The sequence below is a fragment of the Oceaniglobus roseus genome, from assembly GCF_002869745.1.
In the GTDB taxonomy this organism is placed as follows: Bacteria; Pseudomonadota; Alphaproteobacteria; order Rhodobacterales; family Rhodobacteraceae; genus Oceaniglobus; species Oceaniglobus roseus.
The window spans coordinates 1-90,625 of sequence record NZ_PNOS01000015.1 but is presented as its reverse complement, the minus strand read 5'-3'; the positions used below and the strand labels follow the sequence as shown (position 1 = coordinate 90,625).

99 protein-coding genes are annotated in these 90,625 nt (G+C 69.1%); 75 read left to right on the top strand and 24 right to left on the bottom strand.

Annotated elements, in window-relative coordinates; genetic code table 11:
• Window positions 1-763: ABC transporter permease subunit (locus A7B20_RS09725; RefSeq protein WP_157937649.1), on the top strand; the 763-nt coding region annotated here is incomplete at its 5' end.
• Window positions 756-1,397, top strand: a complete 642-nt coding sequence (locus A7B20_RS09720) for an ATP-binding cassette domain-containing protein (protein ID WP_102108386.1) — start codon at window positions 756-758, stop codon at window positions 1,395-1,397. The genes A7B20_RS09725 and A7B20_RS09720, both read left to right, overlap by 8 nt.
• A 16-nt stretch (window positions 1,398-1,413) precedes the next feature.
• On the opposite strand, the gene hemP is transcribed toward A7B20_RS09720, so the two are convergent.
• The 3 genes from hemP to A7B20_RS09710 form a co-directional block, all read right to left on the bottom strand.
• Window positions 1,414-1,551, bottom strand: a complete 138-nt coding sequence (gene hemP, locus A7B20_RS09715; protein WP_102108385.1) for a hemin uptake protein HemP — start codon at window positions 1,549-1,551, stop codon at window positions 1,414-1,416.
• A 26-nt stretch (window positions 1,552-1,577) separates the two neighbouring features.
• The gene (locus tag A7B20_RS21240) at window positions 1,578-1,745 is read right to left on the bottom strand and encodes a hypothetical protein (protein WP_157937648.1); all 168 of its coding nucleotides are present in this window, start codon (window positions 1,743-1,745) and stop codon (window positions 1,578-1,580) included.
• Window positions 1,746-1,894: 149 nt separating this feature from the next.
• Window positions 1,895-3,937 carry a TonB-dependent receptor domain-containing protein gene (locus A7B20_RS09710; protein WP_102108377.1) on the bottom strand — a complete coding sequence of 681 codons (2,043 nt, stop codon included), beginning with the start codon at window positions 3,935-3,937 and terminating at the stop codon, window positions 1,895-1,897.
• A 200-nt stretch (window positions 3,938-4,137) separates the two neighbouring features.
• Between A7B20_RS09710 and A7B20_RS09705 the strand changes: the two genes are divergently transcribed.
• The 22 genes from A7B20_RS09705 to A7B20_RS09600 all read left to right on the top strand — a co-directional run bounded on the left by A7B20_RS09705 (window position 4,138) and on the right by A7B20_RS09600 (window position 22,862).
• Window positions 4,138-5,190, top strand: coding sequence for a hemin-degrading factor (locus A7B20_RS09705; protein ID WP_102108376.1), 1,053 nt, complete (start codon window positions 4,138-4,140; stop codon window positions 5,188-5,190).
• Window positions 5,187-6,071: a heme/hemin ABC transporter substrate-binding protein gene (locus tag A7B20_RS09700; RefSeq protein WP_102108375.1), complete on the top strand. Its 885-nt coding sequence runs from the start codon at window positions 5,187-5,189 to the stop codon at window positions 6,069-6,071. The genes A7B20_RS09705 and A7B20_RS09700 overlap by 4 nt, the downstream gene beginning before the upstream one ends.
• 3 nt (window positions 6,072-6,074) lie before the next feature.
• Entirely contained in the window at window positions 6,075-7,142 is a 1,068-nt protein-coding gene (locus tag A7B20_RS09695; RefSeq protein WP_102108374.1) for a FecCD family ABC transporter permease, read from the top strand.
• Complete coding sequence (locus A7B20_RS09690) at window positions 7,139-7,921, top strand: heme ABC transporter ATP-binding protein (protein WP_102108373.1); 783 nt, start codon at window positions 7,139-7,141, stop codon at window positions 7,919-7,921. Before A7B20_RS09695 ends, A7B20_RS09690 begins: the two co-directional genes overlap by 4 nt.
• Window positions 7,922-7,933: 12 nt before the next feature.
• Window positions 7,934-8,695, top strand: coding sequence for a ChaN family lipoprotein (locus A7B20_RS09685; RefSeq protein ID WP_102108372.1), 762 nt, complete (start codon window positions 7,934-7,936; stop codon window positions 8,693-8,695).
• Window positions 8,696-8,705: 10 nt separating this feature from the next.
• Entirely contained in the window at window positions 8,706-9,038 is a 333-nt protein-coding gene (gene hmuQ, locus A7B20_RS09680; protein ID WP_102108371.1) for a heme-degrading protein HmuQ, read from the top strand.
• Between the two features lie 277 nt (window positions 9,039-9,315).
• On the top strand, window positions 9,316-9,747 hold the full coding sequence (locus A7B20_RS09675; protein ID WP_102108370.1) for a hypothetical protein: 432 nt from the start codon (window positions 9,316-9,318) through the stop codon (window positions 9,745-9,747).
• Complete coding sequence (locus tag A7B20_RS09670) at window positions 9,744-10,397, top strand: MotA/TolQ/ExbB proton channel family protein (RefSeq protein WP_102108369.1); 654 nt, start codon at window positions 9,744-9,746, stop codon at window positions 10,395-10,397. Before A7B20_RS09675 ends, A7B20_RS09670 begins: the two co-directional genes overlap by 4 nt.
• Window positions 10,390-10,770: a biopolymer transporter ExbD gene (locus A7B20_RS09665; RefSeq protein WP_102108368.1), complete on the top strand. Its 381-nt coding sequence runs from the start codon at window positions 10,390-10,392 to the stop codon at window positions 10,768-10,770. Before A7B20_RS09670 ends, A7B20_RS09665 begins: the two co-directional genes overlap by 8 nt.
• Complete coding sequence (locus A7B20_RS09660; protein ID WP_102108367.1) at window positions 10,767-11,153, top strand: ExbD/TolR family protein; 387 nt, start codon at window positions 10,767-10,769, stop codon at window positions 11,151-11,153. Before A7B20_RS09665 ends, A7B20_RS09660 begins: the two co-directional genes overlap by 4 nt.
• Entirely contained in the window at window positions 11,150-11,986 is an 837-nt protein-coding gene (locus A7B20_RS09655) for a TonB family protein (protein ID WP_102108366.1), read from the top strand. The genes A7B20_RS09660 and A7B20_RS09655 overlap by 4 nt, the downstream gene beginning before the upstream one ends.
• 276 nt (window positions 11,987-12,262) lie before the next feature.
• Window positions 12,263-13,111, top strand: a complete 849-nt coding sequence (locus tag A7B20_RS09650) for a glucose 1-dehydrogenase (protein WP_102108365.1) — start codon at window positions 12,263-12,265, stop codon at window positions 13,109-13,111.
• Window positions 13,112-13,141: 30 nt separating this feature from the next.
• Window positions 13,142-13,411, top strand: coding sequence for a hypothetical protein (locus A7B20_RS09645; protein WP_102108364.1), 270 nt, complete (start codon window positions 13,142-13,144; stop codon window positions 13,409-13,411).
• A gap of 330 nt (window positions 13,412-13,741) precedes the next feature.
• Window positions 13,742-14,686, top strand: coding sequence for a DMT family transporter (locus A7B20_RS09640; protein WP_342747249.1), 945 nt, complete (start codon window positions 13,742-13,744; stop codon window positions 14,684-14,686).
• Window positions 14,687-14,942: 256 nt separating this feature from the next.
• A complete protein-coding gene (locus tag A7B20_RS09635) occupies window positions 14,943-16,079 on the top strand; it encodes an ABC transporter substrate-binding protein (protein WP_102108362.1) in 1,137 nt (378 codons plus the stop codon).
• A 60-nt stretch (window positions 16,080-16,139) separates the two neighbouring features.
• A complete protein-coding gene (locus A7B20_RS09630) occupies window positions 16,140-17,207 on the top strand; it encodes a FecCD family ABC transporter permease (protein ID WP_102108361.1) in 1,068 nt (355 codons plus the stop codon).
• Complete coding sequence (locus A7B20_RS09625) at window positions 17,201-17,962, top strand: ABC transporter ATP-binding protein (protein WP_102108360.1); 762 nt, start codon at window positions 17,201-17,203, stop codon at window positions 17,960-17,962. Before A7B20_RS09630 ends, A7B20_RS09625 begins: the two co-directional genes overlap by 7 nt.
• A 115-nt stretch (window positions 17,963-18,077) precedes the next feature.
• Window positions 18,078-18,896: a phosphonate ABC transporter ATP-binding protein gene (gene phnC / locus A7B20_RS09620; protein ID WP_102108359.1), complete on the top strand. Its 819-nt coding sequence runs from the start codon at window positions 18,078-18,080 to the stop codon at window positions 18,894-18,896.
• A 63-nt stretch (window positions 18,897-18,959) separates the two neighbouring features.
• A complete protein-coding gene (phnD, locus tag A7B20_RS09615; RefSeq protein ID WP_102108358.1) occupies window positions 18,960-19,865 on the top strand; it encodes a phosphonate ABC transporter substrate-binding protein in 906 nt (301 codons plus the stop codon).
• Between the two features lie 76 nt (window positions 19,866-19,941).
• Complete coding sequence (phnE, locus tag A7B20_RS09610; RefSeq protein WP_102108357.1) at window positions 19,942-20,826, top strand: phosphonate ABC transporter, permease protein PhnE; 885 nt, start codon at window positions 19,942-19,944, stop codon at window positions 20,824-20,826.
• A complete protein-coding gene (gene phnE, locus A7B20_RS09605; protein WP_102108356.1) occupies window positions 20,823-22,130 on the top strand; it encodes a phosphonate ABC transporter, permease protein PhnE in 1,308 nt (435 codons plus the stop codon). The genes phnE (A7B20_RS09610) and phnE (A7B20_RS09605) overlap by 4 nt, the downstream gene beginning before the upstream one ends.
• A 42-nt stretch (window positions 22,131-22,172) precedes the next feature.
• A complete protein-coding gene (locus A7B20_RS09600; RefSeq protein WP_102108355.1) occupies window positions 22,173-22,862 on the top strand; it encodes an LbetaH domain-containing protein in 690 nt (229 codons plus the stop codon).
• Here A7B20_RS09600 and A7B20_RS09595 read toward each other — a convergent pair.
• Together A7B20_RS09595 and phnF are read right to left on the bottom strand one after the other, a co-directional pair.
• A complete protein-coding gene (locus A7B20_RS09595) occupies window positions 22,789-23,985 on the bottom strand; it encodes an alpha-D-ribose 1-methylphosphonate 5-triphosphate diphosphatase (RefSeq protein WP_102108354.1) in 1,197 nt (398 codons plus the stop codon). The genes A7B20_RS09600 and A7B20_RS09595 overlap by 74 nt on opposite strands.
• Before the next feature lie 82 nt (window positions 23,986-24,067).
• Window positions 24,068-24,781 carry a phosphonate metabolism transcriptional regulator PhnF gene (gene phnF / locus A7B20_RS09590; RefSeq protein ID WP_102108353.1) on the bottom strand — a complete coding sequence of 238 codons (714 nt, stop codon included), beginning with the start codon at window positions 24,779-24,781 and terminating at the stop codon, window positions 24,068-24,070.
• A 96-nt stretch (window positions 24,782-24,877) separates the two neighbouring features.
• Here phnF and phnG point away from each other — a divergent pair, with 96 nt between their 5' ends.
• The 8 genes from phnG (at window position 24,878) to phnN (ending at window position 30,380) form a co-directional block, all read left to right on the top strand.
• Window positions 24,878-25,333, top strand: a complete 456-nt coding sequence (gene phnG / locus A7B20_RS09585) for a phosphonate C-P lyase system protein PhnG (protein WP_102108352.1) — start codon at window positions 24,878-24,880, stop codon at window positions 25,331-25,333.
• Window positions 25,333-25,893: a phosphonate C-P lyase system protein PhnH gene (gene phnH, locus A7B20_RS09580; protein WP_102108351.1), complete on the top strand. Its 561-nt coding sequence runs from the start codon at window positions 25,333-25,335 to the stop codon at window positions 25,891-25,893. The genes phnG and phnH overlap by 1 nt, the downstream gene beginning before the upstream one ends.
• Complete coding sequence (locus tag A7B20_RS09575) at window positions 25,893-26,987, top strand: carbon-phosphorus lyase complex subunit (RefSeq protein ID WP_102108350.1); 1,095 nt, start codon at window positions 25,893-25,895, stop codon at window positions 26,985-26,987. The genes phnH and A7B20_RS09575 overlap by 1 nt, the downstream gene beginning before the upstream one ends.
• A gap of 164 nt (window positions 26,988-27,151) precedes the next feature.
• Window positions 27,152-27,475, top strand: a complete 324-nt coding sequence (locus A7B20_RS09570) for an endonuclease domain-containing protein (RefSeq protein ID WP_102108349.1) — start codon at window positions 27,152-27,154, stop codon at window positions 27,473-27,475.
• Window positions 27,472-28,341 carry an alpha-D-ribose 1-methylphosphonate 5-phosphate C-P-lyase PhnJ gene (locus tag A7B20_RS09565; protein ID WP_102108348.1) on the top strand — a complete coding sequence of 290 codons (870 nt, stop codon included), beginning with the start codon at window positions 27,472-27,474 and terminating at the stop codon, window positions 28,339-28,341. The genes A7B20_RS09570 and A7B20_RS09565 overlap by 4 nt, the downstream gene beginning before the upstream one ends.
• A complete protein-coding gene (phnK, locus tag A7B20_RS09560) occupies window positions 28,341-29,153 on the top strand; it encodes a phosphonate C-P lyase system protein PhnK (RefSeq protein WP_245866770.1) in 813 nt (270 codons plus the stop codon). The genes A7B20_RS09565 and phnK overlap by 1 nt, the downstream gene beginning before the upstream one ends.
• Before the next feature lie 4 nt (window positions 29,154-29,157).
• Window positions 29,158-29,841: a phosphonate C-P lyase system protein PhnL gene (phnL, locus tag A7B20_RS09555; protein ID WP_102108347.1), complete on the top strand. Its 684-nt coding sequence runs from the start codon at window positions 29,158-29,160 to the stop codon at window positions 29,839-29,841.
• Window positions 29,838-30,380, top strand: coding sequence for a phosphonate metabolism protein/1,5-bisphosphokinase (PRPP-forming) PhnN (gene phnN / locus A7B20_RS09550; protein WP_102108346.1), 543 nt, complete (start codon window positions 29,838-29,840; stop codon window positions 30,378-30,380). Before phnL ends, phnN begins: the two co-directional genes overlap by 4 nt.
• Here the strand turns inward: phnN and A7B20_RS09545 are convergent.
• Window positions 30,362-31,039: a DUF1045 domain-containing protein gene (locus tag A7B20_RS09545; RefSeq protein WP_102108345.1), complete on the bottom strand. Its 678-nt coding sequence runs from the start codon at window positions 31,037-31,039 to the stop codon at window positions 30,362-30,364. The two genes, phnN and A7B20_RS09545, sit on opposite strands and share 19 nt — an antisense overlap.
• A gap of 34 nt (window positions 31,040-31,073) precedes the next feature.
• Between A7B20_RS09545 and A7B20_RS09540 the strand changes: the two genes are divergently transcribed.
• Entirely contained in the window at window positions 31,074-32,219 is a 1,146-nt protein-coding gene (locus A7B20_RS09540; protein WP_102108344.1) for an alpha-D-ribose 1-methylphosphonate 5-triphosphate diphosphatase, read from the top strand.
• A gap of 4 nt (window positions 32,220-32,223) precedes the next feature.
• Here the strand turns inward: A7B20_RS09540 and A7B20_RS09535 are convergent, their stop codons facing one another.
• Together A7B20_RS09535 and A7B20_RS09530 are read right to left on the bottom strand one after the other, a co-directional pair.
• Window positions 32,224-33,258, bottom strand: coding sequence for an aromatic ring-hydroxylating dioxygenase subunit alpha (locus A7B20_RS09535; RefSeq protein ID WP_102108343.1), 1,035 nt, complete (start codon window positions 33,256-33,258; stop codon window positions 32,224-32,226).
• 42 nt (window positions 33,259-33,300) lie between these two features.
• The gene (locus tag A7B20_RS09530) at window positions 33,301-34,230 is read right to left on the bottom strand and encodes a LysR substrate-binding domain-containing protein (RefSeq protein ID WP_102108342.1); all 930 of its coding nucleotides are present in this window, start codon (window positions 34,228-34,230) and stop codon (window positions 33,301-33,303) included.
• Between the two features lie 122 nt (window positions 34,231-34,352).
• Between A7B20_RS09530 and A7B20_RS09525 the strand changes: the two genes are divergently transcribed.
• From A7B20_RS09525 to A7B20_RS09500, 6 genes are all read left to right on the top strand, one after another.
• Entirely contained in the window at window positions 34,353-35,483 is a 1,131-nt protein-coding gene (locus A7B20_RS09525) for a hypothetical protein (RefSeq protein WP_102108341.1), read from the top strand.
• Window positions 35,484-35,563: 80 nt separating this feature from the next.
• The gene (locus A7B20_RS09520) at window positions 35,564-36,151 is read left to right on the top strand and encodes a peroxidase-related enzyme (protein WP_102108340.1); all 588 of its coding nucleotides are present in this window, start codon (window positions 35,564-35,566) and stop codon (window positions 36,149-36,151) included.
• Between the two features lie 126 nt (window positions 36,152-36,277).
• Window positions 36,278-37,021, top strand: coding sequence for an amino acid ABC transporter ATP-binding protein (locus A7B20_RS09515; RefSeq protein WP_102108339.1), 744 nt, complete (start codon window positions 36,278-36,280; stop codon window positions 37,019-37,021).
• A 1-nt stretch (window position 37,022) separates the two neighbouring features.
• Window positions 37,023-37,859, top strand: coding sequence for an amino acid ABC transporter permease (locus A7B20_RS09510; RefSeq protein ID WP_245866765.1), 837 nt, complete (start codon window positions 37,023-37,025; stop codon window positions 37,857-37,859).
• 18 nt (window positions 37,860-37,877) lie between these two features.
• Window positions 37,878-38,705, top strand: a complete 828-nt coding sequence (locus A7B20_RS09505; RefSeq protein WP_102108338.1) for a transporter substrate-binding domain-containing protein — start codon at window positions 37,878-37,880, stop codon at window positions 38,703-38,705.
• Window positions 38,706-38,714: 9 nt separating this feature from the next.
• A complete protein-coding gene (locus A7B20_RS09500) occupies window positions 38,715-39,587 on the top strand; it encodes an amino acid ABC transporter permease (protein ID WP_102108337.1) in 873 nt (290 codons plus the stop codon).
• Here the strand turns inward: A7B20_RS09500 and A7B20_RS09495 are convergent.
• From A7B20_RS09495 to A7B20_RS09475, 5 genes are read right to left on the bottom strand one after another with little or no spacing between them, the layout of a single operon-like run.
• On the bottom strand, window positions 39,584-39,904 hold the full coding sequence (locus A7B20_RS09495) for a non-heme iron oxygenase ferredoxin subunit (protein WP_102108336.1): 321 nt from the start codon (window positions 39,902-39,904) through the stop codon (window positions 39,584-39,586). The two genes, A7B20_RS09500 and A7B20_RS09495, sit on opposite strands and share 4 nt — an antisense overlap.
• The gene (locus A7B20_RS09490) at window positions 39,894-40,829 is read right to left on the bottom strand and encodes a fatty acid desaturase family protein (RefSeq protein WP_102108335.1); all 936 of its coding nucleotides are present in this window, start codon (window positions 40,827-40,829) and stop codon (window positions 39,894-39,896) included. The genes A7B20_RS09495 and A7B20_RS09490 overlap by 11 nt, the downstream gene beginning before the upstream one ends.
• A gap of 56 nt (window positions 40,830-40,885) precedes the next feature.
• Window positions 40,886-41,281 (bottom strand): type II toxin-antitoxin system VapC family toxin, encoded by a 396-nt coding sequence (locus A7B20_RS09485; RefSeq protein ID WP_102108334.1) that lies wholly within the window; start codon window positions 41,279-41,281, stop codon window positions 40,886-40,888.
• Window positions 41,278-41,517: an AbrB/MazE/SpoVT family DNA-binding domain-containing protein gene (locus tag A7B20_RS09480; RefSeq protein ID WP_102108333.1), complete on the bottom strand. Its 240-nt coding sequence runs from the start codon at window positions 41,515-41,517 to the stop codon at window positions 41,278-41,280. Before A7B20_RS09480 ends, A7B20_RS09485 begins: the two co-directional genes overlap by 4 nt.
• A gap of 53 nt (window positions 41,518-41,570) precedes the next feature.
• On the bottom strand, window positions 41,571-42,197 hold the full coding sequence (locus tag A7B20_RS09475; protein WP_102108332.1) for a TetR/AcrR family transcriptional regulator: 627 nt from the start codon (window positions 42,195-42,197) through the stop codon (window positions 41,571-41,573).
• Window positions 42,198-42,314: 117 nt separating this feature from the next.
• Between A7B20_RS09475 and A7B20_RS09470 the strand changes: the two genes are divergently transcribed.
• The 13 genes from A7B20_RS09470 to repC all read left to right on the top strand — a co-directional run bounded on the left by A7B20_RS09470 (window position 42,315) and on the right by repC (window position 54,305).
• Entirely contained in the window at window positions 42,315-43,367 is a 1,053-nt protein-coding gene (locus tag A7B20_RS09470; protein ID WP_102108382.1) for an extracellular solute-binding protein, read from the top strand.
• A gap of 66 nt (window positions 43,368-43,433) precedes the next feature.
• Window positions 43,434-43,964 (top strand): dihydrofolate reductase family protein, encoded by a 531-nt coding sequence (locus A7B20_RS09465; protein WP_102108331.1) that lies wholly within the window; start codon window positions 43,434-43,436, stop codon window positions 43,962-43,964.
• Window positions 43,964-44,839: an ABC transporter permease gene (locus A7B20_RS09460; protein ID WP_102108330.1), complete on the top strand. Its 876-nt coding sequence runs from the start codon at window positions 43,964-43,966 to the stop codon at window positions 44,837-44,839. The genes A7B20_RS09465 and A7B20_RS09460 overlap by 1 nt, the downstream gene beginning before the upstream one ends.
• Window positions 44,839-45,606, top strand: a complete 768-nt coding sequence (locus A7B20_RS09455; RefSeq protein WP_172960988.1) for an ABC transporter permease — start codon at window positions 44,839-44,841, stop codon at window positions 45,604-45,606. Before A7B20_RS09460 ends, A7B20_RS09455 begins: the two co-directional genes overlap by 1 nt.
• Window positions 45,603-46,634, top strand: coding sequence for an ABC transporter ATP-binding protein (locus tag A7B20_RS09450; protein ID WP_102108329.1), 1,032 nt, complete (start codon window positions 45,603-45,605; stop codon window positions 46,632-46,634). Before A7B20_RS09455 ends, A7B20_RS09450 begins: the two co-directional genes overlap by 4 nt.
• Before the next feature lie 3 nt (window positions 46,635-46,637).
• Entirely contained in the window at window positions 46,638-47,363 is a 726-nt protein-coding gene (locus tag A7B20_RS09445; RefSeq protein WP_102108328.1) for an MBL fold metallo-hydrolase, read from the top strand.
• A gap of 201 nt (window positions 47,364-47,564) precedes the next feature.
• On the top strand, window positions 47,565-48,389 hold the full coding sequence (locus A7B20_RS09440; protein ID WP_102108327.1) for a transporter substrate-binding domain-containing protein: 825 nt from the start codon (window positions 47,565-47,567) through the stop codon (window positions 48,387-48,389).
• Window positions 48,390-48,445: 56 nt separating this feature from the next.
• Window positions 48,446-49,090, top strand: a complete 645-nt coding sequence (locus tag A7B20_RS09435) for an amino acid ABC transporter permease (RefSeq protein WP_102108326.1) — start codon at window positions 48,446-48,448, stop codon at window positions 49,088-49,090.
• Window positions 49,087-49,749 carry an amino acid ABC transporter permease gene (locus A7B20_RS09430; protein WP_102108325.1) on the top strand — a complete coding sequence of 221 codons (663 nt, stop codon included), beginning with the start codon at window positions 49,087-49,089 and terminating at the stop codon, window positions 49,747-49,749. Before A7B20_RS09435 ends, A7B20_RS09430 begins: the two co-directional genes overlap by 4 nt.
• An 11-nt stretch (window positions 49,750-49,760) precedes the next feature.
• Complete coding sequence (locus tag A7B20_RS09425; RefSeq protein WP_102108324.1) at window positions 49,761-50,549, top strand: amino acid ABC transporter ATP-binding protein; 789 nt, start codon at window positions 49,761-49,763, stop codon at window positions 50,547-50,549.
• A 208-nt stretch (window positions 50,550-50,757) separates the two neighbouring features.
• Window positions 50,758-51,945 (top strand): plasmid partitioning protein RepA, encoded by a 1,188-nt coding sequence (gene repA, locus A7B20_RS09420; RefSeq protein ID WP_102108323.1) that lies wholly within the window; start codon window positions 50,758-50,760, stop codon window positions 51,943-51,945.
• A complete protein-coding gene (repB, locus tag A7B20_RS09415) occupies window positions 51,942-52,943 on the top strand; it encodes a plasmid partitioning protein RepB (RefSeq protein WP_102108322.1) in 1,002 nt (333 codons plus the stop codon). The genes repA and repB overlap by 4 nt, the downstream gene beginning before the upstream one ends.
• A gap of 177 nt (window positions 52,944-53,120) precedes the next feature.
• On the top strand, window positions 53,121-54,305 hold the full coding sequence (gene repC / locus A7B20_RS09410) for a plasmid replication protein RepC (protein ID WP_102108321.1): 1,185 nt from the start codon (window positions 53,121-53,123) through the stop codon (window positions 54,303-54,305).
• A 64-nt stretch (window positions 54,306-54,369) separates the two neighbouring features.
• Here repC and A7B20_RS09405 read toward each other — a convergent pair whose 3' ends face one another.
• On the bottom strand, window positions 54,370-55,137 hold the full coding sequence (locus tag A7B20_RS09405) for a DeoR/GlpR family DNA-binding transcription regulator (RefSeq protein WP_102108320.1): 768 nt from the start codon (window positions 55,135-55,137) through the stop codon (window positions 54,370-54,372).
• Window positions 55,138-55,457: 320 nt separating this feature from the next.
• On the opposite strand from A7B20_RS09405, the gene A7B20_RS09400 reads away from it, so the two are divergent.
• The 9 genes from A7B20_RS09400 to A7B20_RS09360 all read left to right on the top strand — a co-directional run bounded on the left by A7B20_RS09400 (window position 55,458) and on the right by A7B20_RS09360 (window position 66,945).
• Window positions 55,458-56,546, top strand: coding sequence for an ABC transporter ATP-binding protein (locus tag A7B20_RS09400; protein WP_102108319.1), 1,089 nt, complete (start codon window positions 55,458-55,460; stop codon window positions 56,544-56,546).
• A 9-nt stretch (window positions 56,547-56,555) separates the two neighbouring features.
• A complete protein-coding gene (locus tag A7B20_RS09395; protein ID WP_102108318.1) occupies window positions 56,556-57,632 on the top strand; it encodes an ABC transporter ATP-binding protein in 1,077 nt (358 codons plus the stop codon).
• A 67-nt stretch (window positions 57,633-57,699) separates the two neighbouring features.
• Complete coding sequence (locus A7B20_RS09390) at window positions 57,700-58,575, top strand: carbohydrate ABC transporter permease (protein WP_102108317.1); 876 nt, start codon at window positions 57,700-57,702, stop codon at window positions 58,573-58,575.
• Window positions 58,572-59,456 (top strand): carbohydrate ABC transporter permease, encoded by an 885-nt coding sequence (locus A7B20_RS09385; protein ID WP_102108316.1) that lies wholly within the window; start codon window positions 58,572-58,574, stop codon window positions 59,454-59,456. Before A7B20_RS09390 ends, A7B20_RS09385 begins: the two co-directional genes overlap by 4 nt.
• A 40-nt stretch (window positions 59,457-59,496) precedes the next feature.
• Entirely contained in the window at window positions 59,497-59,769 is a 273-nt protein-coding gene (locus A7B20_RS09380; RefSeq protein ID WP_102108315.1) for a DUF2160 domain-containing protein, read from the top strand.
• Window positions 59,770-59,854: 85 nt separating this feature from the next.
• Window positions 59,855-61,576 (top strand): ABC transporter substrate-binding protein, encoded by a 1,722-nt coding sequence (locus A7B20_RS09375; protein WP_172960987.1) that lies wholly within the window; start codon window positions 59,855-59,857, stop codon window positions 61,574-61,576.
• A 202-nt stretch (window positions 61,577-61,778) separates the two neighbouring features.
• Window positions 61,779-63,515, top strand: a complete 1,737-nt coding sequence (gene treZ / locus A7B20_RS09370; protein WP_245866758.1) for a malto-oligosyltrehalose trehalohydrolase — start codon at window positions 61,779-61,781, stop codon at window positions 63,513-63,515.
• On the top strand, window positions 63,512-65,776 hold the full coding sequence (gene treY, locus A7B20_RS09365) for a malto-oligosyltrehalose synthase (RefSeq protein WP_102108313.1): 2,265 nt from the start codon (window positions 63,512-63,514) through the stop codon (window positions 65,774-65,776). The genes treZ and treY overlap by 4 nt, the downstream gene beginning before the upstream one ends.
• A gap of 191 nt (window positions 65,777-65,967) precedes the next feature.
• The gene (locus A7B20_RS09360; RefSeq protein WP_102108312.1) at window positions 65,968-66,945 is read left to right on the top strand and encodes an SDR family oxidoreductase; all 978 of its coding nucleotides are present in this window, start codon (window positions 65,968-65,970) and stop codon (window positions 66,943-66,945) included.
• A 3-nt stretch (window positions 66,946-66,948) separates the two neighbouring features.
• Here A7B20_RS09360 and A7B20_RS09355 read toward each other — a convergent pair whose 3' ends face one another.
• The 8 genes from A7B20_RS09355 to A7B20_RS09320 form a co-directional block, all read right to left on the bottom strand.
• Entirely contained in the window at window positions 66,949-68,490 is a 1,542-nt protein-coding gene (locus A7B20_RS09355; protein ID WP_102108311.1) for an alpha-amylase family glycosyl hydrolase, read from the bottom strand.
• Window positions 68,480-69,334 carry an SDR family oxidoreductase gene (locus A7B20_RS09350; RefSeq protein ID WP_102108310.1) on the bottom strand — a complete coding sequence of 285 codons (855 nt, stop codon included), beginning with the start codon at window positions 69,332-69,334 and terminating at the stop codon, window positions 68,480-68,482. Before A7B20_RS09350 ends, A7B20_RS09355 begins: the two co-directional genes overlap by 11 nt.
• 82 nt (window positions 69,335-69,416) lie before the next feature.
• Window positions 69,417-70,247, bottom strand: coding sequence for an alpha/beta hydrolase fold domain-containing protein (locus tag A7B20_RS09345; protein WP_102108309.1), 831 nt, complete (start codon window positions 70,245-70,247; stop codon window positions 69,417-69,419).
• Entirely contained in the window at window positions 70,244-71,026 is a 783-nt protein-coding gene (locus A7B20_RS09340) for an SDR family NAD(P)-dependent oxidoreductase (protein WP_102108308.1), read from the bottom strand. Before A7B20_RS09340 ends, A7B20_RS09345 begins: the two co-directional genes overlap by 4 nt.
• A 22-nt stretch (window positions 71,027-71,048) precedes the next feature.
• Window positions 71,049-72,371, bottom strand: a complete 1,323-nt coding sequence (locus tag A7B20_RS09335) for a dihydrolipoyl dehydrogenase family protein (RefSeq protein ID WP_102108307.1) — start codon at window positions 72,369-72,371, stop codon at window positions 71,049-71,051.
• A 197-nt stretch (window positions 72,372-72,568) separates the two neighbouring features.
• Entirely contained in the window at window positions 72,569-73,024 is a 456-nt protein-coding gene (locus A7B20_RS09330; RefSeq protein ID WP_157937646.1) for a hypothetical protein, read from the bottom strand.
• A gap of 153 nt (window positions 73,025-73,177) precedes the next feature.
• A complete protein-coding gene (locus A7B20_RS09325) occupies window positions 73,178-74,593 on the bottom strand; it encodes a PRC-barrel domain-containing protein (protein WP_157937645.1) in 1,416 nt (471 codons plus the stop codon).
• Window positions 74,594-74,872: 279 nt separating this feature from the next.
• Window positions 74,873-75,847 (bottom strand): substrate-binding domain-containing protein, encoded by a 975-nt coding sequence (locus A7B20_RS09320; RefSeq protein WP_102108304.1) that lies wholly within the window; start codon window positions 75,845-75,847, stop codon window positions 74,873-74,875.
• Between the two features lie 350 nt (window positions 75,848-76,197).
• On the opposite strand from A7B20_RS09320, the gene A7B20_RS09315 reads away from it, so the two are divergent.
• The 5 genes from A7B20_RS09315 to A7B20_RS09295 all read left to right on the top strand — a co-directional run bounded on the left by A7B20_RS09315 (window position 76,198) and on the right by A7B20_RS09295 (window position 79,703).
• A complete protein-coding gene (locus tag A7B20_RS09315) occupies window positions 76,198-76,938 on the top strand; it encodes an ATP-binding cassette domain-containing protein (RefSeq protein ID WP_102108303.1) in 741 nt (246 codons plus the stop codon).
• Window positions 76,939-76,948: 10 nt separating this feature from the next.
• Complete coding sequence (locus A7B20_RS09310) at window positions 76,949-77,941, top strand: ABC transporter permease (protein WP_102108302.1); 993 nt, start codon at window positions 76,949-76,951, stop codon at window positions 77,939-77,941.
• Window positions 77,942-77,999: 58 nt separating this feature from the next.
• Window positions 78,000-78,998, top strand: coding sequence for a LacI family DNA-binding transcriptional regulator (locus A7B20_RS09305; RefSeq protein ID WP_245866755.1), 999 nt, complete (start codon window positions 78,000-78,002; stop codon window positions 78,996-78,998).
• Window positions 78,999-79,090: 92 nt separating this feature from the next.
• Window positions 79,091-79,318, top strand: coding sequence for an AbrB/MazE/SpoVT family DNA-binding domain-containing protein (locus tag A7B20_RS09300; RefSeq protein ID WP_102108301.1), 228 nt, complete (start codon window positions 79,091-79,093; stop codon window positions 79,316-79,318).
• Entirely contained in the window at window positions 79,308-79,703 is a 396-nt protein-coding gene (locus A7B20_RS09295) for a PIN domain-containing protein (protein WP_102108300.1), read from the top strand. The genes A7B20_RS09300 and A7B20_RS09295 overlap by 11 nt, the downstream gene beginning before the upstream one ends.
• Before the next feature lie 9 nt (window positions 79,704-79,712).
• Here the strand turns inward: A7B20_RS09295 and A7B20_RS09290 are convergent, their stop codons facing one another.
• On the bottom strand, window positions 79,713-80,171 hold the full coding sequence (locus A7B20_RS09290; protein ID WP_102108299.1) for an NUDIX hydrolase: 459 nt from the start codon (window positions 80,169-80,171) through the stop codon (window positions 79,713-79,715).
• A complete protein-coding gene (locus A7B20_RS09285; RefSeq protein ID WP_102108298.1) occupies window positions 80,168-81,829 on the bottom strand; it encodes a Na/Pi cotransporter family protein in 1,662 nt (553 codons plus the stop codon). Before A7B20_RS09285 ends, A7B20_RS09290 begins: the two co-directional genes overlap by 4 nt.
• 168 nt (window positions 81,830-81,997) lie before the next feature.
• On the opposite strand from A7B20_RS09285, the gene A7B20_RS09280 reads away from it, so the two are divergent.
• From A7B20_RS09280 to A7B20_RS09240, 9 genes are all read left to right on the top strand, one after another.
• Entirely contained in the window at window positions 81,998-82,804 is an 807-nt protein-coding gene (locus tag A7B20_RS09280) for a DeoR/GlpR family DNA-binding transcription regulator (protein WP_102108297.1), read from the top strand.
• Between the two features lie 49 nt (window positions 82,805-82,853).
• A complete protein-coding gene (gene phnD / locus A7B20_RS09275; protein WP_102108296.1) occupies window positions 82,854-83,828 on the top strand; it encodes a phosphate/phosphite/phosphonate ABC transporter substrate-binding protein in 975 nt (324 codons plus the stop codon).
• 60 nt (window positions 83,829-83,888) lie between these two features.
• Window positions 83,889-84,683, top strand: a complete 795-nt coding sequence (phnC, locus tag A7B20_RS09270; RefSeq protein WP_102108295.1) for a phosphonate ABC transporter ATP-binding protein — start codon at window positions 83,889-83,891, stop codon at window positions 84,681-84,683.
• Window positions 84,680-85,495 (top strand): phosphonate ABC transporter, permease protein PhnE, encoded by an 816-nt coding sequence (gene phnE / locus A7B20_RS09265; RefSeq protein WP_102108294.1) that lies wholly within the window; start codon window positions 84,680-84,682, stop codon window positions 85,493-85,495. The genes phnC (A7B20_RS09270) and phnE (A7B20_RS09265) overlap by 4 nt, the downstream gene beginning before the upstream one ends.
• Window positions 85,495-86,310, top strand: coding sequence for a phosphonate ABC transporter, permease protein PhnE (gene phnE / locus A7B20_RS09260; RefSeq protein WP_102108293.1), 816 nt, complete (start codon window positions 85,495-85,497; stop codon window positions 86,308-86,310). Before phnE (A7B20_RS09265) ends, phnE (A7B20_RS09260) begins: the two co-directional genes overlap by 1 nt.
• The gene (locus A7B20_RS09255) at window positions 86,274-87,212 is read left to right on the top strand and encodes an HAD-IIA family hydrolase (RefSeq protein ID WP_102108292.1); all 939 of its coding nucleotides are present in this window, start codon (window positions 86,274-86,276) and stop codon (window positions 87,210-87,212) included. The genes phnE (A7B20_RS09260) and A7B20_RS09255 overlap by 37 nt, the downstream gene beginning before the upstream one ends.
• 89 nt (window positions 87,213-87,301) lie before the next feature.
• On the top strand, window positions 87,302-88,372 hold the full coding sequence (locus A7B20_RS09250) for a radical SAM/SPASM domain-containing protein (RefSeq protein WP_102108291.1): 1,071 nt from the start codon (window positions 87,302-87,304) through the stop codon (window positions 88,370-88,372).
• 80 nt (window positions 88,373-88,452) lie between these two features.
• Window positions 88,453-89,667 carry an ABC transporter substrate-binding protein gene (locus A7B20_RS09245; RefSeq protein ID WP_425437143.1) on the top strand — a complete coding sequence of 405 codons (1,215 nt, stop codon included), beginning with the start codon at window positions 88,453-88,455 and terminating at the stop codon, window positions 89,665-89,667.
• Between the two features lie 46 nt (window positions 89,668-89,713).
• Window positions 89,714-90,625, top strand: a 912-nt coding sequence (locus tag A7B20_RS09240) for an ABC transporter permease family protein (protein ID WP_483869994.1), incomplete at its 3' end; no start/stop codon positions are given.

Here is a 90,625-nt window from a genome sequence, read left to right as displayed (position 1 = left end):
GATGGCGGCGCTGGCGGTCTTCGCGGGGATCGCCGGGCTGGTCGTCTGGTCCTTCGCCGGGCTCTGGCAGTTTCCCGATGCGCTGCCCGGCGGCTTCACCCTGCGCAGCTGGGAGCGGTTCGGCCCGCAACTGGCCGGGCCGGTGCGCGAGACGCTGCTGATCGGCGGCGCCGCGACGCTGGCCGCGCTGCTGCTGACCATCGCCTGCCTGGAGGCCGAGCATCGCCACGGCCTGCGCCCCGCCAGCCGGTCGCTGTGGCTTCTGTACCTGCCGCTGATCGTGCCGCAGGTGGCGTTCCTGACCGGGTTCCAGACGCTGTCGCTGGCCGCGGGGCTGGACGGCGACCGGGGCGCGGTGATCCTGGCCCATGTGGTCTTCGTGCTTCCTTACGTCTTCCTGTCGCTGTCCGAGCCCTGGCGCGCCTGGGACACGCGGCAGGACACGGTGGCCCGTGCGCTTGGCGCGGGGCCCGACCGCGTGCTCTGGGCGGTGCGCCTGCCGATGCTGCTGCGGCCCCTGCTGACGGCGGCGGCGGTGGGCTTCGCCGCCTCGGTGGGGCAGTACTTGCCGACCCTGCTGGTGGGGGCGGGGCGGGTCGGGACGCTCACGACGGAGGCCGTGGCGCTGGCCTCGGGCGGGGACCGGCGGGTGATCGGGGTCTATGCGCTGGCGCAGGCGCTGTCGGCTCTCGCGCCGTTCCTGATCGCCGTCTTCCTGCCGCGGATCCTGTGGCGGCATCGTGCGGGGCTTCGGGATGGTTAGGGACGAGAGGGGGCTGCGGCTGGCCGGGGTGAGCATCGCGCTTGGGCCCGAGCGTCTGGTGGCCATCGACACGCTGATCGCGCCGGGCGAGGCGCTGACGGTCATGGGGCCCTCGGGGTCGGGCAAGTCGACGCTGCTGGCGGCGATCACCGGCACGCTGCCCCCGGCCTTCGCGATGACGGGGCGGATCCTGCTGGACGGCACCGACATCACCCGCCTGCCGACCGAGGCGCGGCGCATCGGGATCCTGTTCCAGGACGAGCTGCTGTTTCCGCACCTCTCCGTCGGCGCGAACCTGGCCTTCGGTCTGCGCCCCGGGGTCAGGGGCCGCACGGAACGGCAGGCGCGGATCGAGGCGGCGCTGGAGGCCATCGGGCTGGCGGACTTCGCCCCGCGCGATCCGGCGACGCTGTCGGGCGGGCAGCGGGCGCGGGTCGCGCTGATGCGGATGCTGCTGTCGGAGCCGCGCGCGCTGCTTCTGGACGAGGCGTTCTCGAAGCTCGACACGCTGCTCCGGGCGCAGGTCCGCGACCTCGTCTTCCAGACGGCGCGGGAGCGGGGCCTGCCGGTGCTGCAGGTCACCCACGACGCGGCCGATGCCGACGCAGCGGGCGGGCGGCGGCACCTGCTGTGAGACGCCTCCCGACGCCTCACTTCGTCAGGATGAGCTTGCCCGCCCGGGTGATCCGCAGCACGTAGATCTGCCCCGAATGCTCGATCCAGGCCTGCTTGCCGCCGCCGGTCAGGTCTTCGGCCGAATGGCTCGGCGGCCGTTCGGGCTCCGACATCGTCCGGTCGTTCACGCAGCTCCCGGTCATCGCGGGGCCTCGGGGCGCTGTTCGATCCAGTCGAGAAGCCATTCGATGCTCCCGAGCCGCCAGGCCTCGCCCCCGGCCAGCCGGCCGAGGATCTCGTCGCGCGCGGTCGCGGGTCCGGTCTCGGCCGCGCCGCGCGAGGCAAGCCGCTTGTGTCTGTCGTCCATCCTGTCTTGTCCACTCGTATCCCCAGGCTTCCGCGACTCGAAAGTCGCGGTGGCAGGGTGCTTGAAGAAATATCTGAGTGAAACACTCGGATATGTCAATCCGAGTGTTCCCATCCAATCCGCGAGGGTGCGGGGATGCACGAGCGGGGTCAGAACATCTTCGTTACCGACACCTTGATGGTGCGCCCCGGCGCCTTCCGGGTGGGCGAGGAGAGGTGGCCGACGTAATCCCTGTCGAGCAGGTTCTCGACCCCGAACCGCACCTCGGTGCCGTTCATCCAGGGCTGGCCCTGGGGCCGCCAGGTGGCGCGCAGGTTGTGGACGGTCACGCTCGGCAGGTCGGCGCCAAGCGCGTCGCGGCGGTCGGCGGCGTGGACCACCTCCCAGCTGAGGTCCAGCTTCTCGCCCAGCCGCTGCCCGAGGGTCAGCTGCACCCGGTCCGCTGCGCTGTTGCGCCAGGTCGCGAAGGTGCCGTCGGGGTTGAACTCGGTGCCGTTGCCGATGTGCCCGGCGAGGTCGGCGTAGAACCCGTTCGCCATGCCGTAGGAGGCTTCGATCTCGATCCCCTCGGTCTTCACCCGGTCGAGGTCGGTCGACATGGCGCCGGCCACCACATAGCTCGTGATGTCCCAGAGCCGGGTCCGGTAGGCGTTGCCGCGGATCGTGAAGCTGTCGCCCGCGGCGAAGACGTCGGATCCGGTGTATTCGGCGCCAAGCTCGACGGTGCCCGACTTCTCGGCGATGCCGATACGGCGCTGCGCCGTGGCCGAGGTGCCGAGGTCGTCGATGATCGGCAGGGCCTCGGTGTAGGCGGCGCTGCCGAAGACCGAGAGGCCCTCGGCGATCTCGTAGGCGAGGGCCAGACCGCCCATCAGCCCGTCCTTCTCATGGACGTCCGGCACTCCGGCCAGGGGCAGGGCGCTGTCGATCTTCGAGTGTTCATAGCGCAGCGCCGGCGTGATCGTGAACCGGCCGGCCGTCATCTCGTCGACCAGGAAGAGCGCCCTGCGGTCGTTCGTGCCCCCCGGCGCCCCGGCGGCGGTGTTGTCGGCCCGCCGGCGCCGCTGCACCTCGATCCCGGCCAGCATGTCGTGCTGCACCGCGCCCGTGGTGAACAGCGCGCGGTTCGACAGGGTCAGCTTCGTCGTCTCGTAGCGCTGGTCGGCGTTGATCGTGTCGAGCAGGAACGGGAAGGTCGGCGTGCCTTCGAGCGGCGAGGATCCCGGAACATACCCGTACTCGATCTTCTGGTCCGCATGGGAGAGGTTGGCGCGCAGGTCGATCAGCTCGCTTGCCGGATCGAAGCGGTATTCCAGCGTGCTCTGGGTCGTTTCCGTCAGGCGATCGACGTTGCCGAAAGTGCCGCCGGTGGTGTCGAACTGGTCATAGGGCACGTCCTTGTCGTCGGCCACGGTGCGCGAATGGCCGAGCGTCAGGGAGTGCGCGTCGCCGGGGCCGAAGGTGAATTTGCCCTTGGCCAGCCAGGACGGCGTGCGGAAGGCGCTGTTGCCGATGGTGGTGCCGTCGCCCGCCTTCAGGTCCTCCTGGTCGCGCCAGGAGTAGTTGAGCAGGAACTCGGCCCCCGTGGCGGGCATCCAGGCAAGGTTGGTGGAGCTGACCTTGCCCCTGCCGTTCGTGCTGTATTCGAAGGTCTGCGCGCCGCCGAAGCCGGGCAGGCCGCCGGTGAAGTCGCTGGCGTCCTTCGTCTCCAGCTTCACCACCCCGCCGACGATGCCCGAGCCGTAGGCGAAGCTGCCGACCGTGCCGCGCAGCACCTCGACCCGACGATAGAGCAGGGGGTCGGTGAACAGCTGCGTGCCGATGCGGTACAGCTCTTCCGAGCCGACGCTCGCGCCGTCGACCTGCACGGCGATCTTCTGGTCCGAGCTATAGGTGGTGTTGGCGCCGAAGCCGCGGATGTTGATGCCCGACCCCTGGGGCGTGGTGCCGTTCACCAGCGTCACGCCGGGCACCGAATCGATCAGCTGGGCGACGGTGCCGGCCTGGCGATCCATGATCTCTTCGTCGTCGACGACGGTGCGCGACAGGGCCGTGCCGAAGGTGAGGTCGCGCTTGCCGCCGGTCAGGATCAGCGTACCGAGGAAACCCGGATCGCTGTCCTGCGCCATGGCGGGCAGGGCAAGGGACAGGCAGGCAAGCGCGGTCGTGCCGCGCAGGAGGGAGGGGAGCATGGTGCCATCCTTCTTTCTTGGAAAAAGCCGTGGCTTGCGAAGGCTGGCGAGGCGTCTGGGGAAAATCCGGCGAACTTTCCGTTCGCCACGGATTGCACCGCTACAGGATCCATACTAAAATAGTCAAGTATTTCGCGAAAGCCACGCACCGCTTCGTTTCGGGCGCAGCCATCGGACCTTTGCACAGACCGAGGATGCCCATGACGACACGCGCCACAGCCGCCCCCGAAGCCATTCGCGCCTATATGGCCGACCACCCGAAGCTGCGCGCCCGCGACGCCGCCGGCGCCCTCGGCGTTTCCGAGGCCGTGCTGGTCGCGGCGCAGGTCGGGCACGGCGCGACGCGGATCGACGCCCATCCCGACCGCATCATCCCGGCCGCCGAGACCCTGGGCGAGGTCATGGCGCTGACCCGCGTTCCGGCCTGCGTGCACGAGAAGGTGGGGCAGTACGGAAACTACCATCCCGGCCCCCATGCCGCGATGACCCTGACCGAGGACATCGACCTGCGGATCTTCCCCGCCCACTGGGTGCATGGCTTCGCGGTCGAAACGCCGTCCGGGCAGGGCGTGCGCCGCTCGCTGCAGATCTTCGATGCCGCGGGCGACGCGGTGCACAAGATCCACCTGCGCGACGGCTCGAACCACGACGCCTGGGCGGGACTCGTCTCTGCCCTCGCGCTGGACGACCAGGGCGATGCGCAGGTGGTGGAGCATAGCCGGCCCGTGGAGGGCGCGAAGGTGCGGCCCGAAAAGGCCGCGGTCCTGCGCGAGGAATGGGCGAAGCTGACCGACACCCACCAGTTCCTGCGGCTCTGTTCCAGGCTGCGGATGAACCGGCTGGGCGCCTACCGGATCGCCGGGGCGCCGTTCGTGCGGCCGCTGGCCCCCGGGGCGGTGGACGGGATGCTGCACGCGGTGCGGGACTCGGGGATCGAGGTCATGGTCTTCGTCGGCAACCGCGGCTGCATCCAGATCCACAGCGGGCCGATCCTGCGGTTGCAGGACATGGGCCCCTGGCAGAACGTGCTGGATCCCGGCTTCAACCTGCACCTGAGGCGCGACAGGGTCGCCGAGGTCTGGGCGGTCGAGAAGCCGACGCAGCGCGGTCCCGCGCTCTCGGTCGAGGCCTTCGATGCCGAGGGCGGGCTGATCCTCCAGGTCTTCGGCGTGCCGAAGGAGGGGAGGGATTCGCGACCCGCATGGGGGCGGATCGTCGAGGCCCTGCCGTCGCTGGCGGAGGTTCCGGCATGAGGCGGCACCTGTTCCATCGGCCGTTGCGGGGCTTCGCGTCCCTTCTGGTGGCCGCTTCGCTGGCGCTCTCGGCGCCGTTCGTCCTTGCCGGACCGGACAGGGCGGACGTCCTGTCCATCGGCGGCGCGGTCACCGAGATCGTCGCCGCCCTCGGCCAGTCGGACCGCCTGCTGGCGCGCGACACCACCTCGACCTGGCCGCCCGAGGTCGCCCGGCTGCCCGATGTCGGCTACATGCGCGCGCTCTCGCCCGAGGGCGTGCTGTCGGTCGGGCCGGGGCTGATCCTGTCGGACCCCGGCGCCGGACCGCCCGAGGCGCTGGAGGTGATCCGCGCCGCCGGCGTCGACTTCGTTGAGGTGCCCGACACGCCGACGGCCGAGGGGATCCTGCACAAGATCGAGGTCATCGGCGCGGCCCTTGACGTGCCCGAACGCGCGGCGGAGTTGTCGCGGGAGGTGAAGACGGCGCTGGACAGGGCCATGGCCGATGCCGCCCGCCCGGAAGCGGGCAGGAAGCGCGTGCTGTTCGTCCTGTCGACCCAGGGCGGCCGGATCAACGCCTCGGGCACGGGAACGGCGGCGGATGCCCTGATCCGCATGGCGGGCGGCGTCAACGCGGTGTCGGGCTTCGAAGGCTACCGTCAGATCGGTGACGAGGCGGTGGGGCTGGCCGCGCCGGACGTCATCCTGATGATGGACCGGGGCGGCGATCACGGCGCCGGGGACGACGAGCTGCTGGCGATGCCGGCGGTCAGTGTCACGCCCGCGGCCGAAAGCCGGTCGGTCGTGCGCATGGACGCGCTGCTGATGCTGGGCTTCGGTCCGCGCACGGCGGAGGCGGTGCAGCGCCTGAACCGCGCTCTCTACGGCGAGGACGGTTGAGCCATGGCGGCCGTCCTGGAGGATCTGCCGGCCGTGCCGGACCGCATGGCCCGCGCCCGCGCGCTTCACTGGGGGCTGGCGGGGTTGCTGGTGCTCGCCTGTATCGCGAGTCTCGAGACCGGGGCGACCGGCGTCTCGCTCTCGGGCGTGGCGACCAGGCTGGTGCAGGGCGTGGAGCTGACCCGGACCGAGCGTGTGGTGCTGTACGACATCCGCCTGCCACGGCTGGCGATGGGGCTGCTCGTCGGTGCGGCGCTGGCGGTGTCGGGGGCGGTCATGCAGGGGCTGTTCCGCAATCCGCTGGCCGATCCGGGGCTCGTCGGGGTCGGGGCGGGCGCGGGGCTGGGCGCGATCCTCGCCATCGTGCTGGGCGCGGCGCTGCCCGGCTGGCTGCTCGGCCTGACCGGCAACCAGCTGACGCCCTTCGCCGCCTTCCTCGGCGGCTGGGCCTCGACGCTTCTGCTCTATCGCGTCTCGACACGGCAGGGGCGCACCTCTGTCGCGACGATGCTGCTGGCGGGCATCGCGCTTGGCGCGCTGGCCGGGGCGGTGTCGGGGATCCTCGTCTATGTCGCCGACGACCGGCAGCTGCGCGACCTGACGTTCTGGGGCCTCGGATCCCTCGCGGGGGCGAGCTGGATCAAGGTGCTGGCGGCGGGGCCGCTGATCCTGCTGGCCCTCGGCGCCGCCTTCGCCCTCGGGCGCGGGCTGAACGGGCTGGCCCTGGGCGAGGCGACCGCGGCCCATATCGGGATCGACGTGCAGCGGATGAAATCGGTCGCGATCCTTGCCGTGGCCGCGGCGACGGGGGCGGCCGTCGCGGTGTCGGGCGGGATCGGCTTCATCGGGATCGTGGTGCCGCATCTCCTGCGGCTGGCCTCGGGCCCCGATCACCGGACGCTGCTGCCGAACGCCGCGCTTCTGGGGGCGACTCTGCTGATCCTGGCCGACGTGATCGCGCGGGTCGCCATCGCCCCCGCCGAACTGCCCATCGGCATCGTCACCGCGATCCTCGGCGCGCCGGTGTTCCTGTGGATCCTGCTGAAACGCCGCGGGCTGGTGGCGCCGTGAGCCTCGTCGCCGAGGAGATCCGCGTGGCCTACGGGCGGCGCGAGGCGGTGCGGGGCGTCGGCCTAGTCGCGCTGGCGGGTCATGTCACGGCCATCGTCGGGCCGAACGGGTCGGGAAAGTCGACCTTCCTCGGGGCGCTGACGGGGAGCCTGCCCTTTCGCGGGACGGTCATCCTGAACGGCCGGGATATCGCCACGCTGAAGCCCTGGCAGCAGGCCGCCGAGCGGGCGGTGCTGCCGCAGGCCACGCATCTTGCCTTTCCCTTCACGGTGATCGAGGTGGTGCGGCTGGGGCTGCAGTCGGGCATCGCGGGCGCGCGTTCCGACGTGCCGATGCGCGCGCTTGCCCGCGTCGGGCTGGCCCATCACGCCGGGCGCAGCTTTCAGGACCTCTCCGGCGGCGAGGCGCAGCGGGTGATGCTGGCGCGGGTGCTGGCCCAGGTCTGGGAGCCGGTGGCGGAGGGTCGGCCGCGCTGGCTTCTGCTGGACGAGCCGGTGTCGAGCCTCGACATCGCGCACCAGGTGCAGGTGATGGAGATCGCCCGGAGCTTCGCGCGGGCGGGCGGCGGCGTCGTCGCGGTGATGCACGATCTGAACCTGACGGCGCTTCATGCCGACCGGATCCTGGTCCTGTGCGAGGGGCGGCGCCTGGCCTTCGGCGCCCCCTCCGAGGTGCTGACAAGCGACATCCTGTCGCGCGCCTATGGCTGCAATCTGGGCGTTTCGGTTCCGCCTCCGCCGGGGGTGCCCTATGTTCTGCCCCATGCAGCGTCCCTCTGACAGGTCCTCTTCATGCGCATCGCTCCGGTTCTGATCCTTCTCGCCTGTCTCCCGGCCCCGGGCGCCTTCGCGCAGCCGGCGGCCGACATCACCCTTCTGGGCGAGGTGCACGACAATCCCGACGCCCACCTGGCCCAGGCCGCCGCGATCGAGGCGCTGCGCCCGACCGCCGTGGTGTTCGAGATGCTGACGGCGGAAGAGGCGGAGGCCGCGAATGCCGACCGCGCGAGGCTGCCGGAGATCTGGGCGGCAAGCGGCTGGCCGGATTTCGCGCTCTACGCTCCGGTGTTCGATGCCTTGGGCGAAGCCGTGATCGTCGGGGCCGCTGCCCCGCGTGACACCGTGCGCGCCGTCTATGACGAGGGCGCGGCGGCGCTGTTCGGCGCCGACGCTCCGCGCTTCGGCCTCGACCGCGCGCTGCCCGCGGAACAGCAGGCGGCGCGGGAGGCGCTTCAGTTCGAGGCCCATTGCGGCGCGATGCCGGTGGCGGCGATGGCGGGCATGGTGGCGATCCAGCGCTATCGCGACGCCGTCTTCGCCCGCGCCGCGCTGGAGGCGCTGGAGACCTACGGCGCGCCCATCGCGGTAATCGCCGGCAACGGCCACGCGCGCACAGACTGGGGCGTGCCCGCAGCCATCGCGCAGGCCGCGCCGGACGTGACGACCCATGCGATCGGCTTCGTCGAGGGCGCGGACGACACGCCCTTCGACGAGGTGCGCATCGTGCCGCCCGCCGCGCGTCCCGATCTCTGCGCCTCGCTCAGATCCCAGTAAGGAGACCCCGATGTATCTTGCCATGAACCGATTCACCGTGCCGCTCGGGAACACCGCGGCGTTCGAGGAACTCTGGCGGTCCCGCGACAGTCATCTGCGGGACATGGAGGGTTTCGTGTCCTTCCACATGCTGAAGGGGCCGGAGGAGGAGGGCCGCGTGCTCTATGCCTCCCACACCCTCTGGCAGAGCGAGGACCACTTCCGCGCCTGGACCCGCAGCCCGGAATTCCGCGCCGCCCATGCGCGGGCGGGGGAGACCCGCAAATTGCACGAGGGCACGCCGCGGTTCGAGGGCTTCACGGCGGTCGAGGGGATGGGGATCGAGGCGTCGGCGGAGGCGTGAGCCCGCGTGTCGGCCGCGGCGCGGTCTTCCGCAGCCTTAAAGACCGCCGCGTGCCGGACGCGGACGCGGGGCGAACGGCCCGGTTTCGGCGCATCCGGCGTCGACTGTCACGGACCGGACAAGCTGCGCGATTGCGCGTGTTCCATGCCTGTTTCCGCGCTCCTTCATATCCTACTAATTCAATCAGGTATTGAAGCGCTCCGCGCCAGATGATAGGGAGTCGCCAGCCAGCGCCATGCGCCAAGCCAGAGACCGATCAGGATTTCGGAGGCTTCGCATGTCGGTTTTCCCCAGATGGCCCGTTGCATTGGCCCTGTGCATTGCGCTCGCCACCACGGCCACGGCACAGGATGCCGTGGAGCCCCATGTCTCGATCGAGTTGAACGCGCTCGAAGCCGTCGATGCGGATTGCCGCATCAGCTTCGTGATCCGGAACGGGCTGGCTTCGGACATCTCGCAGGCGGTCTACGAAGTCGTCCTGTTCGACACCGCGGGCCGGGTCGAACGGCTGACCCTGTTCGATTTCGGCACCCTGCCCGCCGCCCGTCCCCGGGTGCGCCAGTTCCTCGTCCCCGGCCTCGCCTGTCCGACGCTCGGCCGGATGCTGGTCAACGGCGCCGAGACCTGCGACGGGGCGGAGCTTCCGCACGACGCCTGCACCGCCGGGCTGGACCTGCTCAGCCGGACGGACGTGGAGGTTCTGGGATGATCGCCGCCCTCCGCGACAGCCTTCTGAGGATTGCCGATCTGGGCGGTCCGGTGGTGCTGCTGCTTGTCCTGCTGTCGGTGCTGGTGCTGGCGGTCGTGCTCTACAAGCTGTGGCAGTTCGCGCTCGCCGGGGTCGGCCGCCACGCGGCGCTGCGGGCGGCCGTCGCGGCCTGGGACCGAGGGGATCGCGCCGCGGCGCACCGCCACCTCGACCGCGCCCAAAGCTATCTTGCCCCGGTGATCGCGATGGCCGTCGCGGGCCGTGCCGATGCGGCGCGGCTGGAGGCCGAGGCCGAAGCGCGGTTCGCCACGCTGGAGCGCGGGTTCCGCCTCCTCGACTCTGTCGCGCAGATCGCGCCGCTGCTCGGGCTGTTCGGCACGGTGCTGGGCATGATCTCGGCCTTCCAGGCGTTGCAGGAGGCGGGGGCGCAGGTCGACCCCTCGATCCTCGCCGGCGGAATCTGGGTGGCGCTGCTGACGACGGCGGTCGGCCTTGCGGTTGCGATGCCGACCTCGGTGATCCTCAGCTGGTTCGAGTCGAAGATGGATGCGGACCGTGTGCTGGCGCAGACCGCGCTGCGCACGATCCTTGCGCCGGAGGGGCGGCAGGCGGCCACGACCGCCGCCGCCGCCGGTCCCCTCCATGCGTAGGGAAAGGCGGCGGCGCAGGCTGGGCATGACCTCGCTGATCGACGTCATCTTCCTGCTGCTGCTGTTCTTCATGCTGTCATCGACCTTCACGCGCTTCGCCGAGATCGACCTGGCCGCCTCGGGAAGCGGCGGCGGGGCGGGGGCGGATCGCCCGGTGTTCCTGTCCCTCGCGGCAAGCGGGCTGCGGGTCAACGGGCGGGCGGCAGAGATGGCGTCGCTGCCCGCGGCGCTGGCGGCGTTGCGGTCGGGCGAGGCTCGCTTGGGCGTTCTGGTCGCGGTGGAGCGCGATGTGACGTCCCAGCGTATGGCCGATCTCCTCGTCTCCCTGCGCCGGGTGCCGACCGTGCAGGTCACGGTCCTGGAGGCCTCATGAGACGGCGGACCGCGCGTGCCGAACGCGAACCGGCCATCGCGCTGATCAACGTCGTCTTCCTGATGCTCATCTTCTTCCTCGTGGCCGGCACGCTCGCCCCGCCGCTCGACGGGAAGCTGACGCTGGTGCGCACCGCAGGGCCGGAACGGAGCCTTCCCGCCGACGCGCTGGTGGTGCACGCTGATGGCAGCATGACGCACAAGGGCGCGCCCGTCGCCTCGGCTGCCACATTCCTGGCCACCCTGCCCGAACCCGCGCGCGCAAGGGTGCGGCTGGTGCCCGACCGCGACCTGCCCGCGGCGACGCTGATCGCGCGCGCGCAGGCGTTGCGGCAGGCGGGGGCCGGGGCCGTGGCGATCGTGACGGAAAGGGGGCTTCGATGATCCGCTCTTCCGCTGCGGCGAAACGCGCCGCGCTGCTGCTTGCGCTGGCGGCCCACGGCGCCCTTGCCCTGGCGCTGCGCCCCTCCGAAACCGCGATGATCGAAGGTGCGGGAGAGTCGGCCGAGGTGCGTCTCGGCAACGGCTTCCGCGACATGGCGGTCGGAACGCTGAGCGCCGACACCGCCGAGTCCCGGCCGCCGTTGCAACCCCTGGGCAGGGTCCGACCGTCCGACGCCGTCCCGCCCGCGCCCGACCCGACGACAGAGAAGCCGCAGCGCCCCGCAGCCCTCGCACCCGAGGAGCCGTCCGCACGACTGGAGGCAACCGCGCCGGAAGAGCCGGGCGTCACCCGCTCTCCCCGTCCGCAGCCGCGCCGGGACGCTTTCGTGGAACGGCATCGCGACCGCCGCGCGGTGGACCCGGCGCCATCCGAGGCAAGGCCGGCGCCCGCCGCTTCGAAGCCGAAGGCCGGCAACGCCCGAAGCGCCGCGGTCAAGGGCGCGGCGAACGGACGGGCCGAAGCCAGGGCGCAACAGAGCGGCCGGGGCGGGCGGACGCAGGAGGCGGGCAATGCTGCGGCAAGCAACTATCCGGGGTTGGTCATGCGCCGCCTGTCGCGCGCCGGAAAGCCCGCGGTGCGCGCGCGCGGCGCGGCCGTGGTCGCCTTCACCATCGGCAACGGCGGCAACCTTGCCTCGGTCTCTCTCACCGCCAGTTCGGGGTCGTCCGACCTGGACCGGGCGGCGGTCCGGCTGGTCCGCCGCGCCGGTCCCTTCCCGAAGCCGCCGCAGGGCGCGCGGCGCAGCTTCTCGATCCGGATCGAGGGCCGGTGACGGCGGCCTTACGGCCTCCCCTTAGGTGCGGCGGGTCCGGCACCATGTCCGCAAGCAGTGTGCCGACGCCATCCAGACGTGGCCAGGAACAATACGGCCCCGCACCGTTTGACTGCGAAAGGCGATGTCTCGCCATGTCTTCGGCATCCGGCCGAAGAGTCCGGCCCGCTCTGGACCGCGAGGCGCGGGCAGGGGACGGCGACAGCATCGGGATCCGGCGGATCCGAACCGGCATCGCCCGGCCGCCACTGCCCGCTGAAAGGAAGGAGCACGACGATGACCCAGTACTCGGACAACCGCGTCCAGGATCGACAACCGGGGCGGGAACACGCGATGTCTCCCGCGCCCGACTACGCCCCGCGCTATCCCGGCGCCGGGCGGCTTTCAGGAAAGGTTGCCCTGATCACCGGCGGTGACTCGGGCATCGGCCGCGCCACGGCCGTCCTGTTCGCGCGGGAAGGCGCCAGGGTCGCCATCGTCTATCTCGAAGAGGGCGAGGACGCCGAGGAGACGCTTCAGAAGATCCGGGCCGAAGGTGCGGAGGGCATCGCCATCGCGGGCGACGTCGGCCGCCGCGATTTCTGCGGCGACGCGGTGGCCCAGGTGGTCGAGACGTTCGGCCGGCTCGACGTGCTGGTGAACAACGCGGGCGAGCAGCACGCGCAGACCTCCTTCGAGGACGTGTCCGAGGACCAGATCGAAGCCACCTTCCGCACCAACATCTTCGGCCAGATGTTCATGGTCCAGGCCGCCCTTCCGCGTCTCGGCGAAGGGGCAAGCATCGTCAACGTGACCTCCGTCACCGCCTATCGCGGACAGGACCTGCTGCTTGACTATTCCGCGACCAAGGGCGCCATCGTGTCCTTCACGCGGGCCCTGGCGCACAAGCTTGCCGAGCGGGGAATCCGGGTGAACGGGGTGGCGCCGGGGCCGATCTGGACGCCGCTGATCCCCGCCTCCTTCCCGCCCGAAAAGGTCGAGAGCTTCGGCCAAAGCAGCACGCTCGGCCGTCCCGGCCAGCCGAACGAGGTGGCGCCCGCGCTGCTGTTCCTGGCCTGCGAGGACGCGTCCTTCATGACCGGCCACGTCCTGCACCCCGATGGCGGCGCGCCGACGGCCGACTGATCCTCACCCCGTCCGGAAAAGGAGATGCAGATGAGCAGGACAACCACCACCACCGATCACGAGACGATCCGGGACTGGGTCGAAAGCCGCGACGGACATCCTGCCCGGGTGCAGGGCACCGGCGAGGGCGGGGTGCTGAGGATCGACTTCGATCCGCCCGAGGACGGGCTTGAGGAGATCTCCTGGGAGGAGTTCTTCGAGGTCTTCGAGGACCGCAAGCTTGCCTTCCTGCACCAGGACACCGTCGAGGACGGCCAGACCAGCCGCTTCAACAAGCTGATCGGCCGCAGCGACAGCTGAGCCGGGCGGCGTCGCAGGGCGGGTTCATCGAGCCGCCTCAGCCGCTTGCGGCGCATGCTGACAGCGCGCAGTGCGGTCGCCCTGCCGGGCGATGGCGAGCCGGCGCACCGCCGCCGACCGTCGGCCCTTGGGTGTACGACATTTCAATCTGCCGCCGGCCTGGCCTGGGGTTTCGTCGGCCCGCACCGGGCCCCGCGCCTCGGCGTCCCGCCACCAGCGCCGCAACTTGCAGGTCCGTTGCGGCAGCGTCGGGACGGCGGCGCCGACCGTTCCTTCCCCCGACGTCACAATCGTCATGGACGGCGGAGCGGAATGGACCTAGCTGGAGCCATGACCGAAGCACCGCCTCTTCCCTCTACCGATCGCATTCTCGCCGGTGTCGCCCTCATGGTGGGGTTCTGCCTGACCGCCCCCCTGCTGGACGTGTCGGCGAAGCTGGCGTCGGACAGCGTTCCGGTCGGACAGATCACGGCCGCCCGCTTCGTCGTGCAGTGCGCGCTCATGGCGCCCGTCATCGGGATCATGGGCCTGTCGTTGCGGATCGCGCGCGCGCACTGGCTGGCGCTGCTGTTCCGCGCGGTGTTCCTGCTGGTTGCCACCTTCTGTTTCATCGCGGCGATCAGCGTCATGCCGCTGGCCGACGCGCTCGCCATCGTCTTCGTGGCACCGTTCATCGTCCTTCTGGTGGGCCGGTTCCATCTTGGCGAAGAGGTCGGTCCGCGGCGGGTCGGGGCCGCGCTGGTGGGGTTCGCAGGGGTCCTGTTCGTGATCCAGCCCAGCTTCTCGGCCTTCGGCGCCGTGGCGCTGTTTCCGCTGGGAACGGCGGTCAGCTTCGCCTCCTACATCCTCGTGACGCGCGGGCTGTCGCGGCATGTCCATCCCGTGAGCCTGCAGTTCTACACCGGCCTGATTGCCAGCCTGCTCTGCATCCCGGTCCTCTGGCTGGCCGAGGGTTCGGGCTCCGCCCTGCTCGATCCGGTCTGGCCGGACGGCATGGCATGGCTGTGGCTGGTGGGCGTCGGGTTCTTCGCCGCGCTGAGCCACATGATGATGACCTACGCGCTGTCCATGGCACCGTCCGCCACGCTGGCGCCGTTGCAGTACCTCGAACTGCCGGTGGCCACCCTGCTGGGCTACCTCGTGTTCGGCGATTTCCCGAACGCGCTGGCGCTGACGGGCATCGCGATCATCATCGGCGCGGGCCTCTACATGATCCACCGCGAACGGGTCACCGCGAGACAGCTGATGACCGAACGCGCCGCCCCGCCGATCTGACTACGGCCGCTGCCGGTGGCCGGCATCCGCACGGAGCCGATCCTCTTCGACGAGGCGGTGACGGATCCATCGTGCCACCGCCGACGGTCAAGCGTCACATAATCTTGCTTATCGCGCTTCCCATTGCCGCTGCGGCCTCGGGTGCGACAAGTCCGAGTACGCCGCGGAAATAACTTACCAAAATCATCGGATTTTTTGTTGACTGAAATAGTCGGAAATAATAGCCCGAGGAAGCTGACACCTCTCGGAGCAAGACATGACCCTTCGTCCCATCTTCGGCGCCATGGCGCTGAACGCCCTCGCCGCCGGCCTCGTGCAGGCCGAACCCGTCACCCTGACCGACATCGCCGGACGCGAGGTCACGGTCGATGCACCGGTGGAGCGCGTGATCCTGGGCGAGGGCCGGCAGGTCTTCTTCACCGCCGTCCTGGACAGCGGGAATCCCTTCGCCCGCGTGGTCGGCTGGCGCGACGATTTCAGGGAAGCGTCGCCCGAGACCTATGACATCTATGCGCGGAAGTTTCCGCAGATGAAGGACATCCCGACCTTCGGCGGGTTCAAGGACGGATCGTTCGACATCGAGCAGGCGGTGTCGCTGAACCCGGACGTGATGATCATGAACCTCGAATCGAAGGCCGCGACGGAGGAAGCGGGATACGAGGAGAAGCTTGCCAAGGTCGGCATCCCCATCGTCTACGTCGATTTCCGCGAGAAGCCGTTCGCGCATACGGCGCCCTCCATGGAGATCATCGGAAAGCTGTTCGGCAAGGAGGACAGGGCCGCGGATTTCTCCGCCTTCTACAGCGAACAGATGGCCCGCGTCACCGACGTGATCGACGCCGAGAGAGATCTCGACCGTCCGCTGGTGTTCGTCGAACGGGCGGGCGGCTATTCCGAGGACTGCTGCATGTCCTTCGGCAACGGCAACTTCGGCCGATTCGTCGAACTTGCAGGGGGCACCAACATGGGATCCGCGTTCATCCCCGGCACGTTCGGCACCGTCAACGCCGAGCAGGTCATCGCCTCGGACCCCGATCAGATCGTCGTGACCGGCGGCAACTGGGAGGCCTACGTGCCCGGCGGGGACTGGGTGGGCATGGGCCCCGGATCGGATATGGAGGAGGCCGGGCGAAAGCTGGCGGCGCTGATGGAACGCCCGGCCTACACCGGCGTGAAGGCGGTGCGGAACGGCCAGGTCCACGGCATCTGGCACCAGTTCTACAACTCTCCCTACAGCTTCGTCGCCGTGCAGCGGCTGGCGACCTGGCTTCACCCCGAGCTGTTTCCCGAACTCGATCCCGAAGCGACCATGAAAGAGCTGCACGCCCGGTTCCTGCCGGTCGACTACAGCCCCGGCTACTGGGTGTCGCTGGATGCCGCGGCGACCGACTGAACCCGGCTTCACCCCAGGGCGGCGGCCCGGCCAGGGCCGCCTTTCGGCATCGGAGGCACCATGACATCCCTTGATCTGAACGCGGGCGAACCGGCCAGCGCGCAAAGCTACCGCGGGCTGGTGGGCCGCCGCGTCGTGGTCCTGCTGGGGCTGGCGCTGGCGCTTGTCCTGTCGGTGGCGGTGGACGTGTCGCTGGGGCCGGCCCGCTATGCGCTCGGGGACGTCCTGCAGACGATCTTCGCGCCGGGGTCCGCCGACCTGCAGATGCGCGTCGTGGTCTGGGAGATCCGGATGCCCATGGCCCTTCTGGCGGTCACCGTCGGGGCCAGCCTCTCGCTGGCCGGGGCCCAGATGCAGACCATCCTCGCCAATCCGCTGGCCAGTCCGTTCACGCTGGGCCTGTCGGCGGCAGCCAGTTTCGGGGCCGCGCTGGCGATGGTGCTGGGCGTGGCGATCCTTCCCGGCGCCGTGGCGCTGATGGTGCCGGTCAACGCCTTCGCCATGGCGATGGCCGCGTCCTTGCTGATCTTCCTCCTCTCGACGTTGCGCGGGGTGACGACGGAGACCATCATCCTCCTCGGGATCGCCCTCGTCTTCTCCTTCAACGCGGCCTTGGCCCTGCTTCAGTACTTCGCCTCGGAACAGGCGCTGTCGGCCGTCGTCTTCTGGACCATGGGCAGCCTGACCAAGGCGACCTGGGGCAAGGTCACGGTCACCGCCGCGATCCTCGCGGTCTGCACGCCGCTGTTCGCGCGGCGGGCCTGGGCGCTGACGGCGATCCGGCTGGGCGAGGTCCGTGCCGTCGCCATGGGGGTTCCGGTCAGGCGGCTCCGGCTCGAAACCCTGGTCCTGGTGTCGATCCTGGCGGCGGTGCCCGTCAGCTTCGTCGGCACCATCGGGTTCATCGGGATCGTCGGTCCGCATGTCGCGCGCCTGCTGCTGGGCGAGGACCAGCGGTTCTTCCTTCCCGGCGCGATGCTGGCGGGAGCGGTGATCCTGTCGGCCACCTCGGTCCTCTCCAAGGCGATCCTGCCGGGGGCCGTGCTGCCCATCGGCATCATCACCGCGCTGGTCGGCGTGCCGTTCTTCGCCGCCCTGATCCTGACGAAGGGACGCAAGTCATGGTAAGTCTGACGCTGGAACGGGTCGGCGCGCGGTACGGGCGGCGGCAGATCCTCACCGATGCGTCGGCCCGTGTTCCGGGCGGTACGCTGACGGCCCTGGTGGGCCCAAACGCGGCCGGGAAATCCACGCTGTTCCGCCGCATCGCCGGGCATCTTCCCGGCAACGGAACGGTCCGGCTGGACGGGGCCGGAGCGCCCGATCTGCGCTACATGCCGCAGGACACCGGGATGAACGCGGCGCTGACGGTCTTCGAATCGATCATCCTCGCGCTGAAGCAGGGCACCGGCGGCTGGCGGCTGAGCGCGCAGGAACTGCGTACCGTGGACGACAGCCTGCGCCGGTTCAACATCACCGATCTTGCCGTCCGTCACCTCGCGGAACTCTCGGGCGGTCAGCGCCAGGCGGTCTCGATCGCGCAGACCCTGGTGAGCCGGCCGAGGGTGGTCCTGATGGACGAGCCGACCTCGGCCCTCGACCTGCACCGCCAGTACGAGGTGCTGGAGTCACTGCGCCGGTATGCCGAAGAGACCGGAGCGGTCATGCTTCTGGCCCTGCACGACCTGAACCAGGTGATGCGCTGCTGCACCTCCACGGTGGCCCTCGGGGGCGGAGGCACCCTCGCCTCCGGTCCGACGCTCGAGGTGCTGACGCCGGAGCTGATCCGCCGTATGTACGGCATCGACAGCCGGGTCGAGCGGTGCTCGCGCGGGTGTCCGATGCTGATCGTCGACGGGCCCGCGGCCCTCGACCCGGTCTGAAGGCGTCCGAAGCAGCGGGCGCGACCGGGCGGATTGTCAGAAAACATTTACCGTTCTGACACACCACTGACTCCGGACGGCGCCAGAAATCCCCGCGACAAACGGGGATGGCAGGATGCTGAAGATCACCGCGCTGACCAAGCGTTTCGGAGCCAATGTCGCGGTCGACCGCGCGACGCTGAGCGTCAACCGGCCGATGATGATCGGCATCATCGGGCGTTCGGGGGCGGGCAAGTCCACCCTGCTCAGGATGCTGAACTGCCTGACCGAGGCGACGTCGGGCGAGATCCTGTTCGACGACCTCAACGTGACCCGCCTGCGCGGCGCCGCCAGGCGCAGCTGGCAGTCCCAGTGCGCGATGATCTTCCAGCAGTTCAACCTGGTGCCGCGGATGGACGTGGTGTCGAACGTGCTGCACGGCACGCTGAACCGCCGCTCGACCTTTACCACGATGTTCAACCTGTTCCCGCAGGAGGACATCGAGCGGGCGATCGACATCCTGGACCGGCTCGGCATTGCCGAACACGCCCCGAAACGGGCCGAGGCGCTGTCGGGCGGACAGCAGCAGCGCGTCGCCATCGCGCGGGCGCTGATGCAGGATCCGCGGATCATCCTCGCCGACGAACCCATCGCCTCTCTCGACCCGATGAACGCGCAGGTCGTGATGCAGGCGCTGCGCCGGATCCATGACGAGGACGGGCGCACCGTGATCGCGAACCTCCACACGCTGGACACCGCGCGGCGCTACTGCGACCGGGTGATCGGCATGCGCGACGGGCGGATCGTCTTCGACGGCACGCCCGGCCAGCTGACCAGCGGCGTCGCCCGCGACATCTACGGCGCCGACGCGGGCTTCTCCGAGGCCGCGACCTCGACCGAGATCGGCGCGCTGGACCGCGATCCCCTGCCCGCGCGGCAGGTCGCCCCGGCCTGATCCCTTCCCGAAGACACCCCAGAAGCCCCCCCGGGGGCGCAAACGAAGAGTGAGACACACCAGATGAAAACGCTGCTTGCCGCCGTGCTGGCGACCACCGCCCTCACCGCCGCCTCCGCCACCGCGCAGGAGATCACCGAGTTCCGCATCGGCCTTCTGGGCGGCGAGAACGCGCAGGACCGCCTGAACTCGAACGAGTGCCTGCGGAAATACACCGAAGAGGCGCTTGGCGTGCCGACCAAGCTCTTCGCGCCCGCCGACTACAACGGCGTGATCCAGGGCCTGCTCGGCGGCACGCTCGACATGGCCTGGCTCGGCGCCTCGGGCTATGCCGCCGTCTATCTCCAGGACCCCGAGGCGGTCGAACCGGTGCTGGTGAAGGTCAACCTCGACGGCTCCTACGGCTACCACTCCATCGGCTTCGCCCGGAAGGACAGCGGCATCACCTCGCTCGAGGACATGAAGGGCAAGAAGTTCGGCTTCGGCGATCCGAACTCGACCTCGGGCTACCTGATCCCCTCGATCGAGATCCCGCAGGAAACCGGCGCCTCAATGGAGAACGGCGACTATTTCGGCGAGGTCGTCTTCACCGGCGGCCACGAGCAGACCATCGTCGCGGTGAACAACGGTGACGTCGACGGCGGCGTGACCTGGGCCGACGGCCAGGGCAACTGGGAAGACGGCTACAACTCCGGCGCGCTCAGGAAGGCCGTGGATGCGGGCCTCGTCGACATGAACGACCTGGTCGAGATCTGGCGCTCGAAGCCGATCCCGGAAGGCCCCGTCGTGCTGCGCAAGGATCTGCCCGAGGACGTGAAGACCACGATGGTCGACCTGGTCGAGGGTCTGATCGAGAAGGACGCGGACTGCGCCTATGGCGTCGCGGCGGGCGAGACGCTGGGATTCCAGCCGATCACCCACGACGCCTACCTCTCGATCATCGAGGCCCGGAAGGCCGAATCCAACTGATCGCGGCCTGATCGCAGGCTTTCGCGGGTCCCCGGAGCCTCCGGGGACCCGCTGTCTTACCCCCGGGGGCAGAGGGATGGCAGAAATCACCGGCGCGGCGCCACGGGTGCGCGGCATCCGCGAAACCTACCTGGCCGAGGTCAGGGCGAAGCGGCTGGCGAACCTGGTGCTGGGCGTGCTGTTCGCGGTGCTGCTGGTCGGCGGTTTCGTCACGGCGGATGCGCGCAACGCCGGCGGCTTCTGGGACGGGCTGCACAACATCCTCGACTTCCCGGCGGACGTGATCGGAGAGGCGTGGGAGCGGGCGCACCTGCTGCCGGGCTACCTGCTGAAATACCTCCCCTCGCTGATCGAGACGCTGAACATCGCCGCCGCCTCGACCCTGATCGGGGCCATGGCGGGGCTCGTCATGTCGCTGCTCGTCACCCGCGGCCTCGCGCCGGTGGGCTGGGCCGTCGGGCCGCTGCGCCGGGTGCTCGACATCCTGCGCGCGGTGCCCGAGATCGTGATCGCGCTGGTGCTGATCTACCTCCTCGGCGGCGGGCCGGTGCCCGCGATGATCGCCATCGCGCTGCACACGGTCGGCGCGCTCGGCAAGCTGTTCTCGGAGGTGAACGAGAACGCCTCGCTGAAGCCGGTGGAGGGGCTGGAATCGGTCGGCGCCAACTGGACCCAGCGGATGTGGCTCGGGGTGATCCCGCAGGTAGCGCCGAATTACCTCAGCTACGCGCTGCTGAGGTTCGAGATCAACATCCGCGCCTCCGCCATCCTCGGCTTCGTCGGCGCGGGGGGCATCGGCTATGACCTTCGCAACACGATGAGCTGGGGCCAGGGCAAGTTCGACGAGGCGGCGGCGATCTTCCTGCTGCTGTTCCTGACCATCGTCGTCGTCGACCAGATTTCAAGCATCGCCCGCGACCGCCTGACCCACGGCGCGCGGCGCGGGGAGGCCATGCTGTGACCGACGCGACCCTGCACACCGCCATCTCCGCCCGCTTCGCCCGCAAGCGCCTGCTGTCTTTCGCGCTGCCCGGGCTGGTGCTGGCCTATCTCGCCTATGTCTTCGTCGCCTTCGACATCGCCGGCCTCGGCGAGCGGGTGAGCCTTGCCAATGCCGCCACGCTGGTCCGCGACACCTACAGCTACAAGACCCACGTCACCCGCGACAACCGCGACGCCTCGGTCGAGATCGCCATCGAGGGCGAGCGCAAGGGCCAGTACGCCCCCGGCACCGCGCCGGCCTGGGTGACGTTGCCCGAAGGCGCGGACGGCGACACGGTGATCGACCTCGGCAAGGGCCATGTCGTGACCTTCGGGGCCGAAGCCGTGACCTACGACATTCCCGGTTATGGCCGGATCGTCACGACTCCCGGCCGCGGCGGCGTCGACGCCGAACTGCCGCCGGGCCCGGTGCCGGACTGGATCAGCGTCTCGAAGAACCGGCTGGCCGTCACCACCGATGCGGGCCGCCTGACCGTCACCCGCAACCGCGCCGAGGTGTTCCGCTATGCCCTGGGGTGGGAGCTGTTCTTCTTCACCCTCGACTCCCCCTATCACGCGATGGGCTGGGGCGAGCTCGCATCGCGGGCGATGGACGGCGAGGCGGGCGCGATCCTGTCCGACTTCTGGACCAACAGCATGTGGCGGCACGGCGACGTGGCCTGGGCGCTGGTCGAGACGGTGCTGATGGCCTTCCTCGGCACCTTCGGGGCGGCGATCATCGCCCTGCCCCTCGGCTTCCTCGCGGCGAAGAACTTCGCCCCCCTCGGCGCCCTGCGCTTCGCCGCGCGGCGGGTGTTCGACTTCCTCCGGGGCGTCGACGGGCTGATCTGGACCATCGTCCTCTCCCGCGCCTTCGGCCCCGGACCGCTGACCGGATCGCTCGCCATCCTGCTGACCGACACCGGTTCCTTCGGCAAGATGTTCTCGGAAGCGCTGGAAAACGTCGACGGCAAGCAGATCGAGGGCGTGACATCGACCGGCGCAAAGCCGCTCCAGCGCTACCGCTTCGGTGTGATCCCGCAAATCACCCCGGTGCTGCTGAGCCAGGTGCTGTACTATCTCGAATCTAACACCCGGTCCGCGACCATCATCGGGGCGATCACCGGGGGCGGCATCGGGCTTCTGCTGACGCAGGCGATCATCACCCAGAAGGACTGGGAGGAAGTGAGCTATTACATCGTGCTGATCGTGCTCATGGTGATGGCGATGGACACGGTGTCGGGCTGGCTGAGACGGCGCCTCATCACCGGCGGCGGCGCCTGAGGCGGACGTCGGAACCTGAGTACATTTGCAAAGAAGAAGCCCATGGCGCGACTGAGCGAGAATGAACCCTTCCTGCACCCGGATTGCGAGATCGTGGACACCCGGTTCGGCCACTATGTCGAGATCGGACGGGGCAGCCGTCTGGCCCACTCCGTGATCGGCGACTATTCCTACTGCGACCGTTACGCCGACATCGCCAACGCCGAGGTCGGCAAGTTCGCCAATATCGCGAGCTTCGTCAGAATCGGCGCCACCGATCACCCGATGGAAAAAGCCAGCCTGCACCACTTCCACTACCGCTCGGCCGACTATTTCGACGACGCAACCCATGACGAGGCCTGGTTCGCGCATCGACGGTCCCGCCGCGCGGTGATCGGGCACGACACCTGGATCGGCCACGGCGCTCAGATCCGTCCCGAGGTGACGCTGGGCCACGGCTCGGTCGTGGCGGGCGGGGCGATCGTGACGAAGGACGTGCCGCCCTACACCATCGTCGCCGGAATCCCGGCGGTGCCGCTGCGCCCGCGCTTCGCGCCGGAGATCGCCGAGGGGCTGATCGCGCTGGCGTGGTGGGACTGGCCGCACGACAGCCTGCGCGCGGCGCTGGACGACTTCCGCACCCTCGGCGCGGCGGCCTTCCTCGGGAAATACGCCGGGACTACTCCGCCGCGTGGGCCGTCGGCAGCGCCTGCGGACGAAGGCGCGACAGCCGCCCCGCCAGATCGCCGCTGAGCCACGACCAGCGGCCCGCCGCCAGCGTGCCCTCGATCCGGCGCGTCTCCGCATGGACCAAAGTCAGGTCGGCCCTGAGCCCCGGCGCGATCCGCCCCCGGTCCTTCAGCCCGAGGAGACGGGCGGGCACGGTCGAGATCATCGCCCAGGCCTCGGCCAGCGGCATCACCCCCAAGTCCGACAGACGGAAGGCCGCGGCGGCGAGCGCCGGGTAGTGGTAATCGGACACCAGCGCATCGCAGAGCCCCTCGCGGATCAGCGCGAGCGCCGGGATGTTGCCCGTCTGCGATTGCCCGCGCACCACGTTCGGCGCCCCCATCAGCACCGGGTTGCCGAACACCTTCGCCTGCAAGGCCGGGGCGGCGCGGGTCGGGAATTCGCAGATCTTCGCGCCGATCATGCCGAAATAGTCCCTTGTCCGCGCATCCGGATCGTCGTGGCTGCCATATGTCACGCCCAGGTTGTCGAAGACGGTGGCGAGGTTGCAGAGATACCGCGGCACCTGAGGCGCAAGGGCCAGGTGGGCCCGCACCACCTCGCGGAACGCCTCGGGACTGCGCTGCGTGCGCGCCGCCCATGCGGCGAAGGCGGCCGGGGTCTCCTCGGCCATTTCCAGCGCCTCGGGGAGGTGGTTGTTGAAGACCACATAGCGCACGCTGAAGCGGCGCAGGGCGGCGACCAGCCGTTCCTCCGTCTCGGGCGTGTGCGTCTCGCAGCGCAGCTGCACCTGAAGGTCCGTCAGCGCGGCGGGGCGGTGGGCCTCCAGCTCGGCCAGGAACCGCTCGGCCGCGTCGGGGCCGCGGCTGCCGCCCTCCCAGGACCAGCTCTGCGCGAGGAAGGCGGTGGTAACGCCGCTGGCCGCCGCGTCCCGGTCGACCCCGGCCAGGCCCATGGCGGGGGGGAAGGGGGCGGAGGGGCGCGGCGCGAGGTGCCGCTCGAACGCATCGCCGTGGAGGTCGACGATGCCGGGCAGCAGGAGGTAGCCCGAGAGATCCAGCGCGGGCGCGCCGGCCCCGCCCTCGGCCAGCCGCCCCTCGACAACGGCGATGTCGTCGCGCGAGAGGCGGCCGTCGCGAAGGCAGGTTGCGCCGCAAAGGCGAAGGGGGTCGATCGGAGGAGTCATCGCTGGCCTGCCCGCTGGGTTTCAGGCCATCCTGCCTGCGCGATGCGTCAGGAATGTAACGTTATCCCCAGGATCGTGCGAATTATCCACAATCGCCCACGGTCAGCGTCACCCGGTCGCCCGCGAACCACGTCCGCCCGTATTCCACCGGCACGCCCTCGGGGTCGACGTTGATCCCCACCGTGCGCAGCAGCGGCGCATTCTCCGCGCACCTCAGGTGCAGCGCCTGCGTGGCCGAGGCGGGCCGGGCGTCGAGCCGGGTGGAGGCGCGGGTGTAATCGGCGACTCCGCCCCGGGCGAGCGCTTCGGTGACCGACAGCGTCTCCTCCAGATCCCTCGGCAGGGTCGGGAAGCGGTCGGCGGGAAAGACGCTGGTGAAGACCGCGATCGGAAGGCCGTCGGCCAGCGAAAGACCCTCGTAGGCGTGGACCGCAGCGCCTTCGGGCAGGCGCAGCGCCTCTGTCTCGCGCGCGTCGCCGGCGCGGGTCTCGAGTGCGAGGATGGTCTTCGCCGGGATCCGCCCCGCCGCGGCAAGGTTCTGGCGGAACCGCACCCGCCGCCCGATCGGATAGTCGGTCGGCCTGAGGGTGACGAAGACGCCCGCGCCGCGCCGGGGATGGACCAGTCCGGCCTCGGCCAGGGCAGCAAGCGCGCGGCGCACCGTGTGCCGGTTCACGCCGAACCGCGCCGAAAGCGCCGCCTCGGTCGGCAGGCGGTCGCCCGGCGCATAGTGGCCGTCGGCGATGTCGGTGCGCAGGCTGTCGGAAATCGCCTGCCAGATCGGGGTGCGCGTCATGCCGTCATCAAAGTTTCACGCTTGGGGGGCTTGGCCTTTGCCCGCCCCGGGGGTATGATTTGTCTAGTTGTATAGGAATTCGCCGAAGGTGTCCAGATGACTGGAACCGCCGATACAGTCGCTGCCCGCAAGGCCTGGATGGGCCTGCTGGCCAAGGCCCCCGCCGCGAATCTGGCTACGGCCTGGGGTGCCGCGGGGCTGGCGCCCGACCATGTCGTCCTGCGCGGGCCCGAGATCGGCAGCGTCATGGTGCGCGGCCGTGCGGGGGCCGTGGGCGCACCCTTCAACCTCGGCGAGATGACGGTCACCCGCTGCTCGGTGAAGCTCTCCTGCGGGACGGTCGGGCACGGCTATGTGCAGGGGCGCGACGGCGGCAAGGCCAGGATCGCCGCGCTGGTCGACGCGCTGATGCAGACCGGCGCGGCGGAGCGGGTCGAGACGGCGGTGCTGGCGCCCCTGCGCGAGGACGCGCACCGCCGCAAGGACACGCGCGCGGCGAAGGCGGCGGCGACGAAGGTGGAGTTCTTCACCATGGTCAGGGGAGAGGACTGATGCAGGCGGCAACCCTGGAAGGCGGCTTCGGCGACGGGCCGCGCGACGCGGCCCATGCCTTTCGCGCGGTGATGACGGCGATGGCACGGCCGGGCGAGATCGTGACCGTCGCGGGCGCGCGGCCCCCCGCCCCGCTGTCGGCGGCGGCGGGCGTGGTGCTGCTGACGCTCTGCGACCCCGACACGCCGCTGTTCCTCGCGCCTTCCCATGCCCTGCCACAGGTGCGGGAGTGGATCGCCTTCCACACCGCCGCGCCCCTCTGCCCGGCCGCGGGCGCCATGTTCGCCCTCGGGCCCTGGGACGCGCTGCCGCTGGCCGATCTTCCACTTGGCACATCCGAATACCCCGACCGCTCGGCGACCCTGATCGTCGAGGTCGACCGGCTGGACCCCGAAGGCGCAACCCTCGCCGGTCCCGGCATTGTCGGCACCGCCCGCCTGTCCCTGCCCGACCTCGCGGCGTTCCGCGAGAATGCGCGCCTGTTCCCCCTCGGGCTGGACTTCGTCTTCACCTGCGGCGACCGCCTGGCGGCGCTGCCGCGCAGCACGAAGGTGTCCTGATGTATGTCGCGGTGAAGGGGGGCGAGCGCGCCATCGACAACGCCCATGCCTGGCTCGCCGAGGAACGGCGCGGCGACAGGGCGGTGCCCGAGCTTACGGTGGCGCAGATCCGCGAGCAGATGTCGCTTGCGGTGAACCGGGTGATGGCCGAGGGCTCGCTTTACGATCCCGACCTCGCGGCGCTGGCGATCAAGCAGGCGCGGGGCGACCTGATCGAGGCGATCTTCCTGATCCGTGCCTACCGCACCACCCTCCCCCGCTTCGGCGGCTCCGCACCCCTCGACACCGGCGCCATGGCCTGCGACCGGCGGGTGTCGGCGACGTTCAAGGACGCGCCCGGGGGGCAGGTGCTGGGGCCCACCTTCGACTACACGCACCGCCTGCTGGACTTCAAGCTGGCCGCCGACGGCGAGGTGTCCGCCCCCGCCGAGGCGGAGGCACGGCAGGAGGCGACGCCGCACATCATGTCCTTCCTCGACCGCGAGGGCCTGATCCAGCCCGAACCCGAAGGCGCCGACACCCCCCCGGACCTGACCCGCAGCCCGCTGGAGCTGCCCGCCGAAAGGGCGCTGCGGCTCCAGGCGCTGACCCGTGGCGACGAGGGATTCATCCTCGGGATGGCCTATTCGACCCAGCGGGGCTACGCGCGCAGCCATGCCTTCGTCGCGGAGCTGAGGATCGGGACGGTCCCGGTCGAGATGGAGATCCCCGAGCTGGGGTTCTCGGTCGAGATCGGCGAGATCACGGTGACGGAATGCGAGACGGTGAACCAGTTCCGCGGCAGCCGGACCGAGCCGCCGCAGTTCACCCGCGGCTATGGCCTGGTCTTCGGGATGACCGAGCGGAAGGCGATCTCGATGGCGCTGGTGGACCGGGCGCTGCGCTGGAAGGAGCTGGGCGAGGACGACGTGGGCGCCCCGGCGCAGGACGAGGAATTCGTACTCTACCATTCCGACAACATCCAGGCGACGGGGTTCCTCGAGCACATCAAGCTGCCCCACTACGTCGATTTCCAGTCCGAGCTCGAGCTGATCCGCAAGCTGCGCCGGGAGGCCGCGGCGGCGTCTTCGGCATCGGGGGAGGCCGCGGAATGAGCGCCCGAGAGCCCCTCACCCTGGCCCTCTCCCCGTCGGGGAGAGGGAAGCCCGCCCGGACGGACCGTGGTCCGTTAACCACCCGGTCACCTCTTGTCGCAAGGCTTTCCGCCGGGCGACATGCCCTCTCCCCCCTGGGGAGAGGGTCAGGGAGAGGGGACGCCATGCGCCGGACCACGATGCGGACGCACCATGCGCGGATCCTCCGCCAGGTGCCGACCCCGGCGGAGCGCCTGCTCTGGGAGGCCCTGCGGGCCCGCCGCCTTGCCGGGCTGAAGTTCCGCCGCCAGGTGCCGCTCGGAGACGGCGTCGCGCAGTTCTACTGCCCGGCCGCCCGGCTTGCCGTGGAGGTGGAGGACGGTCCGCCCGACCCGTTCCGCGACCGCGCCCGCGCCGCGCGCGACATCCGCACGCTCCGCATCGCCCCCGCCGCGGTGGAGGTCGATCTTGCCGGCGTCCTCGCGCTGATCGAAAGGACCGCAGGATGAACGAGTACAACTTCGCCTATCTCGACGAGCAGACGAAGCGGATGATCCGCCGCGCGATCCTGAAGGCGCTGGCCATCCCCGGCTACCAGGTGCCCTTCGCCAGCCGAGAGATGCCGATGCCCTATGGCTGGGGCACCGGCGGGGTCCAGGTCTCGGCCGCGGTTCTGGTCCCCGAGGATACGCTGAAGGTCATCGACCAGGGCGCCGACGACACGACCAACGCCGTCTCGATCCGCCGCTTCTTCGAACGCACCGCCGGGGTCGCGGTGACCGAGGCGACGGCGGAGGCGAGCGTGATCCAGACCCGTCACCGCATCCCCGAGGCGCCCCTGCGCGCCGACCAGATCCTCGTCTATCAGGTGCCGATCCCCGAGCCCCTGCGCTTCCTCGAACCCTCCGAGGTCGAGACGCGGAAGATGCACGCGCTGGAGGACTACGGGCTGATGCATGTGAAGCTCTACGAGGACATCAGCCGCCACGGCGCGATCTCCACCTCCTATGCCTATCCGGTGAAGGTCGAGGGGCGCTATGTGATGGATCCTTCGCCGATCCCGAAGTTCGACAATCCCAAGCTCGAGATGGCGGCGATCCAGCTGTTCGGCGCCGGGCGCGAGCAGCGGATCTACGCCATTCCGCCGCACACCCGCGTCGTCAGCCTCGACTTCGAGGACCACCCCTTCGAGGCGAGCAAGGCCGACCACGCCTGCGGCCTCTGCGGCGCGACCGACAGCTATCTCGACGAGCTGATCGTCGATGACGAGGGCGGTCGGATGTTTCTGTGTTCCGACACCGATTACTGCGCCGGACGCCGCCGGGCAGGCCACGCGGGTGCCGAGGCTGCGCCTTTCGAGGAGGATGCCGCATGATGGAGCTCGCCATGGACGCCGCCATCGGAGCGACGGCCGGGACGACGCCCCTCCTCCGGGTCGAGGGCGTGACGAAGCGCTACGGCGCGCGGATCGGCTGCGCCGATGTCTCCTTCGACCTCTGGCCGGGGGAGGTCATGGGCATTGTCGGCGAATCCGGCTCGGGAAAGTCGACGCTGCTGAACTGCCTTGCCGGACATGTCCCGCCGGACAGCGGCGCCGTCCTGTTCGACACCCGCGACGGCGGGCTGCGGGATACCCTGACCATGCGCGAGTCCGAGCGGCGGATGCTCTCGCGCACCGACTGGGCCTTCGTCCACCAGCACGCCCGCGACGGGCTGCGGATGAACGTCAGCGCGGGCGGCAACGTGGGCGAGCGGCTGATGGCCGTCAACGCCCGCCACTACGGGCGGATCCGGGCGAAGGCGACGGACTGGCTGGGCCGGGTCGAGATCGCCGCCGACCGGATCGACGACCGGCCCACGGCCTTCTCGGGCGGCATGCAACAGCGGCTCCAGATCGCGCGGAACCTCGTGACGGGTCCGAGGCTGGTGTTCATGGACGAACCCACCGGCGGCCTCGACGTCAGCGTGCAGGCGCGGCTTCTGGACCTCCTGCGCGGGCTGGTGCGCGAGATGGGGCTTTCGGCGATCATCGTCACCCACGACCTTGCCGTGGTGCGGCTGCTGGCCGACCGGCTGATGGTGATGAAGGACGGCCATGTGGTGGAGTCCGGGCTGACCGACCAGGTGCTCGACGATCCGCAGCACGCCTATACCCAGCTTCTCGTCTCCTCCGTGCTGCAGGTCTGAGCCCATGATATCGGTCGAAAACGTCTCGAAATCCTTCGTGCTGCACAACCAGGGCGCGGCGCGGATCCCGGTGATGGCGGAGGCTTCGCTCTCGGTCGCGCCCGGGGAATGCGTGGCGCTGGTCGGCGCCTCGGGCGCGGGCAAGTCGACGTTGATGCGCATGATCTACGGCAACTACCTGACGGGCGCGGGCCGTATCCTCGTCGGCGGTACCGACGTGGCCGCCGCCGCCCCGCGCGAGATCATCCGCCTGCGCCGCCACACGCTCGGCTATGTCAGCCAGTTCCTGCGGGTCGTCCCCCGCGTGCCGACGCGCGAGGTGGTGGCCGAGCCGCTGCTGGCCACGGGCAGCGCGCGCGACGCGGCGCTCGCGCGGGCCGAGGCGCTGCTGGCCCGGCTGAACATCCCGGAACGGCTCTGGTCTCTCAGTCCCACGACCTTCTCGGGGGGCGAGCAGCAGCGGGTCAACATCGCCCGCGGCTTCGCCCACCCCTACCCCGCGCTGCTGCTGGACGAGCCGACGGCAAGCCTCGATCCCCTGAACCGCGCCACGGTGCTGGCGATGATCGGCGAGGCGAAGGCGCGGGGCGCGGCGATCGTCGGCATCTTCCACGACGCCGAGGCGCGGGAGGCGATCTGCGACCGCGAGGTCGACGTGACCACCTTCACCCCCGGGGCCGCGGCATGAGCGGTCGGGTGATCGCCGTCGTCGGCCCCTCGGGCGTCGGCAAGGACACGGTGATGCAGGCGCTGGCCGCCCGCGATTCCCGGTTCCGGCTTGCCCGCCGGGTCATCACCCGGCCCGCCGAGGCGGGCGGAGAGATGTTCGAGGGGGTCGGCGAGGCCGAGTTCAGGCGCCGGGCCGAGGCCGGGGCCTTCGCGCTGTCCTGGCAGGCCCACGGTCTGAGCTACGGCATCCCGGCGGGGATCTCCGATGCGCTGGACGAGGGCTGCGACGTGCTGGTCAACCTTTCGCGCCGTGTGCTGCCCGAGGCGCAGGCGCGGTTTCCGCGGCTCGACGTCATCCTGCTGACGGCGGACCGCACGGTGCTTGCCCGCCGCCTCTCCGCGCGCGGCCGCGAATGCGCGGAAGATATCGAGCGGCGGCTTGGCCGGGCCGCGCTGGACCTTCCCGAGGGCATCGCGGCGCACCGGATCGACAACAGCGGGCCGATCGAAACTACGGTGCAGGCGGTCCTGCGTTGCCTCTACCCGGTCAGGGCATGACGGTGGATCTGGTGGAACATCCCCTCCGCGTCCTCGCCCATCAGCGTGATCGCGTCGAGCGTGAAGGGGCCGCGAAGGGTCTCGGGAAGGCGCGGCTCCAGCGCCGCGACGATGTGCCGTCCCTCGCCCTCCTCCACCGGACCGCTGAGCGTCAGGTGGAAGTGGAAGTCGTCGAAGACGTAGGGATACCCCCACTCCAGCATCTGCCGGTCCTGCCGTTCGCTCAGCCCCGCCCGGCGGCGGCGGGCGATGTCGGCCTCGCCGAGGGGCGCGCGGAAGGGATCGAAGGCGCGGACGATGGCGGCCTCGAGGCGGTTCAGCGCGCCTGTATCGCCGACTGGGCGCATCGCAACGAAACGATGCCCGTGACCAACGGCCAGTCCATCGAGGGTGACGGCGGCATGAGCCTCGGCAAACCGCGCGACCGCCTCGACCAGCTCCGCCTCGCGCGCCCCCTCGGCCAGCCGGAACGGCGCCTTCAGCGTGCCGTGGAAGCCGTAGCGGCGCGGCACCTCGGTCAGCGCCGCCACGTCGAGCCCCGGGATTTCGGGATGCGCCACGCGCCGTCCCGTGGCACTGTCCCACCCCAGCCAGGCCGCTCCGAATTCGGCGGCGGGCCCCGGGGGCGGGGTGTAGAAGATCGCGTAACGCTTGAACATCTGCCCTTCCTTGCACGGACACGGTGACACCGACATGACAGAAGAGACCATCCTCGCCAACGCCCGCCTGATCCTGAGGGACGAGGTGATCACGGGCGCGCTGCGGCTGAAAGCGGGTCGCATCGCCGGGATCGAGCAGGGCGGCGCCGTGCCGAAGGGTGCGACGGATCTTGGCGGCGACTACCTGTCGCCGGGTCTGGTCGAGCTGCACACCGACAACCTCGAACGCCACCTCGCCCCCCGCCCCAAGGTGGACTGGCCCCACCGCGCCGCCATCGTCGCCCACGACCGCGAGCTTGCGGGGACCGGCATCACCACCGTCTTCGACGCGATCCGCGTCGGCTCCATCGTCTCGGACAGCGGCAAGCGCTACGGCAAGTACGCGCGGCAGATGGCGGACGAGATCCTGGGGATGCGCGACGCGGGGGCGCTGAAGATCAGCCACCACATCCATCTCCGGGCCGAGATCTGCTCGGAAACGCTGGAGGAGGAGCTGGCCGAGTTCGGGCCGGAGGACCGGGTCGGCATCGTGTCGATGATGGACCACACGCCGGGGCAGCGGCAGTTCAGCGACATGGACAAGTACCGCGACTATGTCTGCGGCAAGCACGGGCTCGATCCCGCGGGGTTCGAGGCCTACGTCGACTTCCTGCGCGGGCTCCAGTCGCGGTTCGGCGCGACGCACGAGGCAGCGGTGGTGCAGGCGGCGCAGCGCTATGGGGCGGCGCTGGCCAGCCACGACGACACGACGCCCGAGCAGGTGGCCGCCAGCCACCGCCACGGCGTCAGCATCGCAGAGTTTCCGACCACCCTCGCCGCGGCCGAGGCCTGCCATGGCGCCGGAATCGTGACCGTCATGGGCGCGCCGAACCTGATCCGCGGCGGCTCGCACTCCGGCAACGTCGCGGCGCTGGAACTCGCGCAGGCGGGGCGGCTCGACATCCTGTCGTCCGACTATGTGCCGGCGGGGCTGCTGCTGGCCGCCGTCCGGCTGGGCGAGGAATGGGGCAACCTCGCGCAGGGCATGGCCACCGTCACCGACACACCGGCCCGTGCCGCGGGCCTTGCCGACCGCGGGCGGCTGGAGGTGGGCCTGCGCGCCGACGTCATCCGCTTCTCGACGGCCGAGGGTCTGCCGGTGCTGAACTGCGCCTGGTGCGCGGGCGTGCAGGTGGCCTGACCGCTCAGACCACCGTGCTGGTCCGCTCCGCCGCGATGGCGCGGTCGAGCATCAGGCGGAACTGCTTCGCCCCCGCGTCAAGCCCGAGGTCCAGCGCGGGCGTCGCCGGGTTCTTCATTCCCTGGTGCACCTTCTCCAGCACCGCGCGGTCCTCCTCGAAGGCCATCCGCGCGCCGGCGTTCATCCGCTCGGAAATCGCCCGGTCGTCCGGATCGGTGTTGCGGTGCTGGAACCAGAAATACCGGGTGTTGTCCCCGTCCAGTGGCGTCATGAAGTTGTAGGAGATGTTGACATAGGTCTCCGCCACCGGCGTCATGTCCGGCCCGCCGGTGCCCGGAGGCGTACAGACCGACTTGTTCAGCCCGATCCCCGGCAGGCACATCTCGTAGTGCTGGAGCCGGTCGCAGGGCCCGTCGAACTTCAGCAGGTCCGCATAGTAGGGCGACGGCGGCTGGCCGTAGATCCAGCGCCCCACGATCACCCCGCGGTCGGTCCTTTCCACCGACAGCGGCGCATTGTCCGTCCCGGCCCCCTTGAACGAGCTGACGTGCACCCAGGCGACGTGACTCGGGTCCAGCAGGTTGTCGCAGACCCAGAGATAGTGGCAGGCCAGGTCCATCACCCCGCCGTCGGTATAGCCCCAGGCGGGGTTGTCGAAGTTCTCGATCGGGAAGATCAGGCTTTCGTCGGCCAGCTCCGGCTCTCCCATCCAGATCCAGAGCAGCCGGTAGCGGTCGGCGACCGGATAGGACTTCACACGCGCCCGTCGCGGGATCGCGTCGGGCTGGGTCGGGGCGGCGACGCAGGTGCCGGAGCCGTCGAAGGTCAGCCCGTGATAGCCGCATTCGACGGTGTCCCCGATCAGCCGCCCCTCGGACAGCGGCAGCTTGCGGTGCGGGCAGGCATCCTCCAGCGCGACCGGGGTGCCGTCTTCGCGGCGGAACAGCACCACCCGCTCGCCAAGGTAGGTCTGGGGCGACAGGGCACGGGTGATGTCGCGGCTCCAGGCGGCGGCGTACCAGCAGTTTCTGAGGAACATGGCACAGTCCTTCGGTTATGAGATGTAGAAGCTCAGCTAATACTAAGTCGGCGCGGTTTCGGGCAATGCGGGTTGATTTCGGGCTTCCCGCTTGATCCAGTCCATGAACAGACGGAACTTCGGAATGTCCTGGGCCAGCGGCTGGCAAACCAGCCAGTAGGACAGCGGCGAGGCGACGACATGGGGATAGGGGCGCACCAGCCGCCCGTCGGTCAGCGCGTCGATCACCAGCGGCCCGCGGCCAAGAGCGATCCCCAGCCCTTCGGCCGCCGCCTGAACCACCATGTTCGCCTGACCGAAGCGCCGCGTCGCCAGCCTTGGCGGCAGGGAGATGCCGCATTCGCGGGCAAAGAAGGCCCAGTCGGGCTTCGAGCCGCCGAAATCGCCGTGCTCGTCCTGAAGCAGCGGGTGTTCCGCCAGGAAAGTCTCGATATCCGGCAGCGGCCCGTCGAGCAGATGCGGCGCGCAGACCGGGAAGATCTGCTCGCCCATCAGGTGCTCGACATGCAGTCCGGGATTCTGGCCGAACCCGTAACGGATGCCGATGTCGGCCTGTGCGGGCGAGAACGGCGCGCGGCCCGTGTCGGTGGTGATCGAGATGATGACCTCGGGGTGGTTCAGGTCGAACCGCAGCAGCCGCGGAAACAGCCAGGTGAATGCGAAACCGGGCAGGCAGCTGATGGTGACGGTGTCGTCGGCGCGGCGGCGGTCCTGCAACTCGGTGCAGGTGTCCGAGATCCGCCCCAGCCCCTCGGCCACCGCGCGGGCCAGCTGTTCGCCCTCCCGCGTCGGGATCGAGGTGCGGGCGCCGCGGGTCAGCAGGGCCTGGCCCAGCCACTCCTCCAGCGCCTTCACGTGCTGGCTCACCGCGCTCTGGCTGATGCCGAGCTCGTCGGCCGCGGCGCTGAAGCCGCCAAGGCGCACGACGACCTCGAAGGCGCGCAGGGCCGAGAAGGGAAGCGAGCGGATCATATTAGCCAGGCTAATGCAGCACATGAGCGGTTTCAAATGGTTTGACGCGATCCGGCGCGGCACCCTGAACAGGGATGAGATGCACGGCGGGTGCATCTTTCGGCATGGGCGGAAGGCGCGGCATGAAATCTGACCCGGCGGACAGGGGCGCCCTGAACCTCCTGCGCCACGCGGCGGGCCTGCGGCGGGGCGAGCGGCTGCTGATCGCCTTCGAGCCACCCGAACACGGCTATTTCGAACCGGGCGTCACCGCCCGCGTCGCGAAGGCCGCCCGCGACCTCGGCGCGACGGTCGACCTGTTCGACACCGGCTTCGCACCGGAGATCCGCCGCCTGCCCCCGGCGCTTGCCGACAGGATGCGCGCGGCGGACATCACGGTGTTCCTGTCGCGGCTCGGCGACCAGCTGCGCTTCGCCGGTCTGCCCGAGGGCCGGATCGTCGTCTGCTTCGCACTGTCCGAGGCCATGCTGGGCTCGGCCTTCGGCACCGCCGATCCGCGGGCCTTCTCCGCCCTCAAGAGGCTGATCGACCGCCACCTCGGCGCCGCGCGGTCGGTCCGCGTGACCTGCCCGCGCGGCACCGATTTCAGCGGCCGACCCGACACGACGCCGACCACGACAGCGGCCAGCGACGTGCGTTGTCGGCGCTTCCCGGTCTCGGTCTTCTCGCCCGTGCCGGCCGCGGGCTTCTCGGGCCGGATCGCGCTGCCGGGCTTCCTGTGCGGCACCGGCTCGCGGTACTACCCCCGCCAGACGGTGAGGTTCGAAGGCCCCCTCGCCGCGCGGTTCCTCGCCGGGCGGCTGACCGGGTTCGAAGGCACGCCCGGCGACGTCGACCGGGCCGAACGGCAGTACGACCGGATCGCCGCGCTCTACGGCCTCGACCGGAACGCCATCCACTCCTGGCACGCGGGCATCCACCCCGCCTGCGCCTTTCCCTGGCCTGCGCGGGGGCGCATGGAGCAGTGGAGCGGATCCGCCTTCGGCAATCCGCGCGTGCTGCACTTCCACAGTTGCGGGGCGGAGGCGCCGGGGGAAATCTGCCTGAACGTCATCGACCCGACGGTGTGGATAGACGGCGTTCCGGTCTGGGAGGACGGCGTGCTGCACCCCGCCCGCCTGCCCGGCGGCGCCGAGCTGCTGGAGCGCTGCCCGGACATGGCGGCGCTGTTCCGCAGGCCCGATTTCCGGATCGGGCTGGACCGGCGCGGCGAAAGGATGCAGCCGGCCCACGCGGTCGCAAGGGCCTGGTGACGCGCGCCGCCGCCCCCCTTCCCCGCCGCGGCGAAACCTGCTGAGATGACGGCGCCTCCCCTCCCGAAAGGACGAACGACATGGCTGCCTGGATACGGATGATCCCGGACGACGAGGCCGACGACGCCTTGCGCGCCGCGCTGGACCTGGCCCGCACCCCCCACGGCACGGTCGACAACGTGATGCGGGTCCATTCGCTGCGCCCCTCGACCATGGTCGGCCATGTGAAGCTCTACCGCGCCTGCCTGCACGACGACGCCAACACGATCCCGATGTGGTTCCAGGAGGTCATCGCCTCCTGGGTCTCGGTGCTGAACGACTGCACCTATTCCCACGCCAACCACTGGGCCAACGCCCGCCACCTGATCGGCGACGACGCCCGCGCCGACGCGGTCGAGGCCGCTCTGGCCGCCCGCCGCCCCGAAGACGCCTTCGCCGGAGCCGAACTGGCGGCGCTGGCCTATGCCGCGAAGCTGACGCTGACGCCGGGGCCGATGGTGCGCGCGGATGTCGAGGCGCTGCGCGAGGCGGGCTGGAGCGACGGGGAGATCCTGGAGATCAACCAGATCACCGGATACTTCAATTATGTCAACCGCTTGCTGAACGGGCTCGGGGTGACGACGGACGGCGACGTCGTCGGATACTATGCCTCGGGCGATGGCGCCTGAGACGCCGGAAATGCGGGCAGCGCGACGGTTTTCCGGCAGTCCCGGCAGCCGCCGCCCCCGGAAATCCTTGCATCCTGCAGCTTCGACCTATCATGCTCGGGGCAACGCGGGGGACGACACCACGACATGACGAAGGCGCCGATCATCGTGGCCGAGCATCTGGACAAGTTCTTCGGCGATTTCCAGGCGCTGAGCGACGTCAGCCTGACGGTCCACCAGGGCGAGCGGGTGGTGGTCTGCGGGCCCTCCGGTTCGGGCAAGTCGACGCTGATCCGCTGCTTCAACGGGTTGGAAAGCCACGATGCCGGGCGGCTCACGGTCGAGGGGGTGGAGCTGGTGCCGGACAGCCCGAAGATCCGCCAGCTGCGCCAGGACGTCGGGATGGTCTTTCAGCAGTTCAACCTGTTTCCCCATCTCTCGGTGCTGGAGAACCTGACCATCGGGCCGATGAAGGTCAGGAAGCTGCCGAAGGCCGAGGCCGAGGCGACGGCGCGGAAGTACCTCGACCGCGTGCACATCCCCGAGCAGGCCGGGAAGTACCCCTCGCAGCTGTCGGGCGGCCAGCAGCAGCGCGTCGCCATCGCCCGCGCGCTCTGCATGGAGCCCCGCGTGATGCTGTTCGACGAGCCGACCTCGGCGCTGGACCCCGAGATGATCGGCGAAGTGCTGGACGTGATGGTGGAGCTTGCGGGGACCGGCATGACCATGGTCGTCGTCACCCACGAGATGGGCTTCGCGAGGAAGGTCGCGGACCGCATGGTGTTCATGGAACAGGGCCGGATCGTGGAAGTCGCGCCGCCCGAGAAGTTCTTCTCGGCCCCCGAAAGCGCCCGCGCGAAGCTGTTCCTCGACCAGATCCTGGAGCACTGAGGTGACGCTTGCCGACACCGGGCGCCCGGCCGCGCCGCAGCGCCCCTGGACGGCGAAGCGCGTGCTGAACGCGCGGCCCGTGGCCGTCGCGCTCTACCTCGTCATCGTCGCGGCGATCGTCTGGGCCTCCTACGCCGGGGCGCAGCGGATGGGCTACAACTGGCAATGGTATCAGGTGCCGAAATACTTCGGCAGCTTCACCGACGACGGCTTCCAGCCGGGCGAGATCCTCTTCGGCCTCGGCGCCACGGTGCTGCTCTCGGGCCTGTCCTTCCTGCTGGCCGTCGCGCTCGGCCTGCTGGTCGCTTTGCTGCGCCTCTCGGGCCTCGTCGTCGGCCGGGCGGTCGCCGTCGGCTATCTCGAGCTGATCCGCAACATCCCGCTCCTCGTGCTGCTCTACCTGTTCTACTACGTCCTCGGGCCGATCTTCGGGCTGGACCGCTGGTGGGCCTCGATCCTGACGCTTGCCGTGTTCCACGCCGCGCTGATCTCGGAAATCCTGCGCGCCGCGATCAACGCCGTGGCGCAGGGCCAGTGGGAGGCGGCGTCGGCCATCGGGATGAGCCGCGCCCAGGCCTATCGCTGGATCATCCTGCCCCAGTCGGTGCGCTTCTTGCTGCCGCCGATGACGGGAGAGTTCATCGCGCTGATCAAGTCCTCGGCCATCGTCAGCGTCATCGCGGTGGCCGAGCTGACGACCATCGGGCGCAACATCATCTCCGACACGTTCATGAGTTTCGAGATCTGGTTCACCATCGCCGGCGTCTACCTGATCCTGACGCTGGTCCTGTCCTTCGGCGTCAGCGCCCTGGAGAGGCGCCTCGCCACCCGTCAATAACCCACAGGGAGACTTCAAATGTCACTGACACGCAGAACCCTCGGCCTGGCCCTCGCGGCGCTGCTCGCCACCGGCCCGGCCTTCGCCCAGAGCGCGACCCAGGCGCTGTCCTCGGAAAGCGTCATCGAGAGCATCAAGAAGGCGGGCGTCATCCGAATCGGCCTGTCGCTGTTCACCCCCTGGTCCATGCGCGACCTCAACGGCGAGCTGATCGGCTTCGAACTCGACGTCGGCCGCGCCCTGGCCGAGGACATGGGCGTGGACGTGGAGTTCGTTCCGACCGCATGGGACGGGATCATCCCGGCGCTGGTCTCGGGCAACTTCGACGTCATCATCTCGGGCATGTCGATCACCCCGCAGCGGAACCTGACGGTGAACTTCACCACGCCCTACGCCTATTCCGGCGTCACGATCCTCGCCAACAAGTCCATGACCGAAGGCTTCACGCTCGAAGATTACAACTCGCCCGACGTGACCTTCGCCGCCCGCCGCGGCGCCACCCCCGCCAACGTCATCGCCGAGATGTTTCCCGAGGCGAAGCTGCTGCTCTTCGACGAGGACGGCGCGGCGACGCAGGAGGTGCTGAACGGCAACGCCCACGCGACCATGGCCTCCGAGCCCACCCCCTCGACCGAGGCGCGGCGTTATCCCGACACGTTGACCGTGCCCTTCGACGAGAACTTCCTTGCCACGGGCGAAGCCTTCGCCGTGCGCAAGGGCGACCCTGACGCGCTGAACTTCTTCAACAACTGGATCGGCATCCGCACCGCCACCGGCTGGCTGAAGGAGCGTAACGACTACTGGTTCAAGGGCGACGACTGGGCCGACCAGGTCGCGCAGAAGTAAGGCCCCGGCTTGCCCTCGTTCCTGCGAAAGCTGAAGTGGCCCGACCTCGTGATCCTCGCGGTTCTCGCGGGGGTCTTCGGCTATGTCGCGCTGACGGTCGAGGGCAAGCTGAACTACGACTGGCGGTGGGAGCTGATCCCGAACTACATCCTGCGCTACCGCACAGACACCGAAAGCTGGTTCGCCAACCTGCTGTTGCAGGGTCTCTTCGCCACCATCCGCATCAGTCTCTATTCCAGCGTCCTTGCCCTGATCCTCGGCACGATCCTCGGGCTCGCGCGCACCGCCGAGAACCTGACGGTGCGGCTCCTGGCGCGCACCTACCTGGAGCTGCTGCGGAACATCCCCCCCGTCGTCATCGTCTTCATCTTCTACTTCTTCCTCTCCGCCCAGCTGATCGAGGCGCTGAACCTCAACGCATGGGCGCGCGACATAGCGCGGGGCGAGAACACGGCGGTCTGGGAGTTCTTCTTCGGCGACATGCGGCGCTTCCCGTCGATGGTCGCCGGGGTGATCGTGCTGGCGCTGTTCGAATCCGCCTTCGTGGGCGAGATCGTGCGCGCCGGGATCGAATCCATACCCAGGGGCCAGCGCGAGGCGGCGCGATCCATCGGAATGAGCCGCTGGCAGGAGATGCGATACATCGTGCTGCCGCAAGCGCTGAAGAAGGTGGTGCCGCCGCTCGCCAACCAGTTCATCACGCTGATCAAGGACAGCTCGATCATCTCGCTGATCTCGGTGCAGGAACTGACCTACAAGACGGTCGAGCTCGTCGCCTCCACCCGGCTGATCTTCGAGGCCTGGATCACCACCGCCGCCTTCTACTTCGTGCTCTGCTTCGGCCTGTCGATGCTGTTCCGCAGGCTTGAACGCGCCCGCTAGCCCCGCAGCCGGACCTGAACCCGGCCGTCCCGCACCCGCGCCGGAAAGGTCCGCATGGGCCGCGTGACCGGGGCCGAGACGGGGCGGCCGTCGCGCACGTCGAAGGCCCCCTGGTGCAGCGGGCACTCGATCACGTGGCCGTCGAAGTAGCCGTCGCACAGGTCCGCCCCGCCGTGGTTGCAGAGCGCGAGCGACACGAAGATGCCCGTGGGCGTGTCATAGACGGCCAGCGGCCGGCCCTCCAGATCCACCCGCGTGACCCAGCCGCGCTCGATCCCGGACAGCGCGATCAGGTCGCGCCAGCCGTCATCCTCCATGGCGCAGCTGGCGCAGGATGTCCCGGTGCGCGCCCAGGTATCCGCCCGGCTCGACATGGACGTGATCCTTCAGCTTCCGGTGCAGCCGCGGCAGCGCGTGGAACGGGACCGACGCGACATAGTGATGCTCGGCGTGGTAGTTCATGTTCCAGGACAGGAACCGCCAGGGCCACGAGACGAGGTTGGTGCGGGTGTTGTCGTGCATCTGCGCCACCATGGGCCGGCCCACATGCTCGGTCATGCGGATGAAGCGCATCACCGGCTCTCCCAGCACCAGCGGGATGAACCAGAACCACAGGGGCGCGGTCCAGCCGGTGGCCAGCATCGTGAGCGCGAGCGCGGTGTAAAGCGCCAGCATGATCCGCGCCTCGCGGATCACCGTCCGCTCGGCCACCTTCGGCAGGAACCGTTTCTCGTGCAGGTCGATCCTGCCCGCGGCATGGCGGACCAGCTCGCGGATCTTGGTCCGCCAGTAGGGGATCGCGCTGAGATAGAGAAGGTATTGCCCGAACGTCCGCGGCATCGGCACCAGCTCGGGATCGTCGCCGTCGATCTGGGTGTGGGTGTGGTGGTCGCAGTGTTCGTAGCGGAAGAACTGGTGCGGCAGGATGATGATCGCCCCGCAGATGTTGCCGACGAGATCGTTCAGCCAGCGGGTGCGGAACACCGTGTAATGCACGCACTCGTGCTGGAGCGAGAAGTGATGCACCAGCACGACGCCATGCACGAACATCGCGGGCCAGATCAGCCAGCTGTCCCAGGCCAGCGCCACGCCGGTCGCCGTCAGCGCCAGCAAGACGATCCAGAGCGCAAGGTGGCGGAAGGCGGGGCCGTTGCTGCGCCGCATGAACGCGCGCAGCTCGGCGCGGGTCAGCTTCCCTTCGGACAGGGCCTGGGTCAGGGGGGTGACGATGGCCTCGGGCATCGGCGGCTCCTTTCAGGGTTCAGTCTGCGGCAGCGCGGTGCCGGGTGCAACGCCCCTCAGGCCAGCAGCGCGCGCCCCGGCGCGGCGGCGGCCTTGCGATCGAAGGTGAAGGTCTTCCCGCAGCCCGCCCGCGCCCCCGCGATCAGGATCATGTGGTCGGCAAATCCCGCCCCGCCCCGGCCGTAGCGGTGCAGCGCCAGCCCCACGTCGTCGGCGGCCTCGATCACCAGCTCCTCCGCCTCCAGCAACCGCTCCAGCGCGGCGGCGATGCGCGGGCGGGCCATGCCATAGGCGCGCTCCAGCACCCACACCGTCTCGACCATCGCCTCGCGCGACAGGAATCCGGGGTTTTCCGCGGTGAGAGAGCCGATCAGCCCGTTCGCCAGCGCCGACTGCGCCGGGTCGTCCTGGGTCAGGAACCGGACGATCACGTTGGTGTCGAGCCCGGTCATCCCTGCCCGGCAGCGCCGTCCGCGATGGCCTCTTCCATCGCATGAAGCGACACCGCGCCGCCCTCGTGCCGGAGCGCCCCGGCAAGCGAGGCCAACGGCCGGGTGCGCAGAAGCCGCACCTCGCCGTTGTCGAGGATGAGATAGCGCAGCTTGTCCCCGGGCCGAAGCTTCAGCGCCTCGCGCACGGCTTTCGGCAGGGTCGTCTGGCCCTTCGAGGTGATCGTCGACTCCTGCATGGCGCCTTCCCCGGCTGCGGATGCCGTGAATATGCGCCCCGCGCCTTACTTTTTCAAGTTTCGCCTTGCGTCGCGATCAGCCGGGCGATCGGTCCTGTCTGCGCCGTCACCCGCGCCTTCAGCGCCTCCAGCGTCATCGCGTCATCCTTCACGAACTCGAGGAACATCTGGTTCAGGTTGTTGAACAGCACCTCGCCAAGCGCCCCCGCGTCCAGCTCCGTCCGCACCTCCCCCCGCCCCTGCAGCGCCGCGACAAGCGCGGTCACCTGGTCCGCCAGCCGCCGGTCGAGGTCGCTGTAGCGCCGTCCGTTCGGCGTGCCCGGCGCCTCGATGGCCAGCGCCATGGCCGTGCGCCACATCTCCTTCGACAGGTATTCGAGCGAATGGTCGTAATAGGAGAAGATCAGCGCCAGCAGCGCCCGTTCCACCCCCGAAGGCGGATCGGCCACCAGCGCGGCGCCCGAGGCCAGCACCTCCTCCACCTCCATCGCCACGGTGGCGATCAGGATGTCGCCCTTGGTCGAGTAGTAGTTGTAGACGGTCCCGACCGAGACCTGCGCCGCCTCGGCCAAGTCCTCGATTCGCACGGCGCGATACCCGTCTGCCCGAAATTGCGTCACCGCCGCCGAAAGGATGCGCCTTTCGCGGTCAGCCTTCTGTCGTGCGCGCAGTCCGGTCATGGCGATGGCCCGAAGCCGTGGTGGAGGGATCGGAAAATAAAGTTGACTGCAAATATGAATGACTTCAAGTTTTTTCCGAAAGAGCCGACCAAGGCCGCCAATCCCAGGGAGATCCGCATGACCCGCCTGCCTTCGCTGCTTCTCGCCACCACCGCCCTGACGCTTGCCACCCAAGCCAGCGCGCAGGAGGAACTGAACGCCCTCGTCTGGTGCGACCACACCGACCCCGCCCTGATCGAGCCCTTCGAGAAGGCGCACGACGTCAAGGTGAACCTGCGCGAATACGAAGGCACCGGCGCCGCGCTCGCCCTGCTGGAACAGTCCCGCCCGGGCGACTGGGACGTGCTGGTGATCGACGGCATCGATGTGTTCCGCGCGGTCGAGGCGGGCATCCTGGCCGAGCTTCCGGCAGACGAACTGCCCACGGCCGACTTCTTCCCCGAGGTCGTGATGGCCGAGAACAACGGGGCCGACGGCAAGACCTATGCCGTGACCGAGAAGTTCGGCTACAACACCATCTCCTACAACGCGGCCAAGGTCGATCCGGCGGACATGGAAAGCCTTTCGACCGTCTGGGGCGAGAAGTACAACGGCAGGATCTCGATCTACGACTACTACCTGCCGGTGATGGGCCTGGCCGCGCTGGCGGACGGGATCGAGACCGCGAAGATCGGCGAGGGCGATCTGGAGACCATCGGCTCCACGCTCTCCACCATGCGCTCCCGCGCCGTGTCGGTGGCGGGCGTCGTCGCCGCGCAGACGGCGCTGGCGACGGGCGAGGTCGATATCGTGGTCGGCGGCGGCGAGTGGCTGACCGCGGTTCTGGCGGCCGAGCAGCCCGACCTGACCTGGACAATCCCGAAGGAAGGCGCGGTGCGCTGGACCCAGTCGATCGGCGTGCTGGAGACGAGCGAAAAGAAGGACCTCGCCACCGAGTTCGTGAAGTACATCGTCAGCCCCGAGGGGCAGAGCCGCCTCGCCACCTCCTCGTGCTTCTGGGGGATGCCCGCGAACGCCAAGGCGGGCGAGATGCTGACGGACGACCAGAAGAAGGTGCTGCGGTGGGACGACCAGCCCGACTACCTGGCCCGCACCCAGCTCTATCCCGCGCCGTCGTCCGATCTCGACATCGAGATGCAGGATCTCTGGCTCGAGACGCTGCAACAGTGACGCTTCCGGCGGGCGCCCGCGCGGCGCCCGCCGATCCTTAGCAGGGAACGGCAGGGAGACCGGCGCATGGCCCGCTTCACCTTCTCTATGAACGTCTCGCTAGACGGATACGTCGACCATGACAGGTTCGCACCCGACGCCGCCCTGTTCCGCCACTGGATCGAGGCGGTGCGTGCCGTCTCGGGCAGCATATACGGCCGCAGGATGTACGAGGTGATGCGCTACTGGGACGAGGACCACCCGGAATGGGACGCCGATCTGCGCGAGTTTGCGTCCGTGTGGCGGGCGCAGCGCAAATGGGTCGTGTCGCGGACGCTGGACGAGGTCGGCCCGAACGCCACCCTGATCGGCGATGACGTGGAAGGGCAGATCCGCGCCATCAGGGACACCACCGAAGGCGAGGTCGCCATCTGCGGCACGAAACTGGCCCAAAGCGTCACCGACATGGGCCTGATCGACGAATACCGCATGTACTACCACCCGGTCGTCCTTGGCTCGGGCGTGCCCTTCTTCGCCGGACCGCGGCCGCCCCTGCGCCTGACGGACCACGCGCGGATCGGCGGCGAGGCGATCCGGCTGACCTTCGTGCCGGTCTGATGTCCGACGCGGCGAACACGCAGCGCACCCTCGACCGCGAGGGACTGCGCGGCTGGGGCTTCGTCGCCCCCGCCCTGCTCTGGACGCTGGCCTTCTTCGTCCTGCCCTTCGTCGTCATGGGCGCCATGAGCCTCGCCACGCTGGAAGGCCGCACGCTGGTCTGGGGCCTGTCGCCCGCCAACTACGCCGAGCTGGCGGAAAAGGCCTATCTCTGGCGCGGCATCCTCGTGTCGCTGGAGATCACGCTGACCGTCACCGTCGTCTCGGTCCTGCTGGCCTATCCGCTGGCCTGGATCATCGCCTTCCGCGTCCCCGCCCGCTGGCAGCGGCTGGCGCTTCTGCTGGCGATCCTGCCGTTCTGGACCTCCTACGTCGTGCGTTCCTACGCCTGGCTCCTGGTGCTGGCGCGGGAAGGTGTCGTCAACCGGACGCTGATGGGGCTCGGGATCATCGCCGAACCCCTGACCCTCGCCAACACACGGCTGGCCACGGTGACGGGCTTCGTCCACTTCTTCGTCATGCTGCTGACGCTGACGATCTTCGCCAACCTGATCCAGCTTTCCCCGAACTACCGCCGCGCCGCGATGGACCTTGGCGCGAACGCCTTCCAGACCTTCCGCCACGTGATCCTGCCGCTGACGCTCCCCGGCATCGTCACCGGCGCCTTCCTGACCTTCGTGCTGTGCATCGGCGACTACGTCACGCCGCAGATCCTCGGAGGCAACACCGAGCTGACGGTGCCGCAGATCATCATGGTGCAGCTGGGGCGCCGTGCCGATTTCCCGCTGGCCTCGGCGCTCGCCATCGTCCTCATGGGCATCGTGACTCTGGCCTATCTCGCCTCGGCACGGTGGCTAAGGCTGGATCGCCTCTGATGCGCGCGCTGCCCTGGCTCTACCTCGCCGCCGCCTTCGTGTTCATCTACCTGCCGGTGGGCGCGCTGGTGCTGTTCTCGTTCCAGGGCGGCGCCCTGCCCGTGCCGCCCTTCGACGGCCCGTCGCTGCGCTGGTACGGCGAGATCCTGGCCGACCGCGACCTGACCTCCGCCCTCGGCCACTCCCTCGCCGTCGCCTTCGGATCCTCGGCGGTGGCGGTGACGCTGGGTTTCCTCGCCGCCTACGGCCTCGCCCGCCACGTCCTGCCCGGCGCGACGCTCGTGCGGGGCCTGCTGATTGCACCGCTCACCGTCAGCTACCTGATCGTCGGCCTCGGCCTTCTCATCGTGCTGACCCGCCTCGGCGCACCGCTGTCGCTGATGACCGCCGGGATCGGCCATGTCGTCATCAACCTGCCGCTCGCCTTCGCCATCGTCTATGCCTCCATGGGCGCGCAGCAGCAGAACGCCGAACGCGCCGCCCGCGATCTGGGCGCCTCCGAGGCGAAGGTGATCCTGCTCGTCACCGTGCCGATGCTGGCCCCCGCGCTTGCCGCCGCCTTCTTCCTGTCGGTGACGCTCAGCTGGGACGAGTTCATCATCGCCTTCCTGCTCACCCGCTTCGACGTCACCCTGCCGGTCGAGATCTGGTCCATGCTCCGCTCGGGCCTCTCGCCGCGCCTCAACGCCATCGGATCGCTCGTCTTCCTCGTCTCGGTGACGGTGGTGCTGATCCTCGAACTCCTCGTCTTCCGGAAACGCCCATGACCGCCCCCGTCACGCTTTCGGGGCTGAACCACTGGTTCGGCTCGTTCCACGCCCTGAAGGACATCGACCTCTCGATCGCCGCCGGGGAATACGTCACCCTCCTCGGCCCCTCGGGCTGCGGCAAGACCACTCTGCTGTCCGTGCTCGGCGGCTTCATCGAGCCGACGGACGGCACCGTGACCATCGGCGGCAGGGACATGACCCGCGTGCCCCCGGCAAAGCGGCCCACCACGACGATGTTCCAGGACTACGCCCTGTTCCCGCACATGACCCTGCGCGACAACGTGGCCTTCGGCCTCAGGATGGCCGGGATGGGGCGGCGCGAGAGGCACGGGCGGGCGGAGAAGCTGCTTGCCATGGTCGGCCTCGACCACGCCGCGGGCAAGCGGCCCCACGAGCTGTCGGGCGGGCAGCGCCAGCGCGTCGCCCTCGCCCGCGCGCTGGCGGTCGAGCCCGACGTGCTGCTCCTCGACGAACCGCTCGGCGCGCTCGACCTGAAGCTGCGCCGTTCCATGCAGGACGAGCTGAAGGGGATCCAGCGGCAGGTGGGCACCACCTTCGTGCACGTCACCCACGACCAGGAAGAGGCCATGGCCATCGCCGACCGCATCGTCGTGATGAACGCGGGGCGGATCGAGGACGAAGGCGCGCCCTCCCTCATCTACCGCGCGCCCGCGACCCTCTTCGCGGCCGAGTTCATGGGCGAAACCAACCGCATCCCCGCGAAGGTCACGGCGACAGGGGTGGAAACCCCCTTCGGCACCCTGCCCCACACGCCGCACCGCGGCGCAGTCGTCGCCTGCCTGCGGCCCGAGGATTTCACCGGCGGGACGTTCCGGATCGGCCCGGCGAAGGTGCAGGATGCCGCCTTCTTCGGCACCCACTGCCGCGCCCATGTCGTGCCCGAGGCGGCGCCGGACCTCGTGCTGACGGTCCACCTGCCCCCCGGCAAGGTCCCCGCCCCGGGCGACACGCTGGATCTTTCCGCCGATCCCGCCGCCCTCCGCGTCTTTCCGAAGGAGACCTGAGCCATGGACCGCGCCCGCCCCGAGGACTGGTATCGCATCCGCCGGATTGACGATGCGATCACCCTGATCGACGAGCCGTTCATCCAGGAGTTCTACCGCTGCAACGTCTGGCACGTCCGCGGGTCGGACCGCGACATGCTGGTGGACAGCGGCATGGGCGTGCTCTCCTTGCGCGACTGGGTGCCGCTGGTGACGGAACGCCCCCTGACCGCCGTCGCCAGCCATACCCATTTCGACCACATCGGCTGCCATCACGAGTTCGAGGACCGCGCGGTGCACCGGCTGGAGGCCGACATCCTCGCCCACCCCACCCGCGCCGCGACCCTCGCCGACCCTTATGTCACCGACGACATCTTCGACCGCCTGCCCCCCCTGCCCTACAGCTCGGAGACCTACGCCAACCGGGCCGCCCCCGCGACGCGGCTGCTGGAGGACGGCGACACGGTGGACCTCGGCGACCGGCGGTTCGAGGGGATCCACACCCCCGGCCATTCCCCCGGCGGCATCGCGCTGTGGGAAGCGGCGACGGGCATCCTGTTCTCGGGCGACATCGTCTATGACGGCCCGCTGATCGAGGATACCTACCACGCGGACGCCGCCGATTATCACCGCTCGATGGTGCGCCTTTTCGACCTGCCCGTGCGCGTCGTCCACGGCGGCCACTTCCCCAGCTACGATGGCCAACGCCACAGGGCGATCATCCGCGCCTGGCTCGACGGCAGGGAATAGCGCCCGGCAGATGCCCGTTTCTCGGGCACATCCGCGGCAGAGCGCCCCCGAAAAGGCATCCCGGTGCGGCCTCCACCATTGCACGACGGCGATTTTGGCGTCAGCCTCGGTATTGTCTATTCAAAAGACAGGGCGGAGTCGCAGGACCCGCACCGGACACGAACCAGCAGGCCCGAGGAAGGGCCATCCAGGGAGACGACCATGAAACGGAAACTTCTTGCCGCCCTCGCCGGGGTGGCGCTCAGCCTCAGCGCCGTCCTGCCCGTGCAGGCCCAGGATGCGCTGGCCCGCGTGATGGAGGCCGGGGTGCTGAAAGTCGGCACCGAAACCGCCTTCGCCCCCTTCGATTTCGTCGACGCGGGCACCCACACCGGCCTGAACGTCGACGTCTTCGACGAGATCGGCAAGGACATGGGCGTGAAGATCGAATGGATCACGCTGGACTGGACCGGCGTCCTGCCCGGTCTGGAAGCGGGCCGCTTCGACATGGTCGCCGGCCCCGCCACAATCACCGCCGAGCGGATGAAGCGCTATCGCTTCTCCTCTCCGATCGCCGAGGCCACCGTGGCACTGCTGGTCGGCGCGAACAGCGACATCGCCAAGCCCGAGGACATCTCGGGCAAGCCGGTGGGCGCAGGTACCGGCACCGCGCAACTGGCGCAGCTCAAGGCCTTCTCCGAATCGCTCGACACCCCCGCCTCGGAAATCCGCGAATACGTCTCGTTCAACGAGGCCTACGCCGACCTCGCCGCGGGCCGGATCGAGGCGGTGGCGAACTCCCTTCCGAACATCGCCTTTGTCGCCTCGCAGCGTCCCGAGGTGTTCAAGGTCGTGACCCCCGCCTTCGGCACGCCCACCTATTTCGGCTATCCCGGCCGGATCGAGGACGAATATGCGAGCCTCATGGACAAGATCGACGAGATCCTGCTGAAGATGCGCGCCGACGGGCGGATGGAGAAGCTCCAGCAGAAATGGTTCGGCACCACCTTCGACATGCCCGAGAAGGTGACCGAGCCCGCCATCTGACCTGACCTTCGCGGCGGGGCCCCCTGCCCCGCCGCCCCTGACCTCCGGACCCCCCGATGACCTGGACCCTGTTCGAGCTGCTGTTGCAGGCCTCGCTGATGACGATCCTCGTCAGCGCGGTGTCGATCCTCGCGGGCCTCGCCATCGCCATCGTCCTCTCGGCCATGCGGATGTCGGGCAATGCCGCGCTGAAGGGCTTCGCGGTCGTCTTCATCTCGTTCTTCCGGGGCGTGCCGCTGCTGGTGCAGCTCCTGCTGATCTTCAACCTCCTGCCCTCCCTCGGCATCACCCTCCCGAGCCTCGCGACGGCGTTGATCGGCCTTTCCCTTTGCACCGCCGCCTACCAGGCGGAGAACCTGCGCGGCGGGTTCGAGGGCGTCGCCCCCGGCCTGATCGAAAGCGCCGAGATGGCGGGGTTCACCCGCGCCCAGAGCTTCTTCTGGATCCGCACCCCGATCGCGCTCCGCATGACCTTCCCGGCGCTGGTGAACGAGGCGATCCTGATCCTCAAGGCGTCGTCGCTGGTCTCGGTCGTCGGCCTGATCGAACTGACGAAGATGGCCCAGAACCTCGCCGCCTCCACCTACCAGCCGCTGCCGATCTTCGCCTCCGCCGGGCTGATCTATCTCGCGATCAACGTCGTCGTCGCCTTCCTCGGACGCCGCGCCGAACGCGCCCTGCCCGGACTGCCCTCGGCATGAGCTTCGATTTCGCCGTCATCCTCGCCAGGGGGCCGCAGATCCTCGCCGGGCTGGGCGTCACGATCCTGATCTGGATCGCCGGCACCCTGCTGGCCGCCGCCCTCGGCTTCCTCGTCGCCACCGCCCGCCGCTTCGGTGGACGGTTCGTCGACCTCGCCCTGTCCCTCCCGGTCGAGATCCTGCGCGGCACGCCCTTCCTGGTGCAGATCTTCCTGCTCTACTTCGGCGGCCCCTACATCGGCCTGCGTCTCGACCCGATCCCGGCGGGACTCATCGGCCTCTCGGTCTACGGCGCCGCCTATTATGCCGAGATCTTCCGCGCCGGTTACCAGTCCGTCCCCACCGGCCATGTCGAGGCCGCGGCCTGCGCGGGCTTCAGCCGCGGCCAGACGATCCGCTTCATCCTGCTGCCGGAAATGGCCCTGCTGGTGCTGCCCCCCGCGATGAACATGGCGGTGATCCTCCTGAAGGAAACCGCGCTTCTGTCGCTCATCACCGTGCCCGAGATGACGATGACCGTCAGCGCCATCGGCTCGCAGCAATACGCCTTCGTCGAATCCCTCGTCGTGCTCGCCCTCGTCTACTGGGCGCTGGTCGAGCTTGCGAACCTCCTCGGCCGCCTCGCCGAACGCCGCCTCTCGACCTTCGGCACCCCGTGAAGGACCGCGCCATGACCGATCCCGCCATCCGCATCGCCACCCTGTCGAAGAAGTTCGGCGACACGCTGGTCCTGCGCGACATCTCCCTCGAGGTGCCCCGCGGCCAGGTCACCTGCCTGATCGGCCCCTCCGGTTCGGGCAAGTCCACCCTCCTGCGCTGCATGGCCTTCCTTGAGGAGCCGACGAGCGGCAGCATCGAGATCGAGGGCGAACCGCTGGGCTTCACCGGCACCGGCAGCGCGCGACGCCGCCAGAGTCCGGCCGAACTGCGCCGGGTGCGCGGCAAGATCGGCATGGTGTTCCAGCAGTTCAACCTCTGGCCCCACATGACCGCGCTCGGCAACGTCTCGGCCGCGCTGCGCCGCGTCCGCGGCCTGCCGCGCGCCGAGGCCGAGGCGCGCGGCATGGCGCAGCTCGACAAGGTCGGCCTGAAGGAACGCGCGGGCCACTACCCCGCGCAGCTCTCCGGCGGCCAGCAGCAGCGCGTCGCCATCGCCCGCGCGCTGGCGCTCGACCCCACGATCATGCTCTTCGACGAGCCGACCTCGGCTCTGGACCCGGAACTCACCGGCGAGGTGCTGACGGTGATGCGCGCGCTGGCCGACGAGGGCATGACCATGGTCGTCGTCACCCACGAGATCGGCTTCGCCGCCTCCGTCGCCCACACCGTCTGCTTCCTCGATCATGGCCGCCTGCTGTTCCACGACACGCCGGAAAAGGTCTTCGCCGCCCCGCGCGAGCCGCGGCTGGAGCAGTTCCTGGACACCTACCTGGATCGCGGCGCGCAGATGTTGCGGTAGGCTCCGAAGCCCGCAAATTGCCCAGATCGGCTCTGTTTCAGCCAGATCAGTGTCTTTTCCCTGCACTTCTGCGGGCTTGCGGGGCATACCACATGTAGAAAACCCTTGCGCGAATCCGACGCTTTCTTCAAGGTCACGAAAAAGCGGCGATTAACGCCATATTCCGTGAACACGACGCGGATGCAAGCAGGCAGCGGCACGAGGGCAGATGGACAGGAACTTTGCGCAGGATGACCTGAACGCGGTCATCCGCCAACACGCCGAATGGCTGGCGGGGCAGCTGCATTCGCAGCGGGAAAATTTGTTTCCCCCGAACGCCACCAAGCAGATGCGCCGCTTCACCTCGGGCGAGGCCGCGGCGCTGCTTGGCGTCAACGACTCCTACCTGCGCAAGCTGCACCTCGACGGCAAGGGCCCCTCGCCCGAGCTGACGCCGGGCAACCGCCGCCTCTACTCCGTCGAGGATATCCACAACCTTCGGATATTGCTTGAGAAAACCGCCCGAAAGCCCGGCGATTACCTGCCCGGCCGGCGCGAGGGCGACCACCTCCAGATCATCGGCGTGATGAACTTCAAGGGCGGTTCGGGCAAGACGACGACCTCCGCCCACCTCGCGCAGCGCCTGGCGCTGACCGGCTACCGCGTGCTGGCCATCGACCTCGACCCGCAGGCCTCGATGACCGCGCTTCACGGTGTCCAGCCCGAGTTCGACCTGCAGGACGGCGGCACCCTCTACGACGCGATCCGCTACGAGGATCCGGCGCCGATCTCGACCGTGATCCGCAAGACCTACATCCCGAACCTCGACCTGATTCCCGGCAACCTCGAGCTGATGGAGTTCGAGCATGAAACGCCCCGCGCCCTGTCGCAGGGAAATGCCGGTCTGTTCTTCTTCCGGGTGAAGGAGGCTCTGTCGCAGGTCGATTCCGACTACGACGTGGTGGTGATCGACTGCCCGCCGCAGCTGGGCTTCCTCACCATGTCGGCCCTGTCGGCCGCCACGGGCGTGCTGGTCACGATCCACCCCGAGATGCTGGACGTCATGTCGATGAGCCAGTTCCTGAGGATGACCGCCGACCTGATGGACGTCATCGCCGAAAGCGGCGCCGACATGTCCCACGACTGGATGCGCTACCTGCTGACCCGGTACGAGACCTCGGACGCGCCGCAGAACCGCATCGTCGCCTTCCTGCGCACGATGTACGGCGACAAGGTGCTGAACGCGCCGATGCTGAAATCGACCGCGATCTCGGACGCCGGGCTGACCAAGCAGACGCTCTACGAGGTCGAGCGCAGCGCCTTCACGCGGTCGACCTACGACCGGGCCATCGAAAGCCTGAACGCGGTGAACGACGAGATTGCGGCACTGATCCGGCAGACCTGGGGGCGCACATGACCAGCGGCAAGAAGAAGCGCATGTCGATCCTCGACGGGCTCGCGGCGGCGGGGGGCCCTGCCCCGGCCTCCGGCGCGGCGCCGATGATGACCAGCAACCGCGCGCTGCGCTCGGCCCGCGATGCCGTCGACGCCCATCACGTCTGGGAGCTGGACCCCGACACCATCGAGGACGGCCGCCTTGCCGACCGGCTTGACCCCTCCGACGTGGCCGACCTGCGCGAGGCGATCGAGGTCAACGGACAGGCGGTGCCGATCCTCGTGCGCCGCCATCCCAGCGTCGAGGGGCGCTATCTCCTCGTCTACGGGCGGCGCAGGCTCGAGGCGATCCGCCTTTCGGACAAGGTCGCCAAGGTCCGCGCGCTGGTCGCCACGCTCGACGACGGCGCCGCGCTCCAGACCCAGATTTCCGAGAACATGGCGCGCCGCGACCTCTCGTTCATCGAGAAGGCGCTGTTCGCGCAGGAACTGGTCGAAAGCGGCTTCGGCACCCAGAACCGGGTGGCCGAGGTTCTGACCGTCACGAAATCCTCCGTCTCCATGGCGATCAAGGTGGCCGAGGCCATCGGCCGCGACCTCGCGCAGGCCATCGGCCCCGCCCCCGGCATCGGTCGCCCCCGGTGGGAAGCGCTGGCCCAGGCCATGGCCGAGGCCAAACCCGACCCCGCCCGCCTGATCGCGGTGGCCGAGGACGTGCATGCGAAGGCCCGCGACGCCTATGTGCTGCACGGCACGGAAAGCGAGCCGGGCGAGGTGTCGGTCGCGGCCTTCGAAGCCGTGCTGAAGGCGGTCGGCCAAGCCGCTCCCCGCCCTGCCCCGGCGCGCCGGCCGAAACGCAGGCTGACCGTCGGCGGCGCGCCCGGGGGCGTTCTGCGCCGGTCGGGCAAGGGGATCGCGCTGGAACTGGACGAGGGGCCCTTCGCCGACTGGGTGGAAGCCCGGGCGCAGGACCTGATCGAAGACCTTCACGCCCGCTGGTTGAAGCAGGCGGAAGACTGAGACCGAGCAGAAACCAACAAAGGAGGCACGAGACAGGCAAAGAAAAGGTCCCGCAAGGACGACGCCCCACGAGACCCTGACTTGTTTCTAGCACCTTCAAGCTAGTGGCCGTGGCAGATTTCCGCAAGTCCTATGTGATTCGCGGGCCGCTCTTTTATTGCCTTCGTGACAGAAAAGATGGGCTACACCCCCGTAACGCCTTTCCGGCGGCCGATGACGGCTGCCGTGCTGGAACATCGTGCCCGCGCGGCGGCGGCTCCTGCGGCCGACGGCGTCGACAAATGGGCCGTTCTGCGCAGGCTGGCCACGGCGCGGGGCGCCTATGGCCTGTCCGACCGCGATCTCGCCGTGATGCAGGCGCTGGTCAGCTTCCATCCCGAGACCGTGCTGCGGCCGGGCCGGGCCCTGATCGTCTATCCGTCCAACGCCACGCTCTGCGCGCGGCTTCACGGCATGCCCTGTTCGACCATGCGCCGCCACTTGGCCCGCCTCGTCGACAGCGGCCTCGTGATGCGGCGCGACAGCCCCAACGGGAAGCGCTACGTGCGCCGCACCGGAGCCGCTCCGGTGGCCTACGGCTTCGACCTCACCCCACTTGCCGCCCGCGCCGGTGAAATAGAAGCCCATGCCGCCGCCGCCGAACAGCTGGCCGCAGAGATCGCCGCGCTGCGCGAGACCGTCAGCCTGATGCACCGCGATCTCTTCGGACTGGCGGACCTGGGCGCGGAGACGCACCCGGGCCTCGGGCTCTGGGACCGGATGCGCGACGCGGCCCGGCTGACGTGCCGCACGCTCCGCCGGAAGCTCGACCGCGAGGCGCTCATCCGTCTGCGGGACGACCATGCCGCGCTGATCGAAGAGGCGGGCGCGGTCCTCGCGCCCGATCAATCCGGTGAAATGAGCACCAGCGACGGCGAAATCGAGCAGCACCTTCAGAGATCAAATGAAGAATCCATTGATGAAGACCATGGCCACGAAGAGGTTCACGAAACCCCAACGCTCCGCGCTGTGATACCGGCAAATGTGGCGCGAGACGCGGCGAAGCTCACGCTGCGCGAGGTGCTGGACGCCTGTCCGGAAATATTGAGCTACGCACCGGACGGGATACGCGACTGGGACGACATGCTGCGCACGGCATTGTCTGTGGCCCCGATGCTGGGGATAACATTATCGGTCTGGGAAAAGGCAATGCTTTGCATGGGCCGGGCAGAAGCCGCGGTGGTCGTGGCGGCCATGCTGGAGCGCCTGGACGACATCCGCGTGCCGGGTGCCTACCTCCACAGCCTCATCCGCAGGGGTGAAAACGGCATGTTCTCCTGCACCGACATGATCCGCCCGCGCCATCGCTCCCGCGCGGCCTGAGTTCACAGTTGTGAACTTTTTCCTGCCACGCCGCACGGCGAAGTTCACAGCTGTGAACTTCTCTTCAATCTCCGTCCGCGACGACGACCTTGGTCTGCCATTCGTCGCACATGTCCTGCAGGGCAGCGGGAACGGGCCGGTCGGTGTAGAAGCTGTCGACCTCGGACAGCGATCCGATCCGGACAGGCGCGTGGCGCTGGAACTTGGTGTGGTCGGCGACCAGGAAGACCTTGCGGGCCTGGCGGATGATCGTCTGGCTGACACCGACTTCGAGGATGTCGAAGTCCAGGAGGTCGCCGTCGAAATCGAGCGCCGAGCAGCCGATCACGGCGAAGTCGAACTTGAACTGCGAGATGGTCTGGCTGGTCAGGGTGCCCACCAGGCCGCCGTCCGACCGGCGAAGCGCACCGCCCGCGACCACGACCTGCGCGCCGTCCGCAGCGGCGAGGATGTTCGCCACGTTCAGGTTGTTCGTCACCACCATGATGTTGCGCCGGGAGAGCAGGGCGGTCGCCACCGCCTCGGTCGTCGTTCCGATGTTGAGGAAGATCGAGCACTCCTCCGGCAGGTCGGCGACGCAGGCTCGGGCGATGTCGATCTTGCCCGCGTGGTTGATGCTGCGCCGGTCCTCGTAGCCGATGTTGCCGGTGACCGGGGGCAGGATCGCGCCGCCGTGGACCCGCTCCAGCTTGCCGGATTCCGCAAGGTCGCTCAGGTCGCGGCGGATGGTCTGGTGGGTGACGTTAAAATGGCCCGCAAGGTCTTCGACCGTCACCATGCCGTCGCGGCGCACGATGTCCATGATCTCGGGATGGCGGAAGGACTGTGCCATGGATCGGCCCTCTGGTCGAACGGAACGCTTGCCGCGGCAGGACGCGGGCAGGGCACCCCCGGGGCGGCGTCCGTGTGATCATGTTTTGGGCTTGATGCCACAAAGCGAACCCAAACGAAAACGAAAAAGTTCCTTTTTGGGCTTTTATGTTCCAACGCGCTGCGATAACGTCCGGCTCGAATGCGGACCGGAGGGGTTACGGCGTTGACCCGCGCCTTCTCCGGGAGCAGCATCGGCAGGCCGCAACCGGCCGCCGGGACCATGCCAGGCGAAACCGTCGGCAGCCGCGAATCGGCGGCAGGGAAGGGGAGGAGATTGGCGTGACGTTGCAGCTGGAAAACGTGTCCAAGACCGTCGGCGCGTCCGTCCACATCCATCCGACCGACCTGACCCTCCAGAAGGGCACGATGAACGTGCTGCTGGGCCCGACGCTGTCGGGCAAGACATCGCTGATGCGGCTGATGGCGGGGCTCGACCAGCCGGCCACGGGGCGGATCCTGTGGCAGGGCGAGGACGTGACCGGCCAGCGGGTGCAGGACCGCAAGGTCGCAATGGTATACCAGCAGTTCATCAACTACCCCTCGATGACGGTCTACGACAATATCGCCTCGCCGCTGCGGCTGATGGGGGTCGACAAGGCCGAGATCGACCGGCGCGTCCGCGCGACGGCGGACCTGATGAAGCTGGGTCCGATGCTCCAGCGGAAGCCCCTGGAGCTGTCGGGCGGTCAGCAGCAGCGTTGCGCGCTGGCGCGGGCGCTGGTGAAGGACGCGGGGCTGGTGCTGCTGGACGAACCGCTGGCCAACCTCGACTACAAGCTGCGCGAGGAGTTGCGGGTGGAGATCCCGCGGATCTTCGAGGAATCCGGCGCGATCTTCGTCTATGCCACGACCGAGCCGGAGGAGGCGCTTCTTCTCGGCGGCAACACCGCGACGCTGTGGGAAGGCCGGGTGACGCAGTTCGGCCCGACGCCCAAGGTCTATCGCCAGCCGGTGGATGCGACGACGGCGCGGGTGTTCTCCGATCCGCCGATGAACTTCGTCGCGGTCACCAAGAGCGGCGAGACCCTGCGCTTCGGCGAGGGGCAGACCGGTGCGGTGCCGCCGTCGATGCGGGACATCGCGGACGGCCGGTACATCGCCGGGTTCCGCCCGAGCCACCTGGAGATCCAGAGTCACGACGCCGATGCCATCGCCTTCGACGCGACGCTGTCCGTCACCGAGCTGACGGGGGCCGAGACCTTCCTGCACCTCGCGTTCCAGAACGAGACCTGGGTGGGGCTGGTCCACGGCATCCACAAGCTGACTCCGGGGCAGGGGATCCGCGTCTACCTGGCGCCGCGCCATGTCTATCTTTTCGACAGCGACGGTCGGCTGGTGCTGCCCGCGCCCTATGCGCAGGCGGCCTGAGGAGGGGACATGGCAAAGATCACGCTCGACAACCTGGCACATTCCTACCTGCCGAACCCGAAGTCCGAGGACGACTTCGCCCTGAAGCAGATGACCCACGACTGGGCCGACGGCGAGGCCTATGCGCTGCTCGGGTCGTCGGGGTGCGGCAAGTCCACGCTGCTGAACATCATCTCGGGGCTGCTGATCCCGTCGCAGGGGCGGATCCTGTTCGACGGCGTCGACGTGACCGACCAGCCGACGGCGGCGCGCAACATCGCGCAGGTGTTCCAGTTTCCCGTGGTCTACGACACGATGACGGTGAAGGAGAACCTGGCCTTCCCGCTGAAGAACCGCGGCCTGCCCGCGGACGAGATCGCGCGGCGGGTGCAGAAGGTCGGCGCGATGATCGGCATGGAGGCCGAGCTGAACCGCAAGGCGCGGGGGCTGACCGCGGATGCGAAGCAGAAGATCTCGCTGGGGCGCGGCATGGTCCGCGAGGACGTGAACGCGCTCCTGTTCGACGAGCCGCTGACGGTGATCGACCCGCACATGAAGTGGGAGCTTCGGACCCAGCTGAAGAAGCTGCACCACGATTTCGGCCACACGATGATCTACGTCACCCACGACCAGACCGAGGCGCTGACCTTCGCCGACAAGGTGGTGGTGATGTACGACGGGCGGGTGGTGCAGATCGGCACCCCGGAAGAGCTGTTCGAGACGCCCGAACACACCTTCGTCGGCTACTTCATCGGCTCGCCGGGGATGAACGTCCTGCCCGCCCGGATCGAGGGCGACCGGGCGATGGTGGGCGACGGGTCGATCCCGCTGGCGCGCGGCTACGGCGCGCTGAAGGGCAAGGTCGAGATCGGCGTCCGGCCCGAATACGGGCGGCTTGTGACGCAGGGCGGCCTGCCGGTGACGGTGAACCGGGTCGAGGACGTGGGGCGGCACAAGATCATCCGCGCGACCTTCTTCGGCCATGACATCAACCTGGTGGCGGGCGAGGACCAGCAGGTCCCCGCGGACGGTGCGCGGGTGGAGTTCGAGCCGGAGCGGGTGAACGTGTATTCCGACGACTGGCGCGTCGTGGGGCAGGCGGCATGAGCGTGACGCCTGCACCCCCCCGCGGTGACGTCCGTCGCAGAGGCTGCGGCACGAAGGGAGATCGCTGATGGACAAGACGGTGAACCAGAAGGCGTGGTTCCTGGTGCTGCCGGTGCTGGTGCTCGTCGCCTTCTCGGCGGTGATCCCGCTGATGACGGTGGTCAACTACTCGGTGCAGGACACGTTCGGGAACAACCAGTTCTTCTGGGCCGGGCTCGAGTGGTTCTCCGAGATGCTGGAATCCCAGCGGATGTGGGACGCGCTGTGGCGGCAGCTGACCTTCTCGGCGATCATCCTGGCGATCGAGGTGCCGCTTGGCATCTTCGTGGCGCTGAACATGCCGAAGAAGGGGTTCTGGGCCTCGGTCTGTCTCGTCCTGATGTCCCTGCCGCTGCTGATCCCGTGGAACGTGGTCGGCACGATCTGGCAGATCTTCGGCCGGGTGGACATCGGGCTTCTGGGATACACGCTGTCGAAATTGGGTATTTCGTATAACTATACGCAGGACATCTTCGCGGCCTGGGTGACGGTGATCGTGATGGACGTGTGGCACTGGACCTCGCTCGTCGCGCTGCTGGCCTATGCCGGTCTCCAGTCGATCCCCGATGCCTATTACCAGGCGGCGAAGATCGACCAGGCGAGCCGCTGGAAGGTTTTCCGCTACATCGAGCTGCCGAAGATGACTGGCGTCCTGATGATCGCGATCCTGCTGCGGTTCATGGACAGCTTCATGATCTATACCGAGCCCTTCGTCGTCACCGGCGGCGGTCCGGGCAACGCGACCACCTTCCTGTCGATCGACCTCGTGAAGATGGCGCTCGGCCAGTTCGACCTCGGCCCGGCGGCGGCGTTCAGCCTGATGTACTTCCTCGTCATCCTGCTGATCTCGTGGGTGTTCTACACCGTGATGACCAACCTCGACAAAAGGGATGCGACGTCATGACCGACACTGCGCAGGCCCCCGGAGCGGCGGGCCTTCCCAGAGACGTGACCGAGACGCGGACCGCGACGAAGAAGCGGTTCCGCCCCAACGGGTCGGCCGTGGTGATGGTCCTGTACCTGCTGTTCCTGCTGGTGCCGATCTACTGGCTGCTGAACATGAGCCTGAAGACCAACACCGAGATCCTGAACAGCTTCACGCTGTGGCCGCGAAATCTGACGCTGGACAACTACCGCACGATCCTGACGGATCCGGCGTGGTACATGGGCTATGTCAACTCGCTGATCTACGTGGTGATGAACACGGTGATCTCGCTTTCCGTGGCGCTGCCGGCGGCCTATGCCTTCTCGCGCTACTCGTTCATGGGCGACAAGCACCTGTTCTTCTGGCTGCTGACCAACCGGATGGCGCCTCCGGCCGTCTTCGCGCTGCCGTTCTTCCAGCTCTACTCCTCGGTCGGGCTGTTCGACACGCATATCGCGGTGGCGCTGGCGCACTGCCTGTTCAACGTGCCGCTGGCGGTGTGGATCCTCGAAGGCTTCATGCGCGGGGTGCCGAAGGAGATCGACGAGACGGCCTATATCGACGGCTATTCCTTTCCGAAGTTCTTCGTGAAGATCTTCATCCCGCTGATCGCCTCCGGGATCGGCGTGGCGGCCTTCTTCTGCTTCATGTTCTCCTGGGTCGAGCTGCTGCTGTCGCGGACCCTGACGACCGTGGACGCGAAGCCGATCTCGGCCATCATGACGCGGACGCAGGGGGCTTCGGGCATCGACTGGGGCGTGCTGGCGGCGGCGGGGGTGCTGACGATCGTGCCGGGGGCGCTCGTGATCTACTTCGTGCGCAACTACATCGCCAAGGGCTTTGCCCTGGGGAGGGTGTGATGGAGGTTCGCCACCTGCGCGCCGGAATGGAGGTTCACTGATGGACTGGATGGCATGGACCTGGCCGACGGCGGCCTTCTTCGCGGTAATCGCCTGCCTGCTGATCGCCTTCACGATCCTCGCGATCCGCTTCCCCGAGACGCCGCGCACCGGTGTGCTGGGGATCGAGACCACCCGGGGCGACCGGCTGTTCATCACCCTTCTCGGCTCGGCCTTCATCAACCTGGCCTGGCTCGGAATTGTCGGGGCGTACCAGCCGTATGCCCTGCTCGTCTGCCTGGTCTATGCCGCAGCGGTGTTCCGCTGGGTCTGAGACCGGACAAGGCCGCGGCGCCGTCCCGGGCAGGGGCGGGGACGCGGCGTGCTTCACAACAGAAACTGCCCATAGGGAGGACCAAATGTCACTATCACTCCGATCCACCACCGCGGTCGTCTTCGCCCTGGCGATGACCTCCGCCCCGGCCTTCGCCGGCATGGACGAGGCCAAGCAATTCCTCGACAACGAGATCAACGGCATGTCGACCCTGACCCGCGAGGAGCAGGAAGCCGAGATGCAGTGGTTCATCGACGCCGCCGAAGCCTTCAAGGGCATGGACATCAAGGTGGTGTCCGAGACGATCACGACCCACGAGTACGAATCCCAGGTGCTGGCGCCGGCGTTCAGCGCGATCACCGGGATCAACATCACCCATGACCTGATCGGCGAGGGCGACGTCGTCGAGAAGCTGCAGACGCAGATGCAGTCGGGCGAGAACATCTACGACGCCTACATCAACGACTCCGACCTGATCGGCACCCACTGGCGTTACCAGCAGGTCCGCAACCTGACCGACTGGATGGCGAACGAGGGCAAGGACGTGACCTCGCCGACCCTCGACCTCGAGGACTTCATCGGCACGCAGTTCACCACCGCGCCGGACGGCAAGCTCTACCAGCTGCCCGACCAGCAGTTCGCGAACCTCTACTGGTTCCGCTACGACTGGTTCAACGACGAGAAGACCAAGGCCGACTTCAAGGAGAAGTACGGCTATGACCTCGGCGTGCCGGTCAACTGGTCGGCCTACGAGGACATCGCCGAGTTCTTCACCGGCCGCGACATGTCCTACATGGGCGTGAACGGCGAGGTCTATGGCAACATGGACTACGGCAAGAAGGACCCCTCGCTCGGCTGGCGCTATACCGACGCGTGGATGTCGATGGCCGGCATGGGCGACGTGGGCGAGCCGAACGGCCTGCCGGTCGACGAGTGGGGCATCCGGGTGAACGAGAACAGCCAGCCCGTGGGTTCCTGCGTCAACCGCGGCGGGGCGACCAACGACGCCGCCGCCGTCTATGCGGTGACCAAGGCGATCGAGTGGCTGAACAAGTACTCGCCCCCCGCCGCCATGGGCATGACCTTCGGCGAGGCCGGCCCGATCCCGGCCCAGGGCAACGTCGCGCAGCAGATGTTCTGGTACACCGCCTTCACCGCCGACACCGTGAAGCCCGGCCTGCCGGTGATGAACGAGGACGGCACGCCGAAGTGGCGCATGGCGCCCTCGCCCCACGGCGTCTACTGGAAGGACGGCCAGAAGGTCGGCTACCAGGACGTGGGCTCGTGGACGCTGATGAAGTCCACCCCGGAGGACCGCGCCAAGGCCGCCTGGCTCTATGCGCAGTTCGTGACCTCGAAGACCGTGGACGTAAAGAAGTCCGACGTGGGCCTGACCTTCATCCGCGAGAGCACGATCAACTCCGACCACTTCTCGGAGCGGGCGCCGAAACTTGGCGGCCTGATCGAGTTCTACCGCTCGCCGGCCCGCACCGCCTGGTCGCCCACGGGGACCAACGTGCCTGACTATCCGAAGCTGGCGCAGCTGTGGTGGCAGAACATCGGTGACGCCATGTCCGGCGCCAAGACCCCGCAGGAGGCGCTGGACGCCCTCTGCGAGGCGCAGGAGAAGGTGATGGAGCGGATCGAGCGCGCCGGCATCCAGGGCGACATCGGCCCGAAGATGAACGAGCCGAAGGACCCGCAGGAGTGGCTGGACGAGCCGGGCTCGCCCGTCGCCAAGCTGGAGAACGAGGACGAGGAGCCGAAGACCATCAGCTACGACGAGCTGGTGAAGTCCTGGCAGTAAGCCTTCAAGACGAAAAGGGCAGGGGGCGCGGCGCAGGCCGCGCCCCCTGTCGTTCGCGCAGTGCGGTTCGGGCAGGATTGGTGATATCACCCATCCCAAGTTTTCAGCGCATCGCGGCTTCGGGCGCCTGGGGAGCGTTCTTCAGGAACTCCCCGGAGGTTCGGCGGTTTGGCTCGTGATGTCCCAGCAAGATCGCCCCGCCATGATTTCCGACCACCGCGCGCCCCTCTGGGGCGTCTCGCCGCTCGACGACGACCGCTGGCGGTTTCGGCTCTGGGCGCCTGCCGCGCGGGAGGTGACGCTGGTCTTGGACGGGCAAGAGATCCCCGCGACCCGGGGCTCGGACGGTCTGCACATGGTGGATTTCCGGGGTCCGGACGGCGCCGTCTACGAGATGATCGCGGACGGGGAGCGCGTGACCGATCCCGCCGCCCGCTGGCTGGCGCAGGACGTCCACGGGCCCGCCCGGCTGAGCCGCCTTGCAGGGCCGCGCGTCCCTTCGCCGGACCGGGACTGGCGCGAGGTGTCGATCCTCGAGCTCCATGTCGGCACCTTCACGCCCGAGGGCACCTTCGCCGCCGCCGCCGCGCGGATGGCCGGGTTGGCCGAGCTGGGGCTGACGGCGGTCGAGCTGATGCCGGTCGGCGCCTTCGGGGGGAGCCGGGGCTGGGGCTATGACGGCGTGCTGCCCTTCGCGCCGCACCCGGCCTACGGCACGCCGCAGGAGCTGGGCGAGCTGGTGGACGCGATCCATGCCGCCGGGATGCTGGCGATCCTCGACGTGGTCTACAACCATTTCGGACCCGAGGGCGGCACCCTGACCCGGCTGGCCCCCGACTTCTTCGACTCCGGGCGCGAGACGCCCTGGGGACAGGGGATCGACTACGGCAACCGCCATGTTCGGGACTATTTCATCGGCAATGCGGTGATGTGGGTGCGCGACTACGGCTTCGACGGGCTCAGGCTGGACGCCGTGCACCAGATCCGCGACGGCAGCCCGGTGCATCTGCTGCGGGAGCTGGCCGAGACGCTGGAGGCCGAGGTGCCGGGGCGCAAGGTCCACCTGATCGCCGAGGACGACCGCAACCTGCCGGACGCGCGGGACCGCGGGACGATCACCGCGAACTGGAACGACGATTACCACCATTCGGTGCACTGCCTGCTGACCGGCGAGGACGAGAGCTATTACGCAAACTTTGCCGTCGATCCCCTGCGCGACCTCGCCTGCGCGCTGGAGCAGGGACATGTGGAGCAGGGGCAGACGCGGCAGCCGAACGACCGGGGCAGGGGGGCGCCGGTGGGGCACCTGCCGCCCTGGGCCTTCGTCAACGCCAACCAGACCCACGACCAGATCGGCAACCGCGCCGCGGGCGAGCGGCTGATCGCCCTGGCCGAGGCGCGGGGCGAGCTTGGCGCGATGAGGATCGCCCATGCGCTGCTGCTGAGCGCGCCGGCGATCCCGATGCTGTTCATGGGCGAGGAGGAGGGCGCGCGGGCGCCGTTCCTGTTCTTCGCCGATTTCGGAGGCGAGCTGGGCGAGGGCGTGCGCAAGGGCCGGGCGGCGGAGTTCGCCGCCTTCTCGCAGTTCGGCGGCGACGTGCCCGACTCCCTAGCGCCATCGACCTTCGCGGCCTCGCGCCCCTATGACCGGCCCGCCGCGGATGCGGACGACTGGCGCGAGTTGACGCGCCACGCCCTGACACACCGGGCGCGCGCCCTGGTTCCTCTGCTGAAATCCGGCGAGGCCGGCGCGGCGGAGGTGGCGCGAACCGGGCCGCGATCGCTCCATGGCCGCTGGCCGTTCCATGCCGGAGTGCTTCGGATCGTCGCCCATCTCGGCGCGCTGCCCGAGCGCCCCGTCGTCCTCGAAGACCCCGGCTTCGCCCTCGGCACGCCGGAGGATCCCTGTCATCTCGCCGTGAAGGTCACACCCCGATGAAGCTGCCCCTCGCCACCTATCGTCTGCAACTGAGGGATGGCGTCGATTTCGACGCCGCCATCGCCTTCCTGCCGCACCTGACGGACCTCGGGATCACCGATCTGTACCTGTCGCCGATCTTCACCGCGACGCCGGGATCCACCCACGGCTACGACGTGACCGACCCGACCGAGATCGACCCGGCGCTTGGCGGGCGGGTGGGCTTCGACCGGCTGTCCGAGGCGGCGCAGGCGGCGGGGATCGGGTTGATCCTCGACCTGGTGCCGAACCACACGGCCTTCTCGCTGGACAATCCCTGGCTGATCGACGTGCTGCGCGAGGGGCGGGACAGCCGCCACGCGAAGTATTTCGACATCGACTGGGACGAGGGGCCGCTGGTGCTGCCCTGGCTCGAGCAGTCCTTCGAGGCGCTGCTGGCCGCGGGCGAGGTGGCGCGCGACGGTGACGGGCTGCGGATCGGCGGCCTCACCGTGCCGCTGCGCGCCGATGCGGAAGGCAAGGATCTGGCCGAACTGCACGAGGCGCAGCACTGGCGCGCGGTGCACTGGCTGCGCGAGCGGGACGGGGTGACGCACCGGCGGTTCTTCAACGTCACGGGCCTGATCGGGATGCGGGTCGAGGATCCGGAGGTCTTCGCCGACATGCACCGGCTGGTTGTCGAGCTGGTCGAGGCAGGGCAGGTGCAGGGGTTGCGTCTGGATCACATCGACGGGCTCGCCGATCCGGCCGCCTACCTCTCCTTGCTGCGGCTTGCGGTCGGGGACGTGCCGATCTGGGTCGAGAAGATCCTGACCGGGGACGAGCGGCTGGCGGACTGGCCGATCGAGGGTACGACGGGTTACGAGGCCGCGACGATGATCGCGCGGGTGCTGTCGGACGGGGAAGGGGCCGAGCGGCTGCGCCGGGAATGGGTGGCGCAGACGGAGAAGCCCGGAAGCTTCCACGAGACGCTGGCCATCGCCAAGGGTGACGTGATCCGCCGCGACCTGGCGGCGGAGTTGCGGCGGCTGATCTCGCTCGCCCGGCAGGCGACGGACGGGATCGACACCGTCGACCCGGGCGACGAGGCCCTGCGCGAGGCGTTCCTGGCGCTGCTGACCGCGTTTCCGCGCTATCGCACCTATTTCTCGGACAACGGTGCGCCCGAGGCCGACCTGCGCCTGATGGCGCAGGTGGCCGAGGAGGCGGCGGAGCCCCTGCGCAGCCCCGACGTGGTGAACATGGTCGTGCGGATGATCACCGACGACCGGACCCCGGCCGAGCAGAAGCTGCGGGTGCGCTTCCAGCAGGTGACGGGCGCGATGCTGGCCAAGGCCCACGAGGACACGGCCGAGTTCCGCTTCACCCCGCTTCTCGCCGCCTGCGAGGTGGGAGCCGACCCCGACGCGCCCTCTGCCGACGCGGCGGAGCTGGAGGCCTGGGCGGCGGCGCAGCCGGGCACGGGGCTGATCCTGACCTCTTCCCACGACACCAAGCGGAGCGAGGATGCGCGGATGCGGCTGGTGGCCTGGACCCGTCGGCCCGAGGCGTCGCTGGCGCTGGTCGCGGCCGCGCGGGCCCTGCCCGAGGCGCGGGAGGTGCCGGGCAACGTGCTGTGGTACATGGTGCAGGCGGTGCTCGCGATCTGGGACGCCGAGGACCCCGAGCTGGACCGCCGCCTGGCAGAGCACGCGACCAAGGCGCTGCGCGAGGGCGACGAGATCACCAGCTGGACCCATCCCGACGCGGAGGCGGAGGCATCGGTGCACCGCTTCCTCGGGGCGCTGACGGCCGCCTGGCGCGCGGCGCCGCCGCCGGGGCTGGGCGATCTGGTGGCGCTTGGCGACCGGCTGGCGCTGGTGCAGCTGGGCGTCAAGCTGATGCTGCCGGGGATCCCCGACATCTATCGCGGCTGCGAGGGGCAGTTCTTGGCGCTGACCGATCCCGACAACCGCAGCCCCGTGGACCTTGCCGCGCTGCGGCGCCTGTCGGATGCGCCGGGACTTTCGGGGCAGAAGACGCGGCTGCTGACGATGATGCTGCACCTGAAGCGCGAGCGGCCCGAGCTGTTCGCGGGGGCGCTTTCGGTGTCCTCGCCTGCCGCCGGGACGCTGGAACTCCGGCGTGGCGACGGGGCAGGGGGGCTGGCGCTGCGCGTGGCACTGGACGGATCGCCCTGCTGGCCGGGGCGCGGCGGGCGGCAGCTCTGGCCGCAGGATCCGGGGCGCGACCCGGGCTTCCTGACGCTGGTCGAGATGGAGGCCGCAACCGCGCAGGCCTGAGCGAAATGGCCGCGGCCGGGCACGGAACCCTCTGCATGTCCGGGGCTTGAACTGGAACGGTCGGCGGCCCGCCACGGGCGCCGGCAGTCACTCTTCCGGCGCAACCCGCCCGGCCCAGCAGCTTCGGAGCTTTCCATGACATCTCGATCTGACCCTACCTTGCATCGCCGTTCCGCAGGGGAGGCGCGGCGATGAGCGGCCCCGTCACCGCCATCGTCCTTGGCGGCAGCGCCGGAGTGGGCCGCGCCGTGGTCTCGGCCCTGCTGGACGAGGGGCACCGGGTGGGCGTGATCGCCCGCGGGCAGGCGCGGCTGGACGAGATCGCGGCGGCCCACGGCGACCGCGTCGCCGTGGCCAGCGCCGACGTGGCCGACGCCGAGGCGCTGGAGGCGGCGGTGCGCGGGATCGTCGGATCGGGGGACGCGCTGCGCGTGTGGGTCAACTGCGCCATGGCGACCAGCTTCTCGCCCTTTGCCGAGGTCACGCCCGAGGAGTTCGACCGGATCGTGCGGGTGACCTTCCTGGGCCAGGTCAACGGCACGCGCATCGCGCTGAAGCTTATGGAGCGCGGCAACATCGTCAACGTGGGCTCGGGGCTCGGCTATCGCCCGGTGCCGTTGCAGGCGGCCTATGTCGCGGCGAAGCACGCGATCAACGGGTTCACCGGTGCGCTCAGGTCCGAGCTGATCGCCGAGAAGCGGCCGATCCAGCTGTCGCTGGTGCAGCTGCCCGCGATCAACACGCCGCAGTTCACCTGGGCGAAGAACCGTCTGGCCCACAAGCCGCAACCCGCCCCGCCGATCTTCGCGCCCGAGCTTGCCGCGAAGGCGGTGGTGCAGGCGGCGAAGACCGGCGCGCGGGAGCTGCTGGTGGGCAAGTCGGTGCTGAAGCTGGTGTTCGGCGACATGCTGCTGCCGGACTACATCGACCGGCGGATGAGCAGGGACGGTGTCGAAAGCCAGCATTCGGACATGCCCGAACCGGGCGGGCGGCCCGACAACCTGTTCCAGCCGGTGGACCACCCCGCCAGCGCCGCGGGCGACTTCGGGGACCGCGCGTCGGAGAGCGGGGTGATCGTGGACGGCGACCGGGCGCGCAAGCTGCTGCTTGGCGGCGCGGTGGGGGCGGGGCTGGTCGTCGGCTTCCTGGCGGGGCTGATCCTCGACTGAGGATCAGTCCAGCTTCCAGACGGCGGCGCGCCACTCGGCGTCGCCGTTGCCCTTCAGGGCGAAGCAGAGGGCGTCGTCGTCGATGGCGGGCGCATCGGCTTCGGGGCCGTAACCGAACCAGGCGCGGAAGCGTCCCTGCTCTCCGAGAAGGCACAATTCCAGCCAGTCCTCGCCGTGGTCGCACTTCTCCATCGCCGCCGCGGCCCAGCCCATCTCGCGGCGCAGCGCGATCAGCCTGCGATATGTCGCGGCGACGCCGTCCTCCTGCTGCGCCTGCCGCAGCGGTCCGGGCTGCCAGCGCATCGGCAGCCACGGCGTGCCATCGGTGAAGCCGAAGTTCCCGGCGTCGGGGTCCCAGGGCATCGGCACGCGCGGACCTTCGCGGCCCGGGTGGTTGGGCCAGTAGAGAAGGTCGTAGGGATCGGTGATCTCCTCCTTCAGAAGCTCGGGCTGCGGCAATCCCCATTCCTCGCCCTGGTAGAGGATCCAGGGGCCGGGCAGCACCGCCATGAGCAGGGCGAAGAACCGCGCCTCCTCGGGGGTGCCGCTGCGGTTGTGGCGGGGCTGGTCGTGGCAGGACATCCAGTGCGCGAAGCGTTGCAGGTCGGTCTGGTCCACCGCCCGCGCCACCACCGCCGGGGCGCCGTGGCTTTCCGGCAGGTCGGTGGAATAGGCGGCGTCCAAGCGGCCCGGGGCGCTGAAGGACATGCAGATCTCGAACGACTTGTTGCCGGTGCCGATCTCGCCCAGAAGCCAGGCGTCCTCTCCGGCCCAGTCGCGCAGCTTCTGGGCATAGTCGGCGCCGTCGCCGGGCAGCATGTCATGGACGTGGTCCTGCCAGGTGTAGGGGCTGAAATCCGGGCCCTGCACCCTGGCCTTCACCTCGGGCGTCGCGGGGGGATTGTCGGCCAGGCTCTCGTCCCAGAGATAGGAGGTGACGGCATCGAAGCGAAAGCCGTCAACGCCCCGGTCGCGCCAGTAGCGGATCTGGTCCCGGTGCGCCTCCTGCACCTGCGGATGGCGCAGGTCCAGCGAGGGCTGGCAGGCAAGGAACTGGTGGAAGAAATACTGCCGCCGCCGGTGGCTCCAGGTCCAGCCCGGGGTGCCGAAGAAGGACAGCCAGTTGTTTGGCGGCGTTCCGTCGGGTTTCGGGTCGAGGAAGAGATAGCGTTCGGCCATCGCGTCGTCGCCATCGAGGGCCGCCACGAACCACGGGTGTTCGCAGCTTGTGTGGTTCAGCACCTGGTCGACGATCACCCTCAGCCCCAGCTCGTGCGCCCGCGCGACCAGCCGGTCGAAATCCGCGAGCGTGCCGAGACGGGGTTCGACCGCCCGGTGATCGGCGACGTCATAGCCGCCGTCCGCCCAGGGCGAGACGTAATGCGGGGCCAGCCAGATGGCATCGACGCCGAGGCTTGCGACGTGGTCCAGCTGCTCGGTCACGCCGTTCAGATCGCCCACGCCGCTTCCGGTCGTGTCCCGGAAGGAGCGCGGGTAGATCTGGTAGACGGTGGGCGCCTTCGGCCACGGACGCTCAGGCGCCAACGATCTTGCCGCCGTTCGGGTGAAGCGTCTGCCCGTTGTAGTAGCTGCCGTCGGAGGAGCAGAGGAACAGGTAGGCCGTGGCGACCTCCCACGGCTGCCCGGCGCGCCCGAGGGGTGTGCCGGATCCGAAGTCCTCGACCATGTCCTCGGGCATGGAGCCGGGGATGAAGGGCGTCCAGATCGGCCCCGGGGCCACGGCGTTCACCTGGATGCCCCTGTCGACGAGGTTCTCGGCCAGGGACCGCGTGAAGGCGAGCGTGGCGCCGCGGGTGGTGGAATAGGCGATGAGCGAGCTGTTGCCCTTGAAGGCGTTGACCGAGGTCGTGTTCACGATCCGCGCCCCTTCCTTCAGGTGCGGCAGCGCGGCCTGGGTGCAGAAGAAATAGCTCATCACGTTGGAATCGAAGGTGCGGCGCAGGGTTTCCTCGGAAAGCTCGGTCAGCTCCTCGTCGAGCCACTGCATCGCGGCGTTGTTGATCAGGATGTCGAGCTTGCCGAACCGCTTCACCGTCTCCTCGACGACGTGGGTGGCGTGGTCCTTCCTCCCGAGGTCGCCGCGCAGCAGCAGCGCCTCGCTGCCCTCGTTCTCGACCAGGCGCTTCGTCTCGTTGGCGTCCTCGTCCTCTTCCAGGTAGGCGATGGCGACCTTCGCGCCTTCGCGGGCGAACAGCACGGCCACCGCGCGGCCGATGCCGCTGTCGCCGCCGGTGACAAGGGCCACCTTGTCCGTCAGCTTGCCGACGCCGGGGTGGCGCGGCAGGTAGTCGGGGGCGGGGTGCATCCTGTGTTCGTCCGCAGGCATGTTGCCTTGGCTCTGGGCCGGAATCTTGACGTTGTCGTTCATGGGATCGGTCCTTTTCGGGGACTGTTTTCGAAGTCGTGGCGGCAACGTGCCGGGCCGGGCGATGTTCCTTGCCGCCCCCGCGTCATCCGGGCGCAGCCGCGAAGGCGGCGAGCGCGTCGAAGGTCGCGGCCCCGTCGGGCAGGGCATCGGGCCAGAGCGGCCAGAGATGGCAGAGGCCCTGCCGTATGTCCGCCTGCACCGGCACGCCCGCCCGGCCGAGGGCCGGGATCAGCAGGAGCGTGTCGTCAAGCAGCACCTCGTCCGTGCAGGCGGTGATCCAGACCGGGGGCAGGGCCGAGAGGTCGGCGTTGAGGGGCGAGCCGTCGGGGTGGTCGGCGACGCTTTCGCCGAAAGAGAGACGCGCGAGGGCCAGGTCCTGCGCGTCGTCGTTCATCGCGTCGCGGGCGCTGTTCCTCTGCCGCGTGGTGCTCTGGCCGCTGCGGTCGGTGTTGGGGGAGATCAGGATCAGGCGACCGGCCTTGCCGGGACGGCGCAGCGCCGAAAGAAGCGCCAGCTGCCCGCCCGCGCTGTCGCCGCCAAGGTCCGTGGTGCCGGGCAGGGCGTCGAGCACCGCCAGCATGTCCTCCAGCGACGCGGGCCAAGGGTGTTCGGGCGCGAGGCGGTAGTCGGGCAGGATCACCGGGCGGTTCAGCACCCCGGCCAGGCGGTCGGCCAGCGCAGCATGGGTGGCGGGAGAGCCGAAGACCAGACCGCCGCCGTGGGCCCAGAGCAGGGGCGCCGGGCCGTCGTTGCCGAACACGGTGCAGCGCACGCCGCCGATGGTCTCCGCCCGCCCGTCGGGACCCTTCGGCGCAAGGGAAGCGAAGGCCGCCCGCATCTCCTCGGGGCTGCCTTCGACCGGGTGGTCGGCGATGTGGCGTTGCAGCGCCGACCAGCCGCGCGGCCCGCTCATATGTTGATCGAGCCGACCGCGCCGCCGTCCACCCGCCAGTTCGCGCCGGTGACGAAGGAGGCGAGCTCGGAGCAGAGCAGGGCGACCACCGGCGCGACCTCCTCGGGTCGGCCGCGGCGTTCCAGGACGAGATAGGGTCGCTGTTCCTTCAGGAAGCTTTCCACCGCCTCCTCGATCGAGGTGCCCATCTCCTTCGCCCGCTTCTCCATCATGCCGTCGGTCATCGGCGTCTCGATGAAGGCCGGGGCGACGCAGTTCACCAGCAGTCCGGATTTCGAGTGCTGCATGGCGACCGACTTGGCGAAGCTCAGAAGCGCCGATTTGGCCGAGTTGTAGACCGTTTCGTCGGGATAGGGCTGGGCCACGTTCTCGGACGTCACGAAGACGACACGACCCCACCCGCGGTCGATCATCGGGGGGCAGAGGTGGCGGGCCAGCCGCACCGCGGACAGGAAGTCGATGTCGAGCGCGTCCTTCCAGTCCTCCTCGGACATCCGGAGCGGATCGCCCTTGCCGCCGGTGACGCCGGTGGCGTGGAACCAGATGTCGAAGCCGGTGCCGGCCTCGGCGACCAGCTTCTCGCAGCCTTCCTGCGACGACACGTCGGCGGCCGCGAAATCGGCGCCCAGTTCCGACGCCGCTTCGGCCAGCTTGTCGGCGTCGAGGTCGGAGAGGAACAGCTTCACCCCCTCGCGGTGCAGGACGCGGGCGGTTTCCAGCCCCAGCCCGCCTGTCGCGCCGGTGATGAGCGCGCGTTTTCCTTCGATCTTCAGGTCCATTTTCGTCTCCGGTGTGGGGTGTTCAGCAGTAGGGAGCGGTCAGCAGGCCTTCGGCCATGGTCGGGTGCACCGGCAGGGCGCGGTCGAAATGCGAGGTCGGATGACCGGCGGCGATCAGTTGCGCGGCGATGCCGATGGCCTCGGCCACGCCGTCTCCGACGAGGGCGACGGCGGACAGCCCGCCCCTGTCGGTGCCGTAGGCCCAGAAATCGCAGGCCGTGCCGCCGAAGACAGTGTTCTCCAGCGGCGTGCTGGTGTCCTTCCGCTTCAGCGTGTCCTTGCGCCCGACCTCGGCCACGGGCGGCAGCAGGAAGGCGGTGGTCGCGACGCGGTCGAGGTCGCAGGGCCGTGCCGCGCCGTCGCCGAACAGCCGCTCGGCCAGCACGCGGCCGTCGTCGATGGCGACCGGCGTCAGCGGCAGGCGGTCGGCGCAGTCGCCGATGGCGTGCAGGCCGGGACGGGAGGTGGTCAGGCAATCGGTCGCGATGTGACCACCTTCGGTGATGTCGATCCGGTCCCGGAGGTCGCCGAGGACGTCGAGGTTGGTGTCGCGCCCGGTGGCGAGCAGCACCTTGTCGGCGTCCAGGATCCCGCCGTTGTCGAGCGTGATGCGGAAGCCCTCGCCATCGCGGACGACCGAGCGGGGTTCGCGGCCGAGATGCAGCGTCACGCCCTGGGCGCGCAGGTTGTCGGCGGCGACGGATCGCAGCGGGTCCGAGAACTCGGTCAGAACTGTCTCGACATCCGAGACCAGCGTGACCTCGGACCCGAGCGCGGCGTGGATCGCGGCGAATTCGCAGCCGATGTAGCCTGCGCCGACGACGACGAGCCGCGGCGGCACCGCCGTCCAGCCGAAGACGTCGTCGCTGACATCGCAGAGACCGGCACCGTCGAACGCCGGGCGCGCGGGCCGACCGCCGGTGGCCAGAACGACGTGCGGTGCGCGCAGGGTCGTGTCGCCGACCGAGACGGAGGTGGCGTCGCCGTGCCGTTCCAGTCGCGCAGTACCCTGCACCCGGGCGACGCCGCAGCTCTCCAGCTTTCCGGCATAGGAGTCGACGATCTCGCCGATCTTGCTGTCGCGCCGCTTTTTCAGGGTGTGCAGGTCGACGGCGGGTACACTGTTCACGATGCCCGTTCCGGCCAGTCCGGACATCTCGCGCAGGGTGCGCGCGACGGTCCACAGCATCTTCTTCGGCACGCAGCCGCGGTTGACGCAGGTGCCGCCCAGGGTGTCCCGCTCGACAAGGGCGATCTTTGCGCCGCGGTCCGAGGCTGTGCGGGCGAAGGACAAACCGGCGGAGCCGCCGCCGATCACGATTGCATCGAATGTCGTATCGTCCATTGCCGTCCCCGCCCAGTCGCAGGAAGGCAACCAGACCCGCCGCGTCTGGTTCCGGAACCGGTTCAGATTGTCGCGGGGCGGGTCTGGGGTTTGGTCTGGATCGTCCGGGCGGAAAGCGGTCTTCCGGGCCGGTCGGGCCTCTGTCCCTTCAGTGGCCGGGCGCGAGGCGCGGGGACGCGGCGCGGGGCCTGCGCGACTCAGGAGTCGTCCAGGACGTCCACCTTTGCATCGCCCTCGACGTCGATGACGGTCTCGTCGCTCGCCCCATCGTCCTGGGCGGTGGAGCCGGTGTCGGCGTCCGGGTTCGCGGCGGCGCTGTCGGTCCCGGAAGTGTCGGCGGCCGTTTCCGGCTCGGCGGCCGGCGCGGTTGATGCGGTTCCGGTTTCGGCGGCCGGCGTGTTGGATGCGGTTCCGGTCTCGGCCGGAGTCGCCTCGTCAGCGGTGCCGGTCGTGGCGGAGTCGGACGCAGAATCGGTGTACTGCGACGAAGTCTCGTCGGCGGGCACCTGCTCGGCCACGGGGTCGCCGCGCCAGGCGTTTCCGAACAGCAGGTAGAGGATCAGCAGGACGACGACGACCCCCGCGACGATCACGCCCCAGCGTGTTCCCGAGGATGTCGATGCGCGCCTGTCGGTGGGTGGTGGACTGGCCATGGTTGGTATTCCTTTTCTGGTCGGACCCTGTCGCGGTCCGATTGGCCCGCGGCGGAAGGCCGCGGGCGGTCCGGTCGGCGGGGAGGCGCGGTCTGGCGGCTCCCCGCCGGGCTGCCCTTGGGGCGGCCCCGCGACAGGGGAAGAAGGCGGGGGTCAGCCCGCTTCGGGATAGCCCGTCAGCCGTTCCTGGCTGGCGTCGATGTAGACCCGCAGGTCATCGTTGCCCTGCGCCCGCAGGACCGTCAGATCCGTGAACGGGATCTCGACCCGCTGCGAATCCGCCCCGGTCAGGGCGCCGACATCGACGATGACGGTCTCCGGCTGATCCTCGGCCATGGAGAGTTCGCCGATCTCGCTGACGTCCTGTCCGCGCACGCCATAGACGGTCGTGCCTTCCAGATCGGCCGTTTCCAGGTTCTGCAGGTCCACCCGCTCGTAACCGTCGCGCCGCACGTTGGGCCCGCTGTTCCGGGCCATGTCCTGGCCGTCGTTCTGGCCAGGGGTGTCCCCGGTCAGCGTGGCCTGCCCGGCATCCGCCTGCGCCTGCGCCGTGTCGTTCGAGGCGTCGGTCCCGCCGTTTGCGTTGGCGCTTGCGTCGGCCTGGCGGTTCTGCCCGGTGGCCTGCCGGGCGTCGGCATCGTCGGCATTGCCCGCATTGTCGGCGAAGCGGACGGTGGGCTCGCCCGACTGCGTCCAGTTCACCTTCGGCTCACCCGACGAGTTCACCTTGACCTCGGCCTCGGCCTGTTCGAAGCGGACCTTCGGTTCGCTGCGCGACATCTGCACGTTCGCCTGCTGCTCCGAGTCCTGGAAGATGATCTTCGGCTCGGCGCGGTTCATGGTCACGTCGGCCTCCTTGGCGGCACCCTCGGCACCGGCCTGCGCCTGGCGCTGCTCCACCGCGATGCCGGGCGAGTTCTCGGGGTCTTCCGCCTGGTACAGGTCAAGCTCGACCTCGGGCTTCGGGACCGTGACCTGCACCCGCGGCTCGGCCTGGCGCACCTCGATCTTGGGGCGCGCGTCCGCGACATCCACGTTCGGGTCGGGCATCGTCACGATGATCTCGGGGGCGGGCTGGTCAATGGTGACGGTCGGCTGCGGGATGTCGAGCGTCACGCGCGGCGCGGCCTGGCGCACCACGATGTCGATGGGCCCCTGCGAGACGTTCACGCCGGGGGTCGCGCCGGAGACGGAGACCTCGGCCGCCTGCTCCTGCACGTCGACCTTGGGCGACTGCTGATCGACGATCACGCGGCCCTCGATCACCACCTCGTCCTCGAGCCGGACACGCGCCCGCTCGGTGTCGCGTACGACGCCCTCGGCGCTGACCTGCACCAGCCACGCCTCGCACTGCTGGGCGTCGTCGCCCTGGACCACCCGGTCGAATTCGTCGCGCGAGATGTCGGAGTTCTCAAAGTCGACGTCCGCGGCCGCCTGCTCGAGTTCCGCGCAGGGGTCGGCCTGATCCTGGGCCATCGCGAGGCCCGGAACGAAGGCCGGGGCCGCCATTGCGCCGCACAGCAGGGCGCTGCGGACGGAGGGGAAAACTGTCAGCTTTGTCAAAGCCATGATGGTATGCCTTTCTTCCGTGTAGAAGTTCTGTCTGGCCCCTCGAACAGGCTCATCACGGGAACGTTCCAGAAAAAAAACATGCCGCCGGGCCGGTCGATGCACCGGGCGGCGGCCTTTGGCGGAGCGGGGAAAGGTCCAGCGTGGCTGTGGCCGGGGTGCGCCCCGCCCGGATGCGGGACTCCGGACGTGCGACAGATGCCCCGGGGTCGAACGCACTGCGCCCCGCCGGGGCGGGGCGCAGGCGGGGGCCTTGTCCGGGCCCGCGAGACGCGGGCGTCAGTTGTCCTTGCAGAAGCCCGGATCGTCGCCATTGCAGACGTCGAGGCCGGTGAACAGCGGATCTTCCACGCTTTCGCCGTTGATGAGCTGGATCATCACGTCGGGCGCGCGCAGACCCATCTCGAACGGCCGCTGGCCGACCTGGGCGTGGCTGCGCCCTTCGCGGAAGGCCTTGGTCTGCGGCGGCAGCGTGTCGCCGGCGATGATGACAAGCTCCTTCGCGTTGAGCTTGTCCATCACCTGATCCGTCACCTGCGCATAGGCCTGCGGCGCGAACTGCGCCCATCCGCCGACGAGCACGAAGGCGTCGAGGTCCGGGTTCGCGGTGAAAACGTCGGACATCTGCTGGTTGGCGAGGTCGGCCTGGTCGTTGGTGAAGACCGGGCAGCCCTCGATCTCGGTCCAGCCGCCCTGTCCGGTCAGCCGGTCGATGCCCTTCTCGCCCCCCGCCGTGTCGCGGAAACCCTGGGCGCGGGCGTTGATGTTGTCGGCGGCGACGTTGCCGAGCTGCAGGCAGACCGTCCCGCCCTCGGGCTTCAGCTTCGCCGCCTCCTCGGCCATCTTGACGCCCATGAGGTAGTTGTCGGTGCCGAGGTAGGTCTTGCGCAGGTCGCGGTCCTGCTCGAGGAAATCGGCGTCCACCGTCATCACCGGCACCGAGGGGGCGATGTCGCGGATGCGGTTCGCCATGGCCGGCGCGTTCGAGGGCGAAATGGCGATGGCCGCGACGCCCTTGGACAGCAGGTCATCGACGATCTGCACCTCGCCCGCCTCGTCGGCGGAGGAGGCGGGGCCGGTGTAGAGGCACTTGTACTCGCTGTCCGCGTGCTCCTCCATCCACTTCTTGCAGCCGAGGTTGATCTGCTCGAAGAACGGGTTGTCGAGCCCCTTGACCACGATGGCCAAGGTCTTCGAATCCTGCGCCAGGGCGGACCCCGCGGCCAGGGCGGCGACGCCAGCGGCCGCCAACATGCTTATCTTGCGTTTCAATTTCTCTCCTCCCAGTGAAAGATCCGCCCGCGTTGGGGCCCGGCCCGGGTTCGGCCCGGACCTTCGGTTATGCGTGGCGCCCCCCGATTGCCGAAGCTGCCACGCCCGCTCGAAAACCGACCTCCCGTCCGACTGCACGTCGTGGCCGAAGGGGCGCGACCGGGATTCCGGTACGCGACGTCCTTCCCGGCGACGGTACAAACAATGCGCTAATGAAGGGCAGCATATTTGCTAATATTAATCGGTCAAGTCTGGAATTTGATTAGCAAGCCGATAAACTCGGGCCCGAATCCGGCGCCGACCGGAGCAGGGCCATCCGGGGAGGGGTGCGCATGGAGCGGCTGAGTCTGAAAGGCATTTCCCGCAACTTCGGCGCCATCCGCGCGCTGGAGAACGTCTCGCTGGAGCTTGGCGCGGGCGAGGTCATGGGCCTGATGGGCGACAACGGGGCGGGCAAGTCGACGCTGGTGAAGATCATCGCCGGCAACTTCCGCCCCTCGTCGGGCGAGATCCGGATCGACGGCAGGAAGATCGACTTCCACCGCCCCATCGACGCGCAGCGCGCGGGGATCGAGGTGGTGTATCAGGACCTGGCCCTGTGCGATCACCTGACCGCGGCCTCGAACGTGTTCCTGGGGCGCGAGCCGGTGCGCAAGCTCGGGCCGCTGCGGCTGATCGACTATCCCGCAATGCACCGGCAGGCGGGGCAGCTGTTCGCCCAGCTGAAGTCCGAGACCCGCCCCCGCGACGTGGTGCGGCGGATGTCGGGCGGGCAGCGGCAGGCGGTCGCCATCGCCCGCACGCTGCTGTCGAAGGCGCGGATCGTGCTGCTGGACGAGCCGACCGCCGCGATCTCGGTCCGGCAGGTGGCCGAGGTGCTGGACCTTATCCGGCACCTGCGCGACGAGGGGATCAGCGTCGTGCTGATCAGCCACCGGATGCCCGACGTCTTCTCCGTCGCCGACCGGATCGCGGTGCTGCGGCGCGGCAGCCTCGTCGCCAGCAAGCCGGTCCGCCAGAGTTCGCCCGAGGAGGTCACGGGCCTCATCACCGGCGCCATCGAATACGCCTGAGGAGGACGCCATGACATCCACCCTCGACTCCGCCATCGCCCAGAGCCGGAACCGCGGCCCCCTGTCGCATCTGATCAACCACCAGGTCTTCTGGGTCTTCCTGGCGGCGCTTCTGGCCTGCCTCGCGCTCAGCGTCATGACCGATGCCTTTGCGACCCAGCGGAACCTGTTCAACGTCTCGCGGAACTTCGCCTTCGTCGCGATCATCGCCATCGGCATGACGGCGGTGATCGCCTCGGGCGGAATCGACCTGTCCGTGGGCTCGACCGTGGTCATGTCGGCCATGGTGATCAGCGTCGTCATGGCGGCGGGCTGGCCGTTCTGGATCGGCGCGGCGGCGGCGATCGGAGCCTCGCTGGCGATCGGGCTGATCAACGGCGTGCTGATCGCCTATGCCGGGATGCCGTCGTTCGTGGTCACGCTCGGGATGCTGTCGGCGGCGCGGTCGGCCGCGATGGTGCTGTCCGACAACAAGATGATCTGGAGCTTCGGGCCCGACCACGACCTTCTGCTCTGGGTCGGCGGCGGATCGACCCTGGGCTTGCCGCATCCGCTGTTCGCCCTGCTGGCGCTGACGCTGGTCATGGCCTTCGTCTTCCGCTGGGCGCGGTGGGGCCAATACGTCTTCGCCATCGGCTCGAACGAGCAGGCGGCGGTGCTCACGGGCATTTCCGTGCGCCCGATCAAGGTGTCGATCTACATGTTCTCGGCCTTCACCGCGGGGCTCGCGGGAATCCTGATGGCCGGGTGGCTCGGCAGCGTGACGACGAACCTCGGCACCGCGATGGAGCTGACGGTGATCGCGGCCGCCGTCATCGGCGGCGCCAACCTGAACGGCGGCGAGGGGACGGTGCTGGGCGCGGTCGTCGGCGCGCTGCTGATCGAGGTGATCCGGAACTCGCTGATCCTGCTCGGGATCTCGACCTTCTGGCAGGGCATGTTCATCGGCACCTTCATCCTGATCGCCGTGGCCTTCGACCGCATCCGGCACATGCAACGCTGATATGGACGCCGCCCGGGCAAGCGGATATGCCCGCCGCGTGTCGCAGGGAGAGGAACGCGTGAAACCGACGATGATGGACGTGGCCGCGCGGGCAGGGGTCTCGCAGGCGACCGTTTCGTTGGTCCTGAACAGCAGCGCCCGCGCCCGGCTGAGCGCATCCACACGCAAGAAGGTGCGCGAGGCGGCCGAGGAGCTGGGCTATCGCCTGGTGCGCCGGACCACGAAGCGCAGCCCGGCCGAGAGCAAGACCATCGGTTTCGTCGTCGACGAGCTGACCACCGATCCCTGGATGCCCATGGCCTTCGAGGGCGCGCGCGAGAAGGCGCTGGAACACGGCGTCACGATGACCCTCGCGGTGCTGCGCGGCGACGACGATCTGGAACGCCAGGCGCTGGAGCAGCTGGGCCGCCAGTCGGTGCTGGGCCTGATCCTCGGCACGATGCTGACCCGACGGCTGGACCCGCCGCCGCTGGTCTTCGATCTGCCCGCGGTGCTGGTCAACTGCTACGATCCTGGGCGCAAGCTGCCCTCGATCCTGCCCGGAGAGCTTGTGGGCGGGCGGACGGCCACGCAGCGGCTGATCGACGCCGGGCGCAGGCGGATCGGGCTGATCAACGGGCAGGACGGTCTGGACGCGACCCGCGACCGCCTGCGCGGCTATCGCCAGGCGCTGGCCAGCAACGATCTGCCCTTCGACCCCGCGCTGGTGTTCCCCGGCAACTGGGAGCCGTCGGCGGGGTACGAGGGGACGCGGCAGATGATGGCGCTGGCCGATCCGCCCGACGCCTTCTTCTGCGCCAACGACATGATGGCGGTCGGCTGCTATGACGCGTTGAAGGAGATGGGCAAGCGGATCCCGGAGGACGTCTCGGTGGTCGGCTTCGACAACCGCGAGATCGCGCAGTTCATGCGCCCGCCGCTGACGACGCTGATCCTGCCGCATTACGAGATGGGCGCCATGGCGGCCGAGATGCTGCTGGACATGGCGGGCGGGCTGCAGAACGGGCATGACCAGATCAAGGTCGAGTGCACGCTGCTGGATCGGGAGTCGGTCTGAACGATCCCTGACGCCGAATGCGCGCCGCCTTGTTCCGCGACGGCTTTGGATATACATTTCCTGCGATGTCTATCCGTGGCGGAGGATCCGGGATGCAGGTGGCGAAGTGGGGCAATTCGCTGGCGGTGCGCCTGCCCGCGGCGCTGGCGCGCGAGCTGGGGCTGAAGGAGGGCGACCAGGTGGAGCTGGTGGCGGGCGAGGGCGCGTTGACCGTGCGCCGGGCCCCCGCGGCCGAGGAGGTTCTGGCCGGGCTGCGCCGGTTCCGCGGGCGGCTGCCCGAAGGTGGGCAGCTGAGCCGCGACGCCGCCCATGAGCGATGAGTTCGCGGACACCAACGTGGTGCTGTACCTGCTGGGCGAGGGCGCGAAGGCGGACCGGGCCGAAGCGGTGCTGGCGCGGCGGCCGCGGATCAGCGTGCAGGTGCTGAACGAGGCGGCGGTGAACTGTCGGCGCAAGGCGGGGATGGACTGGACCGAGACGGCAGCGTTCCTGGCCGGGGTCCGTGCGCTCTGCCCGGTCGAGCCGCTGACGGCCGAGACCCACGACGTGGGGCGCGCGCTGGCGGAACGCTACGGCTTCGCGGTCTATGACGGGATGATCGTCGCGGCGGCGCTGCTGGCGGGCTGCACGACGCTCTGGAGCGAGGACATGCACGGCGGGCTCCTGGTCGAAGGGAGGCTGAGGCTTGTTGATCCCTTCGCCTGAGCGGCCGTGTCAGGAGGCGCGGCGCTTCTCCTCGATGTGGCGCAACTTCTCGGGGTTCTTCGCCAGGTCCTTCAGCAGCTCGGTCAGGTCCTTCTCGTTCACGAGCTTCGCGGCTTTCTTGATCGAGAACCAGTGCCGCTTCCTTTCCTTCCGCTCCTTCCAGCGCGGCTTCAGCCGGTCGACCATCATCGGATAGACCGTGACGCGGCACAGCACGCTTCCGCGGCGGCCCGCGTCCTTGACGTAATCGTAGGTGCCGAGCGGTTCGTCGGAGATGAAGCCGGTGGCGCCCGCTTCCTCGAGCGCCTCGATCTTCGCGGCCTGCCAGGGCTTCTTGCCGTCCATCAACCAGCCCTTCGGCATCACCCAACGGCCGGTGTCGCGCGACGTGACCATGAGCACGCGCAGCTTGCCGGACTTGTCCCAGTGGACGGGCAGGGCGGCGATCTGGTCGGCGGGGGTCTTCATGCGGGCTGCCTTGCGTCGGTGCGTCGGGCGAGACGGGTCGACAGCAGGTCGCCGGTCTCCTCCGCGATGGGATAGGCGACATAGGTCAACGCGGCGTTGATCTGCTTCAGCAGGCGCAACACCTCCTGGTGGATGTTCGAGGTCTCGATGCTGGCGGTGCTGCCCTGCTGGAGGCGGCGCAGGTGACGCTCCTGCAACGCCTGCTCCTCGCCGCGGATGCGGTCCTTCTCGGCGACGAGCTGGCGCGCGGCCTCGGCATCGCCGGTGGTCAGGACGCTGAGGGCCAGCTGGCCGTTGGTCACGATCTGGTCGTGGAAATCCTCGAGCTCGGCCAGTCCCTCGGGCGAGAAGGTGAGCGCCTGGTCGTGCATCTTGCGGGCCAGCGCGGTGAGGTTCACGGCGACGCGGTCGGCGGCCTCCTCCAGGTTGTTGGCCAGGGCCACGATGTCGAGCGTGCGCTTCTCGTCCTCGGGCGCGAGTCCGGTCTGGCGCAGGCGCGAGATGTAGATCTTGGTGTCGAAATGCATCCGGTCGATGGCGTTCTCGCGCAGGTCGATGGCACGGGCGAGTTCGGGATCCCAGCTGCGGAAAAGTTGCATCGCGGGCACGAGAATGGCCTGCACGGTCTCGGCCATGCGCAGCAGTTCCCGCTGCCCGCAGGCCAGGGCGAGGCCGGGGGTGTCCAGCGCCTCGGGGTCGAGGGCCGAGACGGCGGCGGCCGTGGGGCGCGCGTCGCGGGGCAGCACGCGGTCGGCCAGGGCGACCAGCGGGGTGGTGAAGGGCAGGGCGAGGGCGACCATCGCGGCGTTCAGCGCGATGTGTAGGGTGACGGCCTGCTGGCCGGGACTGCCGCCGATGAGGTCGGGGCCGAGAACGCCTTCGAGGAACAGCGCGAGGAACAGCAGCGTCGTGGTGCCGCGCGCGACGAGGTTGCCCGCGAGGACCAGGCGCGCGGGGCGTTCGGACTGCCAGAGCAGGGCGAGCGGGATCAGCGCGCCGCCGAGGTTTGCGCCGATGACCAGCGCGAAGGCCACCGGCGCGGCGATCAGCCCGCCCGCGGCGAACGTGGCGAAGGTCAGCACCGCGGCGATGGTCGAATGCATCGCCCAGGCCAGCAGCGCGCCGATGACGAAGGCGCTGAGCAGGTCGGTGCGGAAGTAGGCGGCGATCGACTGTACGATGGGATTCTCGCCGATGGGGGCGGTGGCCTCGCCGATCATGCCGAGGGCGATCAGCACCAGCGCGAAGCCGATGACGATGCGCCCGGCCTGCTTGGCCTTGCGGCTTTGCGCGCGGAAGAAGGCGGCGACGCCCAGGATCAGCGCGAAGGGCACGATGTCGTCGATCGGCAGGACGAGGATCTGGGTCAGCAGCGCCGAGCCGAGGTCGGCGCCGAGGATCAGGGCCAGGGCCGCGGGCGCGGCGAGCATGCCGGAGACCGCGAAGCCCGCGCCGATCAGCGCCACGGCGGTCGAGCTCTGAAACAGCATGGCTGCGGCACCGCCGCTGGCGGCGGCGGACAGGCGGTTCGACGACAGTGTCCTGAGCAGGCGCTTCAGCTCGGGCATGAAGGCGCGCTCGACCCCGGTCCGGATCAGGCGCACCGCCCAGAGCAGGAGCGCGACGGCTGCCGCCAGATGTGCAGCAAGCACGATCATTCGGCGTTATCCCGGTGTAATTTCGGCTTCGGCATGGCCGCGCGGACGAATGCCCGCAAAATTTCCTTGTTTGCCCGAGTTGAACACCGAACATTGGCAACTGCAACAAAATTGTTGAAATTAAATGTGAAACACCACAAAACTTGACCGGAATCCGAGGGAACCTCCATGGCGGACGTGGACACAGGCAGGAAGGAGACCGGGGCGAAGCTCCGGAAATCCGAGCGGCGGCGCCAGATCCTGCTGGAACTGAAGCTGCGTCCCCACGTCCGGATCAGCGAGCTGGCGCAGCGCTTCGACGTCTCGACCGAGACGGTGCGTCGCGACCTCGACTCGCTGGCCCAGAACGGGCTGATCTCCCGCGCCCACGGGGGCGCCTCGGCGCCGGTGCAGGGGCATTACCCGGGACTGAGCGAACGCTCGAATGCCCGCGGCGCCGAGCGCGAGCGGATCGGGAAGCGCGCGGCCGAGCTGGTGCGGGAAGGCGAGACGGTGATGATCGACTCGGGCTCGACCACGATCGAGGCGGCGCGCGCGCTGGCCTGGCTGGGCACGCCCTGCACCGTCATCACCAACTCGATCCCCGTCGCCATGACCATCGGCCACGGCACGCCGCAGGTGCTGCTTTGCCCGGGCGAATACCTGCCGCCGGAATCCGCGCTGATCGGCACCGAGACGCTGGAGTTCCTGGCGCGCTTCAGCGTCGACCGCTGCCTGATCGGCGCCTCGGGCTTCTCGGCCGAGGGGCCGTCGGAAACCGTGCGCGGCTTCGCGGCGGTCAAGCGGGTGATGATCGCCCGGGCGCGCGAGCGTCACCTGCTGATCGACTCCGACAAGTTCGACCGCAAGGGGTTTTCCCGTGTCGGCGACATGGAAGAGCTGACCTCGATCGTGACCGACCGGAAGCCGCGGGGCGAACTTCTGAGTGCGATCGAGGGCGCGGGGGTGGACATCCTCGTCTGTCCCGGCTCCTGATAGGCGAAAACCAGACGCGGCGGAAAAGCCGCACCCAAGGGAGGAAAGAATGAAACACGATCTGAAACTGCTGTTCGGCGCGTCCGCCGTCGCCCTCATGTCGCTGGCGGGCGGCGCCGTCGCGCAGGACTGCCCGCACGGCGACCTCGACGACCGCTACTGCGACGCCGACGGCGACATGGTCGCCGACATCCCCACCGACGAAAGCCAGCTGCTGGATCCCGACACGCTGATCTTCGCCTACACCCCGGTCGAGGATCCCGCGGTCTACAAGACGGCCTGGTCCGATTTCCTCGACTACCTGGCCGAGAAGACGGGCAAGGAGATCGTCTTCTTCCCGGTCCAGAGCAACGCGGCGCAGATCGAGGCGATGCGTTCGGGCCGGCTGCACATCTCGGGCTTCAACACCGGCTCGAACCCGCTGGCTGTCAACTGCGCGGGCTTCCGGCCCTTCACGATCATGGCGTCGAAGGACGGCCATTTCGGTTACGAGATGGAACTGATCACCTATCCGGGCTCGGGCATCGAGAAGGTCGAGGACATCAAGGGCAAGCAGCTGGCCTTCTCGTCCGAAACCTCGAACTCGGGCTTCAAGGCGCCCTCGGCGATCCTGAAGAGCGACTACGACATGGAAGCGGGCCGGGATTTCGAACCGGTGTTCTCGGGCAAGCACGACAACACGGTGCTGGGCGTGGCGAACAAGGACTATCCCGCCGGGGCCGTCGCCAACTCTGTCATGCAGCGGATGATCGAGCGGGACGTGATCCAGCCCGAGCAGGTGAAGTCGATCTACAAGTCGCAGACCTTCCCGACGACCGGCTTCGGCGTGGTCTACAACCTGAAGCCCGAGCTTCAGGAGCAGATCAAGGATGCGTTCTTCACCTTCGACTGGGAAGGCAGCTCGCTCCAGGAGGAGTTCAAGAAATCCGGCGAGGAGCAGTTCATCGAGATGAACTACAAGGATTTCTGGGACGTGATCCGCAAGATCGACGCGGCGAACGGCGTTTCCTACGCCTGCCAGTAACCTTTGGTTGACCGTGCGGGGCCGGACCGGCCCCGCCTGCACCCTTGCGAAGGGCCTTTCATGCTGCGTCTGAAGAACCTCACCAAGACCTACAGGACCGGCGACCAGGCGCTGAAGGGCATCGGCCTCGACGTGCCCAAGGGCCAGGTGCTGGCGCTGATCGGGCCGTCGGGCGCGGGCAAGTCCACCCTGATCCGCTGCATCAACCGGCTGGTCGAGCCGACGGGCGGCGAGGTCTGGCTGGACGACACCGAGTTGACGCATCTGGGCGCCGGTGCGCTGAGGAAGGCGCGGCGCGAGATGGGGATGATCTTCCAGGAATACGCGCTGGTCGAGCGGCTGACGGTGATGGAGAACGTGCTTTCGGGGCGGCTGGGCTATGTCGGATTCTGGCGCAGCTTCCTGCGGCGGTTTCCGCAAAGCGACGTGGACGAGGCGTTCCGCCTGCTCGACCGGGTGGGCCTTCTGCACATGGCCGACAAGCGGGCGGACGAGCTGTCGGGCGGGCAGCGACAGCGGGTCGGGATCTGCCGGGCGCTGATCCAGAATCCGAAGCTTCTGCTGGTGGACGAGCCCACGGCCTCGCTCGACCCGAAGACCAGCCGCCAGATCATGCGGCTGATCACCGAGCTTTGCGCCGAGCGGGGGCTGGCCGCGATCATCAACATCCACGACGTCGCGCTGGCACAGATGTTCGTGCCGCGGGTGGTGGGGCTGCGTTTCGGCGAGATCGTCTATGACGGCGGGCCGAACGGGCTGACGCCGGACAAGCTGACCGAGATCTACGGCGCCGAGGACTGGGAGGCTACGATCCGCAAGGTCGAGGACGAGGAAGAGATCGAGGCCGCGGAATGAGCCACCGGGAGCTGGACGACATGCTGGGCACCGCCTGGCGCAAGCCGCCGCTGGTCCGGCGGGCCTGGCTGCGCTGGACGCTGCTTCTCGGCTTCGCGGTCTATCTCGTCGCCGCCTTCGCCACCATCGACGTCGACTGGGGCCGGGTCTACGAGGGGCTGGACCGGGGCTGGGCCTTCGTGATGTCCTTCACCCGGCCCGATTTCGTCTCGCGCTGGAGCGACATCTGGAGCGGGCTCCTGGAGAGCATCGTGATGACCGTCGCCGCCTCTGTCGTGGGCATCGCGATCTCCATTCCCATCGGCCTTGGCGCGGCACGCAACATCGCGCCGCTGCCGGTCTACGTGATCTGCCGCGGGCTGGTCGCCATCAGCCGGGCACTTCAGGAGATCATCGTCGCGATCCTGCTGGTGGCGATCTTCGGCTTCGGCCCGCTGGCCGGCTTCCTGACCCTGTCCTTCGCGACCATCGGCTTCCTGTCGAAGCTGCTGGCCGAGGATATCGAGGCGATGGACCGCTCCCAGGCCGAGGCGATCAGGGCGAGCGGTGCCAAGTGGCTGCAATGGATCAACTACGGCGTCCAGCCGCAGGTGATGCCGCGGCTCGTCGGGCTTTCCATGTACCGCATCGACATCAACTTCCGCGAAAGCGCGATCCTCGGGCTGGTCGGCGCCGGGGGGATCGGGGCGACGCTGAACACCGCCTTCGACCGCTACGAATACGACACCGCGGCGGCGATCCTGATCCTGATCATCGGCATCGTGATGGCGCTGGAGTACCTCTCGGGCGTCATCCGGGCGAGGGTGCAGTAATGCCGGTGCTGGAACGCGGGGGCGCACAGGTCTGGCAGCGCCGCACCATGGGCGAAAGGCTGGTGCGCTGGATCGGCTGGCTGATCGGGCTCGTCGTCTTCGCCGTCTGCTGGCAGAAGATCAGCGAGTCGACGACATGGTTCTTCGTCTGGGACGCGCCGCGGATCGCGGGCGACATCTGGGACCGGGCGACGCCGCCGAAGTGGGAATACATCGCGCGGCTCGGACGGCCGATCTGGGACACGTTGAACATCGCCACGCTCGGCACCATGATCTCGCTCTGCCTCGCCGTGCCGGTGGCGTTCCTCGCCGCGCGCAACACCACGCCCTCGGCGCTGTTCGTGCGGCCGGTGGCGCTGCTTATCATCGTGGCGACGCGGTCGATCAACTCGCTGATCTGGGCGCTGCTGCTGATCGCGATCATCGGGCCCGGGGTCTTCGCCGGGGTGGTCGCCATCGCGATCCGCTCGATCGGCTTCTGCGCGAAACTGCTCTACGAGGCGATCGAGGAGATCGACGCGACCCAGGTCGAGGCGATCTCGGCCACCGGGGCAAGCCGCTGGCAGGTCATGGCCTATGGCATCGTGCCGCAGATCCTGCCCGCCTTCGCCGGGATCGCCGTGTTCCGCTGGGACATCAACATTCGGGAATCCACCGTGCTGGGGCTGGTCGGGGCCGGGGGCATCGGGTTGCAGCTGTCGTCCTCGCTGAACGTGCTGGCCTGGCCGCAGGTCAGCCTGATCCTGCTGGTGATCCTCGCCGCCGTCGTCATCAGCGAATGGGTCTCGGCCAAGGTCCGGGGGGCGATCATCTGAACGCGCTGACAGCAGAGCAGGCGCTGGCCGCCTACGAGGGGGTGCGCCACCGGCTGCCGGTGGCCGTGCCGCCGCACCGGACGTTCCGTCGCATCGCCACCCTCGACGACGTGGCCGAGGCCTTCGACGTGTTCCTTCTGGACGCCTTCGGGGTGCTGAACATCGGAGAGACGGCGATCCCCGGCACGCGCGAGCGGATCGCGGGACTGAAGGCCGCGGGCAAGCGGGTGCTGGTGGTGTCCAATGCCGCGGGCTATCCCCATGCCGCGCTGATGGAGAAATACCACCGGCTGGGCTTCGACTTCCTGCCCGAGGACGTCATCACCAGCCGGGTGACGCTGCTGGCCGGGCTGGACGGGCAGCGGGACATCCACTGGGGGCTGATGGCGACGCGCAGCACCGGGCTGCGCGACCTGGAGGGGCTGCGCCTGACTTACCTGGAGGAGGATCCGGAGACCTATGGTTCGGTCGACGGGTTCCTGATGATCGGCAGCGCGGCGTGGACCGAGGAACGGCAGGCGCTGCTCGAGTCCGCGCTGGCCGAGAGGCCCCGCCCGGTGCTGGTCGGCAACCCCGACATCGTGGCCCCGCGCGAGGTCGGATTCTCGACCGAGCCCGGGCATTTCGCGCACCGCCTCGCCGACCGGACGGGGGTGAGCCCCCGGTTCTTCGGCAAGCCCTTCGGCAACATCTTCGACATCGCCTTCGCGCGGCTCGGGCCGGTGGACCGGGGGCGGGTGCTGATGGTGGGCGACAGCCTGCACACCGATATCCTCGGCGCGCAGACGGCGGGCGTCGCCTCTGCCCTCGTGGCCGATTACGGCTTCTTCGCCGGGCAGGACGTGGCAAGGGCCATCGAGACCACGGGAATCGTCCCGGACTTCGTGGTCGACCGTCCCTGAGAAAGGTGCGGCCTGACGAAGACGTGAAGCACCGTCACACAGGCGGCGCCAGCCTTGCCTCGGTCCGCGAAACGTCTAGGGTCCGGGGCATGGAGAGCATATATTACGTCCTCAGCTGGGCCTGTCACCGCAAGTGCAAGCACTGCTACGAATCCCGGTTCCGCCCCTACGTGCGCGGCGCCCTGCGCGGTGTCGTCGACGAGGCGAAGGCGACCTTCCCCCGGGTGATCGCCAACCTTCCCGACGAGCTGCGTTACCTCGACCTGTCCGCCCCGTCGGAGACCGAGCCCGGCGGCTATGTCGCGCGGCCCGGGCGGATCATCGTCGCAGGGGGCGAGGTTCTGGTCGATCCGGTGCGCGAGGAGGTGCTCTATCCCGCGCTGGAGGCGATGCAGGCGAAATATGCGGGGCAGGGGGTGCGGGTGATCGTGCAGACGACCGGCGATCTGGTGACGCCCGCCATCGTCGATGACCTGCTGGCGCGCGGGGTCTGGATGATCTCCTGCGCGGGGATGGACGATTTCCACGTCGGCATGGAAGGCGAGAAGCGGGTGCCGCTGCAGGAGCGGCTGCGCGAAATGTTCGAGGCGGCGGGGATGCGCGACAGCGTTTTGGGCGTCACCGTGCGCGACTGGTCGGACCAGGCGCGCGACACCCCGGTCTATTCCTTCTTCGGCGCGACCGAGGATGCCTGGATCGGAAAGATCTGGCCGCGGGGCCGGGCCTGGGAGAACTCGCTGTCGAAGGCGACGATCCTGGACAACTTCTGCAACGCCTGGTCTGGGGGGCTGAACTTCCTCAACCGCGGCTTCTCGGGCTCGGAAGTGTCGATCGATCCGAACGGCGACGTGTTTCCCTGCTGCCTGAAGACGGCGGTGCCCCTCGGCAACCTGCGGGAAGAGCGGCTGGAAGCCATTCTGGACAGTCTCGTTGGTCATCCGGCGTTCGAGGCCATCGCGGCCGGCCATCCCGAGCGGATGGGCACCTCCCACGGCTGGGACCTGGCGCGGTTCCTGGAGGAGTCGCGGACGGTGAAGCCGAACGGCGAGCCCTACCGCAACCTCTGCATCGGCTGCGACAGCTTCCACCGCAAGGTGCTGGGCCCGGAGATCGAGCGGCTGCGCAGCGAACGGCTGGCCGCCTTGCAGGCGGCCGAGTAGCCCTTGGCGCGTCGCGCTGGCGCCCGGCCGGGCGGTCCGGTACGTGGGGTCAATTTCAGGATGGAAGGCGGACGGTGCGGATGATCGGAAACATGGTGCGGGGGCTTCTGGCCGCGGCGGCGCTGGCGACGGGCGCGGGGGCGCAGTCGCCCGATCCCGCCGACTGGGATGCGGTGCTGGAGGCGGCGCGGGGGCAGACCGTGTATTTCAACGCCTGGGGCGGGTCGAACACGGTGAACGACTATATCGCCTGGACCGCGGAACAGGTGCAGGACCGCTTCGGCGTGACGCTGGAGCATGTGAAGCTGTCGGACACCGCCGAGGCGGTCAGCCGGGTGATCGCGGAACGCGCGGCCGGGCAGGACACGGGCGGCGCGGTGGACCTGATCTGGATCAACGGCGAGAACTTCGCGGCGATGAAGGCGCAGGACCTGCTGTTCGGCCCCTGGGTCACGGACCTGCCGAACTGGCAGTACGTCGATCCCGCCGCCAATCCCGCGGTCGATACCGATTTCACCATCCCGACCGACGGGCTGGAGGCGCCTTGGGGCATGGCGCAGGTCGTGTTCTTCCACGATACCGACCGGGTCGACGCTCCGCCGAAGAGCATCGCAGCCCTCGGCGACTGGGCGGCGGCCCATCCGGGTCGCTTCGCCTTTCCGCAGCCGCCGGATTTCCTGGGCTCGACCTTCCTGAAACAGGCGCTGATGGGGCTGACTCCGGATCCCGCCGTGCTGCAGAAGCCGGTGGAGGATGCGGATTACGAGGCGGCGACTGCGCCGCTCTGGTCCTATCTCGACGCGCTGACGCCGAACCTCTGGCGCTCCGGCAAGGCCTATCCGCAGAGCGGGCCGCGGCTGATCCAGCTGATGGCGGACGGCGAGATCGACATCGCGCCGAGCTTCAACCCCAACGAAGCCTCGAACGCGATCGCCAATTTCGAGCTTCAGGACACGGTGCGCACCTATGTTCTGGACGGCGGCACCATCGGCAACGCGAGCTTCCTCGCCATTCCCTACAACGCCAACGCGGCGGCGGGGGCCATGGTCGTGGCGAACTTCCTGATGTCGCCTGAGGCGCAGGCGCGCAAGCAGGACCCGGCGGTCTGGGGCAGCGGCACGATCCTGGCCATGGATCGGCTGGACGACGCGGGCCGGGCGCTGTTCGACGGCATCGAACTGGGCGTCGCGACCTTGTCCCCGGCCGACCTGGGCGAGACGCTGCCCGAGCCGCATCCAAGCTGGATGACCCGTCTGGAAGAGGACTGGACCCGCCGCTACGGCGTGGCGGAGTAAGGTGACGGGCGTCCGCGACGCAGGGCTTTCGGGGCTTGTGCGCCCCGTGCCCGGGCGTCCGCGGCTTCTGCCCTGGGCCCCGGCGCTGACGCTGGCCGCGCTGATCGGGCCGATCGGGGCGGGGTTGCTGGGCACGCTCGCCCCGGCGCTCGGCTACATGCCCGCGCTCGGCGGCGCGGAACTGACTCTGGCGCCCTTCGCCGACCTTCTCGCCTGGCCCGGCTTGCGCGCCGCCTCGGCGCTGAGCGTCGGCGTCGGGCTGGCCGCCACGGCGCTGTCCCTGGGCCTTGTCATGCTGATCGCCGCCGGCTGGGCCGGCACCCGGGCCTTCCGCACGGTCGAGCGGGTGCTGTCGCCGCTCCTTTCCGTTCCCCATGCCGCCGCGGCCTTCGGGCTGGCCTTCCTGATCGCGCCCTCGGGCTGGATCGCCCGGGCACTCTCGCCCTGGGCGACGGGGTGGGACAGGCCGCCGGACCTGCTGATCGTGCAGGATCCGGTCGGGATCGCGCTGATCCTCGGGCTGGTCGCAAAGGAGATGCCGTTCCTGATGCTGATGACGCTGGCCGCGCTGACCCAGGCGCGCCCGGCGCAAAGCCTGACGGTGGCGCGCGCGCTTGGCTACGGCCGCGTCACGGGATGGCTGAAGACGGTGTTTCCCGCCGTGTATCGCCAGATCCGCCTGCCGGTCTATGCCGTGCTCGCCTATTCCATGTCGGTGGTGGACGTCGCCATCATCCTCGGGCCGAACACGCCGCCGTCGCTGTCGGTGCAGGTGGTGCGGTGGATGCACGACCCCGACCTCGCGCTGCGGTTCCGCGCGGCGGCGGGGGCGATGCTGCAACTCGGGCTGGTGGTGGCGACGCTGGCGCTGTGGCGTGCCTTGGAACTGGCCGTGGCGGCGGCGGGCGCGCGCTGGACCGCGGCGGGCGGGCGCGGCGGCGCGGTGGTCGAGCGCTGG

What these genes read in the sequence shown, in the direction of transcription:
- A7B20_RS09720 (WP_102108386.1), top strand. Translation starts at nt 756, where the DNA reads ATGGTTAGGGACGAGAGGGGGCTGCGGCTGGCCGGGGTGAGCATCGCG.
- hemP (WP_102108385.1), bottom strand. Translation starts at nt 1,551, where the DNA reads ATGTCGGAGCCCGAACGGCCGCCGAGCCATTCGGCCGAAGACCTGACC.
- A7B20_RS21240 (WP_157937648.1), bottom strand. Translation starts at nt 1,745, where the DNA reads ATGGACGACAGACACAAGCGGCTTGCCTCGCGCGGCGCGGCCGAGACC.
- A7B20_RS09710 (WP_102108377.1), bottom strand. Translation starts at nt 3,937, where the DNA reads ATGCTCCCCTCCCTCCTGCGCGGCACGACCGCGCTTGCCTGCCTGTCC.
- A7B20_RS09705 (WP_102108376.1), top strand. Translation starts at nt 4,138, where the DNA reads ATGACGACACGCGCCACAGCCGCCCCCGAAGCCATTCGCGCCTATATG.
- A7B20_RS09700 (WP_102108375.1), top strand. Translation starts at nt 5,187, where the DNA reads ATGAGGCGGCACCTGTTCCATCGGCCGTTGCGGGGCTTCGCGTCCCTT.
- A7B20_RS09695 (WP_102108374.1), top strand. Translation starts at nt 6,075, where the DNA reads ATGGCGGCCGTCCTGGAGGATCTGCCGGCCGTGCCGGACCGCATGGCC.
- A7B20_RS09685 (WP_102108372.1), top strand. Translation starts at nt 7,934, where the DNA reads ATGCGCATCGCTCCGGTTCTGATCCTTCTCGCCTGTCTCCCGGCCCCG.
- hmuQ (WP_102108371.1), top strand. Translation starts at nt 8,706, where the DNA reads ATGTATCTTGCCATGAACCGATTCACCGTGCCGCTCGGGAACACCGCG.
- A7B20_RS09675 (WP_102108370.1), top strand. Translation starts at nt 9,316, where the DNA reads ATGTCGGTTTTCCCCAGATGGCCCGTTGCATTGGCCCTGTGCATTGCG.
- A7B20_RS09670 (WP_102108369.1), top strand. Translation starts at nt 9,744, where the DNA reads ATGATCGCCGCCCTCCGCGACAGCCTTCTGAGGATTGCCGATCTGGGC.
- A7B20_RS09665 (WP_102108368.1), top strand. Translation starts at nt 10,390, where the DNA reads ATGCGTAGGGAAAGGCGGCGGCGCAGGCTGGGCATGACCTCGCTGATC.
- A7B20_RS09660 (WP_102108367.1), top strand. Translation starts at nt 10,767, where the DNA reads ATGAGACGGCGGACCGCGCGTGCCGAACGCGAACCGGCCATCGCGCTG.
- A7B20_RS09655 (WP_102108366.1), top strand. Translation starts at nt 11,150, where the DNA reads ATGATCCGCTCTTCCGCTGCGGCGAAACGCGCCGCGCTGCTGCTTGCG.
- A7B20_RS09650 (WP_102108365.1), top strand. Translation starts at nt 12,263, where the DNA reads ATGACCCAGTACTCGGACAACCGCGTCCAGGATCGACAACCGGGGCGG.
- A7B20_RS09645 (WP_102108364.1), top strand. Translation starts at nt 13,142, where the DNA reads ATGAGCAGGACAACCACCACCACCGATCACGAGACGATCCGGGACTGG.
- A7B20_RS09640 (WP_342747249.1), top strand. Translation starts at nt 13,742, where the DNA reads ATGACCGAAGCACCGCCTCTTCCCTCTACCGATCGCATTCTCGCCGGT.
- A7B20_RS09635 (WP_102108362.1), top strand. Translation starts at nt 14,943, where the DNA reads ATGACCCTTCGTCCCATCTTCGGCGCCATGGCGCTGAACGCCCTCGCC.
- A7B20_RS09630 (WP_102108361.1), top strand. Translation starts at nt 16,140, where the DNA reads ATGACATCCCTTGATCTGAACGCGGGCGAACCGGCCAGCGCGCAAAGC.
- A7B20_RS09625 (WP_102108360.1), top strand. Translation starts at nt 17,201, where the DNA reads ATGGTAAGTCTGACGCTGGAACGGGTCGGCGCGCGGTACGGGCGGCGG.
- phnC (WP_102108359.1), top strand. Translation starts at nt 18,078, where the DNA reads ATGCTGAAGATCACCGCGCTGACCAAGCGTTTCGGAGCCAATGTCGCG.
- phnD (WP_102108358.1), top strand. Translation starts at nt 18,960, where the DNA reads ATGAAAACGCTGCTTGCCGCCGTGCTGGCGACCACCGCCCTCACCGCC.
- phnE (WP_102108357.1), top strand. Translation starts at nt 19,942, where the DNA reads ATGGCAGAAATCACCGGCGCGGCGCCACGGGTGCGCGGCATCCGCGAA.
- A7B20_RS09600 (WP_102108355.1), top strand. Translation starts at nt 22,173, where the DNA reads ATGGCGCGACTGAGCGAGAATGAACCCTTCCTGCACCCGGATTGCGAG.
- A7B20_RS09595 (WP_102108354.1), bottom strand. Translation starts at nt 23,985, where the DNA reads ATGACTCCTCCGATCGACCCCCTTCGCCTTTGCGGCGCAACCTGCCTT.
- phnF (WP_102108353.1), bottom strand. Translation starts at nt 24,781, where the DNA reads ATGACGCGCACCCCGATCTGGCAGGCGATTTCCGACAGCCTGCGCACC.
- phnG (WP_102108352.1), top strand. Translation starts at nt 24,878, where the DNA reads ATGACTGGAACCGCCGATACAGTCGCTGCCCGCAAGGCCTGGATGGGC.
- phnH (WP_102108351.1), top strand. Translation starts at nt 25,333, where the DNA reads ATGCAGGCGGCAACCCTGGAAGGCGGCTTCGGCGACGGGCCGCGCGAC.
- A7B20_RS09575 (WP_102108350.1), top strand. Translation starts at nt 25,893, where the DNA reads ATGTATGTCGCGGTGAAGGGGGGCGAGCGCGCCATCGACAACGCCCAT.
- A7B20_RS09570 (WP_102108349.1), top strand. Translation starts at nt 27,152, where the DNA reads ATGCGCCGGACCACGATGCGGACGCACCATGCGCGGATCCTCCGCCAG.
- A7B20_RS09565 (WP_102108348.1), top strand. Translation starts at nt 27,472, where the DNA reads ATGAACGAGTACAACTTCGCCTATCTCGACGAGCAGACGAAGCGGATG.
- phnK (WP_245866770.1), top strand. Translation starts at nt 28,341, where the DNA reads ATGGAGCTCGCCATGGACGCCGCCATCGGAGCGACGGCCGGGACGACG.
- phnL (WP_102108347.1), top strand. Translation starts at nt 29,158, where the DNA reads ATGATATCGGTCGAAAACGTCTCGAAATCCTTCGTGCTGCACAACCAG.
- phnN (WP_102108346.1), top strand. Translation starts at nt 29,838, where the DNA reads ATGAGCGGTCGGGTGATCGCCGTCGTCGGCCCCTCGGGCGTCGGCAAG.
- A7B20_RS09545 (WP_102108345.1), bottom strand. Translation starts at nt 31,039, where the DNA reads ATGTTCAAGCGTTACGCGATCTTCTACACCCCGCCCCCGGGGCCCGCC.
- A7B20_RS09540 (WP_102108344.1), top strand. Translation starts at nt 31,074, where the DNA reads ATGACAGAAGAGACCATCCTCGCCAACGCCCGCCTGATCCTGAGGGAC.
- A7B20_RS09535 (WP_102108343.1), bottom strand. Translation starts at nt 33,258, where the DNA reads ATGTTCCTCAGAAACTGCTGGTACGCCGCCGCCTGGAGCCGCGACATC.
- A7B20_RS09530 (WP_102108342.1), bottom strand. Translation starts at nt 34,230, where the DNA reads ATGATCCGCTCGCTTCCCTTCTCGGCCCTGCGCGCCTTCGAGGTCGTC.
- A7B20_RS09525 (WP_102108341.1), top strand. Translation starts at nt 34,353, where the DNA reads ATGAAATCTGACCCGGCGGACAGGGGCGCCCTGAACCTCCTGCGCCAC.
- A7B20_RS09520 (WP_102108340.1), top strand. Translation starts at nt 35,564, where the DNA reads ATGGCTGCCTGGATACGGATGATCCCGGACGACGAGGCCGACGACGCC.
- A7B20_RS09515 (WP_102108339.1), top strand. Translation starts at nt 36,278, where the DNA reads ATGACGAAGGCGCCGATCATCGTGGCCGAGCATCTGGACAAGTTCTTC.
- A7B20_RS09505 (WP_102108338.1), top strand. Translation starts at nt 37,878, where the DNA reads ATGTCACTGACACGCAGAACCCTCGGCCTGGCCCTCGCGGCGCTGCTC.
- A7B20_RS09495 (WP_102108336.1), bottom strand. Translation starts at nt 39,904, where the DNA reads ATGGAGGATGACGGCTGGCGCGACCTGATCGCGCTGTCCGGGATCGAG.
- A7B20_RS09490 (WP_102108335.1), bottom strand. Translation starts at nt 40,829, where the DNA reads ATGCCCGAGGCCATCGTCACCCCCCTGACCCAGGCCCTGTCCGAAGGG.
- A7B20_RS09485 (WP_102108334.1), bottom strand. Translation starts at nt 41,281, where the DNA reads ATGACCGGGCTCGACACCAACGTGATCGTCCGGTTCCTGACCCAGGAC.
- A7B20_RS09480 (WP_102108333.1), bottom strand. Translation starts at nt 41,517, where the DNA reads ATGCAGGAGTCGACGATCACCTCGAAGGGCCAGACGACCCTGCCGAAA.
- A7B20_RS09475 (WP_102108332.1), bottom strand. Translation starts at nt 42,197, where the DNA reads ATGACCGGACTGCGCGCACGACAGAAGGCTGACCGCGAAAGGCGCATC.
- A7B20_RS09470 (WP_102108382.1), top strand. Translation starts at nt 42,315, where the DNA reads ATGACCCGCCTGCCTTCGCTGCTTCTCGCCACCACCGCCCTGACGCTT.
- A7B20_RS09465 (WP_102108331.1), top strand. Translation starts at nt 43,434, where the DNA reads ATGGCCCGCTTCACCTTCTCTATGAACGTCTCGCTAGACGGATACGTC.
- A7B20_RS09460 (WP_102108330.1), top strand. Translation starts at nt 43,964, where the DNA reads ATGTCCGACGCGGCGAACACGCAGCGCACCCTCGACCGCGAGGGACTG.
- A7B20_RS09455 (WP_172960988.1), top strand. Translation starts at nt 44,839, where the DNA reads ATGCGCGCGCTGCCCTGGCTCTACCTCGCCGCCGCCTTCGTGTTCATC.
- A7B20_RS09450 (WP_102108329.1), top strand. Translation starts at nt 45,603, where the DNA reads ATGACCGCCCCCGTCACGCTTTCGGGGCTGAACCACTGGTTCGGCTCG.
- A7B20_RS09445 (WP_102108328.1), top strand. Translation starts at nt 46,638, where the DNA reads ATGGACCGCGCCCGCCCCGAGGACTGGTATCGCATCCGCCGGATTGAC.
- A7B20_RS09440 (WP_102108327.1), top strand. Translation starts at nt 47,565, where the DNA reads ATGAAACGGAAACTTCTTGCCGCCCTCGCCGGGGTGGCGCTCAGCCTC.
- A7B20_RS09435 (WP_102108326.1), top strand. Translation starts at nt 48,446, where the DNA reads ATGACCTGGACCCTGTTCGAGCTGCTGTTGCAGGCCTCGCTGATGACG.
- A7B20_RS09430 (WP_102108325.1), top strand. Translation starts at nt 49,087, where the DNA reads ATGAGCTTCGATTTCGCCGTCATCCTCGCCAGGGGGCCGCAGATCCTC.
- A7B20_RS09425 (WP_102108324.1), top strand. Translation starts at nt 49,761, where the DNA reads ATGACCGATCCCGCCATCCGCATCGCCACCCTGTCGAAGAAGTTCGGC.
- repA (WP_102108323.1), top strand. Translation starts at nt 50,758, where the DNA reads ATGGACAGGAACTTTGCGCAGGATGACCTGAACGCGGTCATCCGCCAA.
- repB (WP_102108322.1), top strand. Translation starts at nt 51,942, where the DNA reads ATGACCAGCGGCAAGAAGAAGCGCATGTCGATCCTCGACGGGCTCGCG.
- repC (WP_102108321.1), top strand. Translation starts at nt 53,121, where the DNA reads ATGGGCTACACCCCCGTAACGCCTTTCCGGCGGCCGATGACGGCTGCC.
- A7B20_RS09405 (WP_102108320.1), bottom strand. Translation starts at nt 55,137, where the DNA reads ATGGCACAGTCCTTCCGCCATCCCGAGATCATGGACATCGTGCGCCGC.
- A7B20_RS09395 (WP_102108318.1), top strand. Translation starts at nt 56,556, where the DNA reads ATGGCAAAGATCACGCTCGACAACCTGGCACATTCCTACCTGCCGAAC.
- A7B20_RS09390 (WP_102108317.1), top strand. Translation starts at nt 57,700, where the DNA reads ATGGACAAGACGGTGAACCAGAAGGCGTGGTTCCTGGTGCTGCCGGTG.
- A7B20_RS09385 (WP_102108316.1), top strand. Translation starts at nt 58,572, where the DNA reads ATGACCGACACTGCGCAGGCCCCCGGAGCGGCGGGCCTTCCCAGAGAC.
- A7B20_RS09380 (WP_102108315.1), top strand. Translation starts at nt 59,497, where the DNA reads ATGGACTGGATGGCATGGACCTGGCCGACGGCGGCCTTCTTCGCGGTA.
- A7B20_RS09375 (WP_172960987.1), top strand. Translation starts at nt 59,855, where the DNA reads ATGTCACTATCACTCCGATCCACCACCGCGGTCGTCTTCGCCCTGGCG.
- treZ (WP_245866758.1), top strand. Translation starts at nt 61,779, where the DNA reads ATGATTTCCGACCACCGCGCGCCCCTCTGGGGCGTCTCGCCGCTCGAC.
- treY (WP_102108313.1), top strand. Translation starts at nt 63,512, where the DNA reads ATGAAGCTGCCCCTCGCCACCTATCGTCTGCAACTGAGGGATGGCGTC.
- A7B20_RS09360 (WP_102108312.1), top strand. Translation starts at nt 65,968, where the DNA reads ATGAGCGGCCCCGTCACCGCCATCGTCCTTGGCGGCAGCGCCGGAGTG.
- A7B20_RS09350 (WP_102108310.1), bottom strand. Translation starts at nt 69,334, where the DNA reads ATGAACGACAACGTCAAGATTCCGGCCCAGAGCCAAGGCAACATGCCT.
- A7B20_RS09345 (WP_102108309.1), bottom strand. Translation starts at nt 70,247, where the DNA reads ATGAGCGGGCCGCGCGGCTGGTCGGCGCTGCAACGCCACATCGCCGAC.
- A7B20_RS09340 (WP_102108308.1), bottom strand. Translation starts at nt 71,026, where the DNA reads ATGGACCTGAAGATCGAAGGAAAACGCGCGCTCATCACCGGCGCGACA.
- A7B20_RS09335 (WP_102108307.1), bottom strand. Translation starts at nt 72,371, where the DNA reads ATGGACGATACGACATTCGATGCAATCGTGATCGGCGGCGGCTCCGCC.
- A7B20_RS09330 (WP_157937646.1), bottom strand. Translation starts at nt 73,024, where the DNA reads ATGGCCAGTCCACCACCCACCGACAGGCGCGCATCGACATCCTCGGGA.
- A7B20_RS09325 (WP_157937645.1), bottom strand. Translation starts at nt 74,593, where the DNA reads ATGGCTTTGACAAAGCTGACAGTTTTCCCCTCCGTCCGCAGCGCCCTG.
- A7B20_RS09320 (WP_102108304.1), bottom strand. Translation starts at nt 75,847, where the DNA reads ATGTTGGCGGCCGCTGGCGTCGCCGCCCTGGCCGCGGGGTCCGCCCTG.
- A7B20_RS09315 (WP_102108303.1), top strand. Translation starts at nt 76,198, where the DNA reads ATGGAGCGGCTGAGTCTGAAAGGCATTTCCCGCAACTTCGGCGCCATC.
- A7B20_RS09310 (WP_102108302.1), top strand. Translation starts at nt 76,949, where the DNA reads ATGACATCCACCCTCGACTCCGCCATCGCCCAGAGCCGGAACCGCGGC.
- A7B20_RS09300 (WP_102108301.1), top strand. Translation starts at nt 79,091, where the DNA reads ATGCAGGTGGCGAAGTGGGGCAATTCGCTGGCGGTGCGCCTGCCCGCG.
- A7B20_RS09295 (WP_102108300.1), top strand. Translation starts at nt 79,308, where the DNA reads ATGAGCGATGAGTTCGCGGACACCAACGTGGTGCTGTACCTGCTGGGC.
- A7B20_RS09290 (WP_102108299.1), bottom strand. Translation starts at nt 80,171, where the DNA reads ATGAAGACCCCCGCCGACCAGATCGCCGCCCTGCCCGTCCACTGGGAC.
- A7B20_RS09285 (WP_102108298.1), bottom strand. Translation starts at nt 81,829, where the DNA reads ATGATCGTGCTTGCTGCACATCTGGCGGCAGCCGTCGCGCTCCTGCTC.
- A7B20_RS09280 (WP_102108297.1), top strand. Translation starts at nt 81,998, where the DNA reads ATGGCGGACGTGGACACAGGCAGGAAGGAGACCGGGGCGAAGCTCCGG.
- phnD (WP_102108296.1), top strand. Translation starts at nt 82,854, where the DNA reads ATGAAACACGATCTGAAACTGCTGTTCGGCGCGTCCGCCGTCGCCCTC.
- phnC (WP_102108295.1), top strand. Translation starts at nt 83,889, where the DNA reads ATGCTGCGTCTGAAGAACCTCACCAAGACCTACAGGACCGGCGACCAG.
- phnE (WP_102108294.1), top strand. Translation starts at nt 84,680, where the DNA reads ATGAGCCACCGGGAGCTGGACGACATGCTGGGCACCGCCTGGCGCAAG.
- phnE (WP_102108293.1), top strand. Translation starts at nt 85,495, where the DNA reads ATGCCGGTGCTGGAACGCGGGGGCGCACAGGTCTGGCAGCGCCGCACC.
- A7B20_RS09255 (WP_102108292.1), top strand. Translation starts at nt 86,274, where the DNA reads ATGGGTCTCGGCCAAGGTCCGGGGGGCGATCATCTGAACGCGCTGACA.
- A7B20_RS09250 (WP_102108291.1), top strand. Translation starts at nt 87,302, where the DNA reads ATGGAGAGCATATATTACGTCCTCAGCTGGGCCTGTCACCGCAAGTGC.
- A7B20_RS09245 (WP_425437143.1), top strand. Translation starts at nt 88,453, where the DNA reads ATGATCGGAAACATGGTGCGGGGGCTTCTGGCCGCGGCGGCGCTGGCG.